This is a genomic window from Priestia sp. RMT2NF4 (assembly GCF_047872835.1).
GTDB lineage: Bacteria > Bacillota > Bacilli > Bacillales > Bacillaceae_H > Priestia > Priestia zanthoxyli.
The window spans coordinates 1-115343 of the sequence record NZ_JBLQZO010000003.1; the positions used below are offsets into that span (position 1 = coordinate 1).

Consider the following 115343-nt stretch of genomic DNA (forward strand, 5'->3'; position numbering starts at 1 on the left):
CGGGTGTAGTTTAGTGGTAAAACCTCAGCCTTCCAAGCTGATGTCGTGAGTTCGATTCTCATCACCCGCTCCAAATAATGGGCCTATAGCTCAGCTGGTTAGAGCGCACGCCTGATAAGCGTGAGGTCGGTGGTTCGAGTCCACTTAGGCCCACCATATTCCACAGTAGCTCAGTGGTAGAGCTATCGGCTGTTAACCGATCGGTCGTAGGTTCGAGTCCTACCTGTGGAGCCATACTGGCCCGTTGGTCAAGCGGTTAAGACACCGCCCTTTCACGGCGGTAACACGGGTTCGAATCCCGTACGGGTCATCTCAAAAGCAGTTTGCATATGCAAACTGCTTTTTTTGTTTGTAAACAGAGTTTAGACAAAAGAATAAACTCTATTTTTCGTTTTTCTATGATTTTCTCTTCACAATTTGCATTTCCTATAGTACATCTCTAAACGCTTGTTCTAAATTTCGAAAAAAAACCTACAATAGTAATAACAGAATACTGTTTGTACAAAAGGAGGGGAATACGTGAAAAAAATTGTTTTGTGGTCCATCGGAGTTTTTCTTGTGTATGCAGCTTGTATATGGGTGTATTTATTTTATATAAGTGACACCTCTATTCCACAATCATTAAAAGGTACCAGCGTGGATCCGGCTACGTTTATGAATGCAAGAGAACTTATGTTAACCGAAAAATATTCAAAGATTAGAGATGCGCTCTTTTTTATCCGAATTCCATATGAGTGGTTAGGGTTTATTTTAATTTTAGTGTTAGGTGTGTCTAAGAAAGTGAATAAGTGGTCTAAAGACGTCAGCCGTTTCAGTCTTCTCCAAACTGCTATTTATGTATTTTGGTTATCTGTTCTGCTGCTGATCTACTCTTTTCCTATGGACTGGATTAGCTATAAGCTTTCAACGGCTTACCATATTACGACGCAACCTTTCCGAGGATGGATGAAAGATCTTTTTACAGATTTTTGGGTGAACTATGCCACGATGTTTTTAGTGATTGCTGTGTTATATGCATTCATTCGTAAGTTTTCAAAAAGATGGTGGCTGTATGCGTGGCTAGTATCTATTCCATTTACGCTATTTTTGACGTTTATTCAACCAGTGGTTATCGATCCGTTATATAACGATTTTTATCCATTAAAGAATAAAGAGCTGGAGACGAAAATTTTGCATTTAGCAGATGAAGCTCATATACCTGCTAAGCATGTATATGAAGTAAACATGTCTGAAAAAACGAACTCTCTCAATGCATATGTAACGGGAATAGGTTCTAATTCAAGAATTGTGTTATGGGATACTACTCTTAATAAATTGACGGAACGTGAAATTTTGTTTATCATGGCGCACGAAATGGGTCACTATGTGAAGAAACATATTTATGTAGGGATTGCTTCAGCCTTAGTTTTATCGATTGTAGGTTTATGGCTAACGAAACATTTAGCTAGCTTTGTGATTAAGAGATGGGGGAAAGCATTAAAAATCACTTCTCTTAGTGATTTAAATTCATTACCGCTTATTCTACTTATTTTTTCTGTGCTCACATTTGCTGTAAGTCCTTTAACAAATATGCAGTCGCGTCATCATGAACTTCAATCTGACACGTACGCCATGGACTTAACAGGAGATAAACAAGCTGCTATTAAAACATTTCAGGATTTAACAAAATCAGGACTGTCCCAGGTGAATCCGCCGTATTTAGTGAAAATTTTTCGATATGGTCATCCAACAATATTGGAAAGAATTTCATTTGTTGAGAAGTATGAAAGAAATGAATAAGTGATATAAGAAAAAGTAAAGGATATATGAAGCCTTTTATACGTAGGTATTAATAGAAAAGCCTCCTTGCGAGTAGGAAAAAAATTCTAAAAGGAGGTTTCATTTTCGAAAGTACTGTTATATAATAACGTATGTAAAATAAAAACTGTTTTATAACAATAGGGAGGAATAGTTATTTGTGATTGAAAAGATAGCAGTCTAAATTCTCAGCGTATATTCACCTCAGCTAAGTCTTACTACATGTCCTTCAACTACTTACTTATTTCATCTACGTTCTCTCTAACACTATGGCAAACTGCTAATTTACTTCATCATGAAACAGACATATTCTAACTGCTGCGTTTTATATTTTTATGAATATAGAATTTTAAATTCATTAGGGGGTATAAAGAATGAAAGACATTCGTGTAAAAAACCTTGAAGAGAACTGGAAAAGCGATGAGCGTTGGAAAGGAATTGAACGTCCATATTCTGCAGAAAAAGTCATTGGGCTAAGAGGGTCCATTGATATTGAACATACGCTTGCTAGAAGAGGAGCCGAAAAGTTCTGGAACTTATTAAAAACAGAGCCATACGTTCATGCATTAGGAGCTTTAACAGGAAATCAAGCAGTACAACAGGTAAAAGCGGGGTTAAAAGCAATTTACTTAAGCGGATGGCAAGTAGCTGCAGATGCAAATCTTTCAGGAAACATGTATCCTGATCAAAGTTTATACCCGGCAAACAGCGTGCCGCATGTTGTGAAACGAATCAATCAAGCGCTGCAGCGTGCCGATCAAATTCAGCATTTAGAAGGAGAAGGGGATATCGATTACTTTGCTCCAATTGTAGCAGATGCAGAAGCAGGGTTTGGAGGACAGTTAAACGTATTTGAACTAATGAAAGGAATGATTGAGTCGGGAGCATCTGCCGTACACTTTGAAGATCAATTATCCTCTGAGAAAAAGTGTGGCCACCTTGGCGGCAAGGTATTGCTGCCAACTCAGACCGCTGTGAAAAATTTGATTGCTGCTCGTTTAGCTGCTGATGTAATGGGTGTTCCAACACTTCTGATTGCTCGTACCGATGCTGATGCCGCTGATTTAATTACAAGTGATGTTGATCCTGTAGATCGCCAGTTTATTACAGGTGAACGCACCGCTGAAGGTTTTTATCGCACGAGAGCCGGAATCGATCAAGCTATTGCTCGTGGCTTAGCATATGCGCCATATGCTGATCTAGTATGGTGTGAAACGTCTGAACCAAACTTGGAACAAGCACAAAAATTTGCAGATGCTATTCATGAAAAATTCCCAGGTAAAATGCTTGCTTATAACTGTTCACCATCTTTCAACTGGAAGAAAAAATTAGATAAGAAAACGATTGAAAAGTTCCAAAGAGAAATCGCAAAAATGGGCTACAAATTCCAATTCGTTACGCTTGCTGGCTTCCATGCTTTAAATCACAGCATGTTTGAGCTGGCACGAGGATATAAAACAAGAGGAATGGCAGCTTATTCAGAGTTACAAGAGAGAGAGTTTGCTAGTGAAATAAATGGATATACTGCTACAAGACATCAGCGTGAAGTAGGAACGGGTTATTTTGATGAAGTGGCGCAAGTAGTTTCTGGTGGGACTTCCTCTACCACAGCTTTAAAAGGTTCAACGGAAGAAGAGCAGTTTCAGGCACATAAATAACAAAAAATCTATGAGTGGAACGGTTAGTTACTTCCACTCATAGGAAAAATCCTAACAAAAAAGATTCTTACATCTGTAAGAATCTTTTTTTATGTAGTAAACACGATTTAACAGACAGCTGTTCTTCCTGAGAAGAAAGTATCTGCCTGTTAAACGTACATATAAATCATTAACATGAATGAACTTCTTGAAATATTAAGTAGATGTTTGAAGTAAGGATTGGTACTGTGCTGATAGCTCATAAAAAGCAGTTTCATCACGTTGATCTAATGCCGTGTTAATGTTTGTTTCTAACAGTTCTTTTTGACGCTTAAAAAGCGATTCATCAATTACCATTTCGATATAAACATCCAACATACTCACAGTATCAATTACTTTTTTCTTGCGAGCGAGGGACTTCATCATTTCCGTGTACGATTTTTCATTGTTCATACCTCATCACCTCTGCACCCTTTTTATTATTATATAGATTAAAAGAAGAAAAAACAACTAATTTTCTAAATTTTTAGATTTTTATTTTTAGAAATGATAAAGTAAGAGGGAAACGCTACTTTCGTTTTTATCGATTGGCTATTTGGTTTAAAAATGAATCCTTGGGGGCGAAGAAATTGAATCATTTAAAAAAGCGTACGGTAACGGTAGAGGATTTGTATGAATTGAAGTCTGTGTATAACCCTCAGATTTCTCCAGATGGAAAAAGTGTAGTTTATACGGTTCGAGAAACGAAAAAAATAGAAAACGGTTATGAGACGCAGCTGTTTATGTTAGATCTTGAAACAAAAAAAACAAAGCAATTGACGTATTATAAAGGAAATAATCATTCTCCCGCCTGGTCTCCTGACGGCAGGTGGATTGCTTTTTTATCAGATCGCAGTCAAACCGTTCAGCTCTATCTATTAGCAGCGACAGGCGGGGAAGCAGAAGCACTCACAGATTGTGAAAAAGGCGTTAGTAATCCCGTATGGTCTCCTTATAGTGATGAAATTATGTTTTCTACAAAAGTAGAAGAAAAAGCTGTAAGAGTTGAACAAAATCATGAGCATCCTCAGCCATACGAAGTGGAACGTTTGTTGTATAAATCCGATGCTAGCGGCTATTTAAAAGGTGAATATACGCAAGTTGCGGTCGTTAAACTTAAAAATAAAGAAGTGACGTTTTTAACGGATGGACCTTATCATCACTCTGTAGGATGCTGGGCCCCTGATGCAAATTCAATTGTATTTTGCAGCAGCCGAGGAGAGAATCCGGATTTATCGTTAACCATGGACGTGTTTATTTTGCATCGTGATACTAAAAAGTTAACATCTATTACAGCAGAAACAGGATATTTTCATCAAGTTTCGTGGTCACCAGATGGGTCATACATAGCTTACATTGGAAATGAACGTACATACGGATCGGCTTCAATGAATGACATATATATTTATCAGGTCTCCAATCAAAAAACAGCTTGTATCACTGCAGGTATAGACTTAGAAATAGGAGATATGGTAGCAGGAGATTTTCACTTTGGAAGAACCGCAGCGGGAATTATGTGGAGCAGTAAGGAAGAATTTTATTTTGTCGTAAGTGAAAAGGGTTCTGTAGGCATATATAAAGGAAATGTAAATGGAAAGTTAGACTCTGTGCTTATGGATAATGCTCACGTATACGGGGTATCTGTTCTTCCCAACGGTGAGGAAGCTATCGTAGCAATCAGTACATTTACACATCCCGGAGATCTTTATTCTTTAAATTTAAAAACAGAGGAACTAGTGAAGCTGACAAACGTTAATGATTCATTTTTAAAGCATGTGCAGTTAACGGAAGCAGAATCTTTTTGCGCGACTGCCACGGACGGTATACATATCTACAGTTGGGTCGTAAAAGCGGCTGCTGCCAACGATGTATCTCCAACCATTTTAGAAATTCACGGAGGTCCGCATCTTATGTATGGTCATACATTTATGTTTGAATTTCAAGTGCTTGCATCAAAAGGGTTCAATATCCTCTTTTCTAATCCAAGAGGCGGAAGAGGATATGGTCAAGCCTTTACAGATGCCGTTCGAGGAGATTACGGAGGCATGGATTATATGGATTTGATGGCAGTAACCGACGAAGCAATTAACCGCTACTCTTATATTAATGAAGATAAACTTGGCGTAACAGGAGGAAGCTACGGAGGATTTATGACAAACTGGATTGTAGGAAGTACAAATCGGTTTAAAGCAGCGGTGACGCAACGGTCTATTTCAAATTGGACGAGTTTTTACGGCGTTAGTGATATTGGCTATTATTTTACCGAATGGGAATTGAAAGCTGATATTTATGAGAATCCGGAAAAACTTTGGAACCACTCGCCGCTTCGTTTAGCGGAGAACGTGAAAACACCGCTGTTAATCTTGCATAGCGAACAGGATTATAGATGTCCAATTGAACAAGCTGAACAGCTTTATGTGGCACTAAAAAGAAAAGATAAAGAAGTAGAATTTATTCGTTTTCCTCAGTCTAACCATGAACTTTCTAGAAGCGGTAAGCCTAATTTACGAACGGCGAGACTAAAATATTTAACCAGCTGGTTTAAACGTTATTTGCAGCAGTCTAAGTAAAAGCACATGTTGTTCTAGAGGTTCTGCTCGTGTAAGTAAGGGCTGGCTATATGGCAAGCGCAACAGGGCAGAAAAGATAAAACGCTGTAAAACTTTTGTTTGGTAAAGGAAAGTAGTACAATAAGTGAAAAGTAGCACAGTTGTTTAAATAAGGAGAACATTCGATGGATTTTGAAACATTAAAGCATTATTTGACATTAGACGGCGTCCTCGAGTTATTAAAACAATATCAATCATTTGGGATCATTCCCGGACTGCTGTTGCCTATTTTAGAAGCGTTTATCCCTATCTTGCCGCTTTTTGCGTTTGTAATGGCTAATGCTGCTGCCTTTGGCTTATGGTTAGGCTTTTTAATTTCATGGATCGGGAGCTGCGTTGGATCACTGCTTGTCTTTTTGATTTTTAGAAAATACGGACAGGCGAGGTTTTTACATTTTATCAGCCGCCATGCGCAAATTCGAAAGATTATGATTTGGGTGGAAAGACACGGTTTTGGACCGCTGTTTATTATGCTTTGTTTCCCCTTTACGCCGTCTTCAGCGATTAATGTAGTAGCTGGACTATCACGTGTCAGTATGGCTCAGTTTATGCTTGCTGTATTAGCGGGTAAAATGGTCATGATATTTATGATGAGCTTTATTGGGGCCGATTTTGTTTCATTTGTGAAACAGCCTTTAAAAGCAGTACTTGTTTTAGTGATCATTTTTGTCCTATGGCTTGTTGGAAAGCAAATTGAACGAAGATTAAATGAAAAATCTAAAGTGAAACAGTATGACAAATAGTTTGTTTATATATAACAAATAGTGATGAAAGACTGCTTTTTAATAGGCAGTCTTTTGTTATACATACAGCAGAAGAGGGTATTGTAAACTATGGAAAAACCTTTTCTTATAGGAATACAGCAGCATTTTTGAAAGGTTTTTTGCCTTTTTCTTAAAGAAGTTATTTGTCTGTTTATTCGGTTGGTAGAACAATGCACATACAGAGTATCTGTCTAGTAATGAACAAGTTTTTTGTTTATCAATTGTGAAAAATATGCTAAAATAAAAGAAAAAACTGGGAATAAATTAGACGTCTATTCCTAGTTGCACCTAAGTAATGAACCCTTTGTTTTCTAGAGATATACATGTTTTTTCTCAACATGTATTATCACCTCATGTATTTCAAAACGTTTTCTTAAAAATTATATGAATGATTTTTGAGCTTGACTACTAAGATGTAAGTAGAGGGATCATTACTAGAAAAGCACCGAATGATCATTAAGACGTGCTTGGCGTCGTTTTGAGGAGGGGAATGCGCTACTAAGATTCAAGCGACTTGCTGATTAATCGTTGTTAGTAAGCGTCTTATAGCGCGGGTGACATGAGATTAAAAGATAAAGTGGCAATTATTACGGGTGCAGCAAATGGGTTAGGGTTCGAAGCTTCTCGAATTTTCGCACAAGAGGGTGCAAAGGTCGCTATGGTTGACTACGATGCAAAAGTAGGAGAAGAACGAGCAGCTCAGCTAAAAGAAGAAGGCGGAGATGTAGCATTCTTTCAAGTAAACGTAGCGGATCGAGACAGTGTAGATGCAATGGTAGAAGAAGTCGTGAAACGCTTCTCTAAAATAGATATTTTAATTAATAATGCAGGTATTACCAGAGATGGAATGCTAACTAAATTATCAGTTGAAAATTTTCAAGCGGTCATTAACGTAAACCTTACAGGCGTTTTTCACTGTACGCAAGCCGTTGTACCGCATATGATTGCTCAAGGTAAAGGGAAAATTATCAGCACATCTTCGGTATCCGGCGTATATGGAAATGTTGGTCAAACAAACTATGCGGCGACAAAAGCCGGCGTAGTGGGAATGACAAAAACATGGGCTAAAGAGCTTGGGCGAAAAGGAATTAATGTAAACGCTGTAGCTCCCGGGTTTATTGAGACGGATATGGTGAAGGCGATGCCGGACAAAATCATTGATCAAATGAAATCCACTATTCCTTTACAAAGGTTAGGTCAGCCTTCTGACATTGGTTATGCTTATCTTTATTTAGCCTCTGATGAGTCCAACTATATTAACGGCACAACACTGCATGTAGATGGTGGAATCATGATGTAAAAGTAGAAAATAACTCGCTTTTCTAAAACTTTTCAGTGGTCATTTGGCTACTGAAAAGTTTTTTTGTTGCATCCAGCATTTCACATATGTGCAAAGTGGAATTTTGTCTGCAAGTTCAGTAAAATAATAAGGAGAGAGATAGAGAGATTTAGCTGATTATCACTATAAAATTTTGACGACTGCGTCACGTGTTTGCGTGGCGTTTATCCATTTTGCACTTAAACAACTAAAAATATAGAGAAGAAAAATGAAGGGGTGAAAACGTGGGGCTACAGTTTTTATTAGGACGTTCAGGAAGCGGGAAAACGGAATATCTTTTAAATAGCATGCGCCAAGAGCTGTTAAATGCTCCGCTTGGGCATCCACTTATTTATATTGTACCTGAACAGATGACATTTCAGTCGGAGTATGCGCTTGTTCAAACACCTGGGTTAGAAGGCATGATGCGTGCTCAAGTTTATAGTTTTACACGTCTTGCGTGGCGTATCCTGCAAGAAGTCGGAGGTATTAGCCGCTATCATGTGGATCAAACAGGTATTCATATGATGCTTAAAAAAATTATCGAGCATCAAAAAAAAGAGCTTCGATTGTTTGCGAATTCTTCAGAACAAGCAGGGTTTATTGAAGAACTAGAAAAAATGGTTAAAGAATTTAAACAGTACACGGTAGATGCACCGTCTCTCGAAGAGATGAAGCAAAAACTTCAAGCAGAAGATGAGAAAGTCCTTGCTGATAAATTACATGATTTACATCTCATTTACGGAGAATTAGAAAAACAGCTGATGACAAAATATGTAGATGGAGAAGATTATTTGAAGCTGCTGAGTGAAAAAGTAGTCTCTTCTGCGTACCTTGCTCAAGCAACGATTTATGTAGATGGATTTCATCACTATACTCCTCAAGAATTAACGGTATTAGTAGAGCTGATGAAAGTTTGTAGAGAAGTGAAAATAGCGGTTACTTCTGATTATTCATATCAAGATTTTATTCCAAATGACCTGCACTTGTTTCGATTAACGAGCGAAACGTATCAAGAAATAATGGGCCTGGCGGCTGAAAACGGGATAGAGATTCAAGAGCCAAACGTATTTAATGAACAAAAAAGGCATCAAAACAGTCCAGAGCTTGCCTATTTAGAACGATATTATGATGAACGGCCAACGCCGGAATTTCAGTCAGAGCCCGAGCACATTCAGCTGCTGCCTGCTGTTAGCCGAAGAGCAGAGGTAGAAGGGATTGCGAGAGAAGTGCTGTCGCTTGTGCGTGATCACGGCTATCGCTATCGTGATATTGCCTTGATTGTTAGAAATGCAGAAGACTATCATGACTTGCTTCAAACCATTTTTCGAGATTATGAAATTCCGTACTTTATTGACCAAAAGCGAGCGATGTTTCACCATCCACTCGTTGAATTTATTCGCTCAGTCTTAGAGGTGGTAAGCGGGTCATGGCGATACGAAACCATCTTTCGGGCAGTGAAAACAGACCTTTTATTTCCTTTGTCATCTGATGTGCACCAGCTTCGCGAAGAGATGGATGAATTAGAAAATTACGTACTTGCTTACGGTATTCAAGGATCTAAGTGGACGAGTAAGGAGCCATTTACCTACAGAAAATATCGTTCGCTTGAAGACATGAACCTTGGGAAAACTGACGAAGAGCTTGCTTTTGAGCAAAAAATAAATGAATTAAAAAATATGATTGTTCCTCCTATTTATTCGCTTCAGCAAAAATTAAAACAAGCGAAAATAGGAAAAGAAAAAGCAGAAGCACTCTATCGTTTTTTAACGAATTTAGATATTCCACAAAAGATAGAAGCGCTGCGCAATCGATGTGAAGAAGAAGGAAAGCTTCAAGAAGCAAGAGAGCACGAGCAGGTATGGAAAGCAATTCTTCACTTATTTGATCAGTTTGTTGAAATGATGGGAGAAGAGAAAGTATCGATTTCTTTGTTCGCGGATCTATTTGAGACAGGGCTTGACAGCATGCAGTTTGCACTTGTTCCGCCTGCACTGGATCAAGTGGTTGTGGCAAGTTTTGAGCGTTCGCGTTTATCCGATATCAAAGCAAGCTTTGTGCTAGGCGTAAATGACGGTGTGATTCCAGCTAAACCAAAAAGCGATGGCCTGTTATCTGAGAAAGAGAGAGAGCAGCTGCTTGAATCAGGCTTATTACTTGCGCCAACTGGAAGGCAAAAGCTGTTTGACGAACAATTTCTCATTTATTTAGCACTTTCCAGCTCTTCTGAAAAACTTTATGTTTCGTATCCTCTTGCCAATGAGGAAGGGAAGACTCTGCTGCCTTCACTCGTTATTAATCGATTAAAAGAGCTATTTCCGCTCCTGCAGGAAAAGCTGTTAATGACGGAGCCTACGGATTTAGAAGAAGAAAAGCAAGTTGATTATATAACAAATCCCTTAACGAGCATCGCGCATTTAGCTAGCCAGCTGCAAGGGTGGAAACGCCATTATCCGATGAGTTCCGCTTGGTGGGATGTATATAATTTTTATGTAGAAAATTCAGATTGGAACTCATACAGCGAGAAAGTACTAAGCAGTTTATTTTATAAAAACGAAGCAAAAAGGTTAACAAAGAAAACGAGTCAGCGTCTGTATGGAAAGCATATTCAAGCAAGTGTATCGAGAATGGAGAAATTTGAAGCCTGTCCGTACGCTCATTTTGCTTCTCACGGGCTTAAGCTTAAAGAACGAAAAGTTTTCAAATTAGCAGCTCCTGACATAGGCGAGTTATTTCACGCGGCGCTGAAGATGATTTCAGACGAGCTACGGGGCGGTCAAAAAGAATGGAAGAACTTAACGAGAAAAGACTGTCAGCAGCTTTCTACGGCTGCGGTGCACGAACTTGCTCCGCGCTTACAAAACGAGATTTTATTGAGCTCTAATCGTCACCATTATTTAACGCATAAGCTGCAGCAAATTATTGAACGGGCGTCGCTTGTGTTAAGTGAGCACGCTAAGGTGAGTGGGTTTGTTCCTGTTGGATTGGAGCTTGGATTTGGACCTAGCGCGGAGCTGCCTTCTATGCAGTTTACACTGCCAAATGGCCATACGATGGAACTCGTTGGTCGAATTGACAGGGTAGATAAAGCGGAAAGCTCCAAAGGACTTTTACTGCGTATTGTCGACTATAAATCAAGCGATAAAGCATTAAACTTAGTGGAAGTGTACTACGGTTTATCTCTTCAAATTTTAGCTTATTTAGACATAGTCGTGACGTATGCTGAACAGCTTCTTCATGATAATAGAGGAGCATTGCCTGCTGGCGTTCTTTATTTCCATGTTCATAATCCAATGATCAACAGTACTAAAGCATTACAACCTGATCAAATTGAAGCCGAAATCTTCAAGAAGTTTAAAATGAAAGGACTGCTTTTAGGGGACGAGGAAGCAGTCCGATTAATGGACGAAACGTTAGAATCAGGGCACTCACAGGTTATATCGGCGGGTATTAAAAAGACAGGGGGCTTTTATTCCAATTCTTCGGTTGCGAGCGAAGAAGATTTTACACATCTCCGTCAGTATGTGCGAGGTAAGTTTGTAGAGGCAGGTACTGAGATTACAAATGGAAAAATTGATATTTCGCCTTATAAGCTAAAAGATAAAACACCATGTGCGTTTTGTGAATACCGCTCAATCTGTCAGTTCGATGAATCAATGGAAAACAACGAATATCGTCAGCTTAGTACAGAGAGTCAAAATGTTATTTTAGATAAAATTCGAGAGGAGGCCAAACGAGATGAGTGAAGATATACACGTAAAACCGGCCGACTCCCAGTGGACGGATGATCAGTGGAACGCCATTGTTTCATCCGGTCAAGATATATTAGTAGCCGCGGCGGCTGGCTCAGGAAAAACAGCGGTTTTAGTCGAACGTATTATTAAAAAGATTACGATGGGCGAGGAACCAATCGATGTTGATAGATTACTAGTTGCTACGTTTACAAATGCTTCTGCAGCCGAAATGAGAAATCGAATTGGAGAAGCATTGGAAAAAGAGTTAAAAAAGAATCCATCTTCTTTACACTTGCGCAGACAGCTTAATTTATTAAACCGTGCGTCGATTTCTACGCTTCATTCTTTTTGTTTAGAAGTCATTCGTACGTATTATTATATGATTGATGTAGACCCTGGTTTTCGAATTGCGGATGATACGGAAGCAGAGCTCCTTCGTGAAGAAGTATTGGAAGAACTGTTTGAAGAGCAGTACAGTATTGAACAGAACGAGCGATTCTTTGATTTAATTGATCGTTATACAAGCGACAGAAATGACTTAGATATTCAGCTTATGGTAAGAAAGCTATATGACTTTGCACGATCTAATCCCGACCCAAACGGATGGCTTAAAATGATTGTGAGTCAATATGATGTCACAGAGGACTCTTCTATTGATTCACTTCCGTTTCTGTCTTTTCTTTTACAAGAAGTAACAACGCAGCTCATGGGCATTGAGTCGATTTTAAAACAGGGCTTAGAGCTAACAAAGCTGCCGGGAGGGCCTGCTCCTCGCGCTGTTAATGCAGAGGAAGACTTGGCTCAAATTCATCGGCTGCTCAGCGCTTCTAAGCATTCTTTTGCTGATTTGCATGAAGAAATGCAGAGTTTGAATTTTACTCGTTTAAAGCCATGTAAAGGAGATGCGTACGACTCGCAGCTTTTAGATGATTTTGGAGAGCTTCGCAAAAAAGCGAAAACAAGCCTTGAGAAGCTTCATGCTGATTTGTTTTCTAGGCCTTTGCACGGCTACATGGCTGATTTTGAAAAAATGAAGCCCGTTATTGAAACGCTAATCTTTTTAGTTCAGCGCTTCGGTGAACGATATGAACACATCAAAAAAGAGAAAGGTTTAGTGGACTTTTCTGATTTAGAGCATTATTGCCTGCAAATCTTGAGTGTAAAAGAAGACGGGGTGCTTAAGCCTTCGTCCATTGCTCAAAAATATCGCACTCAGTTTGAAGAGGTGCTTGTTGACGAATATCAAGATACAAATATGGTTCAAGAAACACTAATTAAATTAGTGACGAGAGATAGTGAAGAACAAGGGAATTTATTTATGGTTGGAGATGTAAAACAATCCATTTACCGCTTTCGTTTAGCGGAGCCATTTTTGTTTTTGACGAAGTACAAGCGATTTACGCAAGATGGACGACAATTTGGAAAACGTATTGACTTAAATAAAAACTTCCGAAGTCGTTCTCAAGTGCTTGACGCCACAAACTTTATTTTTAACCAGCTGATGGATGAAGAAGTAGGAGAAATTGCATATGACGATGATGCTTCTTTAAAATTAGGAGCATCGTATCCAAAAGTGGAAGGAATGGAAACGGAGCTTCTGCTGATTGCAAAAGAAAATGCAGAAGAAGGAGCGGAAGAAGAATCGGATTCTTCTCTCGTCGCGTTTTCAGAAGCAGAGCTTGAAACGGCTCAGTTAGAGGCAAGAGCAATGGCGCGCAAAATCAAAGAACTCGTTCAAAACCGTTTTCAAATATATGATCGCAAGCTCGATATCATGAGAAACGTAACGTATCGTGACTTTGTTATTTTGCTTCGTTCCATGCCTTGGGCTGCGCAGATTATGGATGAATTTAAACAAGAAGGCGTGCCGATTTATGCGGATTTATCAACAGGCTATTTTGATGCTACTGAAGTGATGATTATGATGTCTTTATTAAAAGTAGTAGATAACCCGCATCAAGACATTCCGTTAGCTTCTGTTCTTCGCTCACCGGTAGTAGGGCTTTCAGATGAAGAGTTGGCTACACTGAGAGCAGAGCAAAAGAAAGGAACGTATTATGATGCGTTGAAAACGTACTTAGCGGTTTCAGATGATGAAGAACTTCGCGATAAAGTGAAATATTTCTATGAGCAGTTAAAAGCATGGAGAACACAAGCTAGACAAAGCTCTTTGTCAGAACTAGTATGGCAAATTTACCGCGACACGGGTTTCTTTGAATTTGTTGGCGGACTTCCTGGCGGGAAACAGCGTCAAGCCAATTTACGTGCTCTTTACGATCGCGCTCGCCAGTATGAGGCGACTTCATTTAGAGGTCTGTTCCGCTTTTTACGCTTTATTGAACGGATGCAGGATCGAGGGAACGATTTAGGAGCTGCTCGAGCGCTGGGAGAACAAGAAGATGTGGTGCGTTTGATGACGATCCACAGCAGTAAAGGTCTTGAGTTTCCTGTCGTTTTTGTAGCTGGTCTTGCTCGTCAGTTTAACTTAATGGACTTGAATAAAGCATATTTACTCGATAAAGAACTAGGTTTTGGATCTAAATATATTGATCCAAAACTGCGTATTACGTACCCGACTCTTCTTCAGCAGACCATGAAGAAAAAAATGAAAAAAGAAAGCATGGCAGAAGAAATGCGGGTATTATACGTAGCTTTGACGCGTGCGAAAGAAAAGCTTATTTTAGTCGGAACAGTAAAAGATGCACCAGAAAAGCTTAGACAGTGGAGCTCTGTTATGGCACATGAAGATTGGACGCTTCCAGCTCACGTGAGAAGAGATGCAAAATGTTATTTAGACTGGATTGGACCTTCTTTAATTCGTCACCAAAATGTTAGTCACATGGTTGAAGGAGAGGTCCAGCCGGCTGAGATGGTTCATCAGCATGCTTCAAGCTGGAAACTTTCAACGTTATTAGCGGTTGATTTAGCCGAACAGCCTCTTGAAGAGCAGCAGCATCATGAAGAGCTCTTGAACGCTCTTCAAAAGCATGAGCCAGTTTCAGAGTCCAGCGATTATAAAGACGAAGTGTATAGACGATTAAATTGGTCTTATGATTATCGTGTAGCTTCCGTTCATCGTTCGAAGCAATCTGTTTCTGAACTAAAAAGGCAGCAGCAGCTGACGGATGCAGGTGGAAGCGACGATCTCGTTCGGGGATCTAAAGCACCTCTTGGAAACCGTCCGCTGTTTCTTCAAGAAAAATCTCTCACAGGAGCTGAAAAAGGAACAGCCACACATGCCGTTATGCAGCAGCTTCCATTAAATAAAGCTTATACCCTCGAAATGGTTCAAGACTTTATTCAATCAATGGTTACCAAAGAATTATTGACGCAAGAACAAGCGGATGCCGTTGATGCAAATGATGTAGCAGACTTTTTAGACAGTGACATTGCACAAGGTATTCGAACGGCTCGCAAGGTTTATAGAGAGATGCCTTTTAGTTTAGGTGTCTCGGCTAAAGAAATCTATGATCATTGGGAGCAGGAAGACGAAACGATTTTAGTGCAAGGTATTATTGATTGTTTGTATGAAACGGAAGAAGGCCTCGTTTTACTTGATTTTAAAACGGATAATATTTCGGATCGTTTTGAAGGTGATTTTGAACGAGCAAAACCGTTTCTAATCGAAAGGTACCGCATTCAGTTAGAGCTTTACGCAAAGGCCATTGAGCGGATTGTAAAACAACCTGTGCAGCATCGCTATCTGTACTTTTTAGATGGTGGACATGCTGTTGAAATATAAAAAAAGAAGAAGGCGATAGTCTTCTTCTTTTTCACCAATAAGGAGAGAGTAACATGCGTTTATTACATACAGCGGATTGGCATTTGGGGCGAACGTTAGAAGGCCGAAGCCGTCTAGCTGAGCAAGCACAGTTTTTAGATGAACTGGCAGACATTGTGGAAGAGGAAAAGATAGATGCTATTCTCATGGCGGGCGATGCCTTTGATACGGTCAACCCTCCAGCAGCTGCAGAGCAGCTTTTTTACGAAAGTATGTCTAGGCTGAGCAACAATGGTAAACGTCCAATTATTGTTATTGCGGGTAACCATGATAATCCAGATCGGCTTTCGGCAGCTTCTCCATTAGCTGTTCATCAAAATATTACGCTTCTTGGTTTGCCTACTACCGATGTAGAAAGCATTCACATTCCTACATCAGATGAAATATTAAGGGTTGCGGCTCTTCCTTACCCATCTGAATCTAGATTAAAAGAACTGTTAGCAGAAGAAAATGATGAGCTGGCTCTTCGAAATTCATATGATGCCAGAGTAAAAGGTATTTTCGATAAAATGAGTGAGCAGTTTACTACAGATAGCGTTAACATTGCGATGAGCCATATTTACGTAGCAGGAGGAAGTTCAACGGACTCAGAACGTCCAATTGAAGTAGGAGGAGCTTATACGGTGGCGGCAACTAGTTTACCTGCCAACGCTCAATATGTAGCGTTAGGGCATTTGCATCGTCCGCAAATGATCAATCGCGCCCACACTCTGGCAAGGTATTCCGGTTCACCTCTTGCTTACAGCTTTTCGGAGTCAGGATACGCAAAGTCGGTTACCATTTTAGATGCTAAGCCAGGAAAAGAGGTTGAGATGACTGAAATTCCATTATCTAGCGGAAAGCCCTTGACGCGTTGGAAAGCGAAAAACGGATTGGCAGAAGTATATACATGGCTTGATGAGCAAAAAGATACGCAGGCATGGGTTGATTTAGAAGTTCACGTAGAAGATGCACTTTCACTAGAAGAAATCCATCGTCTTCGCAAGCTTCATCCAGGCTTTATTCATATCCGTCCGGTATTCAAAGCAGAAGAACTAGCACATGAAACACGTTCACAGCGCGAAGTGCCAATCGAAGAACTGTTTACAAAGTTCTACAGCAGGCAAACCGGCGGAGGGGCACCTGATACTGAATTAGTCAAACTGTTTTTAACCTTGATTAACGACGAAGATATATCGGGAAAGGAGGATGAAAAATGAAACCTATTAACTTGACCGTTTCGGGGCTTCACAGTTTTAGAGAAAAACAAACTGTCGATTTTGAAGCGCTGTGTTCAGGCGGTGTTTTCGGAATATTTGGTCCTACTGGAAGCGGGAAATCCTCCATTTTGGATGCCATTACACTAGCTTTATACGGAAAAGTAGAGCGTGCAGCTAATAATACACAAGGAATTTTAAATCACGGGGAAAATGAACTGAAAGTATCGTTTACGTTCGAACTGGAAAATGCTAATCATAAAAAACGCTATACTGTTGAACGAAGCTTTAAACGGACGGATGAGCTGCGTGTGAAATCAGCTTCCAGTCGGTTGATTGAAATCGAAGATGAAACGTACGTATTAGCGGATAAAACAAATGATGTAAACCAGCAGGTACAGGAACTTCTTGGTTTAACAATTGATGATTTTACAAGAGCTGTTGTATTACCACAAGGAAAATTTGCGGAGTTTTTATCATTAAAAGGGACGGAGCGTCGTCAAATGCTTCAGCGTCTTTTTAATCTCGAGCAGTACGGGGATCAGCTTAGTAAGAAAATACGCTATCAAGTTCAGCAGCTAAAAACAGACCTAGATAAAATTACGGCAGAACAAACGGGATTAGGTGAAGCTTCAACAGAGAAAGTAACGGAAGCTGAGCAGCTTGTAAGTGATAGCATTGTACTTTTGGAAAAACGAGAAAAAGAAGCGGCTGATTTGCAAGAGCGATACGATCAGCAGGCGTCTCTTTGGAAAGCACAGCAGGAAAAAACATTGCTAGAAGAAAAGCTAGTACATGCTTCTAGACAGGAAGAGGAGATTAAACAAAAGCAGGATGTGCTGACGAAAGCTCAGCAGGCTGAGCGTCTTTTTCCTTATTTAGAAACATTTGAACAAGCTGAAAAACAGCAGAAGCTTTATGAAGATAAAGTAGAAAATTTAAAAGCACAAATTGTTCAAAAAAGTGAGGAATATAAGCGTTCGAATAGCTTATATGAGCAGGCTCGCTTGTACAAAAATGAACAGCAGCCCAAATTAGTTGTTCAAAAAGAACAGCTTCAACAAGCTTCTGATCTTCAAAAACAAATTAAAGAAGGTCAGCAAGAAATAAAAGAAGCGGAAGTTTCTCTTCAGCAAAAGCAGCAGGCACTTCAAGCGAAAAACGATGAATTAATGGAAGCGGATAAGCGGTATCAGCAAGGCTTGACTCTTCAAAAAGAGTTAAAAGAAGCATTAACAAAGGTGGAGATTCAACCTGATTATCGGCAGGCTGTTCAGCAAGCATTTTACCGTTATCAAGTATGGAATAATGATAAAAAAAATCTAGATGAAGGCCAAAAAACGTATAAAGAAAAAGCGGAACAGCTTCAGCATTTGCATACACAAAAACAGACACACCAAGAGAGATATCAGCAAACAATAGAACAAAGTAAAGCGTTATTTTCAGATATTCAAGGCTTGTATCATACTGTATGTGAGCGGGAAAAAGAGTTTCAGCAGCTTTTTCAACAAGCAGATCGTTTAATGAGCGATCTAAAAAGACGCAAAGAAAAAGAATGGTCACGCCGTCTGGCTCATCAATTAGCTGAGCAGCTGACCCAAGGAGAGCCTTGTCCAGTTTGTGGCTCTGAGCATCATCCTAACCCCGTGTTACACCAACAAGAAGATGACGTCACAACTGAGTCAGCGGATCAGTTCGAAGATCAAGTCAATCAATTGCGTGAACAGCGATTTAGCTATTCGTCGCTCAAAATGCAGCTTGAACAGCTAGCTAAACCTCTTGTTGAAAAAATACCTGAGTTAGCTGAGTTTATGAACGAAGCTGGCGAAGTTTCTGCTTTAGGAGAAATGGGTACAGATGCCTTTGGCCAGTATGCTAAGAAAATAGAAGTTGAAATCAAATCTCTTGAGCAGGATTATTTGCAGGTAAGTGAAAAACAGCAGGCAATTCTAGGGCAGGTACAAAAGGTCCAGCAAAGTCTTGAAAAGATTGAATTAGAGCTTGCTCATTATCAAAAAGAACAAATTAAATTAGAAGGAAAAGTCAATCAGCAAAAACAAACGTTACAAGCAGGAAAAGAAGCTTTTCAACAAGATTATCCTTCCTTTGTATTTGAAGAGATGGAAAAAATTAACGAACAGCTAAATGAGCGAGAAAAAGAAGAGCAGACAATAAAGGCTCGAATTGAAAAAAGCAGCATATTTTTTGAAAATCAGCAAAAGAAAATCGAAGGTCTAAAAGAAGAGAAATATGCGGGCGAAAAAGAATTTACAGAATTAAAAGCAATGCTGTCTCATAAACAATCTCTTGTTCACTCGCAAATTGAACGCTTGCGTACGCTTACAGATCAAGAAGATATTGAACAAGCGCTGCAAAAAACAGTGCACTTACTTACGGAGTTAGAGACGAATGAACAGCAGGCGTATCAGCATTGGCAGACTGTTCAAAAAGCGTATCAAACGCTGCAAATGGATGAAAAAGCAGCGAGCGAATCTCTAGAAACAGCTCATATCCAGTATAAAAAAGCAGCTGAAAAATGGGAAGAAGCTATAGGGAATTCTTTATTCAGCGAAGGAAAAGAAGTTCAGCAAGCTTTGTTATCAAATGATGAGATGAAATTGTTGGATGAAACTGTTCAGGCTTATTGGGACAACATAAAACAGATGAAGTCATCAATTGAACAGTTAAATATCCAGCTGAATCACCAGTCCATAGAAGAGCAGCAATTTGAAGAAACTCAGCAGCTGCTTCATGATATAAAAGCCGCTGTAAAAGAAGCCGTTCAGCTCAAGGGAGCAGCTGAGCAAACGTTAAAAAGCGTCAAAGAACGGCATGAGCGATTTTTAGTGCTTGAACAGGACCGTGAAGAAAAACAAGCGTTATTTGAACAGTATCAAAAGCTTCAAACAGTATTTAAAGGAAATGCTTTCGTCGAATATATTGCTGAAGAACAGCTGATGTCCGTTAGCCGAGATGCTTCAGAGCGTCTGGGTATATTAACACGTCAGCGCTATGCGATTGAAGTTGATTCACAAGGCGGCTTTATCATGAGAGATGATGCAAATGGAGGCGTAAAACGTCCGGTTTCAACTTTATCGGGAGGGGAAACATTTTTAACTTCCCTCGCTCTGGCCCTTTCATTATCTGCACAAATACAGCTAAGAGGAGAATATCCACTGCAGTTTTTCTTTTTAGATGAAGGATTTGGAACGCTTGATGGAGAGCTTCTTGATACCGTGGTTACGGCGCTTGAAAAACTTCAGTCCAATAATTTATCAATTGGAGTCATCAGTCACGTACAAGAACTTCGTGCTCGTCTGCCAAAACGTTTGATTGTTGAGCCGTCCGAGCCTTCTGGCAAAGGAACTAGTGTAAGAGTAGAAACTTTATAGGGAAGGAAATCTATATGAAGAAAAAAGACAGGCGAATAGGAACATGCGAATTATGCGGAAGGCAGGATGTCTTGACGACCGTACATCATTTAACGCCAAAGGAAATGGGCGGAGCGTTTGAACCGACCGCAAACTTATGTATTCCGTGTCATAAACAAATTCATGCGTTATACACAAATGATGAATTAGCCATTCGTCTTAATACGATTTCTTTATTACAAGCTGATTCTAAAATTAGCTCCTTTATTAAATGGATTCGTAAACAGCCTTCTTCTAAATTACCTAAAACCAAAAAATCAAACAGCCGAAAATCCAGGTGAATAAAAAACCCCTTATCCGCTTTAATAGCAAAGATAAGGGGTTTTTTTAAGCATTTGCCGCTATATTTTGATCGAATAAATCTGGATCTAACGTATTTGTTCCTGAAATGCCGTTATTGGTATTAACAAAGTTACCTGTATTTAAAGAACCGGAGCCTGAGGCTGTTTTAGCAGCGCTTTTTGGAGAAACATAGAACGTATCTCCAAACGTTACGACACCGCCTCCGACGCTCATGATACTAACGGGTCCAATTATTGCTGGCATGAAGTTCACACCCTTTTTTTCGTGATATTAATTTAGTATATGAGCAGCTTCTTAAAAGGTTCACTCACCGCTGCGAGCTTCTGAAGTAGAACTATTTGATGTTCCTGTTTCAGCTTCCTTTGAAGGTTCATCGTTGATCAGTTCACGAATATGCTTAATGCGAGCTTCTGCATAAACATTGCACGTTGAGCCCACATGAATAACTGATGAAAATGAACATCCTTTTATATCAATTCTGTTAACGCGTATCAAAGGTATTTCATTCCATGTTTGAACAGGAATAGGTTCGTAGTCGCCATGGGGAATAGGCTCACTAAAGATAGCATAATCATCAAAATTTCCTTCTCTGCCGTAGAAAAACGGATACTGTCTCCGATCAGCTAACGCTTTATTAAGTAGGTGAATTTCTGTTGAATCTCCAATTTGGCAAAAAGAGCTCGCTGATAAGGAATTAATTTCTATATAATTAACAGAAGATGTGCGTGAAAGCATACATAAGCTCCTTTATGATAACGATAGTGGAACATAAGGACCGATAATCAAAGATTCCGCTGGCGTATCAAATGTTGAAGAGAGAGAGATGTAATTTGCATCACCAATTAAAAAAAGAGAAGAAGAAGATACGCCTGTAATACTAACGTCTCCAACAAGCAATTCACGGTTTACAACGTTAAAGTTCATGAATGGGGTCCACCTTTCTTTAAGGATTCAGGTAAATACGTTAAAAATGCGTCAATTCCTTTTTTCATATCTTCATAAAGTTTACCGATAATTTGCGGTTTAATTTGTTCAAAATTCCGTTCCATTTCTTCCGGCTGAACTTGCTGTATATAAAAAGTAATCCGCTGCTGCAGCTGCTTTTTAATATCTTCTAAAATAAACTCGTAGTACGATTCATCAATCATCATCGAGCGCTCATCAAGCACATGTTGAACCATAGAAAATCCATATTGATTAAGCTCATTTAAAATCGTTTCATGAATATCAGAGACCCACTGCTTTTCTAGCTGGCGATCCAATGGTTTTAAGCTGGGGTTTTGCGGTCCAGGACCTCCGGGTTGTCCCGGCTGCTCACCTTGAGGCTGCTGACCTTGTGGCTGAGCTCCTTGCGGAAATGTTACTTCTGGTTTCTCATTAATAATGATATCTTCTAAATTATCGGGTGTAAGAGGGTTCAATCCAATATTTAATGTTCCATCTAAAGAATCAATTTTTAACTGTTCAAATTTATATTCAATTTTATCAATTTTAATAGGTGGCTGTTCACCTAACTCTTTTATTTTTTGCTGAAGTTCTTGTACGTTTTTTTCAAGCTGAGCAATGCGTTCTTCTTGCTGCTGAATATACGAAGACATTTGCTGAACATACTGATGAACCTGCTGAATATAGTTCATGTTATCCACCTTCAATCACCTCGATTCCCTTATCTCCCGATAAAGAAAATAGTTATATATATACATATGGCGATGAAGGTTGTAACATGTCAGTCGTTGTCTCGAGCTGGGGGAGTTAACGACTGTGAAAAAGGAGCGGGTGCAGTGCCAGCACCGGTTCCGGGAGTAAAGGTAGAGGGAGAAACAGATCCAAGAATGCCTTTTTTTGTTTCAGTAGGTGCAGCGCCTGTAAACCCTCCTGTATTAAAGAGATTTGAGTTCGGTTTAATAACACCTACGCTTCCAATTTGAAGTACCGAAGAGTTACTTACGGCACTGATTTTCATACTTTGAATACAGATACTTTGATTTACATAAAAGTTCATAAGCATCCTCCTGTATGAGCTTCATTTCTATTAGAGATTTCCAGCGACATTTTGATCATTTACGTCATTGTCCGACGTATTCGTTGAGCTCTGCTGATTCACAACATATAATCCGTCGCCTGTATTAAACGAACCTGCGCCAGCAAATGTTTTAGCAGTAGAAATAGGGGCTATTGTATAAACATCTCCAATATGAAAGACGCTGGCTGAACCAACACTGTTAAGATTAACAACACCAACAATGGCAGGCATAGGCAAACACCCTTTTAATTTAGTCTAGTAACAGCATATGAAGCCTAGACAAAAAGGTGATTAATGCTTTTTCCTTATCTATATGCAAAGAGTAAGTAAAACATTAAAGAGAGGAATGGAAATAGTAAACATTGAAGAAAAACTTTTATGTTCGATATAATGTGAAAGCAATAATGAAAGCATGTAAGGTGTGAAAGAATGAAACGTTTCAAAATGAACGCGACTGATAAAGAACAGCGTATTGAAGCAGCGGATGTATTAAAAGGAATCGCGCTTATTGGTATTTTGCTGATGAACATGCCCGATTTTTATTCGCCTGCTGCCTATTACGACAATAATTTGATGAATGGTTCAAGAATGAGTTATGTTGCTAATGGATTAGTTGATATAGTAGTAGGGCAGACAGGGTACGCGCTGCTTGCTATTTTGTTTGGATTTGGTTTTATGAAAATGTTCCAGCGTACATACGAAAGGCAAGTAAGCTTTACTCCTTTTTATGTACGAAGAATGACAGCTTTGCTTCTCGTGGGAGCTATTCATGCTGTATTTATTTGGCACGGTGATATGATTGTGATATACAGCTTCTTTGCTTTGATTATGCTGTTTTTCCAAGAAGCAAAGAAAGAAGTGTTATTAGCATGGGGAACCGGAATATTTAGTATTTACGCTGTGATTATGATTGTTATTTTAACGGTAGCGGCTTTTGCTAATGAAGGAGAGACAGCAGCGGGAATTCACCAGCCTATTATTGACCAAGCTCTTCAAGTATATGGACACGGAAGTTTTGCGTCAATATTTCATCAGCGCTTGCTGGATTGGTACTACGCGTATAATTTAAATACGGTTCCTTTTCTGTTTTTATCGCTATTTCCACTGTTTTTATTAGGCGGTTTTATGGCGAAAAGCGATTGGTTCGAAGGAATAGAAGAATATATAGTGGAGACAAAGTGGCTTTGCCTTATTTCATTTATCGCGTATACAGTATCATCCGTACTGCCGTATGCTTTAGATCACAATGTAGCTACATCCTATATCCACGATACAATCGGAGGAACGGCAGGAGCAATTTTTGTTGTAACGTTGGTCACATTGGCTATGCGAAGTGTATCTATTCGAAAAATCATGCAGCCATTTGCCTTTTTGGGGAGAATGATTTTAACTAACTATATTGTCCAGTCCATTGTATGTACATTCCTTTTTTACTCATATGGGTTAGGATACTACGGACATATTTCAATTGTAGAAGGATTGGCTATTGCGGGGATTATCATTTTTATTCAACTGCTGGGAAGCTGGATATGGATGAGCCTATTTTCAGATGGACCGCTTGAAAAACTCATTCGGTATGCTACATATGGACGCAGCCGCTAAAAATCCTTTTCCTTCCTTATATTATTGGTGAAGGAAAGGTTTTCATGATATGATATTTTCAGAAAGGACGTGAGATGAATGGCTCCACTACATATTCATGTAACGCTTTGGACATTATTGATTATCTCGTTTGTGGTTTCGTTGATTTTACATCGAGCAGGTAAAGCTAAAGGTCAAAAAATCCTACATATGGTGGCGAGACTTCTATACTTATTAGTATTAGTATCAGGTCTGCATATGTTAGCAGCTTGGTACCATTTTCAAGGCGCAGCGCTCATTAAAGGAATTGCCGGAGTGTTAGTGCTTGTGGGAATGGAAATGGTCCTTGTTCGTACTGAAAAAAGAAAACGTACAGGCGTTGCTTGGGCAGTTCTTGTAATTGCGCTTATCTTAGTATTCTATTACGGATATGTCGTACTAGGATAAGAAAAGAGGATAGGGCAAGAGTATTTTAGTTCAAAAAAAAACCGAAGTATTAATCAGAATTCTGATTAATACTTCGGTTTTTTTTTTCGTTGTCATGGTGAAAGTAAATTTAATGCGTGTAGGTGCTTCTAGCTGTTGATTGGAGGGCAAGGCGAAGACTCCTGCGGGAAAAGTGGCACAGGTGAGACCCCGCAGGAGCGTAAGCGACGAGGAGGCTCATCGGCCGCCCGCGGAAAGCGAAGCCTTGCACGGAAACCAATAGCGGTTTAAAAGCAATCAATACGAACTCATATATCCAATTTTTTCTTTTTAGATTAGGTTGATGAAGTTATGTCTCAAACTCTTTTCTTTTGCTTTAATCTAAAAAAAGATTCATTGAACGTTCTCCATCGTTAACGGTATATTCAAATCGGTCTAGGTAATGCGTGCCTCGTTCGAATAAATGCTGAACGGCACAAATTTTTTCCTCATTGTCATAAATGATAAAATTAGCACCTTTTGTATCACCGTCTGTCGGTAAAAAACATAATGTGTTGTGACAGTAAATACAATCATAAAGAGAGAATTTTAATGAATTTAAGTGCTGAGTGAATGATAAAAAGGTCTCTTTCGGTAGTGATTGAAGAAGCTGTTCGTATGCATAAGGTAGCTTTTTAGTCAGTCTTAGCTTATCCCCATTTCGCAATAAATACGTTCCATCGTGAAGCTTTATTTGACGGTCATCAACCATAATGGCTTTTTCCCAGCGTGTATCAATAAGAAGTTCTAATGTCTCATCCATTACTTCATGAAGCATGGAAGCTTCGTCACTTTCATCTTCAAAGAAAATCCACTGTGAATCAACACATTCAACCGTACCAATCACGAAGGAACGCGGCTGATTGTTCATAGCTTGTTGTTTAGAATAATGATTCATAATCAAACCTCCGTGTGAAATTTATCCATATTTTTTTATTGCCTAAAAAAGCTCTCTTTATAACTGAAAAGTAAAAATAAAATATAAGGACAATTCAACTGTAACTACTGCGTGCATACAATGGCATTATTTCATTCATAAACAAGAGCGTGAAAGAAAGGATGATAAACGATGTGTGGTATAACGGGTTGGGTCGATTTAAAGCGATCGCTTTTAAATGAAACAGCAACAATAACAAAAATGGCTGACACTTTATCGAAAAGAGGTCCTGATGACACCAACGTATGGACACAGCAGCATGTTGCTTTTGGGCACAAACGCTTAGTTGTAGTAGATCCTCAAGGCGGAAGACAGCCGATGACGCGAGAAAAAAATGAACAGCTCTACACGCTTTGCTATAATGGAGAGCTTTACAACACGGAAGATATTCGGAAAGAATTACTAAAAAGAGGTTATCAATTTCAGGGACATTCAGATACGGAAGTACTTCTAACATCTTATATAGAATGGAAAGAATCATGCGTAGATCATTTTAACGGTATCTTTGCTTTTTCGATCTGGGATGAAGCCAATGAAAAGTTATTTATAGCACGCGACAGAATGGGAGTGAAGCCCTTATTCTATCGATCTTATGAAGGTGGAATTCAATTTGCATCAGAATTAAAGGCGATATTAGCTCATCCTGAGGTAAAAGCAGAAGTAGGATTAGATGGATTAGCAGAAGTGTTTGGCTTAGGACCTTCTCGATCTCCCGGCCACGGCGTATTTAAAAACATAAATGAATTACGCCCGGCTCACGCGCTCACGCTTACGCGTAACGGATTGAAGATTTGGCGATACTGGAACGTAAAAAGTGAGCAGCATACAGATAATTTAGCTGAAACAACAGAAAAAGTTAAATTTTTAGTGCAAGACGCGATTGTAAGACAGCTAGTGTCGGATGTCCCGGTTTGTACATTTTTATCAGGTGGAGTGGACTCAAGCGCCATTACAGCAATTGCTGCAAATGCGTTCAAAGAAAGCGGCAAGGGCTCCCTTCATACGTATTCTATCGACTATGAAGACAATGATAAATTTTTTAAAGCAAATGAGTTTCAGCCAAATTCTGATGGAACTTATATCAAGCTCATGTCCGATACGTTTCAAACAAATCATCATCGCTGCATTATTTCAACGGAGGACCTTGTGCAGCATTTAACAGAGGCTGTAGAGGTGAGAGATCTTCCTGGAATGGCTGATGTAGATTCATCGTTGCTTTGGTTTTGCCGTGAAATCAAACAAGATTTTGTCGTGAGCTTATCAGGAGAATGTGCAGATGAAATTTTTGGAGGATATCCGTGGTTTCACCGAAAACACGATTTGTCTTCGGATACTTTCCCGTGGATGCGCTCATTAGATGCTCGAATTGATTTGCTGCAAAGTTCATGGAGAAAGAAATTACAGTTAGAAGATTATGTACGTGCAAGATATGAAGAAACGTTAAAGGAAGTGCCTGAATTAGAAGGTGAATCGTTAGAAGATGCGCAGCGGAGAAAGCTGTTTTATTTAAATCAGGTTTGGTTTATGACAACTTTATTAGATCGTAAAGATCGTATGAGCATGGGAGCGAGCTTAGAAGTACGCGTACCTTTTGCAGATCATCGCCTTGTGGAATATGCATGGAATATTCCATGGGAGATGAAAATGACGGGCAATAAAGAGAAGGGGATTTTACGCAAAGCGCTTGAAGGAATTTTGCCTCATGACGTTCTTTATCGCAAGAAAAGCCCTTACCCTAAAACGCATAACCCAGCTTATACAAAAGCTGTAACTGTATGGCTTCAATCTCTTTTACAAGATAAACAGTCACCTCTTTATGAATTTTTTGATAAGCAGCAGTTAAAGCATATTATTGATACAGGCGGAGAAGGATTTAAAGCGCCGTGGTTTGGTCAATTAATGACAGGGCCTCAGCTGCTAGCTCATCTAGCTCAAATTCACGTCTGGTTTACTCACAATAATATTCAAATTGTTGAATGACAGGACCCTCTCAGTACAGAGGGTTTTTTTATGAAATCAGTCATCCATTTCTCTTTTTTATACGTTTAAGTAGAGAAGAAGACCGCAGTCTATTTTTGTATAACTTTACATAGATATAAAATAAAAGCTTGAAAGCACCGAATAAAGGGAAAGTGTACTGAAACCCTGGAAAAATGGTACAAACGTCATATTTTCATGGTTTAGTTATTGGTAATTTTATGATTCGAATAAAGACAAGCAGTTTATCGTTGTGTTTAATAATAAAGCTTTGTATAATGTTTGTATAACTATTGTATAGGATTAGGAGTGTATGTATGCAAAAAAACGTAATCGTGATTGGAGCAGGTCCAGGAGGACTAGCGGCAGCAATGCTGCTAGCAAGTCATGGCTATAAAGTAGATGTATATGAAAAGCAAGGATACGTGGGCGGGCGAAATTCAGCGATTAAAATGTCAGGTTATACGTTTGATATGGGCCCTACATTTTTGAGCATGCCACAGATTTTTGAAGAATTATTTCAAGCTGCTAATCGCAATGCGCATGACTATATGGACTTAAAACGTCTAAATCTCATGTATGAGCTTATCTTTGATGATGCACAGATTCAGATGACGGATAACCATAAAAAGATGAAAGAAGAAATCGAACGTTTATACCCAGGAAACGGGGAAGGCTATGAGCGCTTTATGAAAGATACCGAAGCAAAGATGGCGGCTTTGCTGCCTTTATTGCAAGGCCAGATGGATCGTTTTCATCACTATTTAAAGCCTGAAGCAATTCGAGCACTGCCGCATTTATCCTTAGGTAAAACGCTCTATGATGTACTTGGCAAGTATTTCACTGATGAGAAATTGAAATTAGCTTTTACTTTTCAATCGAAGTACTTGGGAATGTCCCCTTGGGAATGTCCAGGAGCCTTTTCTATTTTATCGTTTATGGAACATGCCTACGGTATCTTCCATCCGATAGGAGGAGTAAATCAGCTATCTCAAGCAATGGCAAAAGTAGTGGAAGAACATCAAGGGCACATCCACTTAAACCAAGGTGTTCAAAAACTATGGATTGAAAATAAGAGAGTAAAAGGAATTATTCTAGAAAATGGAGAGCGAATAGGGGCAGACGACGTCATTATCAATGGAGATTTTGCTCATGCCATGACGAATTTAATAGATGAAGGTACGCTTAAAAAATATGCAGTTAAAAAACTTGAAAAGAAAAAATACTCTTGTTCCACTTTTATGATTTATCTAGGCATAGACAAACAGTACAAAGATCTGCCTCATCACACGATTGTGTTCGCTGAAGATTATAAAAAAAATGTAGAAGAGATCACAAAAACGTTAGCTCTTTCAGAAGACCCTTCCATCTACATTCAAAACCCAAGTGTAACAGACCCAACTTTAGCACCAGAAGGAAAGTCTGCTCTTTATATTTTAGCGCCGGTTCCAAATAATTTCAGCGGTGTAAACTGGGATGAAAAACAAAAAGCTTTTCGAGATGCAGTATTAAAAATTGTAGAAAAGAAAACGGGTTTCAAAGATTTAGAGAGTCATATTGAAGTTGAAAAAATCATTTCACCAAAGCAGTGGGAAGAAGACGTGCTGGTCTATAAAGGAGCGACATTTAACCTTGGACATCAGCTCACTCAAATGATGGTACTGCGTCCGCATAATAAATTTGAAGAATTAGAAAATTGCTGGCTAGTTGGAGGAGGAACTCATCCAGGGAGCGGTCTACCAACTATTCTGGAATCATCCCGCATTACGACAAAGCTCATCTTAAAAAGAGACGGACAATTACTGAATGAGCCGTTTAAAACCATGAAGGAAATGGAGAGTGCATTATGAGAACAGCAATTGTTGGAGGCGGCATAGGCGGTTTAATTACCGCTTTGTTATTAAGCAAACGAGGTTTTTCTGTTGATATTTTCGAAAAAGAAAACAAGCTGGGCGGCCGGCTGGCGTTTGTAGAAAAAGACGGTTATAAAATTGATGAAGGTCCCACGATTGTCTTGCTGCCTTTAATGCTTGAACGTATTTTAGATGAAGCGGGCATTTCTGCTTCTCAATATGAACTAATACGCTGTGATCCACTTTATGATATTCATTTTCCAGACGGTACGACCTATACAAAAAAAGCGACTGAAAAAGATCAGTTAGAGGAGATTAGCCGTTTGTTTCCAGGCGAAGAGCAAAACTACCGGCGTTTTATGACTGAATTAAAAAAGCGATTTGAATTAGGAAGTAATGCATTTTTGGAAAAAACATTTGTAAATAAACGAGATTTTTGGACATGGCAAAACATTAAGGCATTAAAAAAAATGAATGCAAATAAATCAATGAGAAAATTTGTTTCAACGTATTTCCATGATGAACGTCTAGTAGATGCCTACTCGCTGCAATCTCTCTATATTGGAGGGAATCCTTATTCGGCACCAGCTATTTATTCCCTTGTTCCTTACAGTGAGCATGCTCATGGCATCTATTACGTAAAAGGGGGATACGCAAGTCTTGTGCCACTTCTTGAAAAGGCGCTGATAGAGCAAGGTGTAAGCATTCATTTGAATAAGGTGGTTCAAGAGCTTTCTATATCAGGAGACAAGACAGAAGGGGTTATTGTTGACGAAAAACTTCACCCATTTGATCAAGTGATTTTAAATGGCGACTTTCCTAATATGGCGAAAATTGCTCAAAAAAAAGAAAAGAAGTATGTGCCTTCGTCCAGCTGTCTGCTGCTTTATCTTGGTTTGAAGAGAAAATATGATCATCACAATGTGCATCAATACTTTATGGGCAATGATTTGGCTAAACATATGGAAGCAGTGTTTAAGCATAAAACGATTCCTGAAGATCCCGCTATTTATACATTTAATCCCTCTGTTATTGATCCATCCCTAGCTCCCGAAGGAAAAAGTGTGCTATATGCACTTGTACCGGTTCCATCAGGTGGCCACATTGATTGGAGCAATCAGCAAGATTTTGTTGATGGAATCATTCGAACTTTGGAAGAAAAAGGGTTTGGGGAGCTGCGTAAAGAAATAGAATGGGTAAAAGTACGCACGCCAAATGATGCTCAAGCATTTGGACTTTACGAAGGCGGAAGCTTTGGTATTGCTCCTGAGCTGTTTCAGTCAGGCGTATTCAGACCTCAGTACCAGCCGTACGAATATAAAAATGTTTTTGCGGTGGGAGCATCTATACATCCAGGCGGAGGCGTGCCAATTGTTATGCAAGGAGCAAAAATGTTGGCTGATCATCTTATTGAACAATCGTCTATTCAAACGGTTGCAAAGCTCTCTTAAGATCTTGTGAAGCCATAAGGAAATGATGGTTTATCCTTTAATAGAGAAAGGGGTCCTATATGATGAACATTTCGTTAGACAAAGCGTACACTCAGTGTGAAGAAATTATTAAAGAAAACTCAAAAACGTTTTACAAAGCTTTTTCCATGCTGCCATCAAAACAAAGAAAGGCAGTATGGGCGGTATATGCATTTTGCCGTCAAGTCGATGATATTGTAGATGAAGGAAGTAATCCTGAAATAGAGCTGCAGCAATTCGAAGGAGAATTTGCTCGGTTTAAAAATGGAGAACTATTAAACGAAAGCGCCATGTGGGTAGCTCTGCGCAATGTATTTGAACAATATGAAATGAATGTTCAAGCATTTGACGATATGATTACCGGTCAGCGAATGGATTTAGTAAAAAAAGAATACGATACGCTTGATGAAGTGAAAACATACTCCTATCATGTAGCGAGTACGGTAGGGCTAATGCTTTTACCGATTTTAGCTCCAACTACTCATAAAGAATTAGAAGAAGAAGCAGTTGCGTTAGGCATTGCGATGCAGCTGACCAACATTTTAAGAGACGTGGGGGAAGACTTAGAGCGAGGGCGCATTTATTTACCGAAAGACCTTATGAATTCTTACGGATATACGCGCACGCTATTAGAGAACCGGTGGGTCACTTCTGAATTTATAGAAATGTGGGAGCACCTGGCCAAAGAAGCAGAAATGTATTATATAAAAGGGCTTCAGTCGATTCATAAATATCCCGTGGCTTCTCGTTTACCTCTTACAGGAGCGGCGCATTTATACCGAGCGATTCTTGATAAAATTCGAAAAGAACATTATGAAGTATTTACAGAAAAGCATTTTGTCACAAGTCAAGTGAAAAAGCAAATTATGACATCTATTTCTACGGGGTAACGCAAAGGAGCTACTTTTCCTTTGCGTTACTTTTTTTTGAAGAGATATGAAAGCGTTAACTATTATGTAAATAAGAAAAAAGTCTCATTTTTATCACATATTAACTTGAATATTCAGAAAATTATCTATATGATAATATATATAACGTTAAATGTTAATAAAACTAACATGAAAGAGGGGTTACAATGAAAAAAGTGGAAGCTATCATTCGTCCAGAAAAATTTCAAGCACTGCGCGTAAAATTAGAGGAAGTAGGAATAAACGGATTAACAGTCTCAGAAGTGGCAGGCTGCGGTCAGCAAAAAGGAGAGCAGGGACTGTTCAGGGGACAAAGTTTTGAAATCAAACTAGTACCTAAAGTCAAGGTAGAAATGATTTTAGAAGCAGAACAAGTTGATGAAGTCATTAAGATCATTCAATCAATTTGTTCTACGAACCAAATAGGCGACGGAAAGGTTTTTGTCTATCCGGTAGAGGATGCTGTACGAATTAGAACAGGAGAAGCAGGTGTAGAGGCTATTTTATAAAAAGAGAGTGTTATTTTAATAGAGGGGGAGTTAAGCGTTGAAAAAGAAAATTAGTGCGGTTTTGTTTATTAGTTTGTTGGCGGCAACACGCGTTAATGCAGCTGATCCAACTGTCGAATCAGTCAGTGCATCAATTGACATGATGTGGGTAATGTTTGGGGCAGTGCTTGTGTTTTTAATGCACGCAGGGTTTGCGATGGTTGAAACAGGCTTCACTCGTTCGAAAAATTCGCTTAATATCTTAATGAAAAATATGCTAACGGTAGCTGTATCTTCCGTATTGTATTTTGTGATTGGTTTTGCCCTTATGTTTGGAAATTCAAAAGGAGGATTTATCGGTTCAAGCGGTTTCTTTTTAAATGGAGAAAGCGATCAAATGAGCTTTTTCGTCTTCCAAATTGTTTTCGCAGCAACGTGCGCTACGATTATTTCAGGAGCGGTAGCGGAACGTATGAAACTATCCAGCTATATGATGCTCACGATTGCGATGGTAGCTGTGATTTATCCAGTTGTAGGTCACTGGGTATGGGGAGGAGGGTGGTTGTCCAAACTAGGCTTCGTAGATTTTGCAGGATCGACAGTTGTTCATTTGACTGGGGCTCTTGGTGCGGCTGTAGCAGTTACTTTTCTGGGAGCACGTCTAGGAAAGTATGGAAGCGATGGAAAAGTCAATGCTATTCAAGGGCATAACATTCCGCTTGGCGCATTAGGTGTATTTATCCTCTGGTTTGGCTGGTTTGGATTTAATGGAGGAAGTACATTAGCAGCCGATCCTGCTCTTGTCCCGGGAATCATTGCAACAACATTAATGTCTGGGTCATGCGGAGTCCTGTCTTCTGCTTTATACACAAAATTTCGCTACAAACGTATTGACGCTAGCTTAACATTAAACGGTGCCTTAGCTGGACTTGTAGGGATTACAGCTGGAACAGCAAACGTATCGATCCCGGGTGCGATCGTCATTGGGCTGATTGCAGGAATTATTCTAGTAGAAGCTGTGCATTTTATCGATAGCAAAATGAAGTTAGACGATCCAGTTGGCGCTATTACTGTTCATGGAATTTGCGGTATTTGGGGGACGTTAGCAGTGGGGCTGTTTGATACAGCTAACGGTTTATTTTATGGTGGCGGCGTACAGCTATTAGGTATTCAAGCTCTTGGAATTATAGCTGTGATGGGTTGGACAATTGGAACGGTTGGGTTATTCTTATTTGTTCTCACGCGTTTTTCTTCCATTCGAGTATCAAGCGAAGAAGAAATTGCTGGTTTAGATTTTGCTGAACACGGTTCATCCGCATACGAATTTCGTGAAAGTTTTGTAGCGACAGGAGACGGCAATCTTCATCCTGAATTTGGTGTTGGATTGATTGATCGATTAAATAAAGTGGGTAAAGTATCGGATAAACCTCATATATCGAACGTAAATGAGACGATATAGCAGTATATAGATAGAAAAAAGTGATTAAAAGTAAAAACTTTTAATCACTTTTTTTGTTTTTATCAACTTATTTAACAATAATGTAAGCGTTAACGTTATAATGGAAACAAAAGTGAGTTTGAAACAGTTCGTCTATAGGAGGGGAATAGATGAAATGGAAAAGGACAAGTATGCTACTTATACTATTATTGCTTTTTGGAAGCAGCGCCTCAGCGCAAGATCATAAAGATATACGTGATGAGGTGATATACTCATTGATGATTAACCGTTTTTATAACGGAAGTGAACAGAATGATCGAAATGTTAACTATGAACGCTCAGATGCCTATTATGGAGGCGATTTACAGGGAGTAGCACAAAAGTTAGACTATATTCAAGAGATGGGATTTACCGCTGTTTTATTGACTCCTTTTATGGAAAATGATGAGACAGGCTATCATGGATATGCGGTGACCGACCATTATAAAATAGACGATCATTTTGGAACGTTAAAAGACTTACGAAATCTTGTGAAGAAAGCACATGAGCGCAATATAAAAATTATGGTCGAATTTCCTTTGACAATCAGTAACAGTCATACCTGGATAGCAGATAAAGGAAAACAAACATGGATAAGTAATGAATCCGGTACGGATAACGAAGTAATTAAAGCATTGCCTCACCTTAACTTAAAAGAAAGCGCCGTGCAGAAATACCTTATTAAAAATGCTGCCTGGTGGAGCAAACAAACAGATATTGACGGATATTACGTTAAAGATATCGATCAAGCTCCTTCTGCATTTATTTCATCTTTTTCTCAGACGTTAAAAAGCATGGATCCTTCCTTTCTATTAATAGGAGAAATAAACGGGCATTCATTAAAAAAAAGTGAGCAGGCTGATTCATTAGGAATGGATTTGCTTGTAGATAGAACGCTAGCCGAAGCCACTGCTGCTACGTTTAGCGGTACTAATCGTCCGCAGAAAATGTTGTATGACAAGTGGGAAAAAGGAAGTAATTTGCCTTTAGCCAATTTTTTAGATGATGTTCATAGCACACGTTTTACAGCAAAAGCATTAAAGAGTGAAAACCATCCTGGAGCCCGAACAAAGCAAGGGCTTTCCTACCTTTATACTTCGCCGAGTGTACCGATCGTTTTTTATGGAACAGAAATTGCGCTGAATGGGGGAAAGGGAGCAGAAAATTATGGCATGATGAATTTTTTAGCTAATCCCGATATTATAGATCATTTAAAAAAACTGGCTGAACTTAGAGCGAAATCGCCTTCTCTTCGAAAAGGAAGCTTTACCATTGTGTCTGAGCAAAAAGGTGTGGCCGTATACAAGAGAAGGTATAAGGACGAAACGACGTTTGTGGTGATTAATAATACAAAGGAAACGTCAGCCATTAATGTCCCGCTTAAAAAAGTTGGAAAAGAAAATGAACTAAGAGGGTTAATAACGGAAGGAATTATACGACCAGTTGACGATGTATACAACATTTCATTGGAGCCTGAGACGACAAATGTATATAAAGTAGTGAAAAAGTCAGGGCTCAATATAGGATATATCGCAGCGGTTGCCGCTGTTTATACGGGATTTGGCATCTTTTTGTACAAAGCATCGTCAAAAAGAAGAAAAGAAAAGAAAATTTCTTAATCTCATAAAAAGGACAGCGCGTCGTAGTTGTCAAACTATATTGGATAAGTAGTAATGAAGAAAACATAATTAAGAGGTGGAATTATGGGTGTAACAATAAAAGATGTGGCAAATTTAGCAAATGTAGCCCCTTCGACGGTATCTCGCGTCATTGCAGACAGCTCAAGAATTAGTGAAAAAACAAAACAGCGCGTGCGATCGGCTATGAAAGAACTTGGTTATCACCCAAATATTATTGCGCGAAGTCTAGCAAATCAAACGACAGAGGCAGTCGGCCTAGTGATGCCGAGCTCAGCAGACAAGGTGTTTCAAAATCCATTCTTCCCAGAAGTGCTAAGAGGAATCAGCACCGGAGCTCACGAAAACAAAAGAGCGATTTATATGTCAACTGGAGAAACGGAAGAAGAGATTTTTGCAGAAGTTGTTCAAATGGTACAGGGAAGACGAGTGGATGGATTAATTTTGCTGTACTCCAAAGTTGATGATCAAGTGCTTTCTTATTTGCAAGAACAGAGCGTTCCGTTTGTAGTTATTGGAAAGCCGTTTAAGCATAGTGAAAGCATCACGTTTGTTGATAACGACAATTTTAAAGCTGGAAAAGAAGCGACGGAATATTTAATTGAATCTGGTCATGAGCGTATTGCTTTTATTGGTGGAAGTCTTGAATTAGTCGTTACCATTGACCGTTTAACAGGCTATGATAAAGCGATTCAAAAAGCAAACATTCCTTACCGGGATGAGTATGTGATTCATGAAGAATTTCTACAGAAGGGAGGAAAAGAAGCTGTTTGCGAACTTTTATCTCTAAAAGAACGTCCAACGGCTCTAGTAGTAGCAGATGACTTAATGGCATTAGGTGTTTTAAATACATTGGATGAAATGGGAATTTCGGTTCCTGAAGACATCTCTATTGTCAGTTTTAATAATGTCTTAATCGCTGAAATGGCTAGACCAGCTCTTACATCAATTGATATTAATATTTTTGAACTTGGTTATCAGGCTGTAAGCTGCTTGATTAAGCAGATTGAAACGCCATATGCTGTTGCAGAACAAGTGCGCGTTCCTCACAAAATGATTAAAAGACAGTCCTGCAAAACCATTCAAATGACGAAAAGATAACGTAATACACAAATAGAAAGAGGCTGAGACAAAAGTAGTGTAGTTGAAGGAAGATCCGAACGAGTTTGATTCTTGATGGAGAATCAAACTCGTTCGGATTTTTTCGTTTTTAGATTGAATTGATTTAGGTATGTCTCAACATCCTCTTTACGCAAAAAAAATTGGCATTTTAAGCGCCAAAAAAATATACATATGCCAATTATTTTTTCTTTTATCAAAAAGAAAGAATGATATAAGTAGTGAAAGCCTTGATGATAAAGAGGCTGTAAAGTTTTATTAAAAGTTGGCACGCTACTTGCATAACTATAAAGTAAACAAAGATTTGCATACTAGGAGGCATATATCATGGTAGTTTCTTATTCTCATGAACCATTTACAAATTTTAAGGACGAAAACAATAAACAGGCATTTCAAGAAGCATTAACATATGTGAATACACAGCTTGGCAAGACGTATCCACTTGTAATCAACGGTGAAAAAGTGGAGACCGAAGAGAAAATTACGTCTGTTAACCCAGCAAACATAAAAGAAGTAATTGGATATGTATCTACAGTAAATAAAGATCTAGCAGAGCAAGCAATGCAGTCAGCTCTAAAAGCTTTTGAAACGTGGAAAAAGTGGAAAGTAGAACACCGAGCAGATATTCTTTTCCGCGCAGCGGCCATCATTCGTCGAAGAAAGCATGAATTTTCTAGTTATCTTGTAAAAGAAGCAGGAAAGCCTTGGAACGAAGCAGATGCTGATACAGCAGAAGCAATTGATTTTTTAGAGTACTATGCACGTCAAGTCCTGACGTTAAAAGACGGTTCTCCAGTACAGAGTCGAGACGGTGAGTATAATCAGTACAATTATATTCCGCTTGGCGTAGGTATTATTATTTCACCATTTAACTTCCCGTTAGCTATTATGGCTGGAACGGCAGTAGCAGCTATTGTCACCGGAAATACGATTTTATTAAAACCAGCTGATGCCACTCCTGTAGTAGCAGCGAAATTTGTAGAAGTAATGGAAGAAGCAGGATTACCAAAAGGCGTATTAAACTTTATTCCTGGTGCTACACCTGAAATTGGTGACTACTTAGTGGAACATCCAAAAACACGCTTTGTTTCATTTACCGGCTCGCGTGCAGTGGGTTGCCGCATTTACGAAAGAGCAGCAAAAGTACAGCCGGGGCAAAAATGGCTAAAACGTGTTATAGCTGAAATGGGCGGAAAAGACACGGTGGTTGTAGACAAAGATGCTGATCTTGATTTAGCAGCTTCTTCAATCGTATATTCTGCATTTGGTTTTGCAGGGCAAAAGTGCTCCGCAGGTTCTCGTGCTGTTGTGCATCAAGATGTATATGATGAAGTGCTTGAAAAAGCAGTTGCGCTAACAAAAACATTAACTGTTGGCAACCCGGAAGAAGTTTCGACTTATATGGGACCTGTTATTCACGAGGCTTCGTACAATAAAGTATTATCGTATATTGAAATTGGAAAAGAAGAAGGGCGTCTCGTTGCGGGAGGAGAAGCAGACAATTCAACTGGATACTTTATTCAGCCAACTATTTTTGCGGATGTAGATGAAAAAGCTCGTCTCATGCAAGAAGAAATTTTTGGTCCGGTAGTAGCATTCTCTAAAGCGCGAGATTTTGATCATATGATGGAGATTGCAAACAATACAGAATATGCATTAACAGGCGCTTTATTATCAAATAACCGCGAGCATATTGAACGCGCCCGTGAAGAGTTCCATGTTGGAAACCTGTATTTTAACAGAGGATGTACAGGAGCGATTGTAGGGTACCAGCCTTTTGGCGGATTTAATATGTCAGGAACGGATTCAAAAGCAGGGGGACCGGATTATCTAGTTCTTCACATGCAAGCAAAAACAACATCTGAAACATTCTAATTGGAAAATAAGGAGGAATAAATATGACAACTGAAACACAAAAAACGGTGAAAATTATTGAGCAAACAGAAAAGTTTGGGGCACATAACTATCATCCGCTGCCGATTGTAATTGAAAAAGCAGAAGGCGTATGGGTACACGATCCAGAAAATAATAAATATATGGATATGCTAAGCGCGTATTCCGCTGTTAACCAAGGACATCGTCATCCGAAAATTATTGAAGCATTAAAACGTCAAGCTGATAAAGTAACGTTAACGTCACGAGCGTTTCATAATGATCAGCTTGGTCCATGGTATGAAAAGATTTGTAAATTAACAAATAAAAATATGGCTCTTCCAATGAATACGGGAGCAGAAGCGGTTGAAACAGCCATTAAAGCTGCACGCCGCTGGGCTTACGATGTGAAAGGTGTTGCTGAAAATCAAGCACAAATCATCGCATGTGTGGGCAACTTCCACGGTCGTACAATGACAGCTGTTTCATTATCATCCGAAGCAGAATATCAACGTGGTTTTGGACCGATGCTTCCAGGGCTTCAAACGATTCCTTACGGTGATTTAGAAGCGTTAAAAGCCGCTATTACACCAAATACGGCCGCATTTTTAATTGAGCCAATTCAAGGCGAAGCAGGTATCGTTTTACCTCCAGAAGGCTTCTTAAAAGCTGCAGCTGACTTATGTAAAGAACATAATGTGTTATTTATTGCGGACGAAATCCAAGTCGGCTTAGCGCGTACAGGCAAAATGTTTGCTTGTGATTGGGAAGGCGTAGAACCAGATATGCTGATTTTAGGTAAAGCGCTTGGAGGAGGAGTTTTCCCTATCTCTTGCGTAGTTGCTAACGAAGACATTTTAAGTGTCTTTAACCCTGGTTCTCATGGTTCAACGTTTGGCGGAAACCCGCTTGCTTGTGCCGTATCATTAGCTGCTTTGGAAGTAATTGAAGACGAGGAACTTCCAGCGCGTTCATTAGAATTAGGTTCTTATTTCAAACAGAAGCTCCAAAGCTTAAGCAATCCAGTTGTGAAAGAAGTGCGCGGCCGCGGTCTATTCATCGGGGTAGAATTACACGAAGAGGCTCGTCCTTATTGTGAAAAATTAAAAGACCAAGGTTTGCTTTGTAAAGAAACGCACAGTACGGTTATTCGTTTTGCTCCGCCGTTAACGATTTCAAAAGAAGAGTTAGACTGGGCAATTGAACGAATTGAAAAAGTATTTGCTGAGTAATCGGTTTAAAATAAATAAAAGTAGTACGATATGTATATATCGTACTACTTTTATTCATATGCAGCTAAATGAAGTTTTTATTTGATAGGCAGGAGGAATAGAAGTGTATACCCAACTCTCACGGCTAAGCATTGAAGAGCAAGTTGAATGTTTAACACAAGCGTTAGTGAAAATCAAAAGTATCAATGGGACAAGCGGCGAAGTAAAGATTGCTGATTTTATTAAAAATACGCTTCAAAGTTTTCCTTATTTCAAAGACAATCCGCTTCACGTCTGGGAACAGAAAATTAATGGCGATACGCTAGGCAGAAAAAATGTATTTGCTTTTATTCAAGGCAGCCAAAAAAATGCTCAAACAATTATTTATCACGCTCACTTAGATACGGTTGGCATTGAAGATTTTGGTTCATTAAAAGATATAGCGTTAGATCCAGAAGCGCTTCAGCGCTATTTCTCTATGCATAACATTAATGAAGATGTACAGCGAGATGCTCAATTAGGTGAATGGATGTTCGGAAGAGGAAGCGTTGATATGCAAAGTGGAATTGCTGTACACTTAGCCAATGTGCTGCATTTTACTAAGCATCGAGATCAATTAGAAGGAAACGTGCTTTTTATGGTTAATCCTGATGAGGAAAGCCAGCATGCTGGAATTATTTCTGCTGTTTCTGAGCTGAACCGTTTGAAAAAAGAAAAAAATCTTTCGTATACAGCAGCGATTAATACCGACTTTATTACACCTCTTTACGATGGAGATTCCACGCGCTATATTTATACAGGAGCCGCTGGGAAGCTGCTTCCATGTTTTTATATTTACGGAAGGGAAGTGCATGTAGGAGATACGCTTGCTGGCATAGATCCTAATTTGATTGCATCTGAGATTACGAGAAGCATCCATAACAATATTAACCTGGCTGAAAATATTGAAGGAGAGCTGGTACTGCCGCCTTCTTGCCTGTATCAACGAGACAGTAAAGAGGCTTATAATGTGCAAACTGCTGTAAGCAGTCATTTGTATTTTAACTATTTCATCTACGAACGAACGGCAAAAGAAGTGATGAGTCAATTAATTGGATTATCAATCGAAGCATGTGAAAAAGTAGAGGGTAAACTTTCTGATTATTACGAACTTTTTGTTCAAAGAACGAATTTACCAAAGCGAAACTTGTCTTGGAAAGTGGATGTTGTGAGTTTGGAAGATTACCTGGAAGAATTAGATCAAAAAGGAATAAATACTCATGGTTGTATTGAACGAGCTTTCGAACAGTATGCGCATTTAGAACTTAGAACAAGATGCTTTAAAGTAATCGAAGAACTTCAAAAGCTAGATCCGCATCAAAGTCCGCGTGTAATTGTCTTTTTTGCACCGCCTTACTTGCCTCATAATCACTTGAAGAAAGACGAAAGCAGAGATCAGCAGCTTCTTTATACCTTACAAGCGGCGGTGGAGAAGGTTGGAAACCAGACGGGAGAGACGTTTCAATTTAAAAAATTCTTCCCCTATCTAGCGGATGGCAGTTTTTTATCTCTTCACGAGACAGATGAGGAAATTGATGCTTTTACACGTAACTTTCCGGGGTGGGGTATTGCAGGTGCGATTCCTTTCCGTGAAATTCGAGAGTTAAATATTCCGTCCATTAATATGGGGGTATATGGAAAAGACGGCCATAAGTGGACAGAGCGAGTGTACAAGCCTTATTCGTTCGGCGTCCTTCCTAAGTTGATTCAAGAAACAACTCTTCATATATTAAAAAGTGGTCATGCTTGTACAAACACCATATAAGAAAATGAAGAATGGAGGTACCGATGAATAGACATACAGAACAAAACCAATTACAGAGAACAATGAAAAGCAGACATTTATTTATGATTGCGTTAGGAGGCGTGATTGGGACAGGACTATTTTTAGGTTCGGGTTTTACTATTAGCCAGGCAGGCCCTGGAGGAGCCATTCTTGCTTATATAATAGGCGGCTTTCTCATGTACTTAGTTATGCTTTGTTTAGGAGAGCTAGCCGTAGCCATGCCGGTTTCAGGTTCCTTTCAAGAATACGCTACAAGATTTTTAGGACCTTCTACTGGCTTTATGATTGGATGGCTATACTGGTTTAGCTGGGCAAATACGACAGGGCTTGAATTTACGTCAGCAGGAATTTTAATGCAAAGGTGGTTTCCTGATGTACCTGTATGGTCATGGTGCTTAATTTTTGGCGTCATTACGTTTTTAATTAACGCTCTTTCCGCTCGAAGCTATGCTGAAACTGAATTTTGGTTTTCGAGCATTAAAGTTACCGCTATCATTCTATTTATTTTAATTGGAGGAGCTGCTGTTTTTGGTTTTATCGACTTTAAAGGAGGAGAATCCGCACCGTTTCTTTCGCATTTTACCCAAGGCGCAGGTCTTTTTCCAAATGGGATACTGGCAGTTCTATTAACTTTAGTAACGGTTAACTTTTCGTTTCAAGGAACGGAGCTTGTCGGCATTGCAGCAGGAGAAAGTGAAAGCCCTGAGAAAACGTTGCCGAGATCCATTCGAAACGTCATTTGGAGAACGCTGTTTTTCTTTGTGTTAGCTATGTTTGTGTTAGTCTCTATTCTTCCATATAAAACAGCGGGAGTTATTGAAAGTCCGTTTGTGGCCGTATTAGATCAAATTGGCATTCCATATGCAGCGGATATCATGAACTTTGTCATTTTAACAGCTGTGTTATCCGTGGCGAACTCCGGGGTCTACGCTGCTTCTCGTATGCTTTGGTCACTGTCAAACAATAATATGGGACCAAAACCTTTGAAGAAGTTGTCTTCAAAAGGTGTTCCAATTAACGCATTAATTGTGACGATGATTATTTCAGGGTGCTCGCTGATTACAAGCGTCGTGGCTGCCGAAACCGTATATCTTTGGTTTATTTCGATTTCAGGAATGGTGACCATTATTGTTTGGATGTCCATTTGTGCCTCTCAATTTATGTTCCGCCGTCGTTTTTTAGCGGAAGGAAGAGACGTAAAGGAGCTTAAATTTAAAACGCCGCTTTATCCGTTTGTGCCTATTCTAGGTTTTTGTTTGTATGGACTTGTATTAATCAGCTTAATTTTTATCCCAGATCAACGAATTGGTCTTTACTGCGGGGTTCCTTTAATTGTTGTACTCTACGTGTATTATCACATAGGAATCAAGAAAAATATTAATCAAAAACAATCGGATTCACCGGTTTATAAAGCAAAATAAAAAAGAAGTGCACAGTGCACTTCTTTTTTATTTAGATCGGATGCTTAATCGTTTCATACGATACTGCAAGCTTTGTCTAGTCAGCCCTAGTATCTTAGCGCTTTTTGAGATGTTGTGGTTGTGTTGTTCAAGCGTTTGTTTAATACATTCTGCTTCAAACGCTAACAGCTGTTCCTTTAAAGGAAGAGAAGGGTGAAAAGCGCTTGGATAAGAGGGTGCTTCACCGCTTGTTTTATCTTCAAAATGTTCATGCTGCTTTAGCTGGAACTTTGTTCTGTATTGAAAAGGAAGGTGAGAATAGTGAATAACATCTTCATCCATCACCAAGTTCATTGCACCTTCAATAATGTGTTCTAATTCCCGTACGTTTCCTGGCCAGTCATAAGAGAGAAAAGAAGACATGACTTGGTGATCTACGGTTTTTACATTCATCTGAAACAAATCATTGTATTTTTTGATGAAAAACTTTGTTAATTCAATAATATCTTCTTTTCGTTCACGAAGAGGAGGAATAAAAAGCGTCACGACGCCAAGTCGATAATATAAGTCTTTACGTAATCGATTTTCTGCAATCGCATCGATTGGGTCTTCATTCATGTTCGCGATGACTCGAACGTTCACCGGTTTGTCTACGGTATCTCCAATTCTTCGTACGGTTTTTTCCTGCAGTACTCGAAGAAGCTTAGCCTGCAGATTTGGATTCAACGAGTTGATTTCATCTAGCAGTAATGTGCCTCCTTGCGCTTGTTCGAAAAGACCAGGATTATCCATTGCACCTGTAAAAGCTCCGCGTTTCGTACCGAACAAAAGGCTTTCAATTAAATTATCCGGTAGCGCAGCGCAGTTTTGTGAAATAAAAGGAGCGGAAGAGCGGCTGCTGCCATTATGTATGCTTTGAGCAAACAGTTCTTTCCCCGTGCCTGTTTCTCCAATAATTAAGACATAAGAAGGAGTTCTAGTTGCGCGCTTGGCGTCTTCAATCACATCGTGAACGGCTTGACTGCTTCCGATGATGCTATCAAACGTAAAGCGTGTGTTTCCTTTTTGCCTAATGTTTTGCCGGATTAGACGCTCTAGTTTCGTCACGTCCTGAGCAATTTCAACCGCTCCTTGAATGACACCGTTTTTTAAAATAGGGAAGGTATTATTAATCGTCGTGATTTCTTGTCCTTGATTGTTGAAATACGTTTGTTTGACGTTAACCGTTTCTTTTCCTTTTTGCAGCGCCTGTACAAGCGTGCTTTGCTGATTTTCTTTGAACATAAACACATCTAACAAGTTTTTATGTAAAACGTCTTGTTCATCCATCAGCTCCATCTTTGTCATCTTTTCATTGTAAATAATGGTTTTTCCTGTTTCATCGACCGCATGGATACCGGCATCGACTTTATTTAAAATGGTTTCATATATATGTTTAAGAGTGCTTAATGTATCGGTCATTCAAATACTCTCCTTTAGCGGTGTTCATATCTCTATTTAAACAAAAATAGCTGAATTCTGATAGTGTTTCCATAGAAAAATAAATGAATGACCGAAGAGAAATGTTATCCGTTTACAATGGATCCTCCATTAATGTGAAGGACTTGCCCGGACATATAAGAAGAATCAGAGCTTGCCAAATATACATAGGCCGCTCCGAGCTCAGAAGGCTGTCCTGCTCGTTTCATAGGTGTGTTAGACCCAAATGTTGCAACTTGCTGTTCGTCGAACGTAGACGGAATAAGAGGTGTCCAAATAGGTCCTGGAGCTACGCCGTTTACGCGAATGCCTTTTGTTGCGAGTGAAGCTGACAAAGAACGTGTGAAAGCCACGATAGCACCCTTGGTTGAAGAGTAATCAATTAATTGGTCATGCCCATGATAAGCTGTCACAGAAGTTGTGTTAATAATCGCGCTTCCTTGTTTTAAATGAGGCAATGCAGCTTTGGTTAAATGAAAAATTGAAAAAATATTCGTTTGAAACGTACGGGTAAGCTGTTCAGTGGTGATATCCGTAATGCTTTTTTGAGGATGCTGTTCAGCTGCATTATTGACTAAAATGTCTATTTTTCCGAAAGTCTGAATGGCCTTTGAGACGACTTCTTGACAAAAATGCTCATCTCCTATGTCACCAGCAAGCAACAAACAAGAAGCCCCCATTCGTTCAACTTGTTTTTTAGTTTCATTTGCATCATCATGTTCATTCAGATAGGTTACGACAACATTTGCGCCTTCTTTCGCGTAATGATAAGCGACAGAACGTCCAATCCCACTGTCTCCTCCGGTGATAACGGCTACTTTATTCTGTAATTTTCCGCTTGCCTTATAGTCTGGAGCGATAGAGGTAGGGACTGGATGCATATCTTTCTCAATACCTGGCTGAGTTTGCTGATGCTGAGGAGGGAAGTTTTGTTTTTGATTTTGATTCATTAGTATACACTCCTTAATTAATATGAGTATGTAAGCGTATACTAGTATTTGTTAAGAGAGTGTATCTATGCATAGGGATAAGCCTAAACGGATACAAAAGGCTTTAAAAGAAAAAATGAATGCCGGGGGCATCCATTTTTAGCGGTAATTAATAAATTGTACGTCAATAGGTAAATCAGCGCTGCGAATAGCTGAAATAATTTGCTGCAGGTCATCACGATTTTTACCGCTTACGCGAAGCTGATCATCTTGAATTTGGCTTTTTACTTTTAAACCGGTATTTTTAATAATTGTATTTAGCTTTTTAGCGTTGTCTTTGTCGATACCTTGAATTAACTTAGCGCGCTGTCTAACCGTTCCTCCAGAAGCATTTTCAATTTTACCGTAGGAGATATTGCGTGTAGGTACGCCGCGTTTGATGAGCTTAGAAATCAGTACGTCTTTTAACTGTTCAAGCTTAAATTCATCATCAGAAATAAGAACAAGCTCTTCGTTTTCGAGCGAGATTTCGCTTTTACTGCCTTTAAAATCATAGCGGGTTTTAATTTCCTTTGTTGCCATGGTAATGCCGTTTGTTACCTCTGATAAATCAACTTGTGACACAACGTCAAATGAACTATCTTTAGCCATAATAACCTCCATATGTAAAGAGTTTGTTCTTTTATTATAAATAAAACACAAACTGTATACAACTGATATTGAATAGAGAGCCGGTAATTGATACAATACAAGTTATGCTTTTTGTTGTAAGCTATAGAAGCAGCTTTTTTAAACAATGCATGCATTTTAGTTGATTTGAAATTTGAAATGCTATTTGATGCAAAGTGAGAAGGTATGTGGTGAAGGAACAATCACTACTAATTTATATAAAGGATGGATAGAACGATGAATGTAGAAGCTGGGATGAAAGCGTATTTAACAGTAAACCGCGAAACGCCGATTGGTTATATGTTAGCAGAAGATGAAGAAGAAATTTTGCTACATAAAAATGAAACAACAAGAGAACTTGCTGAAGGAGAAGAAGTAGAAGTTTTTCTATACCTTGATCAGCACGACCGCTTAACGGCAACGATGCACTTACCCCTTGTTGAAGAAGGTGTCTATGAGTGGGTTGAAGTCGTAGATGTTAATCCGGGTTTAGGCGTGTTTGTAAATATCGGCATGAACAAAGATATGTTAATTGGTTCAACAGATTTACCTGCGCTAGAAGAGCTGTGGCCAGAAGTTGGAAACAAAGTTTACTGTACGATGAAGATTTCAAAGCGCGGTAAGATGTACGGGAAAATTGCTACAGACGATGTGATGAAAGCAATGGCCTTAGATGCTCCACCTGAACTTTTTAATCGTGAAGTGAGCGGATATATCTATCGCGTCCTGCGCGTAGGTTCATTTATTATGACAGATGAAGGATATGTTGGATTTATTCACGAAAGCGAGAGACGTAAAGAACCGAAGCTTGGTACGCATGTAACTGGCCGCGTCATTAATGTAAAAGAAGATGGAACGCTAAACGTATCGCTTCTTCCGCGCAAACAAGAAAGCATGGATGAAGATGCACAAGTACTATACGATTACATGGAAAGCCGCGGTGGCGTTATGCCATTTTGGGATAAAAGCTATCCAGAAGATATTCGTGAGCGCTTTAATATGAGTAAAGCTGCGTTCAAACGTGCGCTTGGTAAACTGATGAAAGAAGGAAAAGTTTATCAAGAAGAAGGATGGACATATTTTAAAAAAGAAGAAAACTAAAAGGAGAAGCCGCTGAAAATTCAGCGGCTTCTTTTTATAAGTGATCAGTTTTTTTAGAAAATGAATGTTTTCCAAGCTCACGGTTGTGCTTAGCTTGCAGATTCTTTTCGTGAAGCTTTGCGTTATTATCTTTTGCTTTTTTATCGTTATCGCTCGTTTTTGGCATTGTGATACACCCCTTTTTGATCGTACCTTTAGAATGCCCTGACCTCTTTAAATTATTCGATGGTTTCGTTCAAAAAGAAGACTGCAATTGTCCCTGGGCCAGAATGAGAACCTATGGCTGCACCAATAATATTAATAATAAAATGTTTGGTGCCAAAACGTTCTTGAATCATCTCTTTCAGCTGAAGAGCTGTTTCTAAATCATCTCCATGGCTAATTCCAATGGTTTGAGAAGAGAGATTTTTTCCTCGCTCTTCCATCACGTCAAGCATGCGTTTAAATACTTTTTTACGGCCGCGGATTTTTTCGATTGGAATCAATTTTCCATCTTCCACATGAAGCAGCGGCTTAATATTAAGCAGACCTCCTACAAAAGCAGAAGCTTTGCTCACGCGGCCTCCTTGAGCAAGAAAATCCAAGTCATCAACCGTAAAAATATGCTCCATATGCAGAGCGTATTGCTTTATTTTTTTTGTCATTTCTACTAGCGAGAGGTTTTGGTGTAATAATTGTGCTGCATAATAAGTAACTACTCCCTGGCCAAGAGATGCACATTTCGTATCGATTATTTCTAATTGGAAATCGGGATACTTTTCTAGGAGTTCTTCTCGAATCATCATTGCTGTTTGATATGTACCGGACAATTCCGAAGAAAAAGCTAAATAAATGCACGAATCACCTGATTTAGCTATGTTCTCAAAGACTTCATACATAGTAGTTGGAGCCGCTTGAGACGTTTTTGGCATCTTGCCTTTACGGATGGCTTCGTAGACAGAAGCTGGTTCAATCGTTTGTAGATCTAAAAATTCTTGATTATCCAAGCTTACGCGAAGCGGTAAAAAGCCAACGTTATTTTCTTGAAAAAAGGATAAAGGCAAATCGCTTGCACTATCGGTTAAAAGTTTAATTGACATAAATGTCACCTTCCTAATTGCATTTATAAAATATGAAATGAGTTTGATGTATAAACATTGAAAAGCGTTATATACGACATAGTATTAGTGTATAAGCACTTGGAGGAAAATACAATTTTTGAATAAGTTTTTTTAATTCTGCCAAATCGTACATACTATATGTACTAACTATTTTAAAGATGCTGACTTTATTCATTTTATAAATGGGTATAAGGAAGTAAGAAGTTTTAAAAAGCGGAGGTCGGTCATTTGAATATGTGGCTTGAAACAAAAAAAGCGATAGTCGTCTTAGTAGGAGCATTATTGAATGCGCTTGCGCTCAACTTGTTTTTGATACCTGCTAATGTATATTCGAGCGGCTTTACGGGAGTAGCACAGCTTGTTTCGAGTATCGTGACAGATTACACTCCTTTTACTATTTCCACTGGAGTGCTGCTGTTGTTGTTAAATATTCCTGTAACTATTTTAGGGTGGAAAAAGGTGGGGAAGTCATTTACTGTTTACAGTTTTATCAGCGTTGCTGCAACAACTTTGTTTCTTGGAATTATTCCTATTCAAGCACTTTCTAAGGACATCATCCTTAATGCAGTTTTTGGAGGCGTTATTTTAGCGGTAGGGGTAGGAATTACGTTAAAATTTGGAGCTTCAACTGGTGGGCTCGATATCATTGCCCTGATTTTGTCCCGAGTAAAAGACCGACCAATTGGCACTTATATGTTCATATTAAATGCAATTATTATCGTGCTAGCAGGTCTTTTATATGGTGCTGAGAAGTCACTTTATACGCTTGTGACGCTTTATACGACCACTCGCGTCATTGATGTTATTCATACGCGTCATGTCAAACTCACAGCAATGATCGTAACGAAAAAAGGAGTGGAGCTAAGAAAGGCGATTCATGCCAAACTCGTGCGAGGGATTACGGCGGTACCGGCTAAAGGAGGCTTCACAAACGAAGATAAAGAAATGCTAATGATTGTTTTAACTAGGTATGAATTATTTGACTTGGAACGAGTAATTAAAGAGGTGGATCCTAAGGCATTTACTAATATAGTTCAAACAACGGGAATCTTTGGTTTGTTTCGCAAAGATTAAAAAGAGTCCAGGTATTCATTACCTGGACTCTTTTTTATTAATGTGTGCCTTTTAAGTCATTAGAAAGTTCTTGAAGCTGAGCTTGTTCTTCAGGAGAAGCATTTTGCTGCGCATGAGACAGCATATCAGCTGCAATGTTTTCATCAGAAGCTGCAGACGTATGAGCCTGAGACGTTTGATGATTTTGACCAGCAGCTCCCAATGTATTCTGAAGCTGTTGAAGCTGAGCTTGTTCTTCAGGAGAAGCATTTTGCTGCGCATGAGACAGCATATCAGCTGCCACGTTTTCACTAGACGTGTGAGCTTCACCGTGAGCGTGAGACTGACCGCCTTCTAAAGTGCTTTGAAGCTGTTCAAGCTGGCTCTTTTCTTCAGGAGAAGCATTTTGCTGTGCATGAGACAATATATCAGCTGCCACGCTTTCACTGGACGTGTGAGCTTCACCGTGAGCGTGAGACTGACCGCCTTCTAAAGTGCTTTGAAGCTGTTCAAGCTGTGCCTTCTCTTCGGAAGAAGCATTCTGAACGATATGAGACAGCGTATCGGACGTAATGTCTGCGCTTTTCTCTTTTGAATGTGATTCTCCATCTGTATCATACGCTTGATGCAATGAGTTTTGGAATTGCTTCAGCTGCTCTTGCTCCTCAGGAGAAGCGTTAGAAGCAATACTATTTAATACGCCTTCTGAAATATCAAGTTCACCGTTGCCGTGCTTTTGACGATGAAGCTGATCTTCTGAATGGCCGGATACTGCGTTTCGAATCGCATCTTTTACTTGACCAAAAAGTGAATTTTTCATAAGTTACTGTCCTCCATGAGGAGTTTGGCGCTGGTGAGCTTGAAATGCTTCTGCCTCCGCCATAGTCATATGATAAGGAATTCGTTCATCATGTTTTTGAACTGCGTCTGCACCTTGTTTCACAAAACGTTTTGATCGATTGCCTCTGCCCATCATAAATTCCTCCTCGTAATATAAATAAAACCGACACCTTAAGAAGTGTCGGTTATAGTGTGTGCTAAATAAAAAAAATGATAGCGATAAAAATTTACCTTGCTTTTCAAAAAAAGCTAAGTTATAAATTTAACGTTTTTTCCAAATAATAAGCAATACCATCATTTTCATTCGATTTTGTTACTTCACGCGCTAGCTGCTTTAATTCGCTAATACCATTTTCCATGGCGATACCGTGTCCTGCAAATTTAATCATTTCAAAATCATTGTCTTCATCTCCAAATGCAATAATTCGTTCGCGAGGAATTTGATAATGATTAGCTACGCGCTCAAGACCTACAGCTTTATTAAGTCCTTTTTTTACAATTTCAACGACATGCCAAGGTGCTCCCCAGCGTCTATGTTCTAGTACTTCTGCATGAACATCTGAAAGGTGAGAGCGTATATCTTGTACATGTTCTTCATCTGCGTGAATTAAAATAGACGTTGGATCGTGCTGCAGCGTATGACGCAAATCACCCGTTTGTAATTTAGGATCCCCTAGGCTGAGTACATCCATTAATTTTCGATCTTCAAAATGAAGATACACATCATCTTGTACTTCTGCCATGATATTGTTGATGCGATAGTCTTGCATAGCTGTCACAATGTCATGAACAGTTCGGCGATTTAAAGGTTCGTGATGCGTGCCAAAATCAGGCTGAAGGGGATGATGGACAAGCGCTCCGTTAAAGTTTACGATAGGCGTGGATAAATCTAATTCGCTGTAATACATAGCACTGGAACGATAAGGTCTTCCAGTTGCAATCATTACAATATGTCCGTCTTGTTTGGCTTTTTCTAACACCCGTTTTGTTTTAGGTGAAATGGTTTTTTCATTCGTTAACAATGTTCCATCCAGATCTAAGGCGATTAAGTGTTGATCGTTTCTCATATAGGGCTCCTTTTAAATTGAAGTAGTTATACGATTATATTGAATTCTACTAATATTCATGCTTGTATTCCCATATTTTACACAACTTTTCCTTATGAGCAAAGCAGAACGATTGACATGCAAAAGTTGTCTTGTTACGGTGTAAGACATAGTTATTGATTGCTTACGATAAATTGTTTAAGGGTATATTTAATACGTGAAGATAATTACGGAAGTAAAAGAAAGGAGAATGAATATGGATAAACAGTTAGAAGATAAAATCATGGAATCACTAGAAGAAGTAATTGATCCAGAGCTTGGCGTTGATATCGTAAATTTAGGCTTAGTTTACGGGGTGGAAATGGAAGAAAACAACACGGTTATCGTGACGATGACGTTAACTTCTATTGGGTGCCCGCTAGCGGGTGTGATTGGCGAACAAGTGAAAAAACAATTAATTTCTCTTGAAGAAGTAGAAAATGTAGAAGTGAATATCACATTTAACCCGCCATGGGATAAAGATCGCATGACGCGCTACGCTAAAATTGCATTAGGTGTTCAATAAGAAAAAAAGCCATCAACGATGGCTTTTTTTCTTATTCAATTCTGCACAATTCCACAGGGCAGTCTTCACAGTCTATTTCTTTCTTTAAAAAAGAGAGCTTATGAATGATAATTTTTCCATCTGTCATTGAGATTACTTCATTTTTTCGCAACTCAGCGAGCATACGATTGACCACTTCTCGGGATGTCCCGCATAGATTAGCGATCTCTTGATTTGTCAACGTTACGTTTAATAAAATACCATTTGGCTTCATTACCCCAAAACTATTGGACATGCGAATCAGAGTAGAATAGAGAGCTCCTTTTTTTCCATTTAGAATTAAGTCTCTAAACTTTGTCTGCATTCGCTTAATTTGAAGTCCCATCCACTTCATGTACTCCATGGAAAGAGCAGGGTATTGTGCTAGTTCGTTTTCTAACACCCGTTTTTGAATGCTGATCGCTGTACAAGGTTCAATGGCTTTTGCTTGAAGCATATGGGGAGTAGATCCGCAAAACAGCATAACTTCCCCGATTAAGTCTCCTGAACTTGCCAGCTGAAGCGTCAGTTCGCGTCCTTCCGGCGTCACTTTACTTACTTGTACAGCTCCAGAAGTAATAAAAAATAAATGAGTTGAAGGTGAACCTTCTTGAAAGAGAAAGTCACCTTTTTTAAACGAAATTTTATGATCAAAGTCCATAAAAAATTGCTGCAGCTCATTTGAAAAAGAATCCGTTGTGATGTTCATCATGTTATCACCTTTTACTCAAAATTTTTGCGACTGTTACTTATTAATCTATTAAGTTAGAACAGTCTGTATATCCTGTACGTCCACTAGCCGTATGAAGAAATGTCATACGGATGATTTTTATCGATACTTTTATTATACACAAAAACAACCAGTGTTTTCCAAAACTATCTGTGAACAATTTCTAAACAAAAATAGAAAGATAGTTATAAAAATAAAAACTTATGAATAAATAAAAATGTTTAAAAATATAGAATAAAGTGTTGGTTTTTTTAAATATTCATTTGATTTTATTTTTATACGGTATTATAATGATAAATAATTCAAATAGATACGTGGAAAAAGGAGTTTTAAAATGAAAGAATACAAGGTAGGAATTGTTGGAGCAACAGGGTATGGAGGAGTAGAACTGATTCGTTTGTTAGCGAATCACCCGCATTTTCATGTTTATGCAGTTTATTCATCCTCTCAGGATGGGATGGAACTAGCAGAAGTTTATCCTCACCTTTCTAATACTGTATATACACTGCAAGATATAAACCCTAAGAACATGGCCAAAGAATTAGACTTAGTGTTTACAGCAACTCCGTCCGGTGTTTCTAGCAAACTTGTACCTCAATTAATAGAAGAAGGAATAAAAGTGGTAGATCTATCTGGAGATTTTAGATTAAAAACAGAAGCTCTTTATGAAAAGTGGTACAAAAAGCCTGCTGCAGCCGAAGCGTTTTTACAACAGTCCGTGTATGGGTTAGCGGAATGGTTTGCAGAAGAAGTTGAAAGCAGTACGTTCGTTGCGAACCCGGGTTGTTATCCAACAGCTACACTGCTTGGGCTAGCTCCTCTCGTTAGTAAACAAATGGTGAAATCAAACTCTATTATCATTGATGCAAAGTCCGGAATTTCAGGAGCAGGACGTGGTCTTTCGCAAATGGCTCATTATGCTGAAATCAATGAAAATATGAAAATATACAAAGTTAATCAGCATCAGCATATCCCAGAAATTGAATCTATTTTAGAAAAGTGGGATGAGGAAATTGGCCATGTTACGTTCAGTACGCACTTAGTTCCAATGACGCGAGGGATTATGAGTACGATATACGCTGAACTTTCTGAAGAGAGCTCAGTACAAGAGCTTCATCAGCTATATGTAGATACATATCAAAACTCCCCATTCGTTCGCGTTCGAAAAGCTGGTGAATTTCCGTCTACTAAAGAAGTAAGTGCATCAAATTATTGCGATATTGGTATTGCATTTGACGAACGAACAAAGCGTGTCACGATTGTTTCTGTCATTGATAACTTAGTTAAAGGGGCAGCCGGTCAGGCCATTCAAAATGCCAATATCATGATGGGATTTGAACAGCAAACGGGTATTGGACTACTGCCTGTCTTCCCATAAAAGCACAGCATCACTAATCACGATAAAAGCAGGAGGGAACGTATAGTGATTACGGTTAAACAAACGAAAGAAAAGATAAAGAAAATAGAGAACGGTACAATTGTAACGCCGCTAGGTTTTTCAGCAGATGGCGTTCACGCTGGTTTACGTTATGCTAAAAAAGATTTAGGAGTTATTGTAAGTGATGTGCCAGCTAATTGCGCAGCTGTTTACACGCTTAATGCTTTCCAAGCAGCGCCTTTAGCTGTTACAAAAGAAAGTGTAGCAGTAGAGCAGAAGCTGCAAGCGATCGTTGTGAACAGCGCATGTGCAAATGCATGTACTGGAGAACAAGGATTAAAAGATGCATACCAAATGCGAAATACATGTGCAGAAAAGCTTAATATTCTACCTCATCATGTAGCGGTAGCTTCTACAGGGGTAATTGGAGAGCTTCTAGATATGGAAAAAATCGTGAAGGGCATTGGGTTATTAAGTCCTTCGTCGAACAAAGAAAAAGCAGAAGAATTTCAAACGGCTATTTTAACAACAGATACCGTAATGAAGTCAACTTGCTATCAAACAGCCATTGACGGCAAAACGGTTACGATTGGCGGCACAGCGAAAGGATCAGGTATGATTCACCCGAATATGGCTACGATGCTTAGCTTTATCACAACGGATGCTAAGGTTGAAGCTTCAGTACTACAAGATGCGCTGGGTTCTATTACAAATAAAAGCTTTAATCAAATTACAGTAGATGGTGATACGTCTACGAATGATATGGTTGTTGTTTTAGCAAATGGAAAAGCTGATCACCAGCCGCTTACACCAGATCATCCTGAATGGACGTCATTTTATGAAGCACTGCGCTTGACGTGTGAAGATTTAGCCAAACAAATTGCACGCGACGGTGAAGGAGCAACAAAACTAATTGAAGTAAACGTATCTGGTGCTCATACAAACGAAGAGGCAAATGTGATTGCTAAACAAATTGTAGGCTCGAACTTAGTGAAAACGGCCATGTATGGAGCCGATGCCAATTGGGGACGAATTATTTGTTCAGTTGGCTACAGCGGCGTAGCGCTTAATCCAGAAGCAGTGAACGTTTCGTTAGGTGATATCCAAATGCTAAAAAACAGCCAGCCTGTTTCATTTAGTGAAGAAGAAGCAAAAGCTTATTTAGAAAATGATACGGTTGAAGTCTATGTTGACTTGCAGCAGGGAAATGGAATTGGCAAGGCGTGGGGCTGCGATTTGACTTACGATTATGTGAAAATCAATGCCAGTTATCGAACGTAAGGAGAGAGTGAAATGAGCAGTGAAAAAATCGTCGTTGTAAAATGCGGAGGCAGCATTATCAATCAGTTAACAAGCGCTTTTTTTGAAAGTATTCAGCAGTTAAAAGCGAGTGGATATCAGATCATTGTTGTGCACGGAGGCGGGCCTGATATTCAAGATACGCTTACCAAGCTTCACATTGAAACGGAATTTGTAGATGGGCTTCGAAAAACGTCCAAAGAAGCATTAGAAGTTGTGACGATGGTATTAGCAGGCAAAGTTAATAAGCATCTTGTAAAAGAACTACAAAAAGCGAACTTAAAAGCAGTAGGACTATCAGGAATTGATGGATTTTTGCTTAAAGCAGAGGCTATCGATGTTGAACGTCTAGGTTACGTTGGAGAAGTAAGAGGCGTAAACGATACATTATTAAAACAACTAACTGACAGTCAGTACATTCCGGTTATTTCTTCCATTGGAGCCGATGAAGAAGGTAATAGCTATAATATTAATGCTGACGTGGCAGCCGGAGCCGTTGCACAAGCAGTAAATGCTGAAAAGCTGATGTTTGTGACGGATGTAAAAGGTGTATTAAAGGATGGAGCATTGCTTCCTGAACTTACAAAGTCAGAGATTGATGCACTTATTGAAGAAAAAGTAATTTACGGCGGAATGATTCCAAAAGTGACATCAGCGGTAAATGCGTTATCTCCTTTACTTGAAGAAGTTCATATTATTAGCGGAACTGATGGATTTTTAGATAAGGAAGGAAAGCTGATTGGTACAGCAATTAAATATAGTGGAAAAGGTGGAGAAGATAGCGATGAGTTCATTGTTTCCAACATATCAACGGTTTGATATCCATGTGGAAGAGGCGCAAGGAACAAAATTAATAGATAACAAAGGAAATGAGTATTTAGATTTTATTTCAGGTATCGCTGTCTGTAACGTAGGCCATCGTCATCCTGATGTTCAAAAAGCGATCGAAGAGCAGTTAAATAAAGTGTGGCACGTGTCAAATTTATTTCATCAATCGATTCAAGAAGATGTAGCAGGTAAGCTTGTGGAACATTCAAACGGTGATGCAGTATTCTTCTGTAACAGCGGTGCAGAAGCCAACGAAGCGGCGATTAAATTAGCGCGCAAGTACACGCAAAAACATAAAATCATTACCTTTACAAAATCATTTCATGGACGTACATTTGCTACCATGACAGCTACAGGGCAGGCAAAAATTCATGATGGCTTCGGTCCTCTTGTTAATGAGTTTGTTTACGTGCCATACAATGATGAAGAAGCATTAAAACAGGAAATGGACGACAGCGTAGCAGCAATTATGGTTGAAGTCATTCAAGGAGAAGGCGGAGTTGTTCCAGGAACCGAAGCATTTTTATTAACTATTCAAGAGCTGTGTAAAAAGCACGAAGCACTGTTTATAGTCGATGAAGTGCAAACTGGAATCGGCAGAACAGGAAAACCATTTGCCTATCAGCATTTTAATGTGTCACCAGATATTATTACAGCAGCTAAAGGGTTAGGAAGCGGAATGCCGGTTGGTGCGATGATTGGAAAAGGCTATCTCAAAGAAGCGTTTGGACCTGGTACTCACGGAACAACCTTTGGAGGAAATCCAATTGCATTAGCTTCAGCCAAAGCAACTTTAAACATTATTTTTAACGAAGCATTTTTAGCAGAGGTTGCAGAAAAAAGCCTTTATTTTACCAACGCTTTGAAAAATAGCGTAGCAGATTATTCATTTGTAAAAGATGTTCGCGGAAAAGGTTTTATGATTGGAATTGAATGCGGAGAACATCAGTCGGCATTGCTTGCAGCAATGCGTGAAAAAGGATTGCTAGCACTGGGAGCAGGACCGCATGTAGTACGATTGCTGCCGCCTTTAACTGTAACAAAAGAAGAGTTAGACCAAGCGATTCATATCATTGAAGAAGCATTTAGCCAAACAAAAATTACTTCATAATACAAATTTTTTTGAATATGTTTGTATAAAAATTCTGTTTTATAAATAATTATTCGAAGAGGGATGCACAATGAACGGATATTTACACTTAGCAAACGGCGATTCGTTCGCCGGACACATTGAACATACAGCAACGCACCAGGCAGAAGGAGAAATTGTTTTCTTTACTGGAATGACTGGTTATCAAGAAGTTGTGACTGATCCATCTTACAAAGATCAAATTATCGTCTTTACGTACCCTTTGATTGGGAACTATGGTATCAATGAGAAAGATTATGAAAGCAAAAAGCCTCACGTAGCAGGCGTTGTCGTATACGAATGTTCAGATGAAGGGTTCCATTACGAAGCGATGTACAGCTTCAAACAATATTTAAAGAAATGGAACATTCCGCTTATTACACATGTGGATACGAGAGCGGTCGTAAAACGAATTCGAAAAGAAGGTACGATGCAATCTGCCTTTTCGGCATCTGCTGAGCCGCCAGCATTTACTGCTGAATGCGATGGATATGTAGTAAAAGAAGTGTCAACAAAAGAGCCTGTTACTTACGGAAACGGTGAAAAACACGTTGTATTAATGGACTTTGGCTATAAAAAATCAATTTTACAAGAGCTGCTAAATCGAGAGTGCAAAGTAACGGTTGTTCCTTATTCTACAAGCTCTTCAAAAGTAAAAGAGCTGCAGCCGGATGGCATTGTCTTATCAAACGGACCTGGAGATCCAACTCAAGTAAGCAGTCAGCTGGATGAATTAAAAGAAATTATTTCAGCGTATCCAACTTTGGGAATTTGCTTTGGACATCAGTTAATTGGGCTTGCTTTTGGGGCAGAAACTAAAAAGCTGGCGTTCGGTCACCGAGGAGCTAATCAGCCTGTAATTGATTTAACGACTAACAAAGTGTGTATGACGTCTCAAAACCATAGCTATGTCGTAGATGAACAGACGATTACGTCTACGCCATTAAGCGTTCGATTTAAAAATGTGAATGACGGATCGGTTGAAGGTTTAATGCATAAAGACCTTCCTGTTATTTCGGTTCAATATCATCCAGAAGCACATCCTGGACCAAGTGACAGCACGTATATCTTTGATGAATTTATGACGAAAGTACAGCAAGTAGGGAGCGGAAAAGTATATGCCTAAAGACCAAACATTAAAAAAGATTTTAGTAATCGGATCAGGACCAATCGTAATTGGGCAAGCAGCAGAATTTGATTATTCAGGAACTCAGGCATGCTTGTCATTAAAAGAAGAAGGTTATGAAGTTATCTTAATCAATAATAATCCAGCTACGATTATGACGGACACTCACGTAGCAGATCGAATCTATTTTGAACCATTAACAGTAGACTGCGTAGAGAAAATTATTGCAAAAGAAAAGCCGGATGGTTTGTTAGCTACATTAGGCGGACAGACGGGTTTAAACTTAGCCCTTGAGCTTCATGAACAAAATATCTTGCCAAAATACGATGTGAAACTTTTAGGAACATCGATTGAATCAATCAAAAAAGGTGAAAGCCGTGAAGAGTTCCGTGCATTAATGAATGAACTAAATGAACCGGTGCCGGAAAGTGAAGTTGTCACAAAAGTAGAAGAAGCATTAGCTTTTGCCGAGAAAATTGGTTTTCCTGTTATTGTACGTCCTGCTTATACGTTAGGCGGAACGGGCGGAGGAATTGCTCATTCTATGGAAGAACTTGAAAAACTTTCAGCGTCAGGTTTACGTGAAAGTGCTATTACTCAATGCTTAATTGAAAAAAGCATCGCTGGATTTAAAGAGGTTGAGTACGAAGTTATGCGTGACGTGAACAATACGTGCATTACAATTTGTAACATGGAAAATATTGATCCCGTGGGTGTTCATACTGGAGATTCGGTAGTCGTTGCTCCTTCTCAAACGTTAACCGACGTGGAATATCAAATGCTTCGTTCGGCTTCAGTTAAAATTATTTCATCGCTTGGCATTATTGGAGGTTGCAACATTCAGTTTGCGCTTGATCCAAAAAGCAAGCAATACTATTTAATTGAAGTAAATCCGCGTGTGAGCCGTTCGTCTGCTCTTGCATCAAAAGCAACGGGCTATCCGATTGCTAAAATTGCTGCAAAACTATCAGTAGGCTACACGCTTCATGAGTTATTAAATCCTGTAACAGGAGACACATATGCAAGCTTCGAACCAGCTCTTGACTATGTAGTAGTGAAATTTCCAAGATGGCCGTTTGACAAGTTTTTCTACGCGGAGAGAACGCTTGGCACGCAAATGAAAGCAACTGGAGAAGTAATGGCTATTGACCGTAACTTTACACGTAGCTTCCAAAAGGCACTGTCTTCTTTAGAAATTGATTTACAAGGATTGGAAGTAGAAGAACTGCAAGAACTTTCAACGGATGAATTAAAAAGCAAGCTTGGCGAACAAAGCGATGAGCGTATTTTTGTTATCCTTGAGCTTTTACGTCGCGGTACAACGCCTGAGTATATCCATGAAGTAACGCAAATTGATTATTTCTATTTAACACACTTTACGCAGCTGATTAAAATGGAAGCCTCTTTGAAGGAAGTACGTTTTGATTCCATTACAGCTGAACACTTCAAGCAAGTGAAGGAGCATGGTTTTACAGATGCGTATCTAGCAAGCGTATGGAACGTGCCAGAGCTTGACGTAAGAGCGAAACGTAAAGCACTACATATTACGCCAAGCTACAAAATGGTAGATACATGTGCAGCGGAGTTCGAATCCTCTACGGCTTATTTCTACTCTAGTTATTATGGCGAGAGTGAGATTGAACCATCAACGAATAAAAAAGTTGCGATTATCGGTTCTGGACCGATTCGTATCGGCCAAGGAGTAGAATTCGACTACAGCTCTGTACACGGTGTGTTAGCTCTTGAAAAAGAAGGATACGAAACAATTTTAATTAACAACAATCCAGAAACGGTAAGTACGGATTTTGAAGTAGCAGACCGCTTATATTTTGAACCTGTAACAGTAGAAGATGTGCTAAACGTTCTTGATGCTGAAAATGTGACGGATGTAATTGTTCAATACGGAGGTCAAACGGCTATTTCGCTTGTTAAAGGGCTAGAAGAAGCTGGCGTCAATTTACTAGGGATTACAAATGATGTTATTGATGCACTTGAAGATCGCGACCTGTTTTATAAGCTCTTAGACGACTGTGATATTCCGCATATCCCAGGTGAAATGGCGAAAGATGAGCAAGAACTTGTACAAAAAGCAAAAGCTATGGGATTCCCATTACTTATTCGTCCTTCTTACGTCATTGGCGGAAAAGGAATGCTGACAATTCAAAATGAAACGGAGCTGCAGGCTTGTTTACCGGCTATTAAAGCGTCTCATTTCCCAATGCTTATTGATGCTTACTTCCCTGGAAAAGAAGCAGAAATTGATGTTGTAGCAGACGGAAAAGATGTGTTGATTCCGACAATCGTTGAACATATTGAAAAAGCCGGCGTTCATTCAGGAGACAGCTATGCGCTTTTACCAGCAAAAACAGTAGAAGCAGCACATAAAGAAAAAATGGTGAGCTACGCTCAAAAAATTGTAAACAAACTTCAATATAAAGGGATTATGAATATCCAATATGTTATTTACAACGATGAAGTCTACATGCTGGAAGTTAATCCGCGTGCCAGCCGTACAGTGCCTGTAGTAAGCAAAGTGTGCAACACGCCGCTTGTTTCGCTATCAACTCAAATATTGCTTGGGAAATCATTGTCGGAAATTAGCGAGAAGCTAGGTTTATTGCCGGATCCGGCTTATACAACTATTAAGTTTCCAGTGTTTTCGACAAGTAAATTATCAGGAGTTGATCCGCTCGTTGGACCAGAAATGAAGTCAACTGGTGAAGGAATTGCGATTTCTTCAACGATTGAAGAAGCAGCAAAAAAAGTATTCCATCAGTATGTGTTAAGTAAAAAAGGTGCTGCAGAAGTGTATATTAACGGAGAAGCACAGGGCCTTGAAGAACTTGCGCAAAGCGCGGGATTAACTCTTGTTAAAGATAAAGAAGTTAGTGAATGGGTAAAAACGAAAGAAGCTTTATTATATGTAAGTTTACAGCCTGAAGATAAAGAAAGCCGTATGTCAGCATTAAAACACGGTTTAATGGTTATGACGGAGGCAGAAACGGCTTCGCTATTTTTCCAATCGTTCCAAGTCAATGAATATCACGTTTCATCACTACAAGAATGGTTTCAAAAAACTAAAAAGGAAGTGACAGTATCATGAGTACAGTATCGGTAAATACGAATTTAAAAGGAAAAGATTTGCTTACGCTTAAAGATTTATCATCAGACGATATTATGTCACTTTTAGAAAGCGCCATTGAGCTGAAAGAAAAGCATAAAAATGGTGAAATCGTCACATCGTTAAAAGGAAAAACGCTGGGGCTCATTTTTGAAAAATCTTCAACAAGAACAAGAGTCTCATTTGAAGCGGGAATGATGCAGCTTGGAGGAAACGCCCTCTTTTTAAGCAGCCAGGATTTACAAATTGGACGCGGAGAAACGATTGCTGATACAGCACGCGTACTATCTGAATTCATCGATGCTATCATGATTCGTACGTTTGAACATAGCAAGATCGAAGAGCTTGCAGATTACGCATCCATTCCCGTTATTAATGGTTTGACAGATGATTATCATCCTTGTCAGGCTCTAGCTGATTTATTAACGATTTACGAGCACAAGAAATCATTTGATGGGCTAAAAGTAGCTTATGTTGGAGACGGAAATAATGTAGCGCATTCCTTAATGATTGCATGTGCAAAAATGGGAATAGATATTTCAATTGGATGCCCTGACGGATATGAGCCAAAAGACTTTGTAACAGCTTATGTTAATGAAGTAGCTGCTAAAACGGGTGCGAAGGTTACGATTACAAAAGATCCTGTAGAGGCTGTAAAAAATGCCGATGCTATTTATGCAGACGTGTGGACAAGTATGGGACAGGAAGAAGAAGCACAGCAGCGCTTGAAAATATTTGCTCCTTATCAAGTAAATGAAGAGCTAGCTGCCCATGCGAAGTCAGACTATTTATTTCTCCACTGCTTGCCTGCGCATCGTGAAGAAGAAGTGACAGCAAGCATTATTGACGGACCAAATTCGGTTGTTTTCCAGCAGGCTGGAAATCGTATGCATGTACAAAAGGCCTTGCTTCAAGCAATTTTAGGCTAAGAAAAAAACCTTTCTGAGAATATCAGAAAGGTTTTTTTGTTTAAAGGGAATTAATTGTGGGAACACCAGTTGTATACTAAACAGAACGAAAGGTGATTTATGATGAAAGTATTAGTTGTTGGAGCAAACGGAACAACGGGAAAACAAGTGGTAGAAAAAGTCGCAAACAGCAAGCAGCATGAAGCTTATGCGATGATTCGCGACGAAAAACAAGCAGACGCTTTAAAAAAGCTGGGCGCTAACGTTGTACTTGGTGACTTGGAGCAAGATGTTTCAGATGCTTTAAGAGGTATGGATGCTGTCATATTTGCAGCAGGTTCTGGAGGACATACGGGAGACGAAAAAACAATCGCTGTGGATCAAAACGGTGCTAAAAATATCATTGATGAAGCAAAAAATCAAGGTGTGAAGCGCTTTGTTATGTTAAGTTCAATGGGAACAGATGCACCTGAACAAGGACCAGAAGGCTTACAACTTTACCTGCGTGCTAAAGCGATAGCGGATGAATACTTAAAGCAGTCTAATCTGCAATATACAATTGTACGACCAGGAACTTTATCGAATGATTCAGCTACTGGAAAAATTGATATCAATAATGATATTGAAGATAAATCTCAGACGATTCCTCGAGCAGATGTAGCAACCGTGCTTGTAGAATGCCTAAACGAAGAAGCTACGATAGGAAAAACGTTTGAAATGTTAGCCGGAGAAACTGAAATTGAACAAGCTATTAAATTTACTCATTGATACAAAAGGGCAGATCTAAAGGTCTGCTCTTTTCTGTTCTGTTCCTAATATGAAAACATCTCCATTATGAAACGGAAATCTTAAGGGAATAGTATAGGAGAACATTTCATTTCAGGAATGAGGAGGCAGGACAATGGGACAAAATCGTCATTTCACACCGGGTCAAAAAGCTCCTAATAACGGAGTGTATATTGAAATTGGTGAAACAGGAAGCAACGTAAATAATCCTCAAAAGGTTAAATTAAAAGCAGGAGAGCGTTTTCCAGAGACGGCAAACGATGACCGCCACTGGACATACATGCGCAAGCCTTAAATAGTAAAAAAATAAAGAAGCCATTCTAAATTGAATGGCTTTACTTGTTTTCCCATTGCTGGGTATAATGAAATAAAGGTCAATAAAGGTCAAATGTATCGAAGGAGGATGTTCAATGGACATAAATAAAATGACCCAAAAATTGCAAGAAGGCGTGATGGAAGCGCAGTCCGAAGCTATTAAACGAAATCAGCAGGAAGTGGATATTGCTCATTTGCTTTATACGCTTATTCATCAGCAAGATGGTATTGCTCCTCGCATATTAGATCATTTACATATAGATCATCAATCTTTTCAGCAGCAGGTAAATCAACTGCTTGCGAAAAAACCTGCTGTTACAGGAAGTGGAGCTGAAGTAGGGAAAGTTTATATTACAAATAAACTCCAGCAGCTGTTTGTCAAAGCTCAAGAAGAAGCATCTCGTCTGCAAGATGATTATGTTTCAGTTGAGCACATCTTTTTAGCCTTAGCACAGGAACCGTCTTCTAGTGAATATGGCAAGTTATTTTCAAGTCACGGTATAACAAAAAAAGCTTTGCAAGATGTGCTTACTAGCCTTCGAGGAAATCAGCGAATTACAAGTCAAAATCCGGAAGTTACATATGAAGCGTTAGCTAAATATGGAAGAGACTTAGTGGCAGAAGTAAGAGCAGGGAACATTGATCCAGTCATTGGACGAGACGGAGAAATTCGCCGCGTTATCCGCATTTTATCGCGAAAAACAAAAAACAATCCAGTTTTGATTGGAGAACCTGGCGTTGGTAAAACAGCGATTGTTGAAGGTCTAGCACAGCGAATTGTTCGTAGAGATGTGCCTGAAGGATTAAAAGATAAAACCATCTTCTCATTAGATATGGGAGCTTTAGTAGCAGGAGCGAAGTTCAGAGGCGAATTTGAAGAGCGTTTAAAAGCTGTTCTTCAAGAAGTGAAGAAAAGCAACGGTCAAATTCTTTTATTTATTGACGAACTTCATACAATCGTTGGAGCAGGTCGTACGGACGGAGCGATGGATGCAGGGAATATTTTAAAACCAATGCTTGCTAGAGGAGAACTTCACTGTATAGGAGCTACAACTCTTGATGAGTATCGTCAGTATATTGAAAAAGATCCAGCTCTTGAAAGACGCTTTCAACAGGTGCTGGTTGAAGAACCTTCAGTAGAAGATACAATCTCTATCTTACGTGGTTTAAAAGAACGATTTGAAATTCATCACGGTGTAAATATTCATGACCGGGCGATTGTTTCAGCAGCGGTTATGTCGGATCGTTATATCTCAGATCGCTTTTTACCTGATAAAGCAATTGATTTAATTGATGAAGCATGCGCAACTATTCGAACAGAAATGGATTCGATGCCATCAGAATTAGATGAAGTAACGCGACGTGTCATGCAGCTTGAAATTGAAGAAGCGGCATTAAGTAAAGAAACAGATCAAGCAAGCATCACAAGGTTAGAGGCAATTCGAAAAGAAGTCTCTGATTTAAAAGAACGTGCAGATACAATGAAGCTGCAGTGGGAAAAAGAAAAGCAGTCGATTCAAACGGTGCAAGATGTCCGGGAGCAGCTTGAAAAAGCGAAGCGAGACCTAGAAGAAGCTGAAGGGAAATATGATTTAAATAAAGCAGCCGAACTTCGCCACGGACGCATTCCAGCTCTTGAAAAAGAACTAAAACAGCTGGAAGAAACAGCTGCTGAAAAAGCACAAGAAAACCGTTTGTTAAGAGAAGAGGTAACGGAAGAAGAAATTGCTGAAATTGTAGGAAGATGGACGGGAATTCCGGTGTCGAAACTAGTTGAAGGAGAAAGAGAAAAGCTGTTGAAGCTTGAGTCAATTTTACAGCAGCGTGTGATTGGACAGGACGAAGCCGTATCCTTAGTTACAGATGCTGTGATTCGCGCAAGGGCAGGCATTAAAGACCCGAACCGCCCAATTGGATCATTTATTTTCCTAGGACCTACCGGAGTAGGAAAAACGGAGCTAGCCAAAACGTTGGCACATTCGTTATTTGACAGTGAAGAACAAATGGTTCGTATTGATATGTCTGAATACATGGAAAAGCATGCGGTCTCTAGGCTTATAGGAGCGCCTCCTGGCTATGTAGGGTATGAAGAAGGCGGACAGCTAACGGAAGCGGTGAGACGCAAGCCTTATTCAGTCGTTTTGTTAGATGAAATTGAAAAAGCTCATCCCGAAGTATTTAACGTGCTCCTTCAAATACTAGATGATGGAAGAGCAACAGATTCAAAAGGAAAAGTCATTGATTTTAAAAATACAGTCATTATTATGACGTCAAATATTGGTTCTCAATTTTTATTAGATGGTTTAACAAGTGAAGGCGAGATTAATGAAAAAGCCAGAGAGCAAGTGATGGCTCAATTAAGACAGCATTTTCGCCCAGAATTTTTAAATCGAGTAGACGACACGATTTTATTCAAACCGCTAACTGTTCATGAAGTAAAGGGAATTATTGATAAGCTATTGCTTCAGCTTGAAAAGCGTTTATCCGATCGTCATATTTCGTTAATGTTAACAGAAGAAGCAAAAAATCATATTGCAGCCTCCGGGTTTGATCCGGTATACGGAGCGCGCCCTTTAAAAAGGTTTATTCAAAAATATATTGAAACAAAAATTGCCAGAGAATTAATTGCAGGGCAAATTGAAGATTATAGTCAAGTGACAGTTGATGTAAAAGATGATGAGTTTGTTGTCAGCGTATAAGTTTTCTCAAAAGGCCATTCATGATAATTTGAATGGTCTTTTTTTGCTATTAAGAGCAGCATCCCTTTTAAAATAAATAAAAAAAAATACGTGAGAGCTAAGCGTAAAAACTTATTCAGTTTTAGGTTGTAGAATATATCTAATTCATTTATGATAATACAAAATGGGCAAAGGAGCATGAATGAGCACATGAAGGACCGTATAGAGCTTATATATGACGAAGCATACGATTTTATAGATCAGGCATTAACTAAAATAAGAGCGCTGGATAAAAATGATCTTCAAGCTGAAAATGAAGAAGTGCAGGAAAAGGCAGAACGGACAGAGTTTGCACTTCAAGCTGCACGAGATATTTTAGAAAATATGATTATCCCGGGTAAAAAATTGACTTTTATTTACGAAAAAGGTTCTGTGGTAGTAGAAATTCCCGATAAAAAATAAAAACGACTTCCTTTTATGGAAGTCGTTTTTATTTTGGTAATGCAAAGTGTTCATCAATGGATGCATCACTTTTTCGATACTGCCCGGGTGTCATATTGGTTGTTTTGCGAAATACTTTTGTTAAATAATTGGCATTTGCATAGCCGACGTTTTCAGCAATTTCTTCGATTGAATACTTGGTTTGATGCAATAGCTCGGCCGCTTTTTGAATGCGAAGCTTCGTTAAATATTGAATCGGCGTAATCCCTGTTGTTTGTTTGAATAACCGGCTAAAATGATAGCGAGATAAATGAGCTGCATCTGCCATTTCATCCGGACCGATTTCTTCATGATAATGATTGCGGGCAAATAAAATAGAGCTAATGATACTTTCAGGCCAATCCTCTGTAAAACTGTCCATGCTTTTAATATATTGATACAGCTCCATTACAAAGCGGTAAGATAAGCTTGAGGCATGAAATGGATCTGCTATATGTTTTTCACTTGCCCTCTTATATATCTGAGCAAGCAGCTGAACAGGTGCTGATTCAGGGTGAAATCGAATTACAGGGGAGTGGGTTGACTGAATATAATCCCAGCATTTTTGTACTTCATCTCCGTATAATGTAAGAAAAATAAACTCCCAGTTTTCACTTTCCTTTGGTAAGTAATAGCGATAATTTCCAGGTATATTGACGATGAATGCTTTTCCAGCATCCACTTTATATTCTTGTCCATCTATTTCAATCATCCCGTACCCAGAAACCGTGTATTGAAAAATATATTTTCCTACATCTTTTCGCTGATTTCCGCTCCAGTTATAAAGGGGCGAGAAAACTTCATCCCATCCAACCGACCAGAGCTGCGCAACTTCGTTTGTGCGGGATTCTAAAAACCTGTATGCGTACGTTGAATATTCTTGAGCTTGGAAATGTGAGAGCAAATTTTCACCTTCTTTTTGAAATAAAGTAGTACTTAATTCTTACTTTAACGTAATCGCTTTCATTTTTCTATAATTTTTTGAAAATATCATGATTATTTTTAGTGAATGTCTCTAAATCTATTATTTTCTTATAATTTGCAAGTCAAGGCTCCCATGAAGATAACACCTTTTTGGCGCAAGAGCAGTTCATCATCAATTTAAAAGAATCATTTTTAAAGTGATAAGCAAAAAAGTACCGATTATCGATAGGAATTTTACCATTGAGGCAAGGAAAATTGGACTTTACAATGTACATATGAATCCGTTTCCAAAAAACTACTTAAAATAGGTGATAATAAATGCTGGAAAAATTAATCGAAGAGTTCAAACAAATATTTCATTCGTCAGAAGCTATTCGCTGCTTTTTTGCACCAGGGCGTGTCAATTTAATTGGAGAACATACTGATTATAATGGAGGGCATGTTTTTCCTTGTTCATTGAGTATAGGAACGTATGCGGTAGTACAAAAACGTCATGATCGAAAAATACGTATGTACTCTAAAAACTTCTCTGAAGCAGGCGTTATTGAATCCTCTTTAGAGCAATTAACGTACAAAACCGAGGATGATTGGGCTAATTATCCAAAAGGAGTAATGGACACCTTTAAAAAGCACGGATATGATCTTCCTTTTGGTTTTGATATCTTGTTTTTCGGCAACATTCCTAACGGAGCAGGGCTTTCATCGTCGGCATCAATTGAGTTAGTCACATGCGTACTTTTAAATAAAATTCTTGAATTGAATATTGATATGATGGACCTTGTAAAAATGGCGCAGCAAGCTGAAAATGAATTTATCGGCGTAAGCTGCGGGATTATGGATCAGTTTGCAATTGGAATGGGAAAAGAAAATCAAGCCGTATTGTTAAACTGCCAGACTCTTGAATACCAGTATAGCCCGCTGCAGTTAACAGATGCTGTGCTCGTTATTTCTAACACAAATAAGCGAAGAGGGCTGGCAGATTCAAAATATAATGAGCGCCGTATGGAGTGTGAAAGAGCACTATCAGATTTGCAAACTTCACTTTCCATTGATTCGCTTGGTGATTTAACGAAAGAACAATTTGAAAAGCACAAATCTTTAATACAAAACGAAGTAGATTGTAAGCGCGCTAAACATGCGGTATATGAAAATGAACGCACAAAAGAAGCGGTTGCTAAATTGCAAAACGGCGATTTAAAAGGATTTGGTCAATTGATGAATGAGTCGCACTGTTCGCTGCGAGATGACTATGAAGTAAGTGGAAAAGAATTAGATGCTCTTGTAGAAGCAGCCTGGTTGCAAGAAGGTGTGATTGGATCACGCATGACGGGTGCAGGCTTTGGCGGCTGTACAATCAGTATCGTAAAAAAAGCACAGGTTGATAGATTTATTGAGGAAGTAAAAGACGCTTATTATAAGCAAACGAGTTTAGAAGCTGAATTTTATGTGGTTACGGTTGGAGAAGGAGCGCGTGAACTCACATTAGAAGCAGTATAAGAGAAAACAGATAGAGAAAGGAACGAGTGTATGTCAGTCAACATTCATGAAGAAATCACCCGACTTATTCAATATGGTTTACAAAAGAATCTAGTAACAAAATGGGATATAGATGTGGTGAGAAATAAACTGCTGGAAGTGTTAGAACTCGACGAATGTATTACGGTAGAAGTTAAAGAAGAACGTTTGGAACATCCAGCTGCTATTTTAGATAACATGCTTGATTGGGCTGCCGAAAACAATCGAATCGCCGATAATTCTATCACATATAGAGATTTATTCGATACCAAAATAATGGGATGCTTTGCAAGCATGCCTTCAGAGGTTAATCGAACCTTTTACGATCACTATCAGCAAAACCCTCAAAAAGCCACAAGCTATTATTATAAGCTGTCAAAAGACATTCACTATATTCGCAGAGATCGAATTGCTAAAAACGAAAGATGGGTAACAAACACTGACTTTGGAGAACTTGAAATTACTATCAACTTATCTAAGCCGGAAAAAGATCCAAAAGCAATTGCAGCAAGCAAATCACTGAAAGAAAGCAACTACCCGCTATGCCTGCTCTGTAAAGAAAATGCTGGCTATGCAGGCCGCATTAACCACCCAGCTCGCCAAAATCACCGGATTATCCCTGTGGAATTGCAGGAAGAGCTGTGGTACATGCAGTTTTCACCTTACGTTTATTATAATGAACATGCCATTGTTTTTGCGAGTGAGCATACACCTATGCATATTTCAAAGCAAACGTTTAAGCGGCTGCTTGCCTTCGTTGAACAATTCCCACATTATTTTTTAGGGTCAAATGCAGATTTACCCATCGTAGGAGGATCTATTTTAACGCATGATCACTTTCAAGGAGGCTATCATGAGTTTCCTATGGCTAAAGCAAGAATAAATAAATCGTTCTCTCTTGAAGCGCATCCAAACGTGAAAGCTGGAATTGTTCATTGGCCAATGTCGGTCGTTCGTCTTCAAAGTTCGCACCTTGCACCATTAGTGGAAGCAGCGGATTTCATTTTGAAGAAATGGAAATCATATAGTGATCAAAGTGCTGGTATTTTAGCTTTTACAGATCAAACTCCTCACAATACGGTCACGCCTATTGCTAGGAAAAGAGGGGATTTGTACGAATTAGATTTAGTACTGCGAAACAATCGAACAAACAGCAAGCATCCAGATGGCATTTATCATCCGCATGCAGAAGTTCATCATATCAAAAAAGAGAACATAGGTTTAATTGAAGTAATGGGGCTTGCGGTTTTACCCGGTCGTTTGAAAGACGAAATGAGTCTAGTGGCCAAAGGGTTAGTTCAGAATAACCTGAGTGAAGTAGCCAGCAGGCATGATCAAGTGAAAAAACACGTGAAGTGGGCTGAACACATCAAGAAAAAATATCCGCATATTGAAGTGGAAAATGTCCAAAGCATTCTTCAACAAGAGCTCGGTTTGATCTTTGCGACTATTTTAGAGCATGCAGGTGTGTTTAAACAAACTGCTGAAGGGCAGCTCGCATTCAGTCGTTTTATGAATTCGTTAAATGAAGCGTAAATCATTAATAAAAACAGGCAGCTCGTAATGAGCTGCCTGTCTTTATACAGTTAGGGCATGCTGTTTTAAAAGGGTATACAGAGCCTGTGTTCCTTTATTATCCTGGCCTTGTTTTTCGAGCTGTTCATAAAGCGATTTTGCTAATTTTAGCCCGGGTGTATACAGCTCCATTTCTTCAGCTGATTCAATGGCAATCTTCATATCTTTAATGAAGTGTTTAATATAAAAGCCTGGTTCGAAGTCTCCTTTAATCATGCGAGGAGCTAAATTGCTTAACGACCAGCTTCCCGCTGCGCCTGTTTCAATACTTTTTAGAACGGTATTCGGATCTAATCCGGCTTTTTCAGCATAAAGTATCGCTTCGCAGACACCCATCATATTAGAGGCAATAGCAATTTGATTGCACATTTTTGTATGTTGACCAGCACCGGCGCTTCCTTGAAGAACGATATTTGTCCCCATTTTTTCAAGAATAGGCGTAACGGCAGAGAATGCTTCAGAATCGCCTCCTACCATAATCGCTAAGGTTGCTTTCTGAGCCCCAATATCTCCTCCTGAAACAGGAGCGTCAAGCGCATGAATGTGCTTCTCTTTTGCTGCTTGATAAATCTCACGAGCAAGTATAGGGCTTGATGTCGTCATATCAATTGTATAGCAGCCTTTCTTTGCATTATGTATAATGCCGTCTTTTCCTAAATAAATCTCTTTTACATCGTGAGGATAGCCTACCATGGTGATAATAACATCAGATTGTTCGGCCACTTCTTGAACGGTTTCTTTCCATTTGGCCCCTTTTTCAAGTAGTGCTTGAGCACGAGTTTTTGTTCGTGTATAAACAAGGACTTCATATCCTGCGTCAATTAAATGCCCGGCCATGCTTTGACCCATAACGCCTGTTCCGATAAAACCAATTTTTTCTTTAGTCACAGCAGTATTCACTCCTAAAGTTAATAGTTTGATTATTCTAAAATTATATAGTTAAAGTTTGGGATAATCAATGATTCCGACTATATATAGATAGAGAAAAGCACTCTCAGTCCTATGTCTTGAATACGAGGTAAGGAAAGAAAGTACTGAGAAGAACCTATACCAAAAAATAAAAAAAGCGCTGGCTTTACAGCCAACACTTTTTAGTGTTGATTATTTGCTGGTTTATTCGGTACACCCAGTTCTCCAATCAAAATTACAACTAGCGTGAAAACTACTCCAAGGATGGAAGCGGTTGCGAAACTGTAAGTACCGCCCGTCATTGCAGAGATTACGTACACTGCCATATTCATTAGTAAAAAGCCCCAAACAAAAGCCATTACGACACGCATTCTATTCACCTCGTTTACAGTACAGTTTGATTTCATTTTAGCATATAGCAGTCAAATAAGAAATTGAATTTTTTATGAATAAATAAGGGGCGTGCTCCCATGTAGAAACAAAAGAGCAATAAGTCAGAAATAGGCATTATTCTAGTGCGCTTTTTTATGGTTCTATCATACACTGTATGGAACAACTAGTAAGTTACGGAGGAAGAGCTATGATACATCGACGCTTTTTTAGCTTAGATACGCAATGGAATGTCGTACATGTCCCTGAACGACCGAATGGTTTCGGTGTGTTAGTATTGGGTGATAAAGATCATTTTGTTGAAAGTTCAACTAGCTTATGGATTCAGCACGGCGGAAGGTCACAGCTGTTGCAATGTTTACAAGATGAAGGATACACAGTATTTTATTCCAATTTATATGGCCGGCATTGGGGGTCTCCTGAAGCATATCACCTTGCAAAACAACTTTATCATTTAGTAATGAAACAAGAAATTTTAAATAAACGAATTCATATTTTAGCTGAAGGAATGGGGGCTCTGTTAGCGCTGCAGCTAATGGAAAATGACGGGAATACGTTCATTCGATCAGCTGGTTTACTAAATCCGTGTATTGATCTTCATACGCATGCAGAACATGAAAAAAACAATAAATTCTTTTATAAACAATTCACGAAGGACTTGACTCAAGCTTATAAAGTGGAGCGGAAGCAAGTATCAAAGCTAATTAAGGAGTACCCTTCCGTTACGGAATTAAAATCAACGCTGCCCGTGAAGATATGGACCGCGCCTAATGCCTCTACTCATTATCCAATTGCACACAGTAAAAAATATGAACTACATCGTGAAGAACTTCACTCTCCGATTATGCTTTCACTTTATTTGCCTGAAAAAAACTATTTATTTGAACGGTCCCTTCTCCAATTTTATAAACAGCATGAAAAAGTGTTATAAGCAAAGCTTCTATGATTATACATATCATAGGGGCTTTTTGTATAAGAGATAAAAGGAAAAAGAGAGTTCATGATGTTTTTACGGATGAACTACTTTGAAATAAGGAATGAGTACTCTCTATAACTATAGGGCTTTAAGCTTTTGTTTAATAAATGATGAATGAAGAATTGGAGGAAGCGATATGGGAAATGTAGTAGTAATAGGGGCAAACCGCTTTATTGGTTTTCATTTATGTATGACTTTTTTAGACGAAGGTACAGAAGTAAAAGGATATACACATTCTGCTCATAAAGAAGAAGATGATTTGCAGGAAGAGATGAAATTTTTCTTAGGGCGAAACGCTAATTATGTATCGACTGAAGTAGGCGATTCATTAGATATGATTACCTCAGAAACGGATATTGTCTACTTCACGTATTTCGATGGAGGAGATTTTTATCATCCTGATTTTTTAAGACAAGAAATGCAAAAAGCGCAGCAAGTACTCATTCAAGCACTTAATAAATGCCGTCAATTCAACATTCGATTTGTGTTTGTTTCTACCATGCGCGTATTTGGAGACCAGCAGCGAAAGATTGAAGAAACAACGATTCCAGAACCGGACAGTAGTGAAGGAAGGCTATACGTTCATTTTGAGCGAATGATAGAAAAATATAAAGATGATGGATGGCCCATTATGATTGTCAGAACGCCCACTCTTTACGGACCTTGGCAGCCTTTGTCAATGTGCTATTCTAAAAATATTGCCGGGTACGAGGAAGCTTTTACCATTATGGAAGGCACGGATTTTATTATTTATATTGAAGACGCCGTCAGTGCACTCAGACGCTGTACAACTGGTGCATATTCATATGAAGTGGTTCATTTAGTTGAAGAAAAATTACAGCCTTGGAGCGCTGGAGCAAACATTACTCATATGGAGGTGAAGGAAGAAGCGGCTCAAGAAAAATATGAAATCAGCAGGAAAGCGAAAGAACTGCTACATTTTTCTTCCAAAGTAACGGCTAAAGAAGGCATTTACCTGCAAAAAAAACATATGAGAACATTCTTTTTACCTCTTCATTAAAGGAGAAAGTTGTACTTATAGAATAGATTCGCTAATATAAGGAGGAATAAATGTTTTTAATAAAGGAGATTTCACTATGGAAGAGCAAAATATGCAATTCATGCAAATTGCAATGAAGTACTTGCCAGAAGCAAAGCAGATTTTAGATGAAACAGGCGTTGAGTTATCAATGGAACACGTACAGCCGGTATTGACATTACTGACAAAAGTAATGAACGACGCCTATGAGCTTGGCAAGCAAGATGCATTAGCTGAAAATGAAAACAACTAAAGAAAACAGCTCGGTAGAATCCGAGCTGTTATTTTTGTTTGTAAAATAAATCGACTAAAGGGGCAAACTGTTTAAGAAGAGGAGCTAGTTCTTCGACGGCGAGTACAATTTCATCGATTTGTTTGAATAATCTTTCCCACTCCTCTCGCTCTCTTTCTTCTCTTGATTTTCTGCGCCCAGCTCCAAACATAAAATCAGAAAAAGCTTCATTTCTTTGTCTTCTTGCCATGATACTCATTCCTTTCACTATTTTAATGGTGGGTAAGTTCTTACCTAATGTCCCATACTAGAGTAAGAGGGACCCGTATGATTACTATATGTAGCATGATAGATACCTGAGTAGGACGAACACCCATATAGACAAAAAATAAAAAATGAAGTAAAATTAGTACCAACTCATAATAATTGATTATATAATCGATAAATGAAATGACGGATATAGGTTTTATAGGAATATAAGCCTTTTATTTAAAGGAGAGGTTGATATGAACGCTGGTGTTCTAGGAATTGGACGTTATGTACCAGAGAAAGTTGTAACAAATTTAGATCTTGAAAAAGTAATGGATACATCAGATGAGTGGATTCGTACGCGCACAGGTATTCAAGAGCGCCGAATTGCAGCCGATAACGAGGACACATCTGATTTAGCTTATAAAGCAGCAGTTGAAGCTTTACATAAAGCTAACGTCGAGGCAGAAGATATTGACATGATCATTGTTGCTACGGTAACGCCAGATCAACCGTTTCCTACAGTATCATGTATGCTGCAAGAAAAATTGGGAGCAAAAAAAGCAGCTTCTTACGATGTGAGTGCAGCATGTGCAGGATTTATGTACGGCATGATTACAGCTAAGCAATTTATTGAAACTAATGCTTACAAGCATATATTAGTGGTCGGTGTAGAAAAGCTTTCTAAGATTACAGATTGGGACGACCGTAACACGGCTGTTTTATTCGGAGACGGAGCAGGTGCAGTTGTAATGGGACCTGTGTCAGAAGGACGAGGTATTTTATCCTTTGAACTAGGATCCGACGGTACGGGAGGCAAGCACTTGTATCAAAACGAGCTTGATCATATTGTCATGAACGGACGTGAAGTATTTAAGTTTGCTGTTCGACAAATGGGGGAATCTGCTGTTAATGTAATTGAAAAAGCAGGTTTAACAAAAGAGGATGTTGATTTTCTTGTACCTCATCAAGCGAATATTCGTATTATGGAAGCTGCAAGACAGCGATTAGACTTGCCTGAAGAAAAAATGTCTAAAACAATCCAATACTACGGCAATACATCAGCAGCATCGATTCCAATTTCAATTGTTCATGAGCTTGAAGCAGGGAAAATTCAAGACGATGATTTAATTGTAATGGTTGGCTTCGGAGGCGGCTTAACATGGGGAGCTATTGCCATTAGATGGGGAAAATAACACTACATTTTTAAAGCAACTGAAGGAGATGAATGTACGATGAATAAAAAACGTGTAGTTGTAACAGGACTTGGTGGGCTTACACCAATTGGAAATGACGTAGAAACAGCTTGGGAAAACGCAGTAGCAGGCGTGTCTGGCGTTGGTCCTTTAACAAGACTAGATGCAGATGAATTTCCGGCTAAAGTAGCGGCTGAAGTAAAAGATTTTAACGTGGAAGATTTTATTGACCGCAAAGAGGCTCGTAAGATGGATCGCTTTACTCAATATGCAATGGTAGCTGCATTGGCGGCTGTTAAAGATGCGAATTTGACTATTACGGAAGAGATTGCTCCAAACGTCGGGGTTTGGATTGGATCTGGAATTGGCGGTATGGAAACGTTTGAAAATCAATATTCAACGTTATTAGAAAAAGGTGCCCGCCGTGTAAGTCCATTCTTTATTCCGATGATGATTCCTGATATGGCAACAGGACAAGTTTCTATTGCTTTAGGGGCGAAAGGCGTGAACTCTTGTACGGTAACGGCGTGTGCAACAGGTACAAACTCTATTGGTGATGCATTTAAAGTCATTCAACGCGGAGATGCAGACGTGATGGTGACGGGCGGTACGGAAGCACCAATCACGCGTTTATCTATTGCTGGTTTCTGTGCGAATAAAGCACTTTCTACAAATCCAGATCCTGCAACAGCATCTCGTCCGTTTGATAAAGACCGCGACGGCTTCGTTATGGGAGAAGGTGCGGGTGTTATTGTGCTTGAAGAGCTTGAACATGCATTAGCACGCGGCGCACGTATTTATGCTGAAATTGTGGGCTATGGTTCAACAGGAGATGCTCATCATATCACAGCGCCAGCTCCAGGAGGAGAAGGCGGCGTTCGTGCAATGCGTCATGCGATTGAAGATGCAGGTCTACAGCCAAGTGATATTGATTACATCAATGCTCACGGTACAAGTACAGGGTACAACGATAAATTTGAAACGATGGCTATTAAAGAAGTATTTGGTGACCACGCTCAAAAAGTAGCAATTAGTTCAACAAAGTCAATGACTGGCCATTTGCTAGGAGCTGCTGGTGGAGTAGAAGCTATTTTTAGTGTGAAAGCAATTCAAGATGGTATTCTTCCTCCAACAATTAACTATCAAACACCCGATGAAGAGTGCGATTTAGACTACATTCCAAACAAAGCGCGTAAGCAAGAAGTAAAAGCGGTGCTAAGCAACTCACTTGGATTTGGCGGTCACAATGCAACAATCATCTTTAAAAAGTACGAAGCATAATGAAAAATTCTAGGCTGACGCCTAGAATTTTTTTTATTTTTAATAACCAAAAAAGTAGCTGTGAACATATCATGAAACAAAAGGATGAAGAAAGAGAGGGGAAAACATGCCGATTGTTTCAACTTCTACTTGGACGGAGCCGAAAGAAATAAGCCGTTATCTTGCGCGCTATTTTAAGAAATTAAAAGAAAAAGAATATATGGAATTACTTTTTAACTATGGAATGTGTCCGCCTTCTTTAATGTTTATAAAAGAATTAGAAGAAATGAAGAAAAGGCAGGTTTGGAAGAAAGTAAAAGCACATTATGAAAAGCTTAAAAAAGCATGGAATGGGCCGGATGTAGCGGTGCTAGTGCTTCCAAGCAATCCTCGAAATCGAAAAATGCAGCGTGAATTTAACGGAAGAGCAGGTGTCGCTTTTACCGATAAATTATTTGTGTTTATGACAAGTCATACATCCGATGAAGAAATGTTAGCGGTGCTTACCCATGAATATCATCACGTTTGCAGGCTAAAAGCCATTAACAAATCTGATGAAACGATTACTTTGTTAGACGCTATGATGATGGAAGGGTTAGCTGAAAGAGCAGTGGAGGAATATTGTGGTAAAAAATATTTAGCCCCTTGGACAAATTATTATACCATTGAAGAAGCTAAAAAAATGTGGGAAAAGCATGTTAAACCTTATTACAATCTGCGCGCTGACGAAAAAAAATATGATCAACTGTTATTCGGCCAAAATTGGTATCCAGAAATGATGGGCTACAATATCGGTTATCATCTTGTTACTTCATGTATGAAGCCTCACACTTTAACTACTACCCAGCTGCTTCCTTTTAGTACCAATACTATCTTAAAAAAATCTGCGTTCCAACTGTAAAAAAATAAGTTCTATATACCCAAAATAAAAAATAGTAAATTTTATCCTGTTTTCAACAAAAAATTAGGAGGTTTATGCGTTAAAGTGCTGAAGAGATATTCAAAAATCATTATTTTAAAAATAAAAAATATAATTAATTTTCAAAATATATTGATTTTGTAATGAAATTGTAATAATATCTTATTCAAATATAACAATTTTTAGAAAAATGAGGTGTGCACTATAAATGGATAAAAAGCCCGTCGAATCAACACCTTTACTAGAAGTGAAAAATTTACAAACTGCTTTTTCCATTAATGATTCCTGGCATAATGCCGTGGACGACGTGTCGTTTCAAGTCGGACGAAAGCGAATTGTAGGAGTTGTAGGAGAATCTGGCTGTGGAAAAAGCGTATTGTCTTTATCCGTTATTGGGCTATTACCTAAAGTAAATAGTCAAATTAGAAGCGGAAGCGTTGTATTTAACGGAAAGAATCTTACGCACTTATCAGAAGATGAGATGAATGATGTTCGGGGAAAAGACATCTCAATGATTTTCCAAGAACCGATGACATCTCTCAATCCTGTTTTAACCATTGGGTATCAGCTGCAGGAAGTATTGTTTAACCATATGAATATATCGAAAGCGGAAGCGCGTGAAAAAAGCATTGCGCTTTTAAAAAGCGTTGGTATTTCGAGATCCGAAAAGCTCATCGATGAATATCCGCATCAGCTGTCGGGAGGAATGAGGCAGCGCGTCATGATTGCCATGGCGGTAGCTTGTCAGCCTAAACTTTTAATTGCGGATGAGCCGACAACCGCCCTGGATGTTACGGTTCAAGCTCAAATTTTAGAATTGTTAAAAGAAATTCAAGAAAGCAATGATATGTCTATTATTATGATTACTCATGATTTAGGAGTCGTTGCTGAGATGTGTGATGAAGTGATTGTCATGTATGGCGGGAAAATTGTTGAGCATACAGATGTTGATACGTTATTTTATGCCCCAAAACATCCGTACACGAAAGCGCTTCTTCACTCAATTCCACGCATGGAAGATGATGTAGAAGTATTAAATACAATCAAAGGAATTGTGCCTTCTCTTGTAAACATGCCGCGGACAGGCTGTCGTTTCGTTAACCGATGTCCTCATGCAATGGAAGACTGCAGTTCTGTTACGCCTGTTCTTCGCGAGGATTCACAGGGGCATGACGTCGCGTGTCTGCTGTATGAAAACAGCTATCCGTCAAAAGGAGTGAAGACAAGCTAATGACTAAAGCGGTGAAAGATGTATTGCTAGAAGTTCGGCATTTAAAAACCTACTATCCTATTCACGGGGGATTTTTTCGAAAGAAAATTGGTGATGTAAAAGCAGTTGACGGTATTTCTTTTGCGATTCGAAAAGGAGAAACGCTCGGTCTGGTAGGAGAATCTGGCTGTGGAAAATCCACGGCAGGAAGGACGATTCTAAGACTGTTGGAACCAACTAGCGGAAAAATTATTTTCGATGGTAAAGATATCACAGAAGCAAGAGGAACTTCTCTCCGTAAAATTAGACAAGATTTCCAAATGGTTTTTCAAGATCCCTATGCTTCCCTCAATCCAATGCAAATGGTTGGAGATGTTATTTCTGAACCAATTCGGAATTTTACAGGAAAATCAACCAATCAATTAAAATCAGAAGTTATGAATCTACTTACAAAAGTAGGGTTACCGGAAGATGCATACTATAAATATCCTCACGAATTTTCCGGTGGGCAGCGTCAGCGTATTGGAATTGCACGTGCACTTGCACTTCGTCCAAAACTTATTATTGCTGATGAACCGGTGTCGGCACTTGACGTTTCTGTCCAATCACAAGTTTTAAACCTTCTTAAAGAACTTCAACAAGAATTCGACCTAACCTTTTTATTTATTGCCCATGATTTGAGTGTTGTTAAACATATGAGTGACCGTATCGGTGTTATGTACCTAGGCGATTTAGTGGAAATTGCTGATAAGAAAAGTCTATACGCAGAGCCGTTGCACCCTTATACGCAAGCGCTTGTATCGGCTATACCTGAACCAGATCCACGAAAGAAAAAACAGCGTATTATTTTACAGGGAGATGTGCCAAGTCCAATTGATCCGCCAAAAGGCTGTGCGTTTCATCCTCGCTGTATACATGCCATGGCAGAGTGCAGCCAAACGAAACCTGCCTTAAAGGAGGTGAGACCTGGCCATCAAGTAGCTTGCCATTTATATAACTCGTAAAAGCTACATACGAACAGATTATTAGTTAAATAGGGGGAACGTCATGATGAAAAAGAAATCGTTTTTATCACTTGTTTCCATTTTGCTTGTGCTATCGCTTTTTCTAGCGGCATGCAGCGGTGGAAGCAGTTCTTCATCTTCTAGTAATAAAGAAGGCGGAGAAGCAAAAACTGAAGGTGCAAAAACAGACAAGCCAAAAGATGGCGGAACGATTACGTATGGGATTGACGGAGCGCCGGAAGGGCTTTTTGAGTACGCATTGTATGGTAGTGCATATGATAGCCAAATCTTAGAATTTATCAATGAAGGTCTTTTTACTTATGATAAGAAATTAAAAATTAAATCTGACTTAGCTACTTGGGACGTGAGTGGTGATAAACTAACTTACACGTTTAAATTAAAAAAGGGGATTAAGTGGCATAACGGAGATCCATTAACTGCAGATGATTTTAAATATACGTATGAAACGATTGCTGATAAAGACTATACAGGTCCACGCTATGTAAACGTTGAGCATATTAAAGGCGCTCAAGAATATCATGACGGCAAAGCGGATTCTATTTCCGGAGTTGAAGTGGTAGATCCGCAAACATTTAAAGTAACGTTTAAAGAAGTTCGTGTAAATAACTTAGACAATCTATGGCCGTATCCAATGCCGAAAAAGTACTATGAAGGAATTGCTGTAAAAGATCTTGCAGAGTCCAAACAAGTTCGTAAAGAGCCTATTGGTGTTGGACCATTTAAAGTGAAAAAAGTGGTAGCAAGTGAATATGTTCAGATGGAACGCAATGATGACTATTGGAAAGGTAAGCCTCATCTTGATGGCGTTGTTGTAAAAGTACTGGATCCATCTGTTTCCGCCGGAGCATTGAAAAAAGGCGATGTCGACATTATGGATGTTCGCCCAGCTGATTTAGGGCAAGTTGAAAAAGCAGAAAACTTAGACTTTTTGGAAGGGAAATCAACTAGTTATTCGTATATTGGTCTACGATTTGGACATCGTGATAAAAACGCTGGTAAAAACGTAGATGATTATGATAAGTTCAAAGATCTAAAACTTCGTCAAGCATTGCTTTACGCAATAGATAGAAAAGCAATGGTAAAAGCATTTATGAACGACAAAGCGGTTGTTTCTAACACAGTTATTCCGTCTGTATTCTGGATTGCTGCTGACCAAAAAGATTTAACAAAGTACAAGTATAGTCCAGAAAAAGCTAAAAAATTGTTAGCTGAAGCTGGTTATAAAGATAAGAATAATGACGGTTTTGTAGAAGATCCAAACGGAAAACCATTTACGATCTCATTTGGTCACTATGCTGGTCCAGCCAACTTCGAGGGTCGTGCGAAGGCTATTATGCAAGCATGGAATGATATTGGTATTAAAACAAAATTAGCAACGGGTTCACTTGTTGAATTTAACTTGTACAATGAAATGAAAGATAACGACGATAAGGCGTTAGAAGCGTTCTTCGGTTCTTGGGACACTGGTTCAGATCCAGATCCTACAGGATTATGGAGCTCTAATGCTGAATGGAACTATGGCCGTTGGGTAAATAAGGAATCTGATGAAATGCTTAAAGACGGTTTGAGTGAAAAATCATTTGATGATAAACACCGTAAAGATGTATATGTAAAATGGCAAAAATTCTTTAACGAGCAGCTGCCAGCACTTCCTTTATGGGAAAATATCAATATTTATGCTGTGAATAAGCGTGTGAAAAACGTAACTCTAGATCCATCAACGGTAGTTGTAGATCCGGAGAAATGGTCTGTAACGGAATAAGTATTTTACATGTAAAGGAGAGTCAACGATGCTGCAATACTCACTAAGACGTATTTTAGGGATGATTCCAATGTTGATTCTGATCTCCTTTGTTGTGTTTTCCCTGGCAAAAATGATGCCAGGGGACCCTTTTGGGGGAGAAATCAACCCCAGTAATACAGATCCAAAATACATTGAGGAAATGCGTGATAAGCTAGGATATAACGATCCTATCTACGTTCAATATTGGAACTGGGTAAAGGGAGTGGCACAAGGAGATTTAGGAAAGTCAACAACTCATAAGTTACCGACATTAGATATTATTTTAGAGCGTATGCCTAATACGATCTTTTTAGCTTTGACTTCGCTTTTGATTACGTATGTGTTTGCATTTATTTTAGGTATGTATGCAGGAAGAAAACCGTATACCTTAGCAGATAACTTTATTGCAGGATATAATTACTTTGCATTAGCGGTTCCATCGTTTATCGCAGGGATCGTAGGCATTTATTTATTTTCCTTTCAGTTAGGCTGGTTTCCGTTTAGCGGTTCTGTTGAAGTAGGATTAAAAGAGGGATCATGGGAATTTATTCAAAGTAGAATTCATCACGTTATATTACCTGCACTGATTCTTGGCTTGATGTCGACCGCGCAGTATACCCAATTTTTGCGCAATGATATTATTGAAAACAGTCGCAAAGATTTTGTGCGCACAGCTAGAGCAAAAGGAACAAAAGAATCTAAAATTTATAATGTTCATATCTTACGCAACTCAATGATTCCGCTTATTACGTTTTTAGGGTTTGATCTTGTAACAATCATTAGCGGTTCTATCATTACAGAGACAATCTTTACGTATCCAGGAATCGGAAAGTTGTTTGTTGACTCTGTAGCAACTCGTGACTACTCAGTTATGATGTCGCTTACAATGCTGTTTTCAATTTTAACACTAGTTGGGAATCTGGTTGCTGATTTGTTATACGGCGTAGCAGATCCGCGTATTCGTTTGGATTAGGAGGAGAAAGTATGGAAATTGTAACGAAAAAAGATGTACAGCCAGAAGTGAATATGAAAGCTCCTAAAAACCTTTCTCCATGGGCGATTGCGCGAAAGAAGTTTGTAAAAAATAAACTAGCCATGATAAGTTTGGCTTTCATGATTGTGATTACGCTTCTTGCCATTTTTGCACCGCTGCTTACAAAAGCAGATATTACACGTATCGACTATATGGCGATGAATGCAGCGCCTTCCAGTGAGCATTGGTTTGGAACGGATACAAATGGTCGAGACGTATTTGCACGTACATTGTATGGAGGAAGAACTTCGTTACTGATTGGAGTTGCTTGTACAACACTCGTTATTTTAATCGGAACTCTTATTGGTTCGATTGCGGGTTATTACGGAGGCAAAGTGGACCAATTCTTAATGCGTTTTACAGACTTTGTCTTAAACTTTCCGCTCATTGTTTTTGTTGTAGTGTTAAATACAATTCTAATTGGAAAAATCTCAGGCGTTTGGACGCTCATCCTAGTTGTTAGTTTCCTAAGCTGGGGAAGTACGGCCCGGCTGGTGCGAAGCAAAGTGTTGGCTGAAAAAGAAAATGAATATGTGCTTTCAGCTGTTTCCATTGGGTGCAGCCCGTTTAAAATCATCTTCAAACATTTGCTGCCAAATGTGTTTTCAACGATTGTGGTTCAAGCCAGTTTGCAGATGGCCATCCTTATCGTGTTTGAGTCAGCGATTAGCTTTATCGGTTTTGGCGTGCCGGCTGATACGCCGAGCTGGGGGAATATGCTGACAGAAGCAAGGGAATCAGATGTGCTGCAGAATAAGCCTTGGATGTGGGTTCCGCCAGGTTTAGCTATTACATTTACGATCCTGGCTATCAACTTCATTGGTGAAGGATTAAAAGATGCTTTAAATCCAAAATCTCTTCGTTAAAAATCTATCACAAAAGTGTGATAGATTTTTTTAGGTTTGTCAGACCTCCTGACAAACCTATTACTATAGAAGAAACTCGGATTTTTTCTGCTTATAGGGGTGGATATAGTTCATGAAGCCTGTAGCAATCATTAGCACTGGCGTTATGTCTGAGCTTCGAAATAAGTGCATTTGCATAATAACCAAAAACGAAGGTATTTTACAATTAATTTTTAGAAAAATAACATCATTTGGAATAAAAATTCCTTTCTCTGCCTATACTGATGGATAACAAACAGATAGTAAGTGAGGGGTAAATTATGCTATATCTTCATGATGTATGGGTTAATTGGTTTGAAGGCGAAGAAAACGGTTATAATGTGTGTCATTTCCATGAGTGGAGAAAAGACGATTGTGTAGAACTGCTCGATCAAGCACCGTTATTAAAAGTAAATCCGCTTTTATTTCATTACATTGAAAATGATCTTTCCGAGCTACCTCAACAACTACTACAAGATGTCTATCAGAAAGCATACATTCGGAAAAATCATGAGCGCACGCAGGTTGAATATTGTTTTATTGTTACAGATGGAACGAATATTTTAGCAATTGATACGATGGGCTATCATATCCCAATTCGAAAAAGCCGCTTAATTCCAAGACAAGAACAGTTAGTTTATGAGATGATTGCGGATCAAGAAGAGCTAGAATATAAGTTCAGTGAAGACGAGCTAACTAAAAAAGAGCATCATATTCTTTCGCCGTCTCCTGAAACGATGAGAGGGCTAACACGTAAAGAACGTCAGCTAAAACAGCTGTTATTTATGGCACTTGATCAGCTACATACAACAAAAAATACAGCTCAAATCCGCTACTGGTACACAGAGTGGAATCCAACGAAATACGAAGACATTCAAGAGATGCCGTTTCAAGACGTATGGAATCAGCTATACGATGAAACGAAGTCAGGGTGGTCACCGAAACATAAATTATTATGCGAGCGCTTAGTAAAAGGACAACCTTTCTTTGAAAAACTTTGGGAAATTGAACAAGAGCCAAAAGTGAATTAAAAAAACGACTGCATAGCAGTCGTTTTTTTTTTAACGTTTACGGCCAATTCCCATTGCGTTTCGCATTTTGCGAAGCATTTTATTAGCCGTTGCATTTGCTTTATCGGCACCTTGATCTAAAATATCATCTAACTCGCTAGAATCAACTAATTCATAATATCTTTCTTGAATTGGAGCAAGTGCTTCAGCTACTACTTTAGCTGTGTCAGCTTTAAAGTCACCATAACCTTTGCCTTCGTACATTGCTTCAATGTCTTCGATTGATTTATTTGCTAGGATTGAATAAATGCTTAATAAGTTTGAAATACCTGGCTTATTTTCTTTATCGTAGCGAACAATACCTTCTGAATCCGTTACGGCACTTTTGATTTTCTTTTCAATCGTTTTAGCGTCATCCAAGAGCGTAATAAAAGCTTTTTGGTTTGGATCGGACTTGCTCATTTTTTTCGTAGGATCTTGAAGAGACATGACGCGTGCGCCCACTTTTGGAATACGTACTTCAGGAATAGTGAAGATATCATTGTATTTTTTGTTAAAGCGCTCAGCTAAGTCACGCGTTAATTCTAAATGCTGCTTTTGATCTTCACCAACTGGAACCAAATCGGTGTTGTATAAAAGAATATCAGCTGCCATTAGTGGAGGATAAGTTAATAATCCTGCTGATACTGCTTCTTTTCCAGCGGACTTATCTTTAAACTGAGTCATACGCTCAAGTTCACCGATATACGCTACGCACTGTAACATCCATCCTGCTTCCGTGTGGGCGGGCACTTCTGATTGAATAAATAAAGTTGATTTTGCTGGATCAATTCCTACTGCTACATACAGAGCAGCAAGGCTGCGAATGTTTTTACGAAGTGCTAAACGGTCTTGAGGCGCTGTAATTGCATGCTGATCTACAATACAAAAATGACAGTTATAGTCATGTTGAAGTTCAACAAATTGCTTCATCGCTCCAATGTAGTTACCTAAAGTGATTGTACCGCTTGGTTGAATACCTGAAAAAATTGTTTTCATCAAATCTTCCTTTCATCTGCACATATATGATGCTAGTTTACGTATACAACATAAAAAGGCCCATCCGCTCCTAGCATAAGCTAGGGGCGAATGGACCGCGTTGCCACCCTAATTAGCACACATTATTGTGAACTATCTTTATTCATGTAACGTTGAGATCAACGTTCAAGCTTTGCACTTGAAAGCTCCAAAGTCCATTCTGCAGGTTTCAATGTTTGTTCTCACCAGCCACAAACTCTCTAAAAATGAAAATTCTGCATACTACTCTTTTTCACAGCTTTAATTATATAGTTATTCGTTATTATAACGCGAAAAAGCAGGAATTTAAACATCTTATCGCTAAAAAGTTTTATAAGACAATTTACTGGAATTTTTCTTCGGCAAAAAAAGACAAGAACCTTTTAATTAAAGCATTTCTTGATGAAAATTTGGTGGAGGATTTGGTAAAAATCTTTTATTTAGTATTTCTAATGCCTTTGTAATACTATTGTAATACCTATACTACAAAAAAGATTTTAGACGTCTGACAAGTAGGCACAATCCTTATAAGATAAGGTTTTTTCCCTCATGACAAAAAAATACCATTAAATAATAGTATTGCAATAAATTTTTAAAATATTTATAATAGGCGTAACAAACATATTTTTTACAAAGGTATTACAATTTCTTAATTTTCAGAAAAAACAAAATAGCCAATGTTTTGTTTCAATTAGCGAATTTTGTAATGAATGAGTCTTCTACATATTAAGCGCATACATTGGATTTACAGCATGTAAACAATTGATGACAGTTTCATAGGGTAGAAGAATAATTTTGCAGTGAGGTCTTTAGCACTCTACTACGTGAAAAAATAACTGATTATTTTGTATTGAAAGAGGATTAAGAAATTAGTGCATATCAAAAAAATATGGTTGCCACACAAACAAAATTTAATAGGGGGTAACACGCAATGAAGAAAAGGTTGTCAATTCTTTTCAGTTTGCTGCTTGTAATGAGCTTGTTTTTAGCTGCATGTGGATTTAACAAAGAATCTGGTGGCAGTGAAAATGCTAGCAGTGATGGCGGCGACAAGAAAAAAGAGCAAGAGCTTCGCGTAAACATTAAAACTGAGCCTTTCTCACTGAACCCAGGCTTAGCTAATGATTCAACGTCATCAAACGTATTATTACAAACATTTGAAGGTTTAACTCGTATTGGTAAAGATGGGAAACCTGAAAATGCCATGGCGAAAGATGTAAAGGTCAGCGATGATCAAACTAAATATACGTTTACGATTCGCGACGATGCAAAATGGTCAAATGGTGACCCTGTAACAGCAAAAGATTTCGAATATGCATGGAAATGGGCGTTAGATCCTAAAAACGAATCTCAATATGCATATCAATTATACTATGTTAAAAATGCACAGGCTGCTAATGAAGGAAAAGGTTCATTAGATGATGTTGCCGTTAAAGCAACAGATGATAAAACGCTTGAGGTAACATTAGAAAACCCAACGCCATATTTCTTAGAATTAACAGCTTTCTATACGTACTTCCCAGTGAATACGAAAATTGCTGAATCAAATGAAAAATGGTACACAAATGCAGGCGAAAACTATACGTCAAACGGTCCTTTCAAGCTTAAAACTTGGAAACATAACGACAAAATTGAGTTAGTTCCTAATGAAAACTATTGGGATAAAGATGCTGTAAAACTTAAAAAAGTTGAAATGTACATGATCAATGATAACAACACTGAACTTTCAATGTTCAAAAACGGTGAATTAGACTGGGCGGGTATGCCTACCGGTCAATTACCAGCTGATGCACTTCCTGAATTAAAGAAAGACGGTTCATTAAACATTCAAGAGATTGCAGGTACTTACTGGTACAAGTTTAATACAGAACAAAAACCTTTAGACAATGTGAACATTCGTAAAGCATTAGCTTATGCAATTGATCGTAAAGGTATTACAGAACAAATTACAAAAGACGGTTCAGTTCCAGCGATGGCGGCTGTACCACCAACAATGTTTGAAGATAACAAAAAAGGCTACTTCAAAGACAATGATGTGAAAAAAGCAAAAGAATATTTAGAAAAAGGCTTGAAAGAAATGGGCCTTAAAGATGCTTCAGAACTACCAGCAATTAAGGTTTCATACAACACGGATGAAAAACATGCAAAAATTGCACAAGCTGTTCAAGATATGTGGAAGAAAAACCTTGGTATTAAAGTACAGTTAGACAACTCTGAGTGGGCTGTTTACATTGAAAAGTTACACCAAGGAGATTATCAAGTTGGGCGTATGGGCTGGTTAGGAGACTTTAACGATCCAATCAACTTCCTAGAGTTATTCCGTGACAAAAAAGGCGGAAACAATGATACAAACTGGGAAAATCCAGAATATAAAAAGTTATTAATTGACTCTCAAAAAGAAACAGATCCTAAAAAACGTCAGGCAATGTTGAAAAAAGCAGAAGGTATCTTCATGGATGAAATGCCAGTGGCACCAATCTACTTCTACACAAATGCTTGGGTACAAGACAAGCAGCTGAAAGATGTTGTGATGTCTGGTCTTGGAGACATTCAGATTAAGTGGGCTCATTTTGAGTAAGTAACATCAATTATGACAAAGGGTATATGGGGCCTGGTGCTCCATATACTTTTCTTTCTTGTGCGCGAATTTTGTAAAAATATGGAGGTGTGTCAGGGTGTTCAAATATATAGGAAAACGACTTATTTATATGTTTCTATCATTATGGCTGATCGTAACAGCGACCTTTTTCTTAATGCGTGCTGTTCCAGGAGGTCCATTCACATCAGAAAAGCAGCTTCCCCCTGAAATTCAAAAAAATCTAAATCAGTATTACGGTTTAGATCAGCCTTGGTACCATCAGTACTTTGATTACTTAACATCAATTTTAAAGTGGGATTTTGGTCCATCTTTCAAATATAAAGGCCAAACGGTAAATGATTTGATTAACGGCGGATTCCCTGTTTCATTCATGCTAGGGATGGAAGCTATTTTAATAGCGATTGCTATTGGCGTAGTACTAGGTGTTATTGCTGCTTTAAAACATAATAAGTGGCAAGATTACACGGCGATGGTTATTGCAGTTCTAGGAATCTCAGTTCCAAGTTTTATCATGGCAGCGGTATTACAATACGTTCTGGCTATGAAACTACAAATTTTTCCGGTTGCACGCTGGGAATCTTGGGCACACACGGTGTTACCAGCTCTCGCGCTTGCTTCAACCCCTATGGCGTTTATCGCACGATTAACTCGGTCGAGTATGCTTGAAGTATTAAGCAATGATTATATTCGTACAGCGAAAGCAAAAGGTTTAAGCAGAGGCGTTATTACAGTTAAGCACGCCATGCGAAATGCGATGCTTCCAGTCGTATCCTATATGGGACCTTTAGTAGCAGGGATTTTAACGGGTAGCTTTGTTATTGAAAAAATATTTGGTATCCCGGGATTAGGTTCACACTTTGTACTCAGTATCTCAAACCGAGATTATACAACGATTATGGGCGTAACGGTGTTCTACAGTATTTTACTACTTTTTTGTATCTTGCTTGTAGATATTGCATACGGCTTCATTGACCCTCGAATTAAACTTACAGGTGCTAAGAAAGGAGAGTAACTATGCAGCAACTTCCGAAAATTCCTAAAGAAATGTTTGAAACAGCAGGGATTGACCACGCTCAGGCAGAAAAGATTGAAAAACCGAGTCTTTCATTCTGGCAAGATGTTTTTATTCGTTTTCGCAAAAATAAGCTTGCTATGTTTGGTGTAGTACTAATGGTTCTCCTTGTTTTTATGGCTATATTTGGTCCATTGATGGTGAAATATGATTATGCAACCAATGATTTGCTGAATGCTAATCAGGCTCCATCTTCTGAGCACTGGTTCGGTACAGATGAATTAGGGCGTGATGTTTTTGCTCGTACGTGGGAAGGCGCTCGTATTTCATTATTTATCGGGTTAGCAGCAGCTTTAATTGATTTATTCATCGGCGTAGTTTGGGGAAGCATCTCTGGATACCGCGGCGGCCGTACGGATGAAACAATGATGCGTGTTGCGGATATCTTATATGGTGTTCCTTACCTTTTACTGGTTATTATTTTAATGGTTATGCTTGGCCAAGGGTTAGGTACGATGATCTTGGCGATGACCATTACCGGCTGGATTAACATGGCTCGTATTGTACGTGGACAAGTATTGCAGTTGAAAAACCAAGAGTACGTAATGGCTTCACAAACATTAGGAGCAACAACAAAGCGTATTTTATTTAAACATCTTATTCCGAATGCAACAGGTCCAATTTTAGTAACAATGACACTAACGATTCCTTCAGCAATCTTTACAGAAGCATTTTTAAGCTACTTGGGACTAGGCGTTCCGGCACCGCTTGCAAGCTGGGGAACAATGGCTTCAGAAGGCTTACCTGCTTTGGAATACTATCCTTGGCGCTTATTTTTCCCAGGTTTGTTTATCTGTTTAACAATCTTAGCGTTCAACGTAATTGGTGATGGATTACGAGATGCGTTAGATCCAAAACTACGTAAGTAAGGAAGTGAACTCATATGTCACGTTTATTAGAAGTAAAAAATTTAGCTGTATCATTTAAAACATATGGCGGAGAAGTTCAAGCTGTTCGCGGCGTTAACTTCCACTTAAATAAAGGTGAAACGCTAGCAATTGTTGGTGAGTCAGGATCTGGTAAAAGTGTAACTTCACAAACAATCATGCGCCTTATCCCGATGCCTCCTGGCCGAATTAAAAGCGGTGAAATGCTGTTTGACGGCATTGATTTAGCAAAGAAAACGGATAAAGAAATGGAAGCTATTCGCGGTAAGGATATCGGTATGATTTTCCAAGATCCGATGACTTCTTTAAATCCAACAATGAAGGTTGGAGCTCAAATTGGTGAAGTCGTAATCAAGCATTCCAAAGTATCTAAAGCGGAAGCGAAAAAACGTGCAGTCGAGTTATTAACGCTTGTAGGCATTCCTTTTCCAGAACAGCGTGTGAATCAATATCCGCATGAATTCAGCGGAGGGATGAGACAGCGTGTTGTCATTGCGATGGCTCTTGCTTCTAATCCGAAATTACTGATTGCTGATGAACCAACAACGGCGCTTGATGTAACAATTCAAGCTCAAATTTTAGAGTTGATGAAAGATATTCAGAAAAAAACGGATACATCTATTATCTTTATCACCCATGATCTTGGTGTAGTAGCAAATGTAGCAGATCGAGTAGCCGTTATGTACGCTGGTCAAATTGTTGAAACGGGCACGGTGGATGAAGTGTTTTACGACCCAAAACATCCGTATACGTGGGGACTCCTAGCTTCTATGCCAAGCTTAGATAACGAGGCGGAAGAAGAGCTGGCTGCTATTCCTGGAACGCCGCCAGATTTAACGAATCCTCCAAAGGGAGATGCATTTGCAGCGCGAAATCCGTACGCAATGAAAATTGATTTTGAGCAAGAACCTCCAATGTTCAAAATATCGGATACGCACTATGCAAAAACATGGCTCTTACATCCGGATGCACCAAAAGTAGAGCCGCCTGCTTCAGTTCAGCGCCGCATGCGTAAAGTTGATAATGTATACAGTACACCTGTACTCGTAGCGAAGGATGGTGAATAACATGACAGATAAATTATTAGAGATTAAAGGCTTAAAACAACATTTTTTCACAAGTAAAGGAACAATTAAAGCGGTTGATGGTCTGACGTTTGACATCTTCCGCGGAGAGACGTTAGGTCTTGTAGGTGAATCTGGTTGCGGGAAGTCAACGACAGGCAGAACGATTATTCGTTTATATGACGCTACTAGCGGTGAGGTGCTATTTAATGGCGAAGATGTACATGGTCGCAAATCTCGCTCGGAGCTTAAAAAATTCAATCGTAAAATGCAAATGATTTTCCAAGATCCATATGCGTCACTTAACCCTCGTATGACCGTAGCAGATATCATAGCAGAAGGCATTGACATCCACGGTTTAGCTAAGACGAGAAAAGAGCGTATGGCAAAGGTTCACGAGCTTCTTGAAACAGTGGGGCTCAACAAAGAACATGCAAATCGCTATCCACATGAGTTTAGTGGCGGCCAGCGTCAGCGTATCGGTATCGCAAGAGCACTGGCAGTAGAACCTGATTTTATCATCGCAGATGAACCAATCTCAGCTTTGGATGTATCTATACAAGCTCAAGTTGTTAACTTAATGAAGAAGTTACAGCGTGAACGTGGACTAACCTATTTATTTATCGCCCATGATTTGTCAATGGTAAAATACATTAGTGACCGCATCGGCGTTATGTACAGAGGTAAGATTGTAGAGCTTGCACCAAGTGATGAACTTTATCGAAACCCTGTTCATCCATATACAAAAGCGTTGCTTTCAGCTATTCCGCTTCCCGATCCTGACAGTGAAAAAACGCGTCAGCGCAAAATTTATGATCCAAGTATCCATGATTATAACGGTGAAGAACCGGAGCTTAGAGAAGTATCTCCAGGTCACTACGTGTCTTGTTCTCAAGCAGAGTTTGCCGCATATACAACCTAACAAAAACGATCTCACAACGAGGTCGTTTTTTATTTAGTTATCAAAGAACGCTAAACTTTAAATTGGAAAAAACATGTAAGAACAAGTGACATTAGCGCTTTACAGGTATTATACAATACAGGATTAGAAAATACTATTAAAAATTTTCAGAATTTTATATTTAAGACAAAATATCTATGTTAAAACCTTATAACTAAAGGAATATAATTGATTAATAATGTTGTATGTTGAATAATAATTCAAAAATATAAAAGAAGGTAGACGTATGCCTACCTTCTTTTTATAAATCTGCTAAGATATCGCCGTCTTTACGATTTTTGTCAATTTTTAATACTTGATCTGCCGGCTGATAAGACGCACCATATATTTCTTTGTCTTTGTAAGTATGAATTAACTCGTACGTTTTTTTCATTTTATTTAAAATGCTTTCCTCTGTTTCAGAGGTAGGAGACCAGTATAGAATTTCCATCTGATTAACTTCATTTGTAGCTAATGAGCGGCGGTTATAGCCGATTGTTTGAGCATGCTTAAAGTCTGCACGTTTATAAAAATGCAGTCTTTTTGCTGAGTCTGAATCTTTATAGTCTATAGGCTCTACTTCTAGGATAATTGGTTTGTTATGTTGTTTTAACTCATCAATTAATTTACCGCCAAGCCCTTGACCTCTAGCGTCTTTTGAAACAAAGAGGTAATCAATAAAGATAAATTGGTCTGTTTCCACGTACATTAATACGTGATGAGGTCCTTCATTTTTATGATAAATATCGCTGCGTTCTTGTAAAAGCGTTTCGATATGCTTCTTTGATTTCATTTCTTCAATGGGAAAATATTGACTTAGTTTTTCATACCAATTCATAGCACCCTCCTACTGATCTTTTCATGATGATGTTCATAATAGTGTTTAAACAGTTATCTTATCTTTACCCTTTTTAGGGAAAAATAAGCATCTATAATTGAAAATAAGGAAAAACAATAGATTTATTATTCTTAATAGTTAGAAAATTATAGTGGAATAAGAACATATAATGTAAAAAATGGTTTTTATTATATTTTTATTGTAAGTTTATTTGTGAAAATCACAAAAAACTATCGCATTTTTTGTGATTTTTGATAAAATGAACAAAGTGAAGTTTTTTTAATATTGTATTTTATAGATGTGATAGCGGTATAAATGCAGGTGTGGAACTTGCAATATCAGATTTTTAGTACATACACTGCCTAGAATTGTTTGTTTGAAAAATAAGTTAATTAGCCGCTATTAAATGAAATGGACATGTTAGGAGAGAGAATTATGCAAGGGAACACGCAAGAAAAAGAATTAAGCCGTGGACTTGAGGAAAGACATATTAGCTTAATGTCTTTAGGCGCAGCTATCGGAGTTGGACTGTTTTTAGGTTCTGCATCCGCTATTCGGTTAGCAGGTCCTGGTATTCTTATCATGTATGGAATCAGTGGTCTTATTATGTTTTTTATTATGAGAGCGTTAGGTGAAATGGCAGTACAAAATCCAGTAGCCGGTTCTTTTAGTAAGTATGCTAACGATTATTTGGGACCACTCGCTGGTTATTTAACAGGCTGGAACTACTGGTTTATGTGGATTATTACATGTATGGCTGAAATTACAGCCGTTGGAGTATATATGGATTTTTGGTTCCCGGGTGTGCCCCAGTGGATATGGGCACTTGCAGCGCTCGTTATCATGACAGGCGTTAACTTTTTAGCTGTAAAAGCATATGGTGAACTAGAGTTTTGGTTTTCTCTTATTAAAGTAGTAACGATTATCCTTATGATTGTGCTTGGTCTAGGCATGATTATCTTTGGAATTGGAAATGGCGGCATTGCAACAGGAATCAGTAATTTATGGAATCACGGTGGCTTTTTCCCGAATGGTATGAAAGGTGTTCTTCTATCACTTCAAATGGTTATGTTTGCTTACCTCGGTATTGAAATGATTGGGGTAACAGCAGGAGAGGTGAAAAATCCGGAAAAGACGTTAACAAAAGCAATTGATAATGTACTGTGGAGAATTTTGATTTTTTACATCGGAGCTTTGTTTGTTATTATGTCTATTTATCCTTGGCCAGAGATCGGAACACAAGGAAGCCCATTTGTTTTAACATTTGATAAAGCTGGAATTCCCGCTGCAGCAGGGATTATAAACTTTGTAGTGTTAACAGCGGCTTTATCTTCTTGTAACAGTGGGATTTTTAGTACAGGCCGTATGTTATTTAATTTAGCTCAGCACGGGGAAGCACCAAAACGCTATGCCAATTTAACAAAAGGCGGCGTGCCTGGTGCAGCAGTTATTGCTTCAGCTGTTGTACTGCTACTCGGAGTTGGCTTAAACTATGTTGTTCCTGATAAGGTGTTCACGTGGGTGACAAGTATCGCTACTATTGGAGCGATTTGGACATGGGGAATTATTTTACTTTCTCAAATTCGCTTCCGCAGAGGATTAAGTGATCAGCAGGTAAGTGATTTAAAATATAAGCTTCCGTTCTTCCCGTATACGTCGTATCTCGCTCTTGCTTTCTTAGCGGGGGTAGTAGTGGTGATGGGTTTCTCCTCTGATACAAGAATAGCCCTTATTGTAGGTCCGATATGGTTTATTTTGTTGGTTATTATTTACTATTCAAAAGGTTTTCATAAAAGATAAAAAATAAGGCTGAGACAAACCTATTTTTGTTGAAGGGAAATCCGAACGCGTTGAATTCTTGATTAAGAATCTAACGCGTTCGGATTTTTTTGTTTGTAGGGTGAACGTAGGTTTACTGTATGTAGGGGCTTCTAGCTGTTGATTGGAGGACAAGGCGAAGACTTCTGCGGGAAAAGCGAGACAGGCTCACCGCCCGCAGAAAGCGAAGTCTTGCATGGAAATGAACAGCGGTGTCACAAGCGCAATCCACACGAGCTCATATATCCCGTCTGTTCATCTATAGATGAATGGAGTTATGTCTCAGCCGCATTTTTTTCCAAAAGAAAATGAAGGATTTATTATTTCACTTTTTGCTTTAGTGTGCTAATATATTATATTGTTAAACAAATGAAGAAATAAATAATTTCTATGTTTTAATAGATTAGCATCGAGCTTTCTATGTCAAAAGTTTAAGCTTTTAGAAAGCAAAAGGAGACACAGCAAATGAAAGACAAAAAATGGGGACTTTGGTTTTTAACAGCCTTTGTAGTTGGTAATATGGTAGGCGGCGGAGTATTTATGCTTCCTTCTAATTTAGCAAACGTATCAAGTCCAATTGGTTCAACACTTGCTTGGATTGCAACAGGTCTTGGCGTGTTCATGATTGCTCTTGTGTTCGGGAACTTAGTTATGAGAAAGCCTGAATTAAAAGGAGGGCCTCAAAGTTATGCAGCGAACCTTTTTTCATCGCCTAAAGCAGGTAAAGTAGCTGGGTATAGCATGGCTTGGGGTTATTGGGCAGCAAACTGGGCTGCAACAGCATCTGTCATCATATCGTTTGCGGGATATTTAACAACGTTCTTTCCAGTAATGGAGAGTAAGGATATTTTATTTTCAGTCGGAGATTTTCAATTAGAAGCTGGGAAATTTATTACGTTTTTAGTATGTTCTGTTGTATTATGGGGAATTCAAGCTATTTTGCAGCGAGATATCAATAGCGCCGGTAATATTAACTTTATCACAACGGCAGCTAAAATTATTGGATTCGGTTTATTTATTGTTGTGGCGCTATCGCTATTTAGCGCATCCAACCTCGTCAGTACAGAATTTGTTAATTCAAAGGGTATAAATGTAGGATTAGGAAGTCAGGTCAATGGAGCAGCCATTGCTACGCTGTGGGCATTTATCGGAATTGAATCAGCTGTACTGTTATCTAATCGTGCAAAATCACAAAAAGTAGTAAAGAAAGCAACGCTGCTTGGATTATTAATCTCAATGGTTATCTATGTGGGGATTACGCTTCTAGCTATGGGGATTCTTTCGACAGCTCAGCTTCAGCAGTCTCAAAAGCCTTTGGTAGATACGTTAGAAATGGTTATTGGACATAAAGGTGCTTACGTAATGGCCATTTTAGCACTTATATCTTTATTAGGTTCTACTGTTGGATGGATTGTTGTTAGTGCAGAAGTTCCTTATCAAGCAGCAAAGTCAGGGTTGTTTCCACAGTGGTTTGCTAAAACGAATCAGAACAATAGTCCAGCCCGCTCACTAACATTAACAAATGGCTTAACACAGTTGTTTTTGTTTGCGACTATTTCAGGCACAGTTTCGCAAGCCTATAATTTCGCTATCGTTGTAGCTACTCTTGCCTATTTAGTTCCTTATTTCGTGACGACAGTTTATCAATTAAAGCTTATTGTGAAGGGTGAGACGTACGACACGATTAAAGGATCGCGAGTAAAAGACGGAATTATTGCTTCGTTAGCACTTATTTATTCGCTATGGGTGATTAAGACAGGGACAGCTGATTTAAAAACATTTTTCCTAGGTATTGGATTATTTGTAATCGGGCTTTTACTGTATCCTATCTTAATGAGACGAGGAAAAAGCACATCAGCTATTAAATAAATAAGAGATTATCTCAAAAGCTTTGCAGAAAAGTCATTTCTTCTGCAAGGCTTTTTTAGTGACTGAAAAGTTCGAGGAATTTGTGAAAGAAAAAAATAATAAAAAAATGAAACTAATCTACAGGTTTATTCGTAATAGTAGTGTGGTAAATAAATAATGAAGAAAATCGGTAATGAAAATAATGACAGTGAAGGAACGAACTAATGTACTAGTTCACTTTAAAAAGTATATCATTCCGATGAAGTTTATAGTATAATGCAAATAGATATTATTTTTTAAAAGTAATTATAAAGTAGTATCGATTTTCATTATCAGTCATTAAATATTTACACTCGTTGAAGTTTGTATAAAACAACATGATTTACAGTTCATGTTTTGAATGTTATGACCGATTATGATAGAAGGAGTGAAGGAGTAAATGGTTACATTATATACATCACCAAGTTGTACATCTTGTCGTAAAGCGAAAGCTTGGTTAGAGGAAAATGATATTGGATATACAGAGCGTAATATCTTTTCAGAGCCGTTATCAATCGATGAGATTAAAGAAATTTTACGTATGACAGAAGATGGAACAGATGAAATCATTTCAACACGTTCGAAAACTTTCCAAAAACTAGACGTTCAGGTAGACGCTATGCCTTTACAAGATTTGTATGAATTAATTCAGCAAAATCCTGGCTTATTGCGCCGTCCGATTATCATTGATGAAAAACGTCTACAAGTTGGTTATAATGAAGACGAGATCCGTCGTTTCTTACCACGTAAAGTGCGTACTTTCCAACTTCGCGAAGCTCAAAGACTTGTGAATGGTTAATTTTTATATTTGTCTGTTTAAGATTTAAATACGAAACCAACCAAGTAACGTTTGCTTGAAGTTGGTATATAAAAAATAAGCAGCAGGGAGCCAAATGGCCTCTGCTGCTTATTTTTTGTCGAAATAGCAGGGAAAATGAAGTATATATGTAATTAATAAAGAAAGAGAGTAATTAAACATATAAAAGTGGTGGTGAACGGATTGGAGCTTTTACAGCTAAAATATTTCCAAGTAGTTGCTAGACTAGAACATATCAGCAAAGCGGCTGAAGAGCTATACGTATCTCAGCCTGCGCTCAGCAAAACGATTTCACAGTTGGAAAAAGAGCTAGGCATTCGTTTGTTTGATCGAAACGGTAAATACATTAAATTAAATCGCTACGGTAAAGCGTTCTGTTCCAAAGTAGAACGTGCTTTAAAAACATTAGAAGACGCAAAGCATGAGCTAAAGGATATGTCGAACGATCCATGTGAAGAAATTCGTCTTGTTGTGTTAGCTAGTTCACATTTACTTCCAGAGCTATTAAGCAGGTTTCGTGAGCAATATCCTCAGGTGCGTTTTCGGCTAATGCAGCATTTGACTAATAGCTATTCACAGCCTGATTTTGATTTATGTATTTCAGCTTTTCCATTAACAACCCGTCAGATTGAACATACTCCTTTACTTCGTGAATCGATTTTGCTTGCAGTCCCTCTTGATCATCATTTAGCCAAGCAATCACGTGTAAAGTTAAATGAACTTAAAAATGAGAAATTCATTGTGCTAAAGAAAGGGAAAGAGCTAAGAAAAATAACGGATGCGATTTGTAAGGAACAGAATTTTGTACCTCAAATTACGTTTGAAAGCGATGATCCAGCAACAGTGAGAGGCTTGATTAGAGCAAAGCAAGGAATAGGTTTTATTCCTGAAGTGACGTGGGGAGGTTCTACAGGAAAGGATGTAAAACTGCTAAAAATTGAAGAAGAAACATTTGAACGTACAATCTTTTTAACTTGGAACAATGGAGGCTACGTGACGGATTTACAACAAATCTTCAGGCAGTTTGTGATTGATTATTTTAAACATTTACCCTCGGATATGCCTCATGAATACATATAAGAATCATGACTAAATGTCATGGTTTTTATTTCTTTTTCGAATAAATCTAAAATGAACAGTAGAGAAAAACTGCATTATGTCATTTTTGATATAAGTATATAACTAAAAATGCATAGGTTATTCAACTTTTTTCCTTTACACTATTTTTAAACCATAAAGTAAACGCTTTCAATAATGGGTTGGGGAGGAAGTAATATGATAATCTTCGGTGTAGCGCTGCTGTCTATTTGCATGTTAATAGGAGTAATTGTAGGGGACGCATTAGGAGGGCTGATGGGAGTAGAAGCCAACGTTGGGGGAGTAGGGGTATCCATGCTTCTTCTTGTACTAGCGGTGGATTATTTAAAGAAGAAAAATAAGCTCCAAGTAAAATCCGAAGAAGGCATTGCTTTTTGGGGAGGAATTTATATTCCTATCGTGGTAGCGATGTCTGCACAGCAAAATGTTGTAGCTGCTCTTGATGGAGGAGGCATGGCGATTCTTGCAGGGGTGGTAGTAGTCGTAGTAGGCTTTTTATCCATACCATTTATCAGCAGAATAGGAGAGAAAGCGAAGGTGAATGAACAAGAAATAGAGCTTTCTATTTTACCTAAGGAGCAGATAAAATGATGAATATGATTAAAGAAGGATTAGAAAATAACGGACTGATTACGGCATTTGCTATTATTGGGATTGTCATGTATATTGCTTATTTTTTATCAGATAAATTAACAAAAGGAAGAGTTCACGGATCTGCTATTGCTATTATGTTTGGGTTAATCCTTGCTTATATCGGTGGAGTGAATACAGGAGGAGAAAAAGGGATTTCTGATATACAGTTATTTTCAGGAATTGGTTTAATGGGCGGGGGGATGCTGCGAGATTTTGCCATTATTGCTACTGCGTTCGGTGCCAATTTTAGCGAAGTCAAAAAAACGGGAATCAGCGGGATTACGGCTTTGTTTTTTGGGGTTTTCTATTCCTTTGTACTAGGTGTAATTATTGCTCTTTGTTTTGGGTATAGAGATCCCGTTGCTTTGACTACAATCGGAGGAGGAGCTGTGACCTATATTGTGGGACCGGTTTCTGGAACTGCGATTGGAGCCTCTTCTGATATTATCGCGTTAAGTATAGCTGTAGGATTAATTAAATCCATTTCAGTTATGATTTTGACACCGATATTTGCTAAGAAAATCAAATTAAACAACCCTCGTACAGCAATGATCTATGGAGGAGTTATGGGGACGACGAGCGGTGTAGCAGCTGGTTTAGCGGCGACAGATGTAAAACTTGTACCTTACGGAGCCATGACAGCTACATTTTATACAGGTCTTGGTTGCTTACTCGTACCATCTATTCTTTTTTTACTCACAGAGATTATTTTTTAAGTGTACAAAGTGTTTTATGAATAAAAGACTGCTGTGCTCATTAAACTAAAGAAAAGGCCATACTAAATAAAAATGTTTAGTATGGCCTTTTCTTTATCATTTAGTTGAACGAAAGCTATTAACAGCCATGCCGCTTATCAGCACAACAGCAATTGTTATAAACGGAATAAATGTTCCTAGAGATGTATGGTCTGCAAAGAATGAATGTAAGTTCTTTTCATGTCCAATCATATTTCCAGCAGTATAAGCTAAAATAGCTGCTCCGCCGTAAACAAGCAGGGGAAACCGTTCCATCAAATACAAAATGAGCTTGCTTCCCCAAACAATAATAGGGACGGATACGAGTAGTCCCGTGACAACTAAGATAATATTTCCATGAGCTGCGCCTGCCACAGCTATTACATTATCTAGTCCCATTACAATATCAGCAAATACAATCGTTCTCACAGCGGCGCCTAACGTCACACCTGCACGAATTGAAGATGCATCGTCACCTTCTGATACAAGAAGCTTAAAGGCAATGATCACTAATAAAAAACCGCCGATGAGCTGCAAGTAAGGAATAGTTAGTAAATAAACAGCTAAAATAGTAAGTACAATGCGAACGATCACAGCTAAGCCAGTCCCTAAAAAAATAGCTTTATTTCGTTGATGTTCAGGTAAATTGCGGCTTGCTAAGGCAATAACAATAGCGTTGTCTCCACCTAATACAATATCGATACCGATAATAAGAAGAATGGAGGTTATTAATTCTAAATCCAATAGTCTTCCCTCCCAATATGTAAGGATAAGTAGCTCATATTGCTTTATCTGTGTTCATTTTTAACAAAAAGCGTTCATAGGGTAAAGAGATTATGTATATAACAAAGTAAGGTGTAAGGTGGCTATGAGTTGTCAGAGTATTTTTTATTTCCTTTCTTTCGCATTTTGTCATAAAATAGATATACAAGGTTCACTCAAATAGTGTATGCTTGTATATCCCAAGTTAGAATGCTTTACAAAGTGAGAAAGTACATGTAATATTGCTTTAACACGGGGGTAAAATAGTCCCTTCATCGTTTAGGGGTAATGTTCGAAATGGCCGGATTACCTTCACTGATTTTTCCGAAGGGAGAGATGATAATGGAAATCGAACGCATTAATGAAAACACAGTAAAATTCTTTGTCACTTACGTAGATATTGAAGAACGTGGATTTGATCGCAATGAAATTTGGTTTAGCCGTGAGCGCAGTGAAGAGCTATTCTGGGAGATGATGGACGAAATTCATCAAGAAGAAGAGTTTGTAGCAGAAGGTCCTCTTTGGATTCAAGTACATGCGCTTGAGAAGGGGCTAGAGGTTATCGTAACAAGAGCACAAGTTTCAAAAGACGGTCAAAAGTTCGAAGTACCTGTTGGTGAAAATGATAAAATCGATATCCCTGTAGATGGAAAAATTGAAGCGTTGCTTGATCATCAAGCGAATCAAAATAAAAAAGCTGATTTTGAAGAAGAAATTATAGAAGACGAAGGGCTACAGTTCGTCGCACGCTTTCAAGACTTAGAACATTTAATTTCCTTAAGTCACCATTTAGAGTTAGATGATATCATCAACAGCATGTACGTGTTTGAAGGGAAATATTATTTATACGTTGAGTTTACAGATGATGAAGACTTTGTAGCTGAAATTGATAACATTTTAAGTATCATTTTAGAATATGCAAATGAATCAAATGTAACAGTTCATCGTTTAATGGAATATGGAAAAGAATTAATCAGTGAAAATGCACTTGAACAAGTAAAACAGTATTTTCCTTTACGATAATAGCAGCCGATTTCATGTATATGAAATCGGTCTTTGTTTTGTCCTCTTTTTTGGAAAAGCTCTCCGCTCATATCGAACAGTATAGGTAGAAAAAGCAGGCGGCTGGTTCCTACACGGGAAAGTGTAGTGTTAAAATACCAAGTTTGAGGATAATAACAGTATAGAGACCTGTTATGAATGATGAAAGATTGGTTTTAGGATAGGTGAAAACAAGTTGAAAAATAGATTACAGCTTTTAATTTTTGTTGTTGGTATTATTGCCTTGCTTTATTTTACAAAAGGGTATTGGGACGGTAAATTTATTGGCGTGCTAAGTATCTTAATTACGATTAGTGTTGTTTTCATCGGTCTTGTTATTTCATTAGAAAACCGTCATCCAACCCAAACGCTAACGTGGCTCGTAGTATTAGGCGGTTTTCCAGTAATAGGGTTCTTTTTTTATTTGTTATTTGGACGCAATACGCGAAAACGGCGTTTATTTGCTAAAAAAGCAAAGCTGGATGAACAGGTGCTTTTAAAGATGGAAAGAGATTCTGGTATATTAGAAAATCACTTTGAACAGTTGGGCACCAGTAGGAAGCAAATGCTGAAGCTAGCCGTCAGGCTTGGCAAGAGTCCCATTTCTTTTTCTTCAGATACGCGCGCATTGACGAATGGAAAAGAGACGTTTCACGAAATTATGGAATCTTTAAAGCATGCAAGGCATCATATCCATTTAGAGTATTACATCGTACGACATGATCACTTAGGAGAACAAATTAAAGATATTTTAATTCAGAAAGTACAAGAAGGAGTTTATGTACGTTTCTTGTATGATGCCGTGGGCAGTTTTCAGCTTTCACCGCATTATATTCATGAGTTAAGAAACGCGGGCGTAGAAATGATTCCGTTTTTGCCGGTGAGACTTCCATTTCTCAATAATAAAATCAACTTCCGTAATCATCGTAAAATTGTAGTCATTGATGGAACAATTGGATTTGTAGGAGGTTTGAACATTGGTGATGAATATCTCGGAAAAAGTCGGCATTTTGGCTTTTGGAGAGATACTCATTTGATGGTGAAGGGTGAGGCAGTCCGTTCATTACAGCTTATTTTCTTGCAAGACTGGTATTATATGACAGGACAGACGATGCTTACTCAAACGTATCTATCGCCGGATTTAATTGACATTGATATGGAAAAGTGCGGCGGTGTTCAAATGATTGCCGGCGGACCAGACCGTGAGTGGGAAATTATTAAACACTTATTTTTTTCGATGATTACGTCTGCGAAAGAGTCCATTTGGATTGCTTCTCCTTACTTCATACCTGATGAAGATATTTTTACTTCTCTCAAAGTAGCTGCTTTAAGCGGTATAGATGTAAGGCTTCTTGTACCTCAGAAGCCCGATAAAAAAATTGTTTTTCATGCATCACGCTCTTATTTTCCTGAGCTGCTAGAAGCAGGTGTGAAAATTTACGAGTATAAAAAAGGATTTATGCACAGCAAGATTGTGATTGTTGATAGGGAAATTGCCTCTATTGGAACAGCTAACATGGATATGAGAAGCTTTCATCTGAATTTTGAAGTAAATGCTTTTTTATATCGCACAGCTAGTACCCAAAAGCTCGTATATGAATATATGCAAGATTTAGAAGAAACGAGTGAGCTTCACTTTAAAGACTTTGAAAAGCGGCCATTTATACAGCGGCTGTTTGAATCAACAGCTCGTTTGCTTTCACCGCTATTATAATCGCTGTAAACCACATTGCGTATGCTGCAATGTGGTTTTTTTCTGAAAGAAAAGGGTTTAGTAGAAAGGTGTCGAATACAAGGATATAGCTCGCTACTATAGGAAGGAGAAATGTACGATTGTTAGTTGCCCGAACAGAAGAAGGCCTCATTTCACTAGCTCAGCGCTTTTCGCTTGAACAGCTTAAGCTGTGGAAAAAAGAAAAGCAGTTCTACTGTCCCTCTTGTCAATCCCCTGTACAGTTAAAGATAGGTACAAAAAAAATCCCTCATTTTGCTCACCTGAAAAAAACGTGCGTCGCTCAGCATGAAGGTGAAACAGATTATCATCTTGACGGAAAGCGAAAGCTGTTTCACTGGTTTAGTTCTCATCTTGAAGTCGAGTTAGAAAGTTACCTTCCTGACATTATGCAGCGTCCAGATCTTCTTATAGATACCCCTTCGCAAAAATATGCAATCGAATTTCAATGTGCGTCCTTATCTTCCTCAGTGCTAACCAAACGTTCTATTCATTATGAGAAAGGAAATTATATGCCTCTTTGGATTATGGGAGCAAAAAGAATGAAACGCTTATCCACTTATATGTATCAACTTTCTTTTCAAGAGTGGCAGTTTCTCACTCTTTCCGATTATACGCCCACACTTCTTTATTTTTCACCTTCTACTAATCAGCTGTTGAAACTTGAACATCTTATGCCTTTTTCATCTCAAATTTGTTATGCACAGCTTGTCGTGCTCTCTCCTCACGAGCATACCTTTCATGATCTTTTTTCTACACATACACAGCCTCAATTTTTCTCTTCATGGGTAAAGAAAAAGAAGGCATGGAGAACGCATTATATCCTCTATCCTAATCAGAAGCTTCAGCCTTTTTTACACGCTCTTTATGAAAACAATATTCCTCCTTCTCATATTCCAGCAGAAGCGGGCATGCCGCTGCCTTCTTTATACATGATTGAAACGTCTGCTACCATATGGCAAACGTGGCTGCTTCTTGATTTAATGCAGCAGAAGCAGGTAGGGGATTTAGTTACAGAAAAAGAGTTATGCAGGCTATGGCTCTACAGAATTCATCAGAGGCATATTGTGTTTCGGTCTTTGCCGATGGCCCCTGTTGTTGTAGCACAGCCCTTGTTTGAGTATATAGAGGTATTATGCCGGTTAGGAATACTAACGTCTATAACTTCTGGGTTATACAAAATCAGAAGGCCTTATACGATTCCAAAGCAAACATCCGATGCTTTTTTAGAAGATGGACAGATGATGAAAAAGTGGTTAAATCAAGCAAAAGAAGTGACATAACCACTGAAAATCAGTACGCTTAAGAAAGAATCCTTTTTTCAAAAGCGTACTGACTTTTGATTAATTCTTTTAAAACAACATACAATAACGAAAGAAATAAAAAGGATTCGCCTTAGAAAAAGCGAACAGTTATAGACAGGTAGAAAAAGATGGAGGGATGACCATGAGTGAACAATCAAAAGTAAAAAAGTTACCAAGTAGAAGCGAGATAAAAGTAGAAGATACGTGGAAACTAGAAGATATTTTTGCTTCAGATGACGCATGGGAAAAAGAATTTGAAGAAGTAAAAGCTCTTATTCCAAAAATGGAAAAATTCAAAGGGAAACTTGGAGAGTCCGCTCAAACTTTATACGACGCTCTTCAAGAGCAAGACGAGCTCACAATGCGCGTTAGTAAACTTTATACATATGCTCATATGCGCTACGATCAAGATACCACTAATTCTTTTTATCAAGGGTTAAATGATCGCATCAAAACACTTTATACTCAAATTGCAAGTGCACTATCTTATGTAACACCAGAAATTTTGTCTATTGAAGAATCAAAAATTAAACAATACATGGCGGAACATAAAGAGCTAAAGTTATATGCTCATGCATTAGATGAAATTACTCGCGAGCGTCCACACATTTTATCAGAAAGCGAAGAAGCGCTTCTCGCTCAGGCTTCTGAAGTATTAGGATCTTCAAGCAACACGTTTGGAATGTTAAACAACGCGGATTTAGAATTTCCTTCTATTAAAGACGAAAATGGAGAAGAAGTAGAAATTACGCACGGACGCTATATTCGTTTTTTAGAAAGCAGCGATCGCCGCGTACGAGAAGAAGCGTTTAAAGCGGTGTACGAAACGTACGGTAAATTTAAAAATACGTTTGCAAGTACATTAAGCGGCACGGTGAAGAAAGATAATTTTAGCGCCCGCGTTCGTCACTATAATTCAGCTCGTCACTCAGCTCTTAGCACAAATAATATCCCAGAAGAAGTATACGATAACTTAGTTAAAACAGTGAACGATAATTTGCATTTATTGCATCGATATATTGATTTACGTAAGAAAGTATTGGGAATTGAAGAGCTTCATATGTATGATCTCTATACGCCTTTAGTAAAAGACGTAAAAATGGAAGTAACGTATGAAGAAGCAAAAGATTATATTTTAAAAGGTCTGAAACCACTAGGTGAAGACTACCTTAATGTGTTAAAAGAAGGATTTGAAAATCGTTGGGTAGATGTTCATGAGAACAAAGGCAAGCGAAGCGGTGCTTATTCTTCAGGAACGTACGGCACCAATCCTTATATCTTAATGAACTGGCAGGATAATGTAAATAACTTGTTTACACTAGCCCATGAATTTGGCCATTCTGTACACAGTTATTACACAAGAAAAACGCAGCCATATCCTTATGGAGATTATTCAATCTTTGTGGCAGAAGTAGCTTCCACGTGTAATGAAGCGCTTCTAAACGATTATTTACTAAAAACGATTGATGATGAAAAGCAGCGTTTGTACTTGCTTAACCATTATTTAGAAGGGTTCCGCGGTACGGTATTCCGTCAAACGATGTTTGCTGAATTTGAGCACGATGTGCACGTGCGTGCTCAAAACGGAGAGCCGCTTACACCTGAATTATTAACAAAATTATATTATGACTTAAATAAAAAATATTTTGGAGACAACTTAGTAATTGACGAAGAGATTGGGTTAGAATGGGCTCGTATTCCGCATTTCTACTACAATTACTACGTTTATCAATATGCTACAGGATTCAGTGCAGCAGCGGCATTAAGCAAGCAAATCCTTGAAGAAGGAGATGCAGCTGTTGAGCGCTATGTAGGTTTCTTAAAGTCAGGAAGCTCTGATTATCCAATTGAAGTGTTGAAAAAAGCAGGAGTGGACATGACAACATCTCAGCCTATCGAAGAAGCGCTAGCCGTATTTGAAGAGAAGTTAACGGAAATGGAACGTTTATTAAATCAATAAAATTAAAATGAAGCAGGAGCTGTATCCTGCTTCATTTTTTAAATCCCCGAAATTTGTTGTGATTGTTAAGCAATGTAAAAATAATAAGAATAGCTAAAAATAAGAGAGGGCCTGCGATAATGAGAGGAACAAGCTGCATAAGAGATAAAATATAGAATAAAAAAGAAAACAAAAGAATCACAACCCCTAGAGTAATTCCAGCAATTTTCATAGTTAACACCTCTATTAAAAGCATAATTGGTTGTACTATATGAGTGAATCTGGCTGTTTATGAAGTTTTTTTATAAAAAAGTGAATAAAATTGAAAAAAGGGGTTGCCAAAAGTCGACATAATTTGCTATAGTATTAATCGTGAAGTTTATCACAAAACAAACATATACCCCTTTGTTTGACCGTGAAAAATTTCTCCCATCCCCTTGTTGTCTTAAGACAAACGAAAAGACTTGGCGAAAGCCAAGTCTTTTTTGTGTAGTTGATGCTTAGGATAAGCATCAACATTTAATAATTAACAGCTCTTTTCAGTACTTCTCCAAAAGGTTCCATATTTGACAGGAACTCTTTCAACAACCTGCTGAAGCTGAAGTTTTTTCAATTCTTTTTCAGCCTCTTCTAATGATAAACCATACACAACTGCAACTTCTTTTGAAGCAACAAATTGAAAATAGCTTAAAAATGAACGAAGAGGCGGAAGACAAGCTGGATCTGGGTCAATTTCTAACATCTCTTTAATGATGTGTACATATGTTTCGTACGAATAGTATCCTGATATCTTAATGCCTTCTTCTTCAACTTTTTCGTTAAAGAACACAAGAGTTGGAATCTCATCGACATCCATTTCCGATGTGATTTTTAAATCACATTGAAAAGCCTTCGCAGCGTAATCTGAATGCAAATCTTTTACAAATTCATTAACATCTAGCCCCACATGTTTTGCACATTGTATTAAGACAGATTCTTCTGTAACATTTTGTTTTTCTAAAAATACTACTTCTTGAAGTCTTCTCAAAAAGCGAATGCCCTGTTTCTTTCCTTGCAGCCCGGCCGCTTTAATTGCAATTGATGCAGCGTAAGGAGTATCGATGGGGTTTTCAAGCCACAGGTTGCCGTCACATGACATGCCGGAGCGGCTTCCAGTTTTCTCCCACGATTTTGCAATATGTTCAAATCTCTGCTGTGCTCCAATATTTAATTGCTGCAAGTTTCCGCCAAGCACATGCTTGAGGGATAACAGCTGACCATATTCTATTTGTAACTTCTTTAGAATAGGCTCGAGTGCCCAGCACTCTGGACAAAGAGGGTCAACAAATACATAGATTTCAAGCGGTTTTTTATTTGAACCTTGACAAAGCTGATGCAAGGATGGGTATTGGCTGTTTAGATTACTCAATGTGAAAATCCTTTCTCATCTGTCTGTTCCGGTGAATTAATCATGTGTTGGGCAGTTAAAATAAGACGATGATAAAGTTCATCTCTCTCAGGGCCTTCTAAATTAATTTCGTCCATTGCTTCATGCATACACGTCAGCCAGGCTTTGGCTCTTGACGGTGTAATTTCAAAAGGAAGATGCCTAGCTCTCAGCATAGGGTGACCATGCTCTTCAGTGTATAGCGAAGGCCCTCCTAAATATTGTGTCAGAAATTGCTTTTGCTTTCGTGCTGTTTCTGTTAAATCATCAGGAAAAATTGGCGCGAGCTCAGGATGTTGTCCAACGCGTGTATAAAAAGCATCAACAAGTTTTGAAATCGTATGTTCACCGCCTAATAATTCGTAAGGGGAGTGGATTTTTTCTCTCATGTTGATAACTCCTTTGTTATAAGAAATATACGTCTTAACTCTTTGGTGTTTTTTACTTTCCTTAATTTTAGCAGTGTCATTTCGTTAACTCAAACTATCCGCTTACTTCTTCTACTGGAAAAGAGATAAAGTGGAATTTTACATAAGAAAAGTCTATGATGCTGTGGCGAATCACTTAGTATGAGAAACAAAGGAATCCTTTCACAAACGTTTCCTTCTATTTATATAGTGTAACCTCGACAAACTACAGTCATTCCATGGTCGAGTCGCGAATGATTGGACTCTTTTACATGAGATAAGAAGACATAATTTTATTTACATATTTTTGCGTTTCTTGAAAAGGAGGTACTCCGCCGTATTTATCGACATTACCTGGTCCAGCATTGTAGGCTGCCAACGCTAATTTCACGTTTCCGTCGTATTTATCTAACATTTGTCGAAGATATTTGGCTCCTCCAAATACATTTTGCTTGGAGTCATACGGATCTTCTACACCAAGAGCTTTAGCGGTTGCTGGCATTAGCTGCATAAGCCCAGCCGCTCCGACAGAACTTTTGGCAGAGGGATTAAAATTTGACTCTTGTTTAATAACAGAACGAATAAGTTTAGGATCCAGCTGGTAGCGTGCAGCTGCTTCATTAATTATCGTTTGTACATCCTGAGAACTGGCCTTTGCCGTTTCGTTTTTTTGTGCAGGTAAGGCAGCAGTTGAAGCGGCTGCCTTATCTGAAGAAGAAACAGATGGCTGGGATTGCGTTTGAACCGCTGTAGCTGGAAACATCTGCGCTGCCTGCAAGTAAAGGTTGGTACTCATTTGAGGCTCTTGATTGACGTAGTCTTGAAAAAGCTGAGCAAATACAGAGAGTAAAGTTGTACCAAGCATCACGTTAGCTGTTGGCAGCTGGTTGTTAACTGAAAATGGCTGAGTTCCAGGAAATTGAACGGAAGACATGTAATGGTTAATATTCATGCTCATGAATTTATTCTCCATCCATTAACGTATACTTTCGCTTGTAAAACCGTCGAATTTTGTTTTCCGTTGGTTTCTTTTTAATATCAAGCTCCGTAAGCAATTGCTCAAAATATTTTGCCCCTTCATTGGCATCGGTTACTTCGTATTCGAGTTCATAGTCCTCAGCACCTAGATAAAAGCTATGATCGAGTACAAGTAACCCGTTCTTATATGGAATTTCTGCTCGACTTGTACGCAAAGTGCCAAAATAAGTTAGCGAATGGCTATCGACTTGTAAATCAGTAATAAGCTGTTGAATCGTTGACGGAATCTTGGCGCTACCATCTAGCAATTCTTTAGCTTGTTCATTTGTTAATGCTTCATGTGTTTCTAAAAGGCCCTCTTGATGAGGCTGTTTTAGCGTGAGAACGGATTTATTTTTTTTGCTTCGAATTCGCAGGGCAGCTCCGCAGTCTTTCAATGAGAAAGCAGGTGTATCAAAATAGTGGTTTTCTTGAGAAATAAACTGATTTTCAGTTAATTGAAAATGTGAGCGGAGACGATCAAACTCTTCTTTCGTTACTATATTTTTAAATTCAATTTCAATTTCTTGTTTCAATGAAATCATCCTTTTAATTTAGGTCTTTTGGTAAGGCACTTTCCATCTTAATTTATCACACTTTTTGAGACAGTAAAACTACATTTCCTAACAGGAATATCCATATGGGGAACTTGGAAAATGAAGAAATACGGATTGTTTAGGTTTTACCTTTATTAAACGTTCCTGGAATGTGTTAAAATAGTAACGAATTGTATAGTTGGAAGGAGTTTATTTATGCACAATCGAATTGACATCACTACCTGTGTGATGAAATCAAATGAATTACATTTAAAAGCAGACCCTATTGAGACGGAAATTGAACAATTGGAAGATACAAAACAAATGCTTGTTGACTCAGATAACATGTCATTTGTATATGTTGTAGATATTAATGATCAATTTATGTATGTTGGCCTTAGTGATAATATTTGGGCGAATTTAAAGCACGTCTTACATAAAGATATGAAAGTATTTTTAGAAATTAATAAGGAAGTAATTGAGCTATCAGCCGTTAAAGAAGAGCTGTCTTATCTCATCAGTAACATCGAAGGAAACGTGAATTATGGAGACGAGATGGTAGCAAGAGTAGAGGAAGTTTTTTTAGATAAAGAAAATAAGTAACAGAGAGAAAAAAGGGGGGTGTTATTAATGATCAGGCATTGGGATTTATTTTTAGCACCGTATAAACAAGCCGTTGAAGAACTTAAGGTGAAATTAAAAGGAATTCGTTCACAGTATGATATGAAGTCTACGCATTCACCTATTGAATTCGTGACGGGACGAGTAAAGCCTATCGCCAGTATTTTGGATAAAGCGACTCGAAAAGGAATTTCTCTCGATCGCTTAGAGGAAGAGATGCAGGACATTGCAGGACTCCGTATGATGTGTCAATTTACGGACGATATTAAAGCGGTCGTAGAGCTCCTTCGTCAGCGCACAGACTTTGAATTGATTGAAGAAAGAGATTATATTCTTCATAAAAAAGAAAGCGGCTATCGTTCATATCATGTGGTCGTATGTTATCCTGTTCAGACAATTAAAGGTGAAAAGAAAATTTTAGTGGAAATTCAAATTCGTACACTGGCTATGAATTTTTGGGCTACAATTGAGCATTCTTTAAATTATAAGTACAGCGGGAAATTTCCTGAGAATATCAAAAAGCGACTTCAGCGTGCTTCTGAAGCGGCTACTCAGCTCGATGAAGAAATGTCTCAAATACGAGGTGAGATTCAAGAAGCCCAGGCTATTTTCTCACGAAAAAAAGAATCGGCGGAAGAATCTTAGGTATGACTCAGCAACAGCTTTGTACACTGGATGGATAGGGGGAGAGAATTAGGTGGAGAAAATAAAATTTGCTATTACATCAAAAGGCAACCAAATATCAAATACGCTTATGCAAAAAATGAAAACGTATTTATTAGATTTTCATTTAGAATATGATGAAAACCAGCCTGATATTGTAGTGTCAGTAGGGGGGGATGGAACGCTTCTCTACGCGTTTCACCGCTATCGAAACCGACTTGACAAGACGGCTTTTATTGGGGTTCATACCGGTCATTTAGGCTTTTATGCAGATTGGACACCTGATGAGATTGAGAAGCTGGTGATTGCTATTGCAAAGACACCCTATCAGACTGTAGAGTATCCACTGCTCGAAGTGATTATCCGCTATACGAACGGTGGACGCGAAGCTCGATATTTAGCTCTGAATGAATGTACGGTGAAAAGTGTAGAAGGCTCTTTAGTAATGGATGTGGAAATTAAAGGGCAGCGATTTGAGACATTCCGAGGAGACGGCCTTTGCGTATCCACTCCCTCGGGAAGTACAGCTTATAACAAATCCCTTGGAGGCGCGATTTTACATCCTTCGCTTCAAGCTATTCAAATTGCTGAAATGGCTTCTATTAACAATCGAGTGTTCCGTACGATAGGTTCTCCATTGGTTCTTCCTGGACATCATACAGCGCTGTTAAAGCCTGTTAACGACGCAGACTTTCAAATTACCATTGATCATTTAACTCTTTTACATAAAGATGTAAAGTCGATTCAATTTCGGGTAGCAAGCGAAAAAATTCGATTTGCTCGCTTTCGCGCGTTTCCTTTCTGGCAGCGTGTCAGAGACTCTTTTGTATGTGATGATTAAAGGCAGGGAAGAGAATGAAACAAGTTTTTACGTTGAGTTGGACCGTAGATCATTCTTTCGAGGGTGTAGCGGTTCGTGAATTTTTAAAAGAACATGATATTTCCAAAGCTTCGCTGACGGACATTAAGTTCAGAGGAGGAGCGATTGAAGTAAATGGAAAGCATGCAACGGTTCGATATATTCTGCAAAAAGGTGACGAAATCAAGGTAGCGTTTCCACCAGAAAAAGCAAGTGAAAGTCTTCTTCCTAAAGCTATACCTTTGGATATTGTATATGAAGATGAGTATATATTAGTTTTGAATAAGCAGCCAAACATGCCAAGTATACCTTCTCGAGAACATCTAACGTGGTCACTAAGTAATGCTGTGCTCTATTATTATGAGAAAAATAACATTAACTCGACTGTTCATCTTGTGAACAGGTTAGACCGAGACACATCTGGGCTGCTTATTGTCGCTAAGCATAGGCACGTTCATTACTTATTCTCTAAAGCACAAAAAGAGCATGAAATTAAACGCGTGTACCGAGCTTTTGTTCATGGTAAGCTTGTTGGCAAGGAAACGATAGAGGCACCGATTGGCCGAAAAGAGTCAAGTATCATCGAACGGGAAGTAAGAGAAGATGGGCAGTTTGCTATTACACACTATACGGCGCTTCGTCCGTATTCTTCTTTTACAGAAGTTGCTCTTTCGCTTGAGACGGGGAGAACTCACCAAATTCGTGTTCATATGGCTTATAAAGGATATCCACTGCTTGGAGATACCCTATATGGCGGAACGAATCATCTTATTTCTCGTCAAGCTCTCCACAGCTATGAGCTCACTTTTTTTCATCCTTTTTTACAAAAAACGTTGTCTTTTACAGCACCTTTGCCGCCAGATATGCAGAAACTTCAAATCGTAAGATAAAAGTCGCTTTTTAAATGAAAAGCGACTTTATTTTTACACGAAGTGATTAAATTTTTCCTCTACATAAGGCATAGATGAAGGCACCGATATAATATTCCCTTCAGGATACTGAAACGCCGTTAAAGCCCCTCCAAAAACTGCGCCCGTATCAATATTAATGGTATTATGAATTTTTCTGGCTTTTACTACGGGTGTATGCCCATACACGATAAAAGGTTTTCCGTTATAATGTTGGGCCCAATCCCGTCGGACAGGCATACCGTTTAGATGTTTTTCACCCGTAATGTCTCCGTATAGCACAAAGGTTTTAACTTTTTTATCTGTTCTGCCGATGTATTCAGCTTTAAGGCCGGCGTGAGCAATAATTAATTGATTTTGATCAAGCTGCACATATAGAGGTGATTGCTCATAAAGCTCAATAAACTTTTTTTTAATGAATTTCTGTTCTCTTGAAGGCAAGGCTTCGTACTCAGCAACGGTCGTTTCTAACCCATGAGTAATTTCCACTTTGTTACCGCAAAAGAAGCGATATAGCTTATTACAGTGATTGCCTGGACAGTAGTAAGCTTGCTGATGCTTGATTACAAGTGACCATACGAGCTCAATCACTTTTAGTGAATGAGGTCCTCGGTCTGTTAAATCACCTACAAATCCAAGGCGCCGTCCGTCAGAGTGGATAGGAATCCCGTCTTGCCACTCATACCCAAGTTTTTCTGTTAACGCTTTTAATTCATCATAACATCCATGGATATCGCCTATTATATCTACTTTCATCTTTTATCCACATCCTTAAAAGGTTTTTCCTTTGACGATATAAAATTACCCTTATATGGAGCAAACTATGTGTAGAACTTATATATTATTGGGAAAAGAGTAAAGAGCTATGAGTTGAAAAAAAACAAAATTCATCATAAAGTTAAATGAGTTTTGTGCGACAGGGAGGTTGAAGACATGACAGATTCAATTGAAAAAGAAGAAAAAGCATGGTTCGTCGAACATTTATTATCACTTCTAGAAAAAAATGAAATCGATGCATTTCGTGAAGAATTTTTACATATGCATACGTATGACCAAGCTCAATTTTTTGAAGAATTAGATGAGCCTTCTAGGTTTGCGCTGTACGAGATGTTATCTCCGGAAGAAATGGCGGATATCTTTGAAAATGTAGAGATACGAGAAGAAGATTATCAAGAAATTCTCTCAGAAATGCATCCCAATTTTGCAGCAGACATGCTGTCGGAAATGTCGGCGGATGATGCCGTTGACGTATTAAATGAATTGGATAAAGAACAAGTGGCGAGCTATTTAACGATTATGGATGAAGAAGCAGCCGATGAAATTAAAGAGCTGCTTCATTACGAGGAATATACCGCTGGAAGTATTATGACGACTGAGTTTGTGGCCATTCGTGAAAATCAAACCGTACATTCAGCTATGCACATTCTACGCAGGGAAGCTCCAGAAGCGGAAACGATTTATTATGTATTTGTTATTGATGAACAAAAGCATCTAGCAGGTGTTATTTCTCTTCGTGATTTAATTATAGCAGATGAAGATACGATGATAAGCGAAGTTATGAATGAACGAGTTGTATCCGTGTCAGTAGCAGAAGACCAAGAAGAAGTTGCGCGCATTATGCGCGATTACAACTTTCTTGCGCTTCCAGTTGTTGATTTTCAGCAGCATCTTCTAGGGATTATTACGGTTGATGATGTGATGGATGTTCTTGATGAAGAGGCATCGGATGACTATTCTAAATTAGCCGGTATTAGTGATGTAGATGATACGATTGACCACAATCCCTTAGTAGCGGCCAAAAAGAGGCTGCCTTGGCTGATCATTTTGCTGTTTTTAGGAATGATGACAGCGAGTTTAATTGGACGTTTTGAAGATACGTTGAATCAAGTAGCTATTTTAGCTGTATTTATACCTTTAATTGGCGGTATGGCTGGTAATACAGGAACACAGGCACTAGCCGTTGCGGTTCGCGGACTGGCGACGGGAGAAATCGAAGAAGAAAGCAAATTTAAGCTGTTAATCCGAGAAGCAGCTACCGGAATGATTACGGGCGCATCATGTGGACTTTTAGTTGTATTAATTGTTTATATTTGGCAGGGAGATCTGATTTTAGGCGCTTTGGTAGGC

General features: G+C 38.7%; 103 protein-coding genes, 3 tRNA genes and 1 other annotated feature (1 of these 107 running past the window's edge). Of the genes, 77 read left to right on the forward strand and 29 right to left on the reverse strand.

Annotation, left to right across the window (positions count from 1 at the left end; genetic code table 11):
• Positions 1-79: 79 nt before the first annotated feature.
• From ACMX9J_RS13580 to aceA, 5 genes are all read left to right on the forward strand, one after another.
• Positions 80-156 (forward strand) — tRNA-Ile (locus ACMX9J_RS13580).
• Between the two features lie 3 nt (positions 157-159).
• A tRNA-Asn gene (locus ACMX9J_RS13585) sits at positions 160-234 on the forward strand.
• Positions 235-238: 4 nt separating this feature from the next.
• Positions 239-310 (forward strand) — tRNA-Glu (locus tag ACMX9J_RS13590).
• A gap of 209 nt (positions 311-519) precedes the next feature.
• The gene (locus tag ACMX9J_RS13595) at positions 520-1779 is read left to right on the forward strand and encodes a M48 family metallopeptidase (RefSeq protein WP_098625728.1); all 1260 of its coding nucleotides are present in this window, start codon (positions 520-522) and stop codon (positions 1777-1779) included.
• A 392-nt stretch (positions 1780-2171) separates the two neighbouring features.
• Complete coding sequence (gene aceA / locus ACMX9J_RS13600) at positions 2172-3455, forward strand: isocitrate lyase (protein WP_014461647.1); 1284 nt, start codon at positions 2172-2174, stop codon at positions 3453-3455.
• A 195-nt stretch (positions 3456-3650) separates the two neighbouring features.
• Here the strand turns inward: aceA and ACMX9J_RS13605 are convergent, their stop codons facing one another.
• Positions 3651-3887 (reverse strand): IDEAL domain-containing protein, encoded by a 237-nt coding sequence (locus ACMX9J_RS13605; protein WP_028412421.1) that lies wholly within the window; start codon positions 3885-3887, stop codon positions 3651-3653.
• A 176-nt stretch (positions 3888-4063) separates the two neighbouring features.
• Here ACMX9J_RS13605 and ACMX9J_RS13610 point away from each other — a divergent pair, with 176 nt between their 5' ends.
• The 8 genes from ACMX9J_RS13610 (at position 4064) to ACMX9J_RS13645 (ending at position 20587) form a co-directional block, all read left to right on the forward strand.
• Positions 4064-6043: a S9 family peptidase gene (locus ACMX9J_RS13610; RefSeq protein WP_416225850.1), complete on the forward strand. Its 1980-nt coding sequence runs from the start codon at positions 4064-4066 to the stop codon at positions 6041-6043.
• 164 nt (positions 6044-6207) lie between these two features.
• On the forward strand, positions 6208-6825 hold the full coding sequence (locus ACMX9J_RS13615; RefSeq protein ID WP_028412419.1) for a TVP38/TMEM64 family protein: 618 nt from the start codon (positions 6208-6210) through the stop codon (positions 6823-6825).
• Positions 6826-7405: 580 nt separating this feature from the next.
• Entirely contained in the window at positions 7406-8146 is a 741-nt protein-coding gene (gene fabG, locus ACMX9J_RS13620) for a 3-oxoacyl-ACP reductase FabG (protein WP_014461644.1), read from the forward strand.
• Between the two features lie 263 nt (positions 8147-8409).
• Positions 8410-11910, forward strand: a complete 3501-nt coding sequence (gene addB, locus ACMX9J_RS13625; protein WP_416225851.1) for a helicase-exonuclease AddAB subunit AddB — start codon at positions 8410-8412, stop codon at positions 11908-11910.
• Positions 11903-15640, forward strand: coding sequence for a helicase-exonuclease AddAB subunit AddA (gene addA / locus ACMX9J_RS13630; RefSeq protein WP_014461642.1), 3738 nt, complete (start codon positions 11903-11905; stop codon positions 15638-15640). Before addB ends, addA begins: the two co-directional genes overlap by 8 nt.
• Positions 15641-15693: 53 nt before the next feature.
• Entirely contained in the window at positions 15694-16878 is a 1185-nt protein-coding gene (locus ACMX9J_RS13635) for an exonuclease SbcCD subunit D (protein ID WP_416225852.1), read from the forward strand.
• Positions 16875-20267 carry an SbcC/MukB-like Walker B domain-containing protein gene (locus tag ACMX9J_RS13640; protein WP_416225853.1) on the forward strand — a complete coding sequence of 1131 codons (3393 nt, stop codon included), beginning with the start codon at positions 16875-16877 and terminating at the stop codon, positions 20265-20267. The genes ACMX9J_RS13635 and ACMX9J_RS13640 overlap by 4 nt, the downstream gene beginning before the upstream one ends.
• A gap of 14 nt (positions 20268-20281) precedes the next feature.
• Positions 20282-20587: an HNH endonuclease gene (locus ACMX9J_RS13645; protein ID WP_033578017.1), complete on the forward strand. Its 306-nt coding sequence runs from the start codon at positions 20282-20284 to the stop codon at positions 20585-20587.
• A gap of 46 nt (positions 20588-20633) precedes the next feature.
• Here the strand turns inward: ACMX9J_RS13645 and ACMX9J_RS13650 are convergent, their stop codons facing one another.
• The 6 genes from ACMX9J_RS13650 to ACMX9J_RS13675 form a co-directional block, all read right to left on the reverse strand.
• Positions 20634-20852, reverse strand: a complete 219-nt coding sequence (locus ACMX9J_RS13650) for a spore germination protein (RefSeq protein ID WP_025749935.1) — start codon at positions 20850-20852, stop codon at positions 20634-20636.
• 60 nt (positions 20853-20912) lie between these two features.
• Positions 20913-21344 carry a spore germination protein GerPE gene (locus ACMX9J_RS13655; RefSeq protein WP_047751664.1) on the reverse strand — a complete coding sequence of 144 codons (432 nt, stop codon included), beginning with the start codon at positions 21342-21344 and terminating at the stop codon, positions 20913-20915.
• 12 nt (positions 21345-21356) lie between these two features.
• On the reverse strand, positions 21357-21533 hold the full coding sequence (locus ACMX9J_RS13660) for a hypothetical protein (protein ID WP_013055355.1): 177 nt from the start codon (positions 21531-21533) through the stop codon (positions 21357-21359).
• On the reverse strand, positions 21530-22246 hold the full coding sequence (gene gerPC, locus ACMX9J_RS13665; protein ID WP_034263942.1) for a spore germination protein GerPC: 717 nt from the start codon (positions 22244-22246) through the stop codon (positions 21530-21532). Before gerPC ends, ACMX9J_RS13660 begins: the two co-directional genes overlap by 4 nt.
• A gap of 89 nt (positions 22247-22335) precedes the next feature.
• Positions 22336-22611 carry a spore germination protein GerPB gene (locus ACMX9J_RS13670; RefSeq protein ID WP_029324687.1) on the reverse strand — a complete coding sequence of 92 codons (276 nt, stop codon included), beginning with the start codon at positions 22609-22611 and terminating at the stop codon, positions 22336-22338.
• Between the two features lie 30 nt (positions 22612-22641).
• Positions 22642-22863, reverse strand: coding sequence for a spore germination protein (locus ACMX9J_RS13675; RefSeq protein ID WP_013055358.1), 222 nt, complete (start codon positions 22861-22863; stop codon positions 22642-22644).
• 198 nt (positions 22864-23061) lie between these two features.
• On the opposite strand from ACMX9J_RS13675, the gene ACMX9J_RS13680 reads away from it, so the two are divergent.
• The 3 genes from ACMX9J_RS13680 to ACMX9J_RS13690 all read left to right on the forward strand — a co-directional run bounded on the left by ACMX9J_RS13680 (position 23062) and on the right by ACMX9J_RS13690 (position 24930).
• Entirely contained in the window at positions 23062-24234 is a 1173-nt protein-coding gene (locus tag ACMX9J_RS13680; RefSeq protein ID WP_221817855.1) for a DUF418 domain-containing protein, read from the forward strand.
• 78 nt (positions 24235-24312) lie between these two features.
• Entirely contained in the window at positions 24313-24660 is a 348-nt protein-coding gene (locus ACMX9J_RS13685) for a DUF1516 family protein (RefSeq protein ID WP_013055360.1), read from the forward strand.
• Between the two features lie 135 nt (positions 24661-24795).
• The gene (locus ACMX9J_RS13690) at positions 24796-24930 is read left to right on the forward strand and encodes a hypothetical protein (protein WP_255293414.1); all 135 of its coding nucleotides are present in this window, start codon (positions 24796-24798) and stop codon (positions 24928-24930) included.
• A gap of 85 nt (positions 24931-25015) precedes the next feature.
• Here ACMX9J_RS13690 and ACMX9J_RS13695 read toward each other — a convergent pair whose 3' ends face one another.
• Positions 25016-25576, reverse strand: a complete 561-nt coding sequence (locus ACMX9J_RS13695) for a DUF2777 domain-containing protein (protein ID WP_033578020.1) — start codon at positions 25574-25576, stop codon at positions 25016-25018.
• 171 nt (positions 25577-25747) lie between these two features.
• On the opposite strand from ACMX9J_RS13695, the gene asnB reads away from it, so the two are divergent.
• From asnB to ACMX9J_RS13755, 12 genes are all read left to right on the forward strand, one after another.
• Positions 25748-27595, forward strand: a complete 1848-nt coding sequence (gene asnB, locus ACMX9J_RS13700) for an asparagine synthase (glutamine-hydrolyzing) (RefSeq protein ID WP_028412408.1) — start codon at positions 25748-25750, stop codon at positions 27593-27595.
• Positions 27596-27909: 314 nt separating this feature from the next.
• Entirely contained in the window at positions 27910-29442 is a 1533-nt protein-coding gene (locus ACMX9J_RS13705) for a phytoene desaturase family protein (protein ID WP_034267744.1), read from the forward strand.
• On the forward strand, positions 29439-30896 hold the full coding sequence (locus tag ACMX9J_RS13710; RefSeq protein ID WP_028412406.1) for a phytoene desaturase family protein: 1458 nt from the start codon (positions 29439-29441) through the stop codon (positions 30894-30896). The genes ACMX9J_RS13705 and ACMX9J_RS13710 overlap by 4 nt, the downstream gene beginning before the upstream one ends.
• A 59-nt stretch (positions 30897-30955) precedes the next feature.
• Complete coding sequence (locus tag ACMX9J_RS13715; RefSeq protein WP_034267741.1) at positions 30956-31804, forward strand: phytoene/squalene synthase family protein; 849 nt, start codon at positions 30956-30958, stop codon at positions 31802-31804.
• Between the two features lie 185 nt (positions 31805-31989).
• Positions 31990-32331, forward strand: coding sequence for a P-II family nitrogen regulator (locus tag ACMX9J_RS13720; RefSeq protein ID WP_028412404.1), 342 nt, complete (start codon positions 31990-31992; stop codon positions 32329-32331).
• 37 nt (positions 32332-32368) lie between these two features.
• Positions 32369-33769, forward strand: coding sequence for an ammonium transporter (locus ACMX9J_RS13725; protein ID WP_034327384.1), 1401 nt, complete (start codon positions 32369-32371; stop codon positions 33767-33769).
• A 149-nt stretch (positions 33770-33918) separates the two neighbouring features.
• Positions 33919-35406 (forward strand): alpha-amylase family glycosyl hydrolase, encoded by a 1488-nt coding sequence (locus tag ACMX9J_RS13730; protein WP_176344686.1) that lies wholly within the window; start codon positions 33919-33921, stop codon positions 35404-35406.
• An 84-nt stretch (positions 35407-35490) separates the two neighbouring features.
• Positions 35491-36525 carry a LacI family DNA-binding transcriptional regulator gene (locus ACMX9J_RS13735; RefSeq protein ID WP_028412401.1) on the forward strand — a complete coding sequence of 345 codons (1035 nt, stop codon included), beginning with the start codon at positions 35491-35493 and terminating at the stop codon, positions 36523-36525.
• Between the two features lie 345 nt (positions 36526-36870).
• Positions 36871-38418, forward strand: a complete 1548-nt coding sequence (gene pruA / locus ACMX9J_RS13740; RefSeq protein ID WP_028412400.1) for an L-glutamate gamma-semialdehyde dehydrogenase — start codon at positions 36871-36873, stop codon at positions 38416-38418.
• 23 nt (positions 38419-38441) lie between these two features.
• Positions 38442-39647, forward strand: a complete 1206-nt coding sequence (locus ACMX9J_RS13745; RefSeq protein ID WP_028412399.1) for an ornithine--oxo-acid transaminase — start codon at positions 38442-38444, stop codon at positions 39645-39647.
• A gap of 103 nt (positions 39648-39750) precedes the next feature.
• Positions 39751-41430, forward strand: coding sequence for a M20/M25/M40 family metallo-hydrolase (locus tag ACMX9J_RS13750; protein WP_416225856.1), 1680 nt, complete (start codon positions 39751-39753; stop codon positions 41428-41430).
• A gap of 23 nt (positions 41431-41453) precedes the next feature.
• On the forward strand, positions 41454-42872 hold the full coding sequence (locus tag ACMX9J_RS13755; protein ID WP_416225857.1) for an amino acid permease: 1419 nt from the start codon (positions 41454-41456) through the stop codon (positions 42870-42872).
• A gap of 27 nt (positions 42873-42899) precedes the next feature.
• On the opposite strand, the gene ACMX9J_RS13760 is transcribed toward ACMX9J_RS13755, so the two are convergent.
• The 3 genes from ACMX9J_RS13760 to ACMX9J_RS13770 all read right to left on the reverse strand — a co-directional run bounded on the left by ACMX9J_RS13760 (position 42900) and on the right by ACMX9J_RS13770 (position 45910).
• Positions 42900-44312, reverse strand: coding sequence for a sigma-54 interaction domain-containing protein (locus ACMX9J_RS13760; protein WP_033578031.1), 1413 nt, complete (start codon positions 44310-44312; stop codon positions 42900-42902).
• A 104-nt stretch (positions 44313-44416) separates the two neighbouring features.
• Complete coding sequence (locus ACMX9J_RS13765; protein ID WP_028412395.1) at positions 44417-45280, reverse strand: SDR family oxidoreductase; 864 nt, start codon at positions 45278-45280, stop codon at positions 44417-44419.
• Positions 45281-45418: 138 nt separating this feature from the next.
• Positions 45419-45910: a YajQ family cyclic di-GMP-binding protein gene (locus ACMX9J_RS13770; RefSeq protein ID WP_014461618.1), complete on the reverse strand. Its 492-nt coding sequence runs from the start codon at positions 45908-45910 to the stop codon at positions 45419-45421.
• A gap of 255 nt (positions 45911-46165) precedes the next feature.
• Between ACMX9J_RS13770 and ACMX9J_RS13775 the strand changes: the two genes are divergently transcribed.
• The gene (locus ACMX9J_RS13775) at positions 46166-47029 is read left to right on the forward strand and encodes a S1 RNA-binding domain-containing protein (RefSeq protein WP_416225858.1); all 864 of its coding nucleotides are present in this window, start codon (positions 46166-46168) and stop codon (positions 47027-47029) included.
• 34 nt (positions 47030-47063) lie between these two features.
• On the opposite strand, the gene ACMX9J_RS13780 is transcribed toward ACMX9J_RS13775, so the two are convergent.
• Both ACMX9J_RS13780 and ACMX9J_RS13785 read right to left on the reverse strand, forming a co-directional pair.
• Positions 47064-47195 carry a DUF3941 domain-containing protein gene (locus tag ACMX9J_RS13780; RefSeq protein WP_013055378.1) on the reverse strand — a complete coding sequence of 44 codons (132 nt, stop codon included), beginning with the start codon at positions 47193-47195 and terminating at the stop codon, positions 47064-47066.
• Positions 47196-47247: 52 nt separating this feature from the next.
• Positions 47248-48108 carry a DegV family protein gene (locus ACMX9J_RS13785; RefSeq protein ID WP_325075985.1) on the reverse strand — a complete coding sequence of 287 codons (861 nt, stop codon included), beginning with the start codon at positions 48106-48108 and terminating at the stop codon, positions 47248-47250.
• A gap of 255 nt (positions 48109-48363) precedes the next feature.
• Here ACMX9J_RS13785 and ACMX9J_RS13790 point away from each other — a divergent pair, with 255 nt between their 5' ends.
• A complete protein-coding gene (locus tag ACMX9J_RS13790; RefSeq protein WP_025749916.1) occupies positions 48364-49203 on the forward strand; it encodes a YitT family protein in 840 nt (279 codons plus the stop codon).
• Positions 49204-49240: 37 nt separating this feature from the next.
• On the opposite strand, the gene ACMX9J_RS13795 is transcribed toward ACMX9J_RS13790, so the two are convergent.
• The 3 genes from ACMX9J_RS13795 to ACMX9J_RS13805 form a co-directional block, all read right to left on the reverse strand.
• A complete protein-coding gene (locus ACMX9J_RS13795; protein ID WP_098625748.1) occupies positions 49241-50002 on the reverse strand; it encodes a DUF3813 family protein in 762 nt (253 codons plus the stop codon).
• Positions 50003-50005: 3 nt separating this feature from the next.
• Entirely contained in the window at positions 50006-50155 is a 150-nt protein-coding gene (locus ACMX9J_RS13800) for a hypothetical protein (RefSeq protein WP_162200718.1), read from the reverse strand.
• A gap of 121 nt (positions 50156-50276) precedes the next feature.
• Positions 50277-51089 (reverse strand): Cof-type HAD-IIB family hydrolase, encoded by an 813-nt coding sequence (locus ACMX9J_RS13805; protein ID WP_028412391.1) that lies wholly within the window; start codon positions 51087-51089, stop codon positions 50277-50279.
• Between the two features lie 235 nt (positions 51090-51324).
• Here ACMX9J_RS13805 and ACMX9J_RS13810 point away from each other — a divergent pair, with 235 nt between their 5' ends.
• Complete coding sequence (locus ACMX9J_RS13810) at positions 51325-51633, forward strand: metal-sulfur cluster assembly factor (RefSeq protein ID WP_013055384.1); 309 nt, start codon at positions 51325-51327, stop codon at positions 51631-51633.
• A 31-nt stretch (positions 51634-51664) separates the two neighbouring features.
• Here the strand turns inward: ACMX9J_RS13810 and ACMX9J_RS13815 are convergent, their stop codons facing one another.
• The gene (locus ACMX9J_RS13815) at positions 51665-52363 is read right to left on the reverse strand and encodes a Crp/Fnr family transcriptional regulator (protein WP_033578032.1); all 699 of its coding nucleotides are present in this window, start codon (positions 52361-52363) and stop codon (positions 51665-51667) included.
• Positions 52364-52715: 352 nt separating this feature from the next.
• Between ACMX9J_RS13815 and argC the strand changes: the two genes are divergently transcribed.
• The 11 genes from argC (at position 52716) to ACMX9J_RS13870 (ending at position 66411) form a co-directional block, all read left to right on the forward strand.
• Complete coding sequence (gene argC / locus ACMX9J_RS13820) at positions 52716-53759, forward strand: N-acetyl-gamma-glutamyl-phosphate reductase (RefSeq protein ID WP_033578033.1); 1044 nt, start codon at positions 52716-52718, stop codon at positions 53757-53759.
• Between the two features lie 45 nt (positions 53760-53804).
• Positions 53805-55040, forward strand: coding sequence for a bifunctional ornithine acetyltransferase/N-acetylglutamate synthase (gene argJ, locus ACMX9J_RS13825; protein ID WP_098625750.1), 1236 nt, complete (start codon positions 53805-53807; stop codon positions 55038-55040).
• A gap of 12 nt (positions 55041-55052) precedes the next feature.
• Positions 55053-55877 (forward strand): acetylglutamate kinase, encoded by an 825-nt coding sequence (gene argB, locus ACMX9J_RS13830; protein ID WP_416225859.1) that lies wholly within the window; start codon positions 55053-55055, stop codon positions 55875-55877.
• Complete coding sequence (locus tag ACMX9J_RS13835; RefSeq protein WP_028412386.1) at positions 55843-56997, forward strand: acetylornithine transaminase; 1155 nt, start codon at positions 55843-55845, stop codon at positions 56995-56997. The genes argB and ACMX9J_RS13835 overlap by 35 nt, the downstream gene beginning before the upstream one ends.
• Positions 56998-57067: 70 nt before the next feature.
• A complete protein-coding gene (locus tag ACMX9J_RS13840; RefSeq protein WP_028412385.1) occupies positions 57068-58141 on the forward strand; it encodes a carbamoyl phosphate synthase small subunit in 1074 nt (357 codons plus the stop codon).
• Positions 58134-61244 (forward strand): carbamoyl phosphate synthase large subunit, encoded by a 3111-nt coding sequence (locus tag ACMX9J_RS13845; protein ID WP_416225860.1) that lies wholly within the window; start codon positions 58134-58136, stop codon positions 61242-61244. Before ACMX9J_RS13840 ends, ACMX9J_RS13845 begins: the two co-directional genes overlap by 8 nt.
• A complete protein-coding gene (gene argF, locus ACMX9J_RS13850) occupies positions 61241-62191 on the forward strand; it encodes an ornithine carbamoyltransferase (RefSeq protein WP_028412383.1) in 951 nt (316 codons plus the stop codon). The genes ACMX9J_RS13845 and argF overlap by 4 nt, the downstream gene beginning before the upstream one ends.
• Positions 62192-62293: 102 nt before the next feature.
• Positions 62294-62938, forward strand: coding sequence for an SDR family oxidoreductase (locus ACMX9J_RS13855; RefSeq protein WP_028412382.1), 645 nt, complete (start codon positions 62294-62296; stop codon positions 62936-62938).
• A 133-nt stretch (positions 62939-63071) separates the two neighbouring features.
• Positions 63072-63251: a YjzC family protein gene (locus ACMX9J_RS13860; protein WP_013055394.1), complete on the forward strand. Its 180-nt coding sequence runs from the start codon at positions 63072-63074 to the stop codon at positions 63249-63251.
• A gap of 115 nt (positions 63252-63366) precedes the next feature.
• Positions 63367-65970, forward strand: coding sequence for an ATP-dependent chaperone ClpB (clpB, locus tag ACMX9J_RS13865; protein WP_098625754.1), 2604 nt, complete (start codon positions 63367-63369; stop codon positions 65968-65970).
• A 189-nt stretch (positions 65971-66159) separates the two neighbouring features.
• A complete protein-coding gene (locus ACMX9J_RS13870) occupies positions 66160-66411 on the forward strand; it encodes a hypothetical protein (protein WP_014461601.1) in 252 nt (83 codons plus the stop codon).
• Positions 66412-66439: 28 nt separating this feature from the next.
• Here the strand turns inward: ACMX9J_RS13870 and ACMX9J_RS13875 are convergent, their stop codons facing one another.
• The gene (locus tag ACMX9J_RS13875) at positions 66440-67333 is read right to left on the reverse strand and encodes a helix-turn-helix domain-containing protein (RefSeq protein ID WP_013081740.1); all 894 of its coding nucleotides are present in this window, start codon (positions 67331-67333) and stop codon (positions 66440-66442) included.
• Between the two features lie 338 nt (positions 67334-67671).
• Between ACMX9J_RS13875 and ACMX9J_RS13880 the strand changes: the two genes are divergently transcribed.
• Both ACMX9J_RS13880 and galT read left to right on the forward strand, forming a co-directional pair.
• On the forward strand, positions 67672-68850 hold the full coding sequence (locus ACMX9J_RS13880; protein ID WP_033578039.1) for a galactokinase: 1179 nt from the start codon (positions 67672-67674) through the stop codon (positions 68848-68850).
• A gap of 30 nt (positions 68851-68880) precedes the next feature.
• Positions 68881-70404 carry a UDP-glucose--hexose-1-phosphate uridylyltransferase gene (gene galT, locus ACMX9J_RS13885; RefSeq protein WP_028412379.1) on the forward strand — a complete coding sequence of 508 codons (1524 nt, stop codon included), beginning with the start codon at positions 68881-68883 and terminating at the stop codon, positions 70402-70404.
• A gap of 42 nt (positions 70405-70446) precedes the next feature.
• Here galT and ACMX9J_RS13890 read toward each other — a convergent pair whose 3' ends face one another.
• Positions 70447-71331 carry an NAD(P)-dependent oxidoreductase gene (locus ACMX9J_RS13890; protein WP_033578041.1) on the reverse strand — a complete coding sequence of 295 codons (885 nt, stop codon included), beginning with the start codon at positions 71329-71331 and terminating at the stop codon, positions 70447-70449.
• A 203-nt stretch (positions 71332-71534) separates the two neighbouring features.
• Positions 71535-71723 carry a YjzD family protein gene (locus tag ACMX9J_RS13895; RefSeq protein WP_028412377.1) on the reverse strand — a complete coding sequence of 63 codons (189 nt, stop codon included), beginning with the start codon at positions 71721-71723 and terminating at the stop codon, positions 71535-71537.
• 209 nt (positions 71724-71932) lie between these two features.
• On the opposite strand from ACMX9J_RS13895, the gene ACMX9J_RS13900 reads away from it, so the two are divergent.
• The 3 genes from ACMX9J_RS13900 (at position 71933) to ACMX9J_RS13910 (ending at position 74010) form a co-directional block, all read left to right on the forward strand.
• Entirely contained in the window at positions 71933-72673 is a 741-nt protein-coding gene (locus tag ACMX9J_RS13900; RefSeq protein WP_013055401.1) for a hypothetical protein, read from the forward strand.
• 181 nt (positions 72674-72854) lie between these two features.
• Entirely contained in the window at positions 72855-73739 is an 885-nt protein-coding gene (locus tag ACMX9J_RS13905) for an NAD-dependent epimerase/dehydratase family protein (RefSeq protein WP_416225861.1), read from the forward strand.
• A 76-nt stretch (positions 73740-73815) separates the two neighbouring features.
• Positions 73816-74010 carry a ComZ family protein gene (locus ACMX9J_RS13910; protein ID WP_013081746.1) on the forward strand — a complete coding sequence of 65 codons (195 nt, stop codon included), beginning with the start codon at positions 73816-73818 and terminating at the stop codon, positions 74008-74010.
• A 28-nt stretch (positions 74011-74038) separates the two neighbouring features.
• On the opposite strand, the gene ACMX9J_RS13915 is transcribed toward ACMX9J_RS13910, so the two are convergent.
• Positions 74039-74239, reverse strand: coding sequence for a hypothetical protein (locus ACMX9J_RS13915; protein ID WP_028412375.1), 201 nt, complete (start codon positions 74237-74239; stop codon positions 74039-74041).
• A 256-nt stretch (positions 74240-74495) separates the two neighbouring features.
• On the opposite strand from ACMX9J_RS13915, the gene ACMX9J_RS13920 reads away from it, so the two are divergent.
• The 10 genes from ACMX9J_RS13920 (at position 74496) to ACMX9J_RS13965 (ending at position 84579) form a co-directional block, all read left to right on the forward strand.
• The gene (locus tag ACMX9J_RS13920; protein WP_013081747.1) at positions 74496-75434 is read left to right on the forward strand and encodes a beta-ketoacyl-ACP synthase III; all 939 of its coding nucleotides are present in this window, start codon (positions 74496-74498) and stop codon (positions 75432-75434) included.
• A gap of 39 nt (positions 75435-75473) precedes the next feature.
• Positions 75474-76715, forward strand: coding sequence for a beta-ketoacyl-ACP synthase II (fabF, locus tag ACMX9J_RS13925; protein WP_034267679.1), 1242 nt, complete (start codon positions 75474-75476; stop codon positions 76713-76715).
• Between the two features lie 106 nt (positions 76716-76821).
• Complete coding sequence (locus ACMX9J_RS13930; protein ID WP_415761289.1) at positions 76822-77595, forward strand: DUF2268 domain-containing protein; 774 nt, start codon at positions 76822-76824, stop codon at positions 77593-77595.
• A gap of 226 nt (positions 77596-77821) precedes the next feature.
• Positions 77822-78844: an ABC transporter ATP-binding protein gene (locus tag ACMX9J_RS13935; protein WP_028412372.1), complete on the forward strand. Its 1023-nt coding sequence runs from the start codon at positions 77822-77824 to the stop codon at positions 78842-78844.
• On the forward strand, positions 78844-79827 hold the full coding sequence (locus ACMX9J_RS13940; protein WP_416225862.1) for an ABC transporter ATP-binding protein: 984 nt from the start codon (positions 78844-78846) through the stop codon (positions 79825-79827). Before ACMX9J_RS13935 ends, ACMX9J_RS13940 begins: the two co-directional genes overlap by 1 nt.
• A 43-nt stretch (positions 79828-79870) precedes the next feature.
• The gene (gene opp4A / locus ACMX9J_RS13945; RefSeq protein WP_034267675.1) at positions 79871-81610 is read left to right on the forward strand and encodes an oligopeptide ABC transporter substrate-binding protein; all 1740 of its coding nucleotides are present in this window, start codon (positions 79871-79873) and stop codon (positions 81608-81610) included.
• 28 nt (positions 81611-81638) lie between these two features.
• Complete coding sequence (opp4B, locus tag ACMX9J_RS13950; RefSeq protein ID WP_013055410.1) at positions 81639-82604, forward strand: oligopeptide ABC transporter permease; 966 nt, start codon at positions 81639-81641, stop codon at positions 82602-82604.
• An 11-nt stretch (positions 82605-82615) separates the two neighbouring features.
• A complete protein-coding gene (gene opp4C, locus ACMX9J_RS13955; RefSeq protein ID WP_013081753.1) occupies positions 82616-83530 on the forward strand; it encodes an oligopeptide ABC transporter permease in 915 nt (304 codons plus the stop codon).
• 112 nt (positions 83531-83642) lie between these two features.
• Entirely contained in the window at positions 83643-83801 is a 159-nt protein-coding gene (locus tag ACMX9J_RS13960) for a hypothetical protein (RefSeq protein WP_155017005.1), read from the forward strand.
• A gap of 28 nt (positions 83802-83829) precedes the next feature.
• On the forward strand, positions 83830-84579 hold the full coding sequence (locus tag ACMX9J_RS13965; RefSeq protein ID WP_028412368.1) for a YjbA family protein: 750 nt from the start codon (positions 83830-83832) through the stop codon (positions 84577-84579).
• A 30-nt stretch (positions 84580-84609) separates the two neighbouring features.
• Here the strand turns inward: ACMX9J_RS13965 and trpS are convergent, their stop codons facing one another.
• On the reverse strand, positions 84610-85599 hold the full coding sequence (trpS, locus tag ACMX9J_RS13970; protein ID WP_028412367.1) for a tryptophan--tRNA ligase: 990 nt from the start codon (positions 85597-85599) through the stop codon (positions 84610-84612).
• A 76-nt stretch (positions 85600-85675) separates the two neighbouring features.
• Positions 85676-85880: a binding site (T-box leader), on the reverse strand.
• A gap of 665 nt (positions 85881-86545) precedes the next feature.
• On the opposite strand from trpS, the gene ACMX9J_RS13975 reads away from it, so the two are divergent.
• The 5 genes from ACMX9J_RS13975 to ACMX9J_RS13995 all read left to right on the forward strand — a co-directional run bounded on the left by ACMX9J_RS13975 (position 86546) and on the right by ACMX9J_RS13995 (position 92158).
• Positions 86546-88192, forward strand: coding sequence for a peptide ABC transporter substrate-binding protein (locus tag ACMX9J_RS13975; RefSeq protein WP_014461587.1), 1647 nt, complete (start codon positions 86546-86548; stop codon positions 88190-88192).
• A 97-nt stretch (positions 88193-88289) separates the two neighbouring features.
• Positions 88290-89225: an ABC transporter permease gene (locus ACMX9J_RS13980; RefSeq protein ID WP_013055415.1), complete on the forward strand. Its 936-nt coding sequence runs from the start codon at positions 88290-88292 to the stop codon at positions 89223-89225.
• A 2-nt stretch (positions 89226-89227) separates the two neighbouring features.
• A complete protein-coding gene (locus ACMX9J_RS13985; RefSeq protein ID WP_014461585.1) occupies positions 89228-90154 on the forward strand; it encodes an ABC transporter permease in 927 nt (308 codons plus the stop codon).
• 14 nt (positions 90155-90168) lie between these two features.
• Entirely contained in the window at positions 90169-91239 is a 1071-nt protein-coding gene (locus ACMX9J_RS13990; RefSeq protein ID WP_028407470.1) for an ABC transporter ATP-binding protein, read from the forward strand.
• Position 91240: 1 nt separating this feature from the next.
• Positions 91241-92158 (forward strand): ABC transporter ATP-binding protein, encoded by a 918-nt coding sequence (locus ACMX9J_RS13995; RefSeq protein WP_367033021.1) that lies wholly within the window; start codon positions 91241-91243, stop codon positions 92156-92158.
• A 280-nt stretch (positions 92159-92438) separates the two neighbouring features.
• On the opposite strand, the gene ACMX9J_RS14000 is transcribed toward ACMX9J_RS13995, so the two are convergent.
• On the reverse strand, positions 92439-93014 hold the full coding sequence (locus ACMX9J_RS14000) for a GNAT family N-acetyltransferase (RefSeq protein WP_028412363.1): 576 nt from the start codon (positions 93012-93014) through the stop codon (positions 92439-92441).
• 435 nt (positions 93015-93449) lie between these two features.
• Between ACMX9J_RS14000 and ACMX9J_RS14005 the strand changes: the two genes are divergently transcribed.
• From ACMX9J_RS14005 to madM, 6 genes are all read left to right on the forward strand, one after another.
• The gene (locus ACMX9J_RS14005; protein ID WP_028412362.1) at positions 93450-94814 is read left to right on the forward strand and encodes an amino acid permease; all 1365 of its coding nucleotides are present in this window, start codon (positions 93450-93452) and stop codon (positions 94812-94814) included.
• A gap of 483 nt (positions 94815-95297) precedes the next feature.
• A complete protein-coding gene (locus tag ACMX9J_RS14010) occupies positions 95298-96701 on the forward strand; it encodes an amino acid permease (RefSeq protein ID WP_416225863.1) in 1404 nt (467 codons plus the stop codon).
• A gap of 418 nt (positions 96702-97119) precedes the next feature.
• Positions 97120-97518, forward strand: a complete 399-nt coding sequence (gene spxA, locus ACMX9J_RS14015) for a transcriptional regulator SpxA (RefSeq protein WP_013055422.1) — start codon at positions 97120-97122, stop codon at positions 97516-97518.
• 201 nt (positions 97519-97719) lie between these two features.
• Complete coding sequence (locus ACMX9J_RS14020; RefSeq protein WP_033578047.1) at positions 97720-98616, forward strand: LysR family transcriptional regulator; 897 nt, start codon at positions 97720-97722, stop codon at positions 98614-98616.
• A 195-nt stretch (positions 98617-98811) separates the two neighbouring features.
• The gene (gene madL / locus ACMX9J_RS14025) at positions 98812-99225 is read left to right on the forward strand and encodes a malonate transporter subunit MadL (protein ID WP_033578048.1); all 414 of its coding nucleotides are present in this window, start codon (positions 98812-98814) and stop codon (positions 99223-99225) included.
• Complete coding sequence (madM, locus tag ACMX9J_RS14030; RefSeq protein WP_033578049.1) at positions 99222-99983, forward strand: malonate transporter subunit MadM; 762 nt, start codon at positions 99222-99224, stop codon at positions 99981-99983. The genes madL and madM overlap by 4 nt, the downstream gene beginning before the upstream one ends.
• A gap of 96 nt (positions 99984-100079) precedes the next feature.
• Here the strand turns inward: madM and ACMX9J_RS14035 are convergent, their stop codons facing one another.
• On the reverse strand, positions 100080-100745 hold the full coding sequence (locus ACMX9J_RS14035; RefSeq protein ID WP_028412357.1) for a TerC family protein: 666 nt from the start codon (positions 100743-100745) through the stop codon (positions 100080-100082).
• 360 nt (positions 100746-101105) lie between these two features.
• Here ACMX9J_RS14035 and mecA point away from each other — a divergent pair, with 360 nt between their 5' ends.
• The 4 genes from mecA (at position 101106) to pepF (ending at position 106800) form a co-directional block, all read left to right on the forward strand.
• On the forward strand, positions 101106-101786 hold the full coding sequence (gene mecA / locus ACMX9J_RS14040) for an adaptor protein MecA (protein WP_013055427.1): 681 nt from the start codon (positions 101106-101108) through the stop codon (positions 101784-101786).
• Between the two features lie 214 nt (positions 101787-102000).
• Positions 102001-103518, forward strand: coding sequence for a cardiolipin synthase (cls, locus tag ACMX9J_RS14045; RefSeq protein WP_025749882.1), 1518 nt, complete (start codon positions 102001-102003; stop codon positions 103516-103518).
• Between the two features lie 119 nt (positions 103519-103637).
• Entirely contained in the window at positions 103638-104819 is a 1182-nt protein-coding gene (locus ACMX9J_RS14050; RefSeq protein WP_328157103.1) for a competence protein CoiA, read from the forward strand.
• A 163-nt stretch (positions 104820-104982) separates the two neighbouring features.
• Positions 104983-106800: an oligoendopeptidase F gene (gene pepF / locus ACMX9J_RS14055; RefSeq protein WP_034267646.1), complete on the forward strand. Its 1818-nt coding sequence runs from the start codon at positions 104983-104985 to the stop codon at positions 106798-106800.
• 505 nt (positions 106801-107305) lie between these two features.
• On the opposite strand, the gene ACMX9J_RS14060 is transcribed toward pepF, so the two are convergent.
• The 4 genes from ACMX9J_RS14060 to ACMX9J_RS14075 form a co-directional block, all read right to left on the reverse strand.
• Complete coding sequence (locus ACMX9J_RS14060) at positions 107306-108157, reverse strand: ClpXP adapter SpxH family protein (protein ID WP_028412354.1); 852 nt, start codon at positions 108155-108157, stop codon at positions 107306-107308.
• Between the two features lie 26 nt (positions 108158-108183).
• The gene (locus ACMX9J_RS14065) at positions 108184-108594 is read right to left on the reverse strand and encodes a globin-like protein (RefSeq protein WP_013055433.1); all 411 of its coding nucleotides are present in this window, start codon (positions 108592-108594) and stop codon (positions 108184-108186) included.
• 286 nt (positions 108595-108880) lie between these two features.
• Positions 108881-109570 carry a lytic transglycosylase domain-containing protein gene (locus ACMX9J_RS14070; protein ID WP_416225864.1) on the reverse strand — a complete coding sequence of 230 codons (690 nt, stop codon included), beginning with the start codon at positions 109568-109570 and terminating at the stop codon, positions 108881-108883.
• 4 nt (positions 109571-109574) lie between these two features.
• On the reverse strand, positions 109575-110165 hold the full coding sequence (locus tag ACMX9J_RS14075; RefSeq protein ID WP_098625762.1) for a CYTH domain-containing protein: 591 nt from the start codon (positions 110163-110165) through the stop codon (positions 109575-109577).
• A gap of 216 nt (positions 110166-110381) precedes the next feature.
• On the opposite strand from ACMX9J_RS14075, the gene ACMX9J_RS14080 reads away from it, so the two are divergent.
• From ACMX9J_RS14080 to ACMX9J_RS14095, 4 genes are all read left to right on the forward strand, one after another.
• Entirely contained in the window at positions 110382-110768 is a 387-nt protein-coding gene (locus ACMX9J_RS14080) for a hypothetical protein (protein ID WP_014461567.1), read from the forward strand.
• Positions 110769-110795: 27 nt separating this feature from the next.
• Positions 110796-111431, forward strand: coding sequence for a GTP pyrophosphokinase (locus ACMX9J_RS14085; RefSeq protein ID WP_014461566.1), 636 nt, complete (start codon positions 110796-110798; stop codon positions 111429-111431).
• Between the two features lie 61 nt (positions 111432-111492).
• Positions 111493-112290 carry an NAD kinase gene (locus ACMX9J_RS14090; protein WP_025749877.1) on the forward strand — a complete coding sequence of 266 codons (798 nt, stop codon included), beginning with the start codon at positions 111493-111495 and terminating at the stop codon, positions 112288-112290.
• Positions 112291-112304: 14 nt separating this feature from the next.
• A complete protein-coding gene (locus ACMX9J_RS14095) occupies positions 112305-113198 on the forward strand; it encodes an RluA family pseudouridine synthase (protein WP_028412351.1) in 894 nt (297 codons plus the stop codon).
• Between the two features lie 33 nt (positions 113199-113231).
• Here ACMX9J_RS14095 and prpE read toward each other — a convergent pair whose 3' ends face one another.
• Entirely contained in the window at positions 113232-113972 is a 741-nt protein-coding gene (gene prpE / locus ACMX9J_RS14100; protein WP_033578054.1) for a bis(5'-nucleosyl)-tetraphosphatase PrpE, read from the reverse strand.
• Positions 113973-114149: 177 nt separating this feature from the next.
• On the opposite strand from prpE, the gene mgtE reads away from it, so the two are divergent.
• Positions 114150-115343: the 5' portion of a magnesium transporter gene (gene mgtE / locus ACMX9J_RS14105; protein ID WP_416225865.1), read on the forward strand. 183 nt of this gene lie beyond the right edge of the window; the window shows 1194 of its 1377 coding nt (coding positions 1-1194); the start codon lies at positions 114150-114152; its stop codon lies off the right edge, out of view.

What these genes read in the sequence shown, in the direction of transcription:
- aceA (WP_014461647.1), top strand. Translation starts at nt 2,172, where the DNA reads ATGAAAGACATTCGTGTAAAAAACCTTGAAGAGAACTGGAAAAGCGAT.
- ACMX9J_RS13605 (WP_028412421.1), bottom strand. Translation starts at nt 3,887, where the DNA reads ATGAACAATGAAAAATCGTACACGGAAATGATGAAGTCCCTCGCTCGC.
- ACMX9J_RS13615 (WP_028412419.1), top strand. Translation starts at nt 6,208, where the DNA reads ATGGATTTTGAAACATTAAAGCATTATTTGACATTAGACGGCGTCCTC.
- fabG (WP_014461644.1), top strand. Translation starts at nt 7,406, where the DNA reads ATGAGATTAAAAGATAAAGTGGCAATTATTACGGGTGCAGCAAATGGG.
- addA (WP_014461642.1), top strand. Translation starts at nt 11,903, where the DNA reads ATGAGTGAAGATATACACGTAAAACCGGCCGACTCCCAGTGGACGGAT.
- ACMX9J_RS13635 (WP_416225852.1), top strand. Translation starts at nt 15,694, where the DNA reads ATGCGTTTATTACATACAGCGGATTGGCATTTGGGGCGAACGTTAGAA.
- ACMX9J_RS13640 (WP_416225853.1), top strand. Translation starts at nt 16,875, where the DNA reads ATGAAACCTATTAACTTGACCGTTTCGGGGCTTCACAGTTTTAGAGAA.
- ACMX9J_RS13645 (WP_033578017.1), top strand. Translation starts at nt 20,282, where the DNA reads ATGAAGAAAAAAGACAGGCGAATAGGAACATGCGAATTATGCGGAAGG.
- ACMX9J_RS13650 (WP_025749935.1), bottom strand. Translation starts at nt 20,852, where the DNA reads ATGCCAGCAATAATTGGACCCGTTAGTATCATGAGCGTCGGAGGCGGT.
- ACMX9J_RS13655 (WP_047751664.1), bottom strand. Translation starts at nt 21,344, where the DNA reads ATGCTTTCACGCACATCTTCTGTTAATTATATAGAAATTAATTCCTTA.
- ACMX9J_RS13660 (WP_013055355.1), bottom strand. Translation starts at nt 21,533, where the DNA reads ATGAACTTTAACGTTGTAAACCGTGAATTGCTTGTTGGAGACGTTAGT.
- gerPC (WP_034263942.1), bottom strand. Translation starts at nt 22,246, where the DNA reads ATGAACTATATTCAGCAGGTTCATCAGTATGTTCAGCAAATGTCTTCG.
- ACMX9J_RS13670 (WP_029324687.1), bottom strand. Translation starts at nt 22,611, where the DNA reads ATGAACTTTTATGTAAATCAAAGTATCTGTATTCAAAGTATGAAAATC.
- ACMX9J_RS13675 (WP_013055358.1), bottom strand. Translation starts at nt 22,863, where the DNA reads ATGCCTGCCATTGTTGGTGTTGTTAATCTTAACAGTGTTGGTTCAGCC.
- ACMX9J_RS13680 (WP_221817855.1), top strand. Translation starts at nt 23,062, where the DNA reads ATGAAACGTTTCAAAATGAACGCGACTGATAAAGAACAGCGTATTGAA.
- ACMX9J_RS13685 (WP_013055360.1), top strand. Translation starts at nt 24,313, where the DNA reads ATGGCTCCACTACATATTCATGTAACGCTTTGGACATTATTGATTATC.
- ACMX9J_RS13695 (WP_033578020.1), bottom strand. Translation starts at nt 25,576, where the DNA reads ATGAATCATTATTCTAAACAACAAGCTATGAACAATCAGCCGCGTTCC.
- asnB (WP_028412408.1), top strand. Translation starts at nt 25,748, where the DNA reads ATGTGTGGTATAACGGGTTGGGTCGATTTAAAGCGATCGCTTTTAAAT.
- ACMX9J_RS13705 (WP_034267744.1), top strand. Translation starts at nt 27,910, where the DNA reads ATGCAAAAAAACGTAATCGTGATTGGAGCAGGTCCAGGAGGACTAGCG.
- ACMX9J_RS13710 (WP_028412406.1), top strand. Translation starts at nt 29,439, where the DNA reads ATGAGAACAGCAATTGTTGGAGGCGGCATAGGCGGTTTAATTACCGCT.
- ACMX9J_RS13715 (WP_034267741.1), top strand. Translation starts at nt 30,956, where the DNA reads ATGATGAACATTTCGTTAGACAAAGCGTACACTCAGTGTGAAGAAATT.
- ACMX9J_RS13720 (WP_028412404.1), top strand. Translation starts at nt 31,990, where the DNA reads ATGAAAAAAGTGGAAGCTATCATTCGTCCAGAAAAATTTCAAGCACTG.
- ACMX9J_RS13730 (WP_176344686.1), top strand. Translation starts at nt 33,919, where the DNA reads ATGAAATGGAAAAGGACAAGTATGCTACTTATACTATTATTGCTTTTT.
- ACMX9J_RS13735 (WP_028412401.1), top strand. Translation starts at nt 35,491, where the DNA reads ATGGGTGTAACAATAAAAGATGTGGCAAATTTAGCAAATGTAGCCCCT.
- pruA (WP_028412400.1), top strand. Translation starts at nt 36,871, where the DNA reads ATGGTAGTTTCTTATTCTCATGAACCATTTACAAATTTTAAGGACGAA.
- ACMX9J_RS13745 (WP_028412399.1), top strand. Translation starts at nt 38,442, where the DNA reads ATGACAACTGAAACACAAAAAACGGTGAAAATTATTGAGCAAACAGAA.
- ACMX9J_RS13755 (WP_416225857.1), top strand. Translation starts at nt 41,454, where the DNA reads ATGAATAGACATACAGAACAAAACCAATTACAGAGAACAATGAAAAGC.
- ACMX9J_RS13760 (WP_033578031.1), bottom strand. Translation starts at nt 44,312, where the DNA reads ATGACCGATACATTAAGCACTCTTAAACATATATATGAAACCATTTTA.
- ACMX9J_RS13765 (WP_028412395.1), bottom strand. Translation starts at nt 45,280, where the DNA reads ATGAATCAAAATCAAAAACAAAACTTCCCTCCTCAGCATCAGCAAACT.
- ACMX9J_RS13770 (WP_014461618.1), bottom strand. Translation starts at nt 45,910, where the DNA reads ATGGCTAAAGATAGTTCATTTGACGTTGTGTCACAAGTTGATTTATCA.
- ACMX9J_RS13775 (WP_416225858.1), top strand. Translation starts at nt 46,166, where the DNA reads ATGAATGTAGAAGCTGGGATGAAAGCGTATTTAACAGTAAACCGCGAA.
- ACMX9J_RS13780 (WP_013055378.1), bottom strand. Translation starts at nt 47,195, where the DNA reads ATGCCAAAAACGAGCGATAACGATAAAAAAGCAAAAGATAATAACGCA.
- ACMX9J_RS13785 (WP_325075985.1), bottom strand. Translation starts at nt 48,108, where the DNA reads ATGTCAATTAAACTTTTAACCGATAGTGCAAGCGATTTGCCTTTATCC.
- ACMX9J_RS13790 (WP_025749916.1), top strand. Translation starts at nt 48,364, where the DNA reads ATGTGGCTTGAAACAAAAAAAGCGATAGTCGTCTTAGTAGGAGCATTA.
- ACMX9J_RS13795 (WP_098625748.1), bottom strand. Translation starts at nt 50,002, where the DNA reads ATGAAAAATTCACTTTTTGGTCAAGTAAAAGATGCGATTCGAAACGCA.
- ACMX9J_RS13800 (WP_162200718.1), bottom strand. Translation starts at nt 50,155, where the DNA reads ATGGGCAGAGGCAATCGATCAAAACGTTTTGTGAAACAAGGTGCAGAC.
- ACMX9J_RS13805 (WP_028412391.1), bottom strand. Translation starts at nt 51,089, where the DNA reads ATGAGAAACGATCAACACTTAATCGCCTTAGATCTGGATGGAACATTG.
- ACMX9J_RS13810 (WP_013055384.1), top strand. Translation starts at nt 51,325, where the DNA reads ATGGATAAACAGTTAGAAGATAAAATCATGGAATCACTAGAAGAAGTA.
- ACMX9J_RS13815 (WP_033578032.1), bottom strand. Translation starts at nt 52,363, where the DNA reads ATGATGAACATCACAACGGATTCTTTTTCAAATGAGCTGCAGCAATTT.
- argC (WP_033578033.1), top strand. Translation starts at nt 52,716, where the DNA reads ATGAAAGAATACAAGGTAGGAATTGTTGGAGCAACAGGGTATGGAGGA.
- argB (WP_416225859.1), top strand. Translation starts at nt 55,053, where the DNA reads ATGAGCAGTGAAAAAATCGTCGTTGTAAAATGCGGAGGCAGCATTATC.
- ACMX9J_RS13835 (WP_028412386.1), top strand. Translation starts at nt 55,843, where the DNA reads ATGAGTTCATTGTTTCCAACATATCAACGGTTTGATATCCATGTGGAA.
- ACMX9J_RS13840 (WP_028412385.1), top strand. Translation starts at nt 57,068, where the DNA reads ATGAACGGATATTTACACTTAGCAAACGGCGATTCGTTCGCCGGACAC.
- ACMX9J_RS13845 (WP_416225860.1), top strand. Translation starts at nt 58,134, where the DNA reads ATGCCTAAAGACCAAACATTAAAAAAGATTTTAGTAATCGGATCAGGA.
- argF (WP_028412383.1), top strand. Translation starts at nt 61,241, where the DNA reads ATGAGTACAGTATCGGTAAATACGAATTTAAAAGGAAAAGATTTGCTT.
- ACMX9J_RS13855 (WP_028412382.1), top strand. Translation starts at nt 62,294, where the DNA reads ATGAAAGTATTAGTTGTTGGAGCAAACGGAACAACGGGAAAACAAGTG.
- ACMX9J_RS13860 (WP_013055394.1), top strand. Translation starts at nt 63,072, where the DNA reads ATGGGACAAAATCGTCATTTCACACCGGGTCAAAAAGCTCCTAATAAC.
- clpB (WP_098625754.1), top strand. Translation starts at nt 63,367, where the DNA reads ATGGACATAAATAAAATGACCCAAAAATTGCAAGAAGGCGTGATGGAA.
- ACMX9J_RS13870 (WP_014461601.1), top strand. Translation starts at nt 66,160, where the DNA reads ATGAAGGACCGTATAGAGCTTATATATGACGAAGCATACGATTTTATA.
- ACMX9J_RS13880 (WP_033578039.1), top strand. Translation starts at nt 67,672, where the DNA reads ATGCTGGAAAAATTAATCGAAGAGTTCAAACAAATATTTCATTCGTCA.
- galT (WP_028412379.1), top strand. Translation starts at nt 68,881, where the DNA reads ATGTCAGTCAACATTCATGAAGAAATCACCCGACTTATTCAATATGGT.
- ACMX9J_RS13895 (WP_028412377.1), bottom strand. Translation starts at nt 71,723, where the DNA reads ATGCGTGTCGTAATGGCTTTTGTTTGGGGCTTTTTACTAATGAATATG.
- ACMX9J_RS13900 (WP_013055401.1), top strand. Translation starts at nt 71,933, where the DNA reads ATGATACATCGACGCTTTTTTAGCTTAGATACGCAATGGAATGTCGTA.
- ACMX9J_RS13905 (WP_416225861.1), top strand. Translation starts at nt 72,855, where the DNA reads ATGGGAAATGTAGTAGTAATAGGGGCAAACCGCTTTATTGGTTTTCAT.
- ACMX9J_RS13910 (WP_013081746.1), top strand. Translation starts at nt 73,816, where the DNA reads ATGGAAGAGCAAAATATGCAATTCATGCAAATTGCAATGAAGTACTTG.
- ACMX9J_RS13915 (WP_028412375.1), bottom strand. Translation starts at nt 74,239, where the DNA reads ATGGCAAGAAGACAAAGAAATGAAGCTTTTTCTGATTTTATGTTTGGA.
- ACMX9J_RS13920 (WP_013081747.1), top strand. Translation starts at nt 74,496, where the DNA reads ATGAACGCTGGTGTTCTAGGAATTGGACGTTATGTACCAGAGAAAGTT.
- fabF (WP_034267679.1), top strand. Translation starts at nt 75,474, where the DNA reads ATGAATAAAAAACGTGTAGTTGTAACAGGACTTGGTGGGCTTACACCA.
- ACMX9J_RS13930 (WP_415761289.1), top strand. Translation starts at nt 76,822, where the DNA reads ATGCCGATTGTTTCAACTTCTACTTGGACGGAGCCGAAAGAAATAAGC.
- ACMX9J_RS13935 (WP_028412372.1), top strand. Translation starts at nt 77,822, where the DNA reads ATGGATAAAAAGCCCGTCGAATCAACACCTTTACTAGAAGTGAAAAAT.
- ACMX9J_RS13940 (WP_416225862.1), top strand. Translation starts at nt 78,844, where the DNA reads ATGACTAAAGCGGTGAAAGATGTATTGCTAGAAGTTCGGCATTTAAAA.
- opp4A (WP_034267675.1), top strand. Translation starts at nt 79,871, where the DNA reads ATGATGAAAAAGAAATCGTTTTTATCACTTGTTTCCATTTTGCTTGTG.
- opp4B (WP_013055410.1), top strand. Translation starts at nt 81,639, where the DNA reads ATGCTGCAATACTCACTAAGACGTATTTTAGGGATGATTCCAATGTTG.
- opp4C (WP_013081753.1), top strand. Translation starts at nt 82,616, where the DNA reads ATGGAAATTGTAACGAAAAAAGATGTACAGCCAGAAGTGAATATGAAA.
- ACMX9J_RS13960 (WP_155017005.1), top strand. Translation starts at nt 83,643, where the DNA reads ATGAAGCCTGTAGCAATCATTAGCACTGGCGTTATGTCTGAGCTTCGA.
- ACMX9J_RS13965 (WP_028412368.1), top strand. Translation starts at nt 83,830, where the DNA reads ATGCTATATCTTCATGATGTATGGGTTAATTGGTTTGAAGGCGAAGAA.
- ACMX9J_RS13975 (WP_014461587.1), top strand. Translation starts at nt 86,546, where the DNA reads ATGAAGAAAAGGTTGTCAATTCTTTTCAGTTTGCTGCTTGTAATGAGC.
- ACMX9J_RS13985 (WP_014461585.1), top strand. Translation starts at nt 89,228, where the DNA reads ATGCAGCAACTTCCGAAAATTCCTAAAGAAATGTTTGAAACAGCAGGG.
- ACMX9J_RS13990 (WP_028407470.1), top strand. Translation starts at nt 90,169, where the DNA reads ATGTCACGTTTATTAGAAGTAAAAAATTTAGCTGTATCATTTAAAACA.
- ACMX9J_RS13995 (WP_367033021.1), top strand. Translation starts at nt 91,241, where the DNA reads ATGACAGATAAATTATTAGAGATTAAAGGCTTAAAACAACATTTTTTC.
- ACMX9J_RS14000 (WP_028412363.1), bottom strand. Translation starts at nt 93,014, where the DNA reads ATGAATTGGTATGAAAAACTAAGTCAATATTTTCCCATTGAAGAAATG.
- ACMX9J_RS14005 (WP_028412362.1), top strand. Translation starts at nt 93,450, where the DNA reads ATGCAAGGGAACACGCAAGAAAAAGAATTAAGCCGTGGACTTGAGGAA.
- ACMX9J_RS14010 (WP_416225863.1), top strand. Translation starts at nt 95,298, where the DNA reads ATGAAAGACAAAAAATGGGGACTTTGGTTTTTAACAGCCTTTGTAGTT.
- spxA (WP_013055422.1), top strand. Translation starts at nt 97,120, where the DNA reads ATGGTTACATTATATACATCACCAAGTTGTACATCTTGTCGTAAAGCG.
- madL (WP_033578048.1), top strand. Translation starts at nt 98,812, where the DNA reads ATGATAATCTTCGGTGTAGCGCTGCTGTCTATTTGCATGTTAATAGGA.
- madM (WP_033578049.1), top strand. Translation starts at nt 99,222, where the DNA reads ATGATGAATATGATTAAAGAAGGATTAGAAAATAACGGACTGATTACG.
- mecA (WP_013055427.1), top strand. Translation starts at nt 101,106, where the DNA reads ATGGAAATCGAACGCATTAATGAAAACACAGTAAAATTCTTTGTCACT.
- pepF (WP_034267646.1), top strand. Translation starts at nt 104,983, where the DNA reads ATGAGTGAACAATCAAAAGTAAAAAAGTTACCAAGTAGAAGCGAGATA.
- ACMX9J_RS14065 (WP_013055433.1), bottom strand. Translation starts at nt 108,594, where the DNA reads ATGAGAGAAAAAATCCACTCCCCTTACGAATTATTAGGCGGTGAACAT.
- ACMX9J_RS14070 (WP_416225864.1), bottom strand. Translation starts at nt 109,570, where the DNA reads ATGAGCATGAATATTAACCATTACATGTCTTCCGTTCAATTTCCTGGA.
- ACMX9J_RS14080 (WP_014461567.1), top strand. Translation starts at nt 110,382, where the DNA reads ATGCACAATCGAATTGACATCACTACCTGTGTGATGAAATCAAATGAA.
- ACMX9J_RS14085 (WP_014461566.1), top strand. Translation starts at nt 110,796, where the DNA reads ATGATCAGGCATTGGGATTTATTTTTAGCACCGTATAAACAAGCCGTT.
- ACMX9J_RS14095 (WP_028412351.1), top strand. Translation starts at nt 112,305, where the DNA reads ATGAAACAAGTTTTTACGTTGAGTTGGACCGTAGATCATTCTTTCGAG.
- prpE (WP_033578054.1), bottom strand. Translation starts at nt 113,972, where the DNA reads ATGAAAGTAGATATAATAGGCGATATCCATGGATGTTATGATGAATTA.